At 66.8% G+C, this 113,435-nt stretch carries 105 protein-coding genes and 1 tRNA gene (2 of these 106 only partly in view); 47 read left to right on the top strand and 59 right to left on the bottom strand.

Going from position 1 to position 113,435, the window contains the following annotated elements; all coding sequences use genetic code 11:
- The 10 genes from PS060_RS09540 to PS060_RS09495 all read right to left on the bottom strand — a co-directional run.
- Nucleotides 1-846 carry the 5' portion of a FecR family protein gene (locus PS060_RS09540; RefSeq protein WP_273982718.1) on the bottom strand. It extends 81 nt beyond the left edge of the window, so only the first 846 of its 927 coding nucleotides appear in the window; it begins with the start codon at nt 844-846; the stop codon falls past the left edge of the window.
- Nucleotides 847-885: 39 nt separating this feature from the next.
- A complete protein-coding gene (locus tag PS060_RS09535) occupies nt 886-1,419 on the bottom strand; it encodes an RNA polymerase sigma factor (RefSeq protein ID WP_273982717.1) in 534 nt (177 codons plus the stop codon).
- Between the two features lie 100 nt (nt 1,420-1,519).
- On the bottom strand, nt 1,520-2,461 hold the full coding sequence (locus PS060_RS09530; protein ID WP_273982716.1) for a hypothetical protein: 942 nt from the start codon (nt 2,459-2,461) through the stop codon (nt 1,520-1,522).
- A 60-nt stretch (nt 2,462-2,521) separates the two neighbouring features.
- The gene (locus tag PS060_RS09525; RefSeq protein ID WP_273982715.1) at nt 2,522-4,438 is read right to left on the bottom strand and encodes a sensor histidine kinase; all 1,917 of its coding nucleotides are present in this window, start codon (nt 4,436-4,438) and stop codon (nt 2,522-2,524) included.
- Nucleotides 4,439-4,505: 67 nt separating this feature from the next.
- Nucleotides 4,506-5,609 (bottom strand): DUF1176 domain-containing protein, encoded by a 1,104-nt coding sequence (locus PS060_RS09520; RefSeq protein ID WP_273982714.1) that lies wholly within the window; start codon nt 5,607-5,609, stop codon nt 4,506-4,508.
- Complete coding sequence (locus PS060_RS09515; RefSeq protein WP_273982713.1) at nt 5,602-6,189, bottom strand: hypothetical protein; 588 nt, start codon at nt 6,187-6,189, stop codon at nt 5,602-5,604. Before PS060_RS09515 ends, PS060_RS09520 begins: the two co-directional genes overlap by 8 nt.
- Before the next feature lie 18 nt (nt 6,190-6,207).
- Entirely contained in the window at nt 6,208-7,356 is a 1,149-nt protein-coding gene (locus tag PS060_RS09510; RefSeq protein ID WP_273982712.1) for a hypothetical protein, read from the bottom strand.
- A 69-nt stretch (nt 7,357-7,425) separates the two neighbouring features.
- Nucleotides 7,426-12,303 carry an autotransporter-associated beta strand repeat-containing protein gene (locus PS060_RS09505; protein WP_273982710.1) on the bottom strand — a complete coding sequence of 1,626 codons (4,878 nt, stop codon included), beginning with the start codon at nt 12,301-12,303 and terminating at the stop codon, nt 7,426-7,428.
- 106 nt (nt 12,304-12,409) lie between these two features.
- Nucleotides 12,410-13,126 carry a response regulator gene (locus tag PS060_RS09500; RefSeq protein WP_273982708.1) on the bottom strand — a complete coding sequence of 239 codons (717 nt, stop codon included), beginning with the start codon at nt 13,124-13,126 and terminating at the stop codon, nt 12,410-12,412.
- A 58-nt stretch (nt 13,127-13,184) separates the two neighbouring features.
- Entirely contained in the window at nt 13,185-13,622 is a 438-nt protein-coding gene (locus PS060_RS09495) for a hypothetical protein (protein WP_273982706.1), read from the bottom strand.
- A 132-nt stretch (nt 13,623-13,754) separates the two neighbouring features.
- Here PS060_RS09495 and PS060_RS09490 point away from each other — a divergent pair, with 132 nt between their 5' ends.
- The 3 genes from PS060_RS09490 to PS060_RS09480 are packed head-to-tail and all read left to right on the top strand — an operon-like array spanning nt 13,755 to nt 15,801.
- Nucleotides 13,755-14,864, top strand: coding sequence for a hypothetical protein (locus PS060_RS09490; RefSeq protein ID WP_273982705.1), 1,110 nt, complete (start codon nt 13,755-13,757; stop codon nt 14,862-14,864).
- A gap of 26 nt (nt 14,865-14,890) precedes the next feature.
- A complete protein-coding gene (locus tag PS060_RS09485; protein WP_273982703.1) occupies nt 14,891-15,373 on the top strand; it encodes a DUF3617 domain-containing protein in 483 nt (160 codons plus the stop codon).
- On the top strand, nt 15,373-15,801 hold the full coding sequence (locus PS060_RS09480; protein WP_273982702.1) for a hypothetical protein: 429 nt from the start codon (nt 15,373-15,375) through the stop codon (nt 15,799-15,801). The genes PS060_RS09485 and PS060_RS09480 overlap by 1 nt, the downstream gene beginning before the upstream one ends.
- On the opposite strand, the gene PS060_RS09475 is transcribed toward PS060_RS09480, so the two are convergent.
- Nucleotides 15,798-17,228 carry an NAD(P)-binding protein gene (locus PS060_RS09475; protein WP_273982700.1) on the bottom strand — a complete coding sequence of 477 codons (1,431 nt, stop codon included), beginning with the start codon at nt 17,226-17,228 and terminating at the stop codon, nt 15,798-15,800. The two genes, PS060_RS09480 and PS060_RS09475, sit on opposite strands and share 4 nt — an antisense overlap.
- 109 nt (nt 17,229-17,337) lie before the next feature.
- Between PS060_RS09475 and PS060_RS09470 the strand changes: the two genes are divergently transcribed.
- Nucleotides 17,338-17,928: a TetR/AcrR family transcriptional regulator gene (locus PS060_RS09470; protein ID WP_273982698.1), complete on the top strand. Its 591-nt coding sequence runs from the start codon at nt 17,338-17,340 to the stop codon at nt 17,926-17,928.
- Here PS060_RS09470 and PS060_RS09465 read toward each other — a convergent pair.
- Entirely contained in the window at nt 17,925-20,963 is a 3,039-nt protein-coding gene (locus tag PS060_RS09465; protein WP_273982696.1) for a TonB-dependent receptor, read from the bottom strand. The genes PS060_RS09470 and PS060_RS09465 overlap by 4 nt on opposite strands.
- A 422-nt stretch (nt 20,964-21,385) precedes the next feature.
- On the opposite strand from PS060_RS09465, the gene PS060_RS09460 reads away from it, so the two are divergent.
- The 13 genes from PS060_RS09460 to PS060_RS09400 all read left to right on the top strand — a co-directional run bounded on the left by PS060_RS09460 (nt 21,386) and on the right by PS060_RS09400 (nt 40,314).
- Complete coding sequence (locus PS060_RS09460) at nt 21,386-23,020, top strand: TldD/PmbA family protein (protein WP_273982695.1); 1,635 nt, start codon at nt 21,386-21,388, stop codon at nt 23,018-23,020.
- A gap of 23 nt (nt 23,021-23,043) precedes the next feature.
- Nucleotides 23,044-24,366, top strand: coding sequence for a TldD/PmbA family protein (locus tag PS060_RS09455; RefSeq protein WP_273982693.1), 1,323 nt, complete (start codon nt 23,044-23,046; stop codon nt 24,364-24,366).
- Between the two features lie 28 nt (nt 24,367-24,394).
- Nucleotides 24,395-25,132, top strand: a complete 738-nt coding sequence (locus tag PS060_RS09450; protein WP_273982692.1) for a DUF4159 domain-containing protein — start codon at nt 24,395-24,397, stop codon at nt 25,130-25,132.
- A gap of 14 nt (nt 25,133-25,146) precedes the next feature.
- Nucleotides 25,147-26,154 carry an AAA family ATPase gene (locus PS060_RS09445; RefSeq protein WP_273982690.1) on the top strand — a complete coding sequence of 336 codons (1,008 nt, stop codon included), beginning with the start codon at nt 25,147-25,149 and terminating at the stop codon, nt 26,152-26,154.
- A gap of 3 nt (nt 26,155-26,157) precedes the next feature.
- Nucleotides 26,158-27,054 (top strand): DUF58 domain-containing protein, encoded by an 897-nt coding sequence (locus PS060_RS09440; RefSeq protein WP_273982689.1) that lies wholly within the window; start codon nt 26,158-26,160, stop codon nt 27,052-27,054.
- Nucleotides 27,051-28,193 carry a BatA domain-containing protein gene (locus PS060_RS09435; protein ID WP_273982688.1) on the top strand — a complete coding sequence of 381 codons (1,143 nt, stop codon included), beginning with the start codon at nt 27,051-27,053 and terminating at the stop codon, nt 28,191-28,193. Before PS060_RS09440 ends, PS060_RS09435 begins: the two co-directional genes overlap by 4 nt.
- Entirely contained in the window at nt 28,190-30,298 is a 2,109-nt protein-coding gene (locus PS060_RS09430) for a DUF4175 family protein (protein WP_273982687.1), read from the top strand. The genes PS060_RS09435 and PS060_RS09430 overlap by 4 nt, the downstream gene beginning before the upstream one ends.
- Nucleotides 30,298-32,142 (top strand): carboxypeptidase regulatory-like domain-containing protein, encoded by a 1,845-nt coding sequence (locus PS060_RS09425; protein WP_273982686.1) that lies wholly within the window; start codon nt 30,298-30,300, stop codon nt 32,140-32,142. Before PS060_RS09430 ends, PS060_RS09425 begins: the two co-directional genes overlap by 1 nt.
- Nucleotides 32,143-32,234: 92 nt before the next feature.
- Nucleotides 32,235-33,410 carry an efflux RND transporter periplasmic adaptor subunit gene (locus PS060_RS09420; protein WP_443112377.1) on the top strand — a complete coding sequence of 392 codons (1,176 nt, stop codon included), beginning with the start codon at nt 32,235-32,237 and terminating at the stop codon, nt 33,408-33,410.
- A gap of 10 nt (nt 33,411-33,420) precedes the next feature.
- The gene (locus PS060_RS09415; RefSeq protein ID WP_273982684.1) at nt 33,421-36,615 is read left to right on the top strand and encodes a multidrug efflux RND transporter permease subunit; all 3,195 of its coding nucleotides are present in this window, start codon (nt 33,421-33,423) and stop codon (nt 36,613-36,615) included.
- Nucleotides 36,612-38,060, top strand: coding sequence for an efflux transporter outer membrane subunit (locus PS060_RS09410; protein WP_273982683.1), 1,449 nt, complete (start codon nt 36,612-36,614; stop codon nt 38,058-38,060). The genes PS060_RS09415 and PS060_RS09410 overlap by 4 nt, the downstream gene beginning before the upstream one ends.
- A 102-nt stretch (nt 38,061-38,162) precedes the next feature.
- On the top strand, nt 38,163-39,095 hold the full coding sequence (locus PS060_RS09405; RefSeq protein WP_273982682.1) for an SDR family oxidoreductase: 933 nt from the start codon (nt 38,163-38,165) through the stop codon (nt 39,093-39,095).
- A gap of 124 nt (nt 39,096-39,219) precedes the next feature.
- On the top strand, nt 39,220-40,314 hold the full coding sequence (locus PS060_RS09400; protein WP_337960220.1) for an NADH:flavin oxidoreductase: 1,095 nt from the start codon (nt 39,220-39,222) through the stop codon (nt 40,312-40,314).
- Here the strand turns inward: PS060_RS09400 and PS060_RS09395 are convergent.
- The 11 genes from PS060_RS09395 to PS060_RS09345 form a co-directional block, all read right to left on the bottom strand.
- A complete protein-coding gene (locus PS060_RS09395; RefSeq protein WP_273982680.1) occupies nt 40,311-41,087 on the bottom strand; it encodes an acyl-CoA thioesterase in 777 nt (258 codons plus the stop codon). The genes PS060_RS09400 and PS060_RS09395 overlap by 4 nt on opposite strands.
- Nucleotides 41,084-41,608, bottom strand: coding sequence for a nuclear transport factor 2 family protein (locus PS060_RS09390; RefSeq protein WP_273982679.1), 525 nt, complete (start codon nt 41,606-41,608; stop codon nt 41,084-41,086). The genes PS060_RS09395 and PS060_RS09390 overlap by 4 nt, the downstream gene beginning before the upstream one ends.
- On the bottom strand, nt 41,605-42,717 hold the full coding sequence (locus PS060_RS09385; protein ID WP_273982678.1) for an acyl-CoA dehydrogenase family protein: 1,113 nt from the start codon (nt 42,715-42,717) through the stop codon (nt 41,605-41,607). The genes PS060_RS09390 and PS060_RS09385 overlap by 4 nt, the downstream gene beginning before the upstream one ends.
- A gap of 5 nt (nt 42,718-42,722) precedes the next feature.
- Nucleotides 42,723-43,910: an acyl-CoA dehydrogenase family protein gene (locus PS060_RS09380; protein WP_273982676.1), complete on the bottom strand. Its 1,188-nt coding sequence runs from the start codon at nt 43,908-43,910 to the stop codon at nt 42,723-42,725.
- Nucleotides 43,910-44,791: an SMP-30/gluconolactonase/LRE family protein gene (locus tag PS060_RS09375; RefSeq protein ID WP_273982675.1), complete on the bottom strand. Its 882-nt coding sequence runs from the start codon at nt 44,789-44,791 to the stop codon at nt 43,910-43,912. The genes PS060_RS09380 and PS060_RS09375 overlap by 1 nt, the downstream gene beginning before the upstream one ends.
- 104 nt (nt 44,792-44,895) lie before the next feature.
- Nucleotides 44,896-45,663 carry an IclR family transcriptional regulator gene (locus tag PS060_RS09370; protein ID WP_273982674.1) on the bottom strand — a complete coding sequence of 256 codons (768 nt, stop codon included), beginning with the start codon at nt 45,661-45,663 and terminating at the stop codon, nt 44,896-44,898.
- Nucleotides 45,664-45,672: 9 nt separating this feature from the next.
- Nucleotides 45,673-46,212: a short-chain dehydrogenase gene (locus PS060_RS09365; RefSeq protein ID WP_273982673.1), complete on the bottom strand. Its 540-nt coding sequence runs from the start codon at nt 46,210-46,212 to the stop codon at nt 45,673-45,675.
- Nucleotides 46,206-46,913: an SDR family NAD(P)-dependent oxidoreductase gene (locus PS060_RS09360; protein WP_273982671.1), complete on the bottom strand. Its 708-nt coding sequence runs from the start codon at nt 46,911-46,913 to the stop codon at nt 46,206-46,208. Before PS060_RS09360 ends, PS060_RS09365 begins: the two co-directional genes overlap by 7 nt.
- 4 nt (nt 46,914-46,917) lie before the next feature.
- A complete protein-coding gene (locus PS060_RS09355; RefSeq protein WP_273982669.1) occupies nt 46,918-48,516 on the bottom strand; it encodes an acyl-CoA synthetase in 1,599 nt (532 codons plus the stop codon).
- 4 nt (nt 48,517-48,520) lie between these two features.
- Nucleotides 48,521-49,285: an enoyl-CoA hydratase/isomerase family protein gene (locus PS060_RS09350; protein WP_273982667.1), complete on the bottom strand. Its 765-nt coding sequence runs from the start codon at nt 49,283-49,285 to the stop codon at nt 48,521-48,523.
- 140 nt (nt 49,286-49,425) lie between these two features.
- The gene (locus PS060_RS09345) at nt 49,426-50,964 is read right to left on the bottom strand and encodes a glucose 1-dehydrogenase (protein WP_273982666.1); all 1,539 of its coding nucleotides are present in this window, start codon (nt 50,962-50,964) and stop codon (nt 49,426-49,428) included.
- Between the two features lie 175 nt (nt 50,965-51,139).
- On the opposite strand from PS060_RS09345, the gene PS060_RS09340 reads away from it, so the two are divergent.
- The 3 genes from PS060_RS09340 (at nt 51,140) to PS060_RS09330 (ending at nt 56,021) form a co-directional block, all read left to right on the top strand.
- The gene (locus tag PS060_RS09340; protein WP_273982665.1) at nt 51,140-51,898 is read left to right on the top strand and encodes an SDR family NAD(P)-dependent oxidoreductase; all 759 of its coding nucleotides are present in this window, start codon (nt 51,140-51,142) and stop codon (nt 51,896-51,898) included.
- 221 nt (nt 51,899-52,119) lie between these two features.
- Nucleotides 52,120-54,279, top strand: a complete 2,160-nt coding sequence (locus PS060_RS09335; RefSeq protein ID WP_273982664.1) for a TonB-dependent receptor — start codon at nt 52,120-52,122, stop codon at nt 54,277-54,279.
- 95 nt (nt 54,280-54,374) lie between these two features.
- Nucleotides 54,375-56,021, top strand: coding sequence for a flavin-containing monooxygenase (locus PS060_RS09330; protein WP_273982662.1), 1,647 nt, complete (start codon nt 54,375-54,377; stop codon nt 56,019-56,021).
- A 23-nt stretch (nt 56,022-56,044) separates the two neighbouring features.
- On the opposite strand, the gene PS060_RS09325 is transcribed toward PS060_RS09330, so the two are convergent.
- The 5 genes from PS060_RS09325 to PS060_RS09305 all read right to left on the bottom strand — a co-directional run bounded on the left by PS060_RS09325 (nt 56,045) and on the right by PS060_RS09305 (nt 63,525).
- Complete coding sequence (locus PS060_RS09325) at nt 56,045-56,842, bottom strand: IclR family transcriptional regulator (protein WP_273982660.1); 798 nt, start codon at nt 56,840-56,842, stop codon at nt 56,045-56,047.
- Nucleotides 56,843-57,043: 201 nt separating this feature from the next.
- Nucleotides 57,044-57,928: an isoaspartyl peptidase/L-asparaginase family protein gene (locus tag PS060_RS09320; RefSeq protein ID WP_273982659.1), complete on the bottom strand. Its 885-nt coding sequence runs from the start codon at nt 57,926-57,928 to the stop codon at nt 57,044-57,046.
- Nucleotides 57,928-59,154, bottom strand: a complete 1,227-nt coding sequence (locus tag PS060_RS09315) for a cyanophycinase (RefSeq protein WP_273982658.1) — start codon at nt 59,152-59,154, stop codon at nt 57,928-57,930. Before PS060_RS09315 ends, PS060_RS09320 begins: the two co-directional genes overlap by 1 nt.
- Nucleotides 59,154-60,605, bottom strand: a complete 1,452-nt coding sequence (gene yfcC / locus PS060_RS09310; RefSeq protein WP_273982657.1) for a putative basic amino acid antiporter YfcC — start codon at nt 60,603-60,605, stop codon at nt 59,154-59,156. Before yfcC ends, PS060_RS09315 begins: the two co-directional genes overlap by 1 nt.
- A gap of 79 nt (nt 60,606-60,684) precedes the next feature.
- A complete protein-coding gene (locus PS060_RS09305) occupies nt 60,685-63,525 on the bottom strand; it encodes a TonB-dependent receptor plug domain-containing protein (RefSeq protein ID WP_273982656.1) in 2,841 nt (946 codons plus the stop codon).
- A gap of 1,086 nt (nt 63,526-64,611) precedes the next feature.
- Here PS060_RS09305 and PS060_RS09300 point away from each other — a divergent pair.
- A complete protein-coding gene (locus PS060_RS09300; protein WP_273982654.1) occupies nt 64,612-65,202 on the top strand; it encodes a LysR substrate-binding domain-containing protein in 591 nt (196 codons plus the stop codon).
- Nucleotides 65,203-66,066: 864 nt separating this feature from the next.
- Here PS060_RS09300 and PS060_RS09295 read toward each other — a convergent pair.
- A tRNA-Ser gene (locus PS060_RS09295) sits at nt 66,067-66,157 on the bottom strand.
- Nucleotides 66,158-66,416: 259 nt separating this feature from the next.
- Between PS060_RS09295 and PS060_RS09290 the strand changes: the two genes are divergently transcribed.
- Nucleotides 66,417-67,550: a peptidylprolyl isomerase gene (locus tag PS060_RS09290; RefSeq protein WP_273982653.1), complete on the top strand. Its 1,134-nt coding sequence runs from the start codon at nt 66,417-66,419 to the stop codon at nt 67,548-67,550.
- A 29-nt stretch (nt 67,551-67,579) separates the two neighbouring features.
- Here PS060_RS09290 and PS060_RS09285 read toward each other — a convergent pair whose 3' ends face one another.
- From PS060_RS09285 to hemF, 3 genes are all read right to left on the bottom strand, one after another.
- Nucleotides 67,580-69,670 carry a RelA/SpoT family protein gene (locus PS060_RS09285; protein WP_273982652.1) on the bottom strand — a complete coding sequence of 697 codons (2,091 nt, stop codon included), beginning with the start codon at nt 69,668-69,670 and terminating at the stop codon, nt 67,580-67,582.
- Nucleotides 69,671-69,758: 88 nt separating this feature from the next.
- Nucleotides 69,759-70,148 carry a hypothetical protein gene (locus PS060_RS09280; protein ID WP_273982651.1) on the bottom strand — a complete coding sequence of 130 codons (390 nt, stop codon included), beginning with the start codon at nt 70,146-70,148 and terminating at the stop codon, nt 69,759-69,761.
- Nucleotides 70,149-70,200: 52 nt separating this feature from the next.
- Nucleotides 70,201-71,058 (bottom strand): oxygen-dependent coproporphyrinogen oxidase, encoded by an 858-nt coding sequence (hemF, locus tag PS060_RS09275; RefSeq protein WP_273982649.1) that lies wholly within the window; start codon nt 71,056-71,058, stop codon nt 70,201-70,203.
- Between the two features lie 103 nt (nt 71,059-71,161).
- On the opposite strand from hemF, the gene pdeM reads away from it, so the two are divergent.
- From pdeM to PS060_RS09240, 7 genes are all read left to right on the top strand, one after another.
- Nucleotides 71,162-71,869 carry a ligase-associated DNA damage response endonuclease PdeM gene (gene pdeM, locus PS060_RS09270; RefSeq protein WP_443112376.1) on the top strand — a complete coding sequence of 236 codons (708 nt, stop codon included), beginning with the start codon at nt 71,162-71,164 and terminating at the stop codon, nt 71,867-71,869.
- Between the two features lie 95 nt (nt 71,870-71,964).
- Nucleotides 71,965-72,483: a translation initiation factor IF-3 gene (gene infC / locus PS060_RS09265; protein ID WP_273982647.1), complete on the top strand. Its 519-nt coding sequence runs from the start codon at nt 71,965-71,967 to the stop codon at nt 72,481-72,483.
- 290 nt (nt 72,484-72,773) lie between these two features.
- Nucleotides 72,774-73,895, top strand: a complete 1,122-nt coding sequence (locus PS060_RS09260) for a DUF547 domain-containing protein (RefSeq protein ID WP_273982645.1) — start codon at nt 72,774-72,776, stop codon at nt 73,893-73,895.
- Between the two features lie 131 nt (nt 73,896-74,026).
- Nucleotides 74,027-75,121: a DUF547 domain-containing protein gene (locus tag PS060_RS09255; RefSeq protein ID WP_273982644.1), complete on the top strand. Its 1,095-nt coding sequence runs from the start codon at nt 74,027-74,029 to the stop codon at nt 75,119-75,121.
- A gap of 88 nt (nt 75,122-75,209) precedes the next feature.
- Nucleotides 75,210-76,427, top strand: a complete 1,218-nt coding sequence (locus tag PS060_RS09250; RefSeq protein WP_273982643.1) for a DUF547 domain-containing protein — start codon at nt 75,210-75,212, stop codon at nt 76,425-76,427.
- A gap of 82 nt (nt 76,428-76,509) precedes the next feature.
- Entirely contained in the window at nt 76,510-77,928 is a 1,419-nt protein-coding gene (locus tag PS060_RS09245; protein WP_273982642.1) for an SLC13 family permease, read from the top strand.
- Nucleotides 77,929-77,954: 26 nt separating this feature from the next.
- On the top strand, nt 77,955-78,791 hold the full coding sequence (locus PS060_RS09240; protein ID WP_273982640.1) for an SDR family NAD(P)-dependent oxidoreductase: 837 nt from the start codon (nt 77,955-77,957) through the stop codon (nt 78,789-78,791).
- Nucleotides 78,792-78,795: 4 nt separating this feature from the next.
- Here PS060_RS09240 and PS060_RS09235 read toward each other — a convergent pair whose 3' ends face one another.
- Nucleotides 78,796-79,329: a J domain-containing protein gene (locus PS060_RS09235; protein WP_273982638.1), complete on the bottom strand. Its 534-nt coding sequence runs from the start codon at nt 79,327-79,329 to the stop codon at nt 78,796-78,798.
- A gap of 179 nt (nt 79,330-79,508) precedes the next feature.
- On the opposite strand from PS060_RS09235, the gene PS060_RS09230 reads away from it, so the two are divergent.
- Nucleotides 79,509-79,658: a hypothetical protein gene (locus PS060_RS09230; protein ID WP_273982637.1), complete on the top strand. Its 150-nt coding sequence runs from the start codon at nt 79,509-79,511 to the stop codon at nt 79,656-79,658.
- On the opposite strand, the gene pal is transcribed toward PS060_RS09230, so the two are convergent.
- From pal to hisB, 13 genes are all read right to left on the bottom strand, one after another.
- Nucleotides 79,659-80,183 carry a peptidoglycan-associated lipoprotein Pal gene (gene pal, locus PS060_RS09225; protein ID WP_273982636.1) on the bottom strand — a complete coding sequence of 175 codons (525 nt, stop codon included), beginning with the start codon at nt 80,181-80,183 and terminating at the stop codon, nt 79,659-79,661.
- Nucleotides 80,184-80,212: 29 nt separating this feature from the next.
- On the bottom strand, nt 80,213-81,610 hold the full coding sequence (gene tolB / locus PS060_RS09220) for a Tol-Pal system beta propeller repeat protein TolB (protein WP_273982634.1): 1,398 nt from the start codon (nt 81,608-81,610) through the stop codon (nt 80,213-80,215).
- A 1-nt stretch (nt 81,611) separates the two neighbouring features.
- Complete coding sequence (locus PS060_RS09215) at nt 81,612-82,424, bottom strand: energy transducer TonB (RefSeq protein WP_273982633.1); 813 nt, start codon at nt 82,422-82,424, stop codon at nt 81,612-81,614.
- Nucleotides 82,425-82,437: 13 nt separating this feature from the next.
- Nucleotides 82,438-82,881, bottom strand: coding sequence for an ExbD/TolR family protein (locus PS060_RS09210; RefSeq protein WP_273982631.1), 444 nt, complete (start codon nt 82,879-82,881; stop codon nt 82,438-82,440).
- 124 nt (nt 82,882-83,005) lie between these two features.
- Nucleotides 83,006-83,713, bottom strand: coding sequence for a protein TolQ (tolQ, locus tag PS060_RS09205; RefSeq protein WP_273982630.1), 708 nt, complete (start codon nt 83,711-83,713; stop codon nt 83,006-83,008).
- A 4-nt stretch (nt 83,714-83,717) separates the two neighbouring features.
- A complete protein-coding gene (locus tag PS060_RS09200; RefSeq protein ID WP_273982628.1) occupies nt 83,718-84,167 on the bottom strand; it encodes a YbgC/FadM family acyl-CoA thioesterase in 450 nt (149 codons plus the stop codon).
- Nucleotides 84,168-84,255: 88 nt separating this feature from the next.
- Nucleotides 84,256-84,636 carry a histidine triad nucleotide-binding protein gene (locus tag PS060_RS09195; RefSeq protein ID WP_273982627.1) on the bottom strand — a complete coding sequence of 127 codons (381 nt, stop codon included), beginning with the start codon at nt 84,634-84,636 and terminating at the stop codon, nt 84,256-84,258.
- Between the two features lie 3 nt (nt 84,637-84,639).
- The gene (locus PS060_RS09190; protein ID WP_273982626.1) at nt 84,640-84,954 is read right to left on the bottom strand and encodes a phosphoribosyl-ATP diphosphatase; all 315 of its coding nucleotides are present in this window, start codon (nt 84,952-84,954) and stop codon (nt 84,640-84,642) included.
- A gap of 15 nt (nt 84,955-84,969) precedes the next feature.
- Nucleotides 84,970-85,734, bottom strand: a complete 765-nt coding sequence (gene hisF, locus PS060_RS09185; protein WP_273982625.1) for an imidazole glycerol phosphate synthase subunit HisF — start codon at nt 85,732-85,734, stop codon at nt 84,970-84,972.
- Entirely contained in the window at nt 85,731-86,006 is a 276-nt protein-coding gene (locus tag PS060_RS09180) for a hypothetical protein (RefSeq protein ID WP_273982623.1), read from the bottom strand. Before PS060_RS09180 ends, hisF begins: the two co-directional genes overlap by 4 nt.
- An 11-nt stretch (nt 86,007-86,017) precedes the next feature.
- Nucleotides 86,018-86,746: a 1-(5-phosphoribosyl)-5-[(5-phosphoribosylamino)methylideneamino]imidazole-4-carboxamide isomerase gene (gene hisA, locus PS060_RS09175; RefSeq protein WP_273982622.1), complete on the bottom strand. Its 729-nt coding sequence runs from the start codon at nt 86,744-86,746 to the stop codon at nt 86,018-86,020.
- Complete coding sequence (gene hisH / locus PS060_RS09170; protein ID WP_273982621.1) at nt 86,743-87,369, bottom strand: imidazole glycerol phosphate synthase subunit HisH; 627 nt, start codon at nt 87,367-87,369, stop codon at nt 86,743-86,745. The genes hisA and hisH overlap by 4 nt, the downstream gene beginning before the upstream one ends.
- The gene (gene hisB, locus PS060_RS09165) at nt 87,362-87,970 is read right to left on the bottom strand and encodes an imidazoleglycerol-phosphate dehydratase HisB (RefSeq protein ID WP_273982620.1); all 609 of its coding nucleotides are present in this window, start codon (nt 87,968-87,970) and stop codon (nt 87,362-87,364) included. Before hisB ends, hisH begins: the two co-directional genes overlap by 8 nt.
- Nucleotides 87,971-88,117: 147 nt before the next feature.
- On the opposite strand from hisB, the gene PS060_RS09160 reads away from it, so the two are divergent.
- The 4 genes from PS060_RS09160 to PS060_RS09145 all read left to right on the top strand — a co-directional run bounded on the left by PS060_RS09160 (nt 88,118) and on the right by PS060_RS09145 (nt 91,491).
- Entirely contained in the window at nt 88,118-88,597 is a 480-nt protein-coding gene (locus tag PS060_RS09160) for an SspB family protein (protein ID WP_273982618.1), read from the top strand.
- A 5-nt stretch (nt 88,598-88,602) separates the two neighbouring features.
- Entirely contained in the window at nt 88,603-89,043 is a 441-nt protein-coding gene (locus PS060_RS09155) for a hypothetical protein (RefSeq protein ID WP_273982616.1), read from the top strand.
- Nucleotides 89,044-89,085: 42 nt separating this feature from the next.
- Entirely contained in the window at nt 89,086-89,736 is a 651-nt protein-coding gene (gene gmk, locus PS060_RS09150) for a guanylate kinase (RefSeq protein WP_273982614.1), read from the top strand.
- Between the two features lie 291 nt (nt 89,737-90,027).
- Nucleotides 90,028-91,491: a porin gene (locus PS060_RS09145; RefSeq protein ID WP_443112419.1), complete on the top strand. Its 1,464-nt coding sequence runs from the start codon at nt 90,028-90,030 to the stop codon at nt 91,489-91,491.
- Nucleotides 91,492-91,519: 28 nt separating this feature from the next.
- On the opposite strand, the gene PS060_RS09140 is transcribed toward PS060_RS09145, so the two are convergent.
- The 4 genes from PS060_RS09140 to PS060_RS09125 form a co-directional block, all read right to left on the bottom strand.
- A complete protein-coding gene (locus PS060_RS09140) occupies nt 91,520-92,221 on the bottom strand; it encodes a Crp/Fnr family transcriptional regulator (protein WP_273982610.1) in 702 nt (233 codons plus the stop codon).
- Nucleotides 92,222-92,458: 237 nt separating this feature from the next.
- Complete coding sequence (locus tag PS060_RS09135) at nt 92,459-93,268, bottom strand: SDR family oxidoreductase (protein ID WP_273982609.1); 810 nt, start codon at nt 93,266-93,268, stop codon at nt 92,459-92,461.
- Between the two features lie 107 nt (nt 93,269-93,375).
- Nucleotides 93,376-94,515 (bottom strand): acyl-CoA dehydrogenase family protein, encoded by a 1,140-nt coding sequence (locus tag PS060_RS09130; RefSeq protein ID WP_273982607.1) that lies wholly within the window; start codon nt 94,513-94,515, stop codon nt 93,376-93,378.
- 157 nt (nt 94,516-94,672) lie between these two features.
- The gene (locus tag PS060_RS09125; RefSeq protein WP_273982606.1) at nt 94,673-95,866 is read right to left on the bottom strand and encodes an acyl-CoA dehydrogenase family protein; all 1,194 of its coding nucleotides are present in this window, start codon (nt 95,864-95,866) and stop codon (nt 94,673-94,675) included.
- Between the two features lie 221 nt (nt 95,867-96,087).
- On the opposite strand from PS060_RS09125, the gene PS060_RS09120 reads away from it, so the two are divergent.
- The 6 genes from PS060_RS09120 to PS060_RS09095 all read left to right on the top strand — a co-directional run bounded on the left by PS060_RS09120 (nt 96,088) and on the right by PS060_RS09095 (nt 102,439).
- Nucleotides 96,088-97,524 (top strand): MFS transporter, encoded by a 1,437-nt coding sequence (locus PS060_RS09120; protein ID WP_273982604.1) that lies wholly within the window; start codon nt 96,088-96,090, stop codon nt 97,522-97,524.
- A 76-nt stretch (nt 97,525-97,600) separates the two neighbouring features.
- Nucleotides 97,601-98,938, top strand: a complete 1,338-nt coding sequence (locus PS060_RS09115; RefSeq protein ID WP_273982603.1) for an acyl-CoA dehydrogenase family protein — start codon at nt 97,601-97,603, stop codon at nt 98,936-98,938.
- 119 nt (nt 98,939-99,057) lie between these two features.
- On the top strand, nt 99,058-100,146 hold the full coding sequence (locus PS060_RS09110; protein WP_273982602.1) for a Zn-dependent alcohol dehydrogenase: 1,089 nt from the start codon (nt 99,058-99,060) through the stop codon (nt 100,144-100,146).
- Nucleotides 100,146-101,228, top strand: a complete 1,083-nt coding sequence (locus PS060_RS09105; protein WP_273982601.1) for a phosphotransferase family protein — start codon at nt 100,146-100,148, stop codon at nt 101,226-101,228. The genes PS060_RS09110 and PS060_RS09105 overlap by 1 nt, the downstream gene beginning before the upstream one ends.
- 118 nt (nt 101,229-101,346) lie before the next feature.
- Nucleotides 101,347-102,183 (top strand): 2,3,4,5-tetrahydropyridine-2,6-dicarboxylate N-succinyltransferase, encoded by an 837-nt coding sequence (gene dapD, locus PS060_RS09100; protein WP_273982600.1) that lies wholly within the window; start codon nt 101,347-101,349, stop codon nt 102,181-102,183.
- 82 nt (nt 102,184-102,265) lie between these two features.
- Nucleotides 102,266-102,439, top strand: a complete 174-nt coding sequence (locus tag PS060_RS09095; RefSeq protein WP_273982599.1) for a hypothetical protein — start codon at nt 102,266-102,268, stop codon at nt 102,437-102,439.
- A 28-nt stretch (nt 102,440-102,467) separates the two neighbouring features.
- Here PS060_RS09095 and PS060_RS09090 read toward each other — a convergent pair whose 3' ends face one another.
- Entirely contained in the window at nt 102,468-103,763 is a 1,296-nt protein-coding gene (locus PS060_RS09090; protein ID WP_273982598.1) for a dipeptidase, read from the bottom strand.
- 46 nt (nt 103,764-103,809) lie between these two features.
- Here PS060_RS09090 and PS060_RS09085 point away from each other — a divergent pair, with 46 nt between their 5' ends.
- The 3 genes from PS060_RS09085 to PS060_RS09075 are packed head-to-tail and all read left to right on the top strand — an operon-like array spanning nt 103,810 to nt 104,875.
- Nucleotides 103,810-104,250: a cupin domain-containing protein gene (locus tag PS060_RS09085; protein ID WP_273982597.1), complete on the top strand. Its 441-nt coding sequence runs from the start codon at nt 103,810-103,812 to the stop codon at nt 104,248-104,250.
- Nucleotides 104,247-104,645 (top strand): DoxX family protein, encoded by a 399-nt coding sequence (locus tag PS060_RS09080; RefSeq protein WP_273982595.1) that lies wholly within the window; start codon nt 104,247-104,249, stop codon nt 104,643-104,645. The genes PS060_RS09085 and PS060_RS09080 overlap by 4 nt, the downstream gene beginning before the upstream one ends.
- Nucleotides 104,642-104,875 carry a DUF3253 domain-containing protein gene (locus PS060_RS09075; protein WP_273982594.1) on the top strand — a complete coding sequence of 78 codons (234 nt, stop codon included), beginning with the start codon at nt 104,642-104,644 and terminating at the stop codon, nt 104,873-104,875. Before PS060_RS09080 ends, PS060_RS09075 begins: the two co-directional genes overlap by 4 nt.
- Nucleotides 104,876-104,906: 31 nt before the next feature.
- Here the strand turns inward: PS060_RS09075 and PS060_RS09070 are convergent, their stop codons facing one another.
- A complete protein-coding gene (locus PS060_RS09070) occupies nt 104,907-105,161 on the bottom strand; it encodes an SWIB/MDM2 domain-containing protein (protein WP_066531297.1) in 255 nt (84 codons plus the stop codon).
- Between the two features lie 28 nt (nt 105,162-105,189).
- Entirely contained in the window at nt 105,190-105,780 is a 591-nt protein-coding gene (locus PS060_RS09065) for a YbhB/YbcL family Raf kinase inhibitor-like protein (RefSeq protein WP_273982593.1), read from the bottom strand.
- A 262-nt stretch (nt 105,781-106,042) separates the two neighbouring features.
- On the opposite strand from PS060_RS09065, the gene PS060_RS09060 reads away from it, so the two are divergent.
- Nucleotides 106,043-107,488, top strand: a complete 1,446-nt coding sequence (locus tag PS060_RS09060) for a S41 family peptidase (RefSeq protein ID WP_337960219.1) — start codon at nt 106,043-106,045, stop codon at nt 107,486-107,488.
- Nucleotides 107,489-107,499: 11 nt separating this feature from the next.
- On the opposite strand, the gene PS060_RS09055 is transcribed toward PS060_RS09060, so the two are convergent.
- Together PS060_RS09055 and PS060_RS09050 are read right to left on the bottom strand one after the other, a co-directional pair.
- Complete coding sequence (locus PS060_RS09055; protein WP_273982592.1) at nt 107,500-107,907, bottom strand: GFA family protein; 408 nt, start codon at nt 107,905-107,907, stop codon at nt 107,500-107,502.
- 31 nt (nt 107,908-107,938) lie between these two features.
- Complete coding sequence (locus tag PS060_RS09050) at nt 107,939-108,367, bottom strand: COG3650 family protein (RefSeq protein WP_273982591.1); 429 nt, start codon at nt 108,365-108,367, stop codon at nt 107,939-107,941.
- A 62-nt stretch (nt 108,368-108,429) separates the two neighbouring features.
- On the opposite strand from PS060_RS09050, the gene PS060_RS09045 reads away from it, so the two are divergent.
- Entirely contained in the window at nt 108,430-109,662 is a 1,233-nt protein-coding gene (locus PS060_RS09045) for an FAD-binding domain-containing protein (protein ID WP_273982590.1), read from the top strand.
- A 90-nt stretch (nt 109,663-109,752) separates the two neighbouring features.
- Nucleotides 109,753-110,955 (top strand): hypothetical protein, encoded by a 1,203-nt coding sequence (locus PS060_RS09040; protein ID WP_273982589.1) that lies wholly within the window; start codon nt 109,753-109,755, stop codon nt 110,953-110,955.
- Nucleotides 110,956-110,958: 3 nt separating this feature from the next.
- Here the strand turns inward: PS060_RS09040 and PS060_RS09035 are convergent, their stop codons facing one another.
- The 3 genes from PS060_RS09035 to PS060_RS09025 all read right to left on the bottom strand — a co-directional run bounded on the left by PS060_RS09035 (nt 110,959) and on the right by PS060_RS09025 (nt 111,920).
- Nucleotides 110,959-111,312: an HPF/RaiA family ribosome-associated protein gene (locus PS060_RS09035; RefSeq protein WP_273982587.1), complete on the bottom strand. Its 354-nt coding sequence runs from the start codon at nt 111,310-111,312 to the stop codon at nt 110,959-110,961.
- An 82-nt stretch (nt 111,313-111,394) separates the two neighbouring features.
- On the bottom strand, nt 111,395-111,616 hold the full coding sequence (locus tag PS060_RS09030; RefSeq protein WP_273982585.1) for a hypothetical protein: 222 nt from the start codon (nt 111,614-111,616) through the stop codon (nt 111,395-111,397).
- 94 nt (nt 111,617-111,710) lie between these two features.
- Complete coding sequence (locus tag PS060_RS09025) at nt 111,711-111,920, bottom strand: cold-shock protein (RefSeq protein ID WP_273982582.1); 210 nt, start codon at nt 111,918-111,920, stop codon at nt 111,711-111,713.
- Between the two features lie 274 nt (nt 111,921-112,194).
- Between PS060_RS09025 and PS060_RS09020 the strand changes: the two genes are divergently transcribed.
- Complete coding sequence (locus PS060_RS09020; RefSeq protein WP_273982581.1) at nt 112,195-112,971, top strand: GGDEF domain-containing protein; 777 nt, start codon at nt 112,195-112,197, stop codon at nt 112,969-112,971.
- Between the two features lie 309 nt (nt 112,972-113,280).
- Here the strand turns inward: PS060_RS09020 and PS060_RS09015 are convergent, their stop codons facing one another.
- Nucleotides 113,281-113,435: the 3' end of a hypothetical protein gene (locus PS060_RS09015; RefSeq protein ID WP_273982580.1), read on the bottom strand. It continues 508 nt past the right edge of the window; only the last 155 of its 663 coding nucleotides appear in the window; the start codon falls outside the window, past its right edge — the gene reads right to left on this strand; the stop codon is at nt 113,281-113,283.

Here is a 113,435-nt window from a genome sequence, read left to right as displayed (position 1 = left end):
GCGCGGATCGGCCTTTACCGCATCGAGCGCGATACTGCCTGACAGGCGCGTGGCGCTGTCGGTGCTGGTGAAGGTCGTGCCGGTCGCGCGGGTCAGATCGGCAGCGATGTCGGCGAGGGTCGCGTTCTGGAAGGTGATCCGCCCGCGGCTCCATTCGCCCACCGAGGCAGCATCGAACCGGTCGACGCGAAACACGCCGTCAGTGCCGACCGCGCGCTGGCCCGCGTCCACCCTCACGCCTTGCGCCTGCGGGTCGATGATCACCGCGCCCTCGGCCACGGCGACATCGAGACTGGTGCCGACCATCCGCACATCGAACACTGTCCCCGCATCGACCAGCCGGGTCGCGCCAGCTTGCAGCACGAAAGGATCGGCCGCGTCATGGCGGATGGTGAAGAGCGCCTGCCCGCTCTCCAGCCGCGCCGCGCGCGCGCCTTCGATGGTCAGGCGGCTACCCCCGCCGAGCGTCACGCTGCTGCCATCGTCCAGCGCAATCAGCCGGGTCTCGCCCGGCGCGGTGACATACAGCGCCTCGCCCTGCGGCCAGAACCCGATCAGAAAGGTCGTGGCCAGCACCAGTGCAGCTGCCACCGCCCCGCCGAGCCACGCCCGCCCGCCTGAAAGCCAGCCGGGGGCGTTGTCATTGGCGGCGACAGGTTCGGTTTCGCTCGCAGGAACCAGCGCTGCCGCCTCATCCAGCGCGACCTGTGCGGCGTCATAGGCCCGCCCATGCGCCGGATCGGCCTCCAGCCATGCCGTAAAGGCATCCCAATCGGCAAAATCGGGCTCGCCCGTCTGCAGCGCCCAGTGGAGGGCGGCATCGTGGATTGGCAGGTCAGGTTTCATCGCAAACAGTCTCCTGTCTGCAAGACGGAGCCATTGCGCTCAAGCCTCATCGAGCGTCCTCCTGACTTCGAGGATGGCGGCGTAGGCGCGTCGCAAGTCGCTCTCTACCGTGCTCAGGCTGATGCCGAATTCGGCGGCGATGTCGCGCTGGCTGACACCATCGATCCGGTGGCGGCGCAGGATTGCGGCGACACGCGGACCGATCGCATCCAGCGCCGTCTGAACCGCGGCGACCTGTTGGCGCGCGGCGATGGCGCGGTCGGGCGCGGGCGCCGGGGCGATGTTGTCGGCAAGGCCCGGCTGCAGCTCGGCCCAGGCCTGTTCCCGCGCGCGCGCCTGCCGCTGCGAGCGATAGCGGTCGATCATCAGCCGGTCAGCCGCGCGCATCATGTAACCGATCTGCGCCGCTGCCACCGGATCGGGCGCAGCCGCGAGCCGCAGCCACAGTTCCTGCACAATGTCCTCCGCCGCTTCACCTGCCCCGCGCGCACGCACGAAGCGCAGCAGCCGTTCGCTCTGCGCCAGAAAGGCCTCTTCGAGCGAGGCGGAAGGGGAAATGGGTGGCCGGGACACAGTGTTTCGGGGTCAGTGCTTGACGACCCTTTCACTGAACACGGGCCGAACGCGCCCCCTCATAGGCGCAAATCCGGCCTGCGAACAGGCCCGCTGCCGATCAGCCCGGCAGGTTCTCGCACAGGATCTGCTGCGGGGCGCGGCCGAGCTTGTATTCCCCCGCATCAAAGCCGCCGCCGGTGTAGTTCTGCCACAGGTCGATCCCGCTGATCCAGCACGTCCCGTCGCTGCGCCGCGTCGCCACCCATGCGCCGATCTGGCGATATTCGGGCACGCTGGTGATCGCGTTGCGGTGAACATACCAATCTGAACTGTAGAGGTGGAGGCGCAGGATCGTCTCGTCCGGCACCAGACGGGCAAAGCCGTCATGCAGGCCCTTTTCCAGCGCCGGGTTTCTGGCCACAGGCGGCTTCATCCGCACCTGCGCCAGCGCGGCGGCGCGGTTGGCCTCAACCTTGCGGCGGATCGCGGCGTCATCGCCCATCTGCGCCAGCGCGGCATCGGCCTCGGCCAGCTGCGGGGCGATTTCGGCCATGTCGGGATAGACCCGCGCCATCGCTCTCAGCCCGTCGCGCAGCGCCAGCAGCTGGTGACGCTGCATCTGCGCGCGGCAGATATCGGCCGCGAGCGGAGGCACATCGCTGTCGGGCGAGCGCTGGCCGGTCGCCTCGAAAGTCTCGCGCCAGGCGGCGATATCGCGCGCCGTGCCGAGCACCTGCTTGACGTAGTTCTTCCGCTCCAGCCCCAGCTTCTTGGGGTCGGTCGGCCCGGCGAGGAAGGCATCAACGCGGGCGTTGTAATCTTCCAGCATGGCCGCAAGGCGCGCCGGATCGCTGGTGCAATCCTGTGGATCGAAGCGCGGGATGCCGAAGCGCTTGGTGAAGTCCCAGGTGCGCTTGACCGGGTTGGGGCTGTCGGCCTGCGCGCTAGCCGGGCCTGCGCCTGCGCGCCCTTCACGCGGCGCGCGCTGGGCTGCGGCGGGCGCAGCGGCCAGCACCGCCGCCAGTGTCAGGGCAAGCGTCAGTGTCCCTCGGTGCATCATCGTCTCCCTCCCTCTTGTGCAGCGGAAGGGTGCGCGGGGGCTGCCGCTTGGCCAATCCCCTCAGGCAGAGGGATCGGGGGCTGTCACCGGCACTTCCAGCGTCAGGCAGGTGCCTTCGCTGCCGGTGACGATGGTCAGCGCCCCGCCGAGATTGCGCGCGCGCGTTTCCATGCTGGTGAGCCCCCGCCCGCGCCGGTAGCCTTCGGGCAGGCCTGTGCCATTGTCGCTGATCGTGATGCGGATCGGCCCCTGCGCGCCCGCGCTTCCTGCCACCGCAATCCGCCGCGCGCGCGAATGGCGCATCGCATTGGTCACGGCTTCCTGCAGGATACGCAGCAGTTGCAAGGTCGGGCGCGGGCCAAGGTCGAGGCTCTCGTCCACCTCGGCCACGAAATCGAGCGCGATCCCGGCCGCCTCGACCTGCGGGCGGACGCGGTGTTCGAAGGAACGCATGGTTTCGGCAAGGCCTTCTTCCGCCGAATCCATCGAATCGACGATCAGCCGCAAGTCGGCGATGCTGGCCTGAAGCCCCTGTTCGACCTCGACCGGCGACGCGCCCCCGCCCCTCACCTGCATCATCAGCCCGAGCAGCTGCCCGCCGATCCCGTCATGCATATCGCGCACGATCCGCTGGCGTTCCACCAGCATCACCTCGCGCTGAAGCAGCTGCTTTTGTGCTTCGTAGCTGGCTTCGAGCTTGGCGTTCTGCTCGGTCAGCTGGGCGGCGAGGATTTCGTTCGATCGCACCACGGTGCGCCGTGCCTCGCTCGCCTGCCGGGCAAGCGACAGGATCATCGACAGGCCCAGCGGAACGCCGACGATGGGCGACCACGGCAGGGTCAGCGGCAGCGATGCATCGAACAGCGAGTGGAGTTCAAAGATGCTCCCCAGCCGGTCGAGGATGAAGAAACAGAAGCTGACGGTGAGCACCATCCGCTCGAACCACGCGGCCATGCCGCCGCGCGCGGCTGCCAGCGCCAGCAGAAGGGCGGCCAGCGCGCACAGGGCGCTGACGAACCAGAACGAGGCCTTGACGGTCGCGGCAATCAGCGCCGGCGCGCTGGCAGGCTCCAGATGACCCCATGCCATGGGCACCGCCACCAGCACCGGCAGCGCCAGCCAAGCCCAACGCAGCGCCCGTTCTGGCACAAGCGTCACGGCCCCATCACTCTGGGCATAGTGGATGGCCGCCAGACCGATCCCTGCGCTGCTCAGGACATAAAGCCCGATCGTGATGGCAAAGGGCCAGGTCGGCGGAATGTAGGATAGAACGGCAGTCGATGCGGCGCTGAGGCCCAGCAGCAGCATGATCGCGTTGATCCGTGGCCGATCTTCGCGCGGCCACACCACTACCGCGCAAAGCAGCACGGTGAACAGCTGGAGCGCGATCCCGGCCAGCGGCAGATCGAGCAGCATGAAGGTGCGCCAGCGGTGCGCGCGGGCGAGCGCGTCGGCATCGCCGATGGCGAAGGTGGGGAAGTCGTTGACGGTGCCGGTGACGCGCACGTCGAGCTCCAGCAGGTTAGCCCCCTTGCGCAGCGCAGCGGGCGGCAAGGGCACGAAATGCGGGCCGACATTGACGCTGCCCTGCTGGCGCGAGACGGTCACTTCGGGCTGGGCGATCATCCCATTGAGCCGCACCTCCGCCACATCATCGCGCAGCGACATATAAAAGCCGGTGGGCGCTTGCGGATCGGCGACATCGAAGGGAATGGCAAAGCGCGCATAGGCCGCCCCCGGCACCAGCGGCGCATAATAGCCCTGCTGTTTCTGGCGCTTGGCGGTGAAGACCTCCCCGCCCGCGATCACCTTGCGGTTTTCATCGAGCGCGGTGAAGGTGATCTCGCCGCGCGGATCGATTTCGTCCGGGCGGGTGATCCGCTCGGCAAAGTCGACCAGCGGCCAGAACAGCATTTGCGAGAACAGCAGGAACAGCGCGGCCAACAGCCAGCTGCGCATCCTTGGCGACAGGTTCATTCAGCCCCCTCCCGAATAGCCCCATGACAGCCAATCGACCCGAGGCTGTCCGGGGTCGCGCCCCATGTCAATCCGGCACCGCCCGGTAGGTCTGGAGCCATTGATGCAGAGGTATGCCGAAACAGGACGGCATTTCCACCGCATCGACCATTTCGAACGCCGTGCCGGTCCACGTCCAGCGCCGCCGCCAGCCGCACAGCCGCCCGGCATAGGCGGTAATCATCCCGCTCGCCGGATCGAAGGCGCTATCGGGCAGCACCGGCGGCAAGGCAGCGCGGCCCTGTTCGGGGCGGGGGAAAGTGAAGGTCGCCACGCCCTTGCCCGGTGTCTCGATCAGCCACAGACGGCGCGGTGCATCCGGATTGCCCGAACAGCCCAATGACCAGAGAAATTGCCCGCTTGCCAGCCGCCAGCGCGCGCGGAAGGGATCGGGGCCGTCAAGATCGACATCCGGGCAAAGCCTCGCCTGTTCGACGAACAGCGCGGCGTTGACGGCAGGCACGGCGTTGTCGGCGGCCTCCTCGCCGCGCGTCACCTTCACCTCTGGCAGGCGCGGCGCGGGCGGGACGGTGGAGGCCGGGCGCGGCCCCTTGGCGAAGATCGCCGTCACCGTCTCGCGGCGTTCCTGCACCTCGTCGATGAAGCGCAGGGCGGCGGTCATCCCGGCGGTGGTGATGATCCCGTGCATCTCGCCATCGGCAAAGCGGGTCGCGGCGTGGCTGGTGGTGGTGCTTTCGGCAAGGAAGGTCGCGACATAAGGCGGCGCAAGTTCATAGCGGCCCGGCTCCAGCGCGATCAGAGGATAGGCGGGGCCAACGCATTCGCCGTCGCAGTCCCTGAGCACGTGGAGCAGCACCGGCCCCGGCCCAGCGCCCGCCTCTCCCCAGGTGGTGGTGTCGAGGAAGACGCGCACCGGCTCGTCCGGCCCGGCGCGGCGCTTCACCCACAGGCGCGGCTGGGCGTAATCGCCCGGATCATTGGCCTCGACGCGGGCGACAAACGCGCGCGAGATGCTGACCGCCGTGCATTCGCGCGCATTGTCGCAGGCGACCGACCAGTCGGAAAACTCGGTGACCTCGGGCGCGGTCCAGTCTCCGGGGGCGGAATCCTCCGCGCGTGCAGTGCTGGCCGCCAGCACCAGAGCCAGGGCCGCAAGGCTGGCTCTAGCCATGCCACCAGCGCCTGCGCCAGCCGATCGCGGCAAACACCGCCGACAGGATCAGCGACACGGCGATGCCGGGATAGAAGGGCGAGGGATCGAACGCCTCCACCTCGGTCACCAGCACCGGGCTTTCGCTATCCCACGGGGTGTTCACCACGGTCAGCATATCGCCGACCTTGGCCGCATCATACACCTCTTGCGAGACCCACATGATCCCCTGATGGGCCGAATCTGTCATCGGATCACCGGTCAGCGCCGGGGCGGTGGGCAGATCGCTCTCCTTCACCTTCGCCGGGTAATCGGCATAGGCGACGGTCGATTTGGGCACATGGCGCACGGTCAGCACCCACAGGTCGGTCTCGGTCGTATAGCCTGAACTGCGGCGCCGCAGGCCCGAATGTTGGGTGGTGAGGCTGTCCTTGGCCTTGTCGACCACCAGCGCCCGCGAGACCACGCCCTGATTGCGCAGCTTGTCGTTGGCGGACTGTTCCTCCTGCATCCGCATGAAGAACACGAAGGCGATGATCAGCGCGAGCGCCGCCATCAGCTTGAAACACAGGCCAATCCATGGCCGGGCACGGGCGTTCACGGCATTCCCCCCTTGTATCTACGATCGGGGCTGCCCTACCCCCTCGGGCGAGGGGGGCGCATCCCCTCCATCTGAGGGGGTTTGCCCGGCATATCGCCAGCTGGTGGGCGACCAGACGCGCGGCCAGAAATCATAGGGCACGACGCGGCAGCGGTCATAACGGCGGTTGAGGATCATCGCGAAGCCTGTCCCCGCCCAGCCGAACCTGACCCAATGCCCGCAATCGATCCGCCCGCCCCTGCCGGGCAGTTGCAGCACCAGCAGCCCGTCTTCGCCGACCCCGGCATAGTCATGCCGCCGCACCGCCCCGTCGGTTTCGCGGATCTCGAAGTGCCGCGCCTCGCCGCCATCGGGGTGGAGGAAGATGTGGTGGCCATCGGGACATTCGGCGACCCACAGCCGGTGCGCAGGGCCGATGCGATAGACGAAGGGCCGGTTGGCGAGCGCGCTCGCCCCGCAGGCCGCCTCGACCGGCTCGGGCGCGGGATAGGTCTCGCTGTCCTCGTCCGGAGCGCCGCGATGGACGGTATAGTGGTATTCCTGAAGCCACGCGCTGCGTTCGGCCGGGGTCAGGGGATCGGTGGCGGGGTGTTGCAACCGCTCCATCCGGCGCAGCAGCCGGACAAGATTGCCGCGCGGCATCCGGGCGATCACCCGCTCGCCATTATGCACCGCTGCGCCCGGCCATGCCTGAAGCGCGGCGATGATGGCGGCGGCAGCCTCGGGCGAGGCGCGGTAGGCCCCGTCAGGCTCCATCGGCCCCAGCCCCAGCGGCAGCGCGCGCCGCCCCCGCAGCCGTCCGCGCGGGATCAACCGCCAGTAGTCCTCGGGCGGGGGCACGGCGAGCGCGCCGGTTGAATCGAGAAACGCCAGCCGCAGCTTGAAGGGCGCGTCCCGCGCGATGCCGCGGCTGATCATCACCACGGTGCGCACCCCGATGTGGTTGCGCGGCGGTGTCACCACACCGATGATCTGGCAGAAGGCCGCCCCATCGCATTGCAGCGTCCAGTCCCCGGCGTTCACCGGCGTGTCGAGCTGGCGCAGATAGCGCGGCATTTCGGGCGGGGCGGGGGTTTCGGCCCGCAGCGGGGCAGCAGCGGCCAGCAGCGTCAGCAGCAGCGCCAGCAGGAAAATGGGCGAGACCGGTGGCGAGGTCACTTGTGCCACTGGTCTCGCCCGTCCGGTGCCGGTTTGGGTCAAGGATTGGCCCCGGACTCTGCGCAAGGGGGGCTTGCGTCAGAATGCAATGCTGATGCCCGCCTGCACAGCATGGCGATCGGTCTTGCCGATCTCGCCGCGATAGCCGAGGCTGAAGATCGCGCCGCTGCTGGTGGTGTAATCCAGCGCCAGACCGCCGATCGCCTGGGCGGTGTCGCGGGTATCGCCTTGCAGGACGATGCCGGCATTGCTCACCGCGAAGGTCACCGGGATCGGCCGATCACCCTGCAGCGCGAGATAGCGCCCGCCCAGATCGACCCTGAGATCGAGCCCCGACGCGTTCTCCTCGGCCCCGACATTGCCATCCCACAGCCGCGTGGTCGCGGTGAGGCGGCCCACGCCTTCGACCGATTCGGTGGCAATATTCCCAAGCCGCAGGCGCAGCGGGCTGGTGCCGCTTTCGGTGTAGCCGTCCTGCTCCTGCCGCACCACGCTGCCGCGGGCGTTGACGGCGAAGTTCCACCCGCCCGTCTCGCCAAGCGGCACGCCGGCTTCGGCGAAGAAGGCGACGATATCGCTCTCGGTCTCGCCGCTGACGCTGCCCGAAAAGCCGTTGAAGCTGACATTGCGCAAGGTCGCCTGATCGACATTGCCGAGCACCATGCCAACGCCCAGCGTGATGTCGTCGGTGCCATAGCGCAGGTTGAGGCTGCCCAGCGTGTGGGTCTGATCGCCGCCGCCGCCATTGCTGCCCAGCTCGATGTCGCCCTTGGCCCAGCCCAGCGCCCCGCCGAGGGTGAAGTTGCCCCCCATATCGAGGTTGATCCCGCCGCTGATCCCGCGGGTTTCGTGATCATAGGCCAGCGTCGTGCCCGATGCGCTGCGGCTGCCCCAGGCGCCGAAGCCGCTCAGCCACACGCGGTTGCCCCGGCCATGGCGCGCGTCGACAACGCCCAGCGTGTCGATGAAGGCGAAGGCCGTGTCCGCCGCCGCCAGCGCCTGCGCATTGAAGGTCGAAGGCCGCGCCGTCACCACCGAAGGCGCCATCTGTCCGGTGTTGGCGGTATAGAAAACCGCCAGCGGCAGCTGCGCGCCGACAGTCTCGATGGTGCTGAAGGTGCCGGTCACGCTGCCGCCAGTGCGCAGGAAGGTGCCCCCCTGCCCCTCGGCCCCGCCAATCCCGACAAAGCGGATCGTCCCGCCGTTGAGCACCGCATTGCCGGTGACGTCGAGCAGGTCGATATTGCCGTTGGCGTCGAACTCCACCTCCAGCACGCCGGTTGCATTGTGGGTATAGTTGCCCTGCACCGTCAGCGTGCCGATGCTGTTGCCCGGCGCGACCGTGCCGTTGTTGACGAGGTTGCCAATGATCCGCCCCGTGCCGTCGAGCGTGGCCCCGGCAGCGACGGTTGCGTTGGTGGTCGCCACGGTGTTGATCCGGGTGCGCCCGGCCTGCAAGGCGAGCGCGCCGATGGTGAAGTTGCTGGCGAAGGTCAGTTGTCCTGCGCCCAGCTTGGTGAACGTCCCCGCCCCTGACAGGCCATTGCTGAAGGTCGCGGCGGCGGCATTGGTGTAGTCGAGGCTCGCCCCGCTGCCGATGCTCACCGTCCCGGTGCCGAGCGCCCCGTTGCCGCTTACCGCCAGGACCCCGGCCTGGATCGCGATCCCGCCGCTATGGGTGTTGGTGCCGGTGAGGCTCGACGTGCCAGCGCTGGTCTTGATGATCCGCCCTGCGCCCGACACGTTGTTGGCCAGCTGGATGTCGCCGATCGCGAGCTCCGCTCCGCTGGCGATGGTCACCGCGCCAGTGCCCAGCGCATCGCCGAAGTTGAGGCCGAGGCGACCGGCGTTGATCGTGGTGCCGCCGCTGTAGGTGTTCCCTTGCGCGTTCATCACCACCGTGCCGCTACCATCCTTCACTAGCGCGCCCGCGCCACTGAGGACATTGTTCAGCGCGACATTGTTCGCCCCGCTGTAGTCGACGATCAGTTGCGTGCCGCTCGCCATCTGCACCCCGCCGGTGCCGAGCGATGCCGGGTTGGTGACGCGCACCGCGCCCTGCTGGATATCGGTCCCGCCCGAATAGGCGTTGTTGCCGGTGAGGGTCGCGGTGTTGTTGGCGGTCTTGATGACTTGCCCCGCGCCGACGATGGCATTGGCGACATTGACCCCGCCGATCCCGAGGATCGCGCCCTGCTGGATCGTGATGGTGCCGGTGCCGAGGCCCATGCCGTCATTCAGCCCGAGCCGCCCGGCGCTGATCAGCGTGCCGCCGGTAAAGCTGTTGGCGTTGTTCATCACGAGCAGGCCAGTGCCGGTCTTGGTCAGCCCGCCCGCGCCGCTGATCGGGGTGTTGCTGACTTCGGTCGCGGCATTGTCGAACACCAGCCGGGTGCCCGCCGCGGTCGTCACCGGCCCGCCGCCGATCGCGGCCGCGCTGTTCACGATCACCCGCCCGCCGACAATGTCGACCCCGCCGGTCAGGCCATTGGACAGCAGCGTCAGATCGCCGCTATCGGACTTGCGCAGGATCCCTGCCCCCGTGACATTCTGGCTGAGGGTCTGTGCGCCGGCAATCGACAGGTCGAGCGCCGCGCCCGCCTGCACCGTGATCGCCCCGGTGCCGAGCACGCCCACATCGGTCACCCGGATCGCGCCCTGCTGGATATCGGTGCCGCCCGAATAGGTGTTGGCACCCGTCATGAAAACCGTGCCGGTTCCGGTCTTCACCACCTTGCCGCTGCCATAGACCACGGTGGCAAGGTTGGTGCTCCCCGCGGTGTCGAGTTGCAGCGTGCCGAGCGTGTTGATGAACACGCCCCCGGGGCTGGTGCCGATGTTCTGGTCGCCCGCAATCTGCAGAGTGCCATTCTGGATCGCGATGTTCCCGCCGAACTGCGAGCCATTGCCCGTCAGCGTGATCCGGCCCGCACCCGCCTTCTCGAAATTGCCCGCACCGGTCAGGCTCGCGGCCATCACCGAATCCGCGGTCGCATTGATGTAGACGGCCGTGCCGCTATTGATCTGCAAGGTACCGCTGCCCAGCGCATTGCCGTTGGTGACGAGCATATCGCCGTCTTCGACGAGAATGGTTCCGACAAAGCCGATATTGTTGCCGTTCAGTTCGACGGTGTTGCTCGCAGTCTTGCGGACGAGGCCGCCGCCGGTGAGGTCATTGTTCAGAATGATCCCGCCGACGCCCAGCTCCGCGCCCGCATCAATCTGGATCGCACCGGTGCCCAGCGCCAAGCCGTCGTTGAGGCCGAGGCGGCCTTCGCGGATGATGGTGCCGCCGGTGTAGGTGCTGACGAGGTCCATTACCACATCGCCGTTGCCCTCCTTGATGAAGGAGCCCGCACCGGTGAGGAAGGTGGTGGTCTGCAGCAGCTGGCCCGAGCCATTGTAGTTGAGGATCAGGCTGCCGCCCGCATTGGCGATGACCTGCCCGGTGCCGAGCCGCGCGAAGCTGTCGACGCGGATCGCGCCGGTATCGATCAGCGTGCCGCCGGTGTAGGTGTTGGTGCCGGTCAGTTCGAGCACGCCGCCGCTGGTCTTGGCGAGCACCAGCCCGCCAGTAAGGTCGTTGGCCAGCGCCTGATAGGCGCCATTGTCGAATTGCAGGATGACCCCACCCGTGGTGCTGGTGACCGCGCCGGTACCCAGCGCGCCGGCAGTCGTCACGCGCAGGCTGCCGCTGCGGATGTCGATGCCGCCGCTGAAGCTGTTCGCTCCGCTGAGGTCGCCGGTGCCAACCCCGGTATAGATCAGATTTCCGATGCCCGCGATGTTGTTGGCAAGATCGAAATCGCTCCAGGAGATCGTCCCGTTGTTGATGATGCCGCCGGTGCCGACTGCACCCGCTTGCCCCAGAGCCGCAGTCGTGCCGCCGCTGATCACGACCGCACCCGAGTACCCGGTGCCGTCACCGCCGAAGGTGATCGTGTTGCCCGAGGAATCGACATTGAGCCGGCCGCTGCCGGTCAGCGTGTTATTGAAGCTGGCCGATGCGGTGTAGGCAAGCGTGAGCTCGCCGAACTGGCCGATATCAACCGTGCTGTTTGCAACCCCCAGCGCAGCGCCGCTGGTCACCGTGACACTGCCGCCCTGCACATTGAACTGGACCGCGTCGGCATTGCTGCCGGTCAGGGTGATGGCGGTGTTGGGGTTGATGTTGATGACCTCGAACCCGACCGTGTCGTGGATCCACATCCCGTCATCATTGATACTGAAGGTGTCGGTGCCCGCGCCGCCATTGAACAGGGCGATACCGGAAGCTTGAGTGGAGATGTTCGCGGCCCCGCCGATGGCGATGCTGTCATCCCCGTCACCCAGCGCGATGGCGAGCCCATCGCTCGGCGCGACGAAGAAGCCGTCGATCACCACGTTCTGGTTCCCGGTGCCTCCGGTGATCAGATATTGTCCGTTGCCGCCGGTCGTGAAAAGGCCGCCGCCCGCAAAGATCACGATGCTGTTCTGCTGACCCGCGAGCGCCGAGATGGTCGTCTGGCCGGGATTCTGGGTGACTTGCGATCCGGACAGGAAAAGCAGCTGCGAATTCGCGCCGCTGATATTGACGATCGAACCATTCGAAACGGCGCCGCTCCCGTAGAGCATCGTGTTTCCGGTGCCGTTCAGGGCGATTTGCGACCCGTTCAGGATCGCGCCGTTGCGAACCTGAACGGCATTGCTGTTGCCCGTGACGGTGATGTTGGCGCCCGACACGTTGGTCCCCGGACCATTGGTATCCACGTTGACGCCATCGGCGTTCACCGTGATGACCGGCCCGTTCACGCTGCCCGTGCACGAGACGATCGTGCTGTCAGTAGTGATGTTGTTCAATGGCTGCGTCGGGGTCGGCACACACTGCGCCTGCGCCTCGCTCGCGAGGGTCATCGACAGGAACGAGGCGGACGCCAGCAAGGCGGCGTGGGCGATACGGCGACGGGTAACAGGCATGGAAACTCCCCTCCAGGGTGCTGATTTCCATGTCGCTTTCGGCCCCGCGGGCGGTTTGGCATATCCCCACAGAGGAGGGGGGTGGGGGGAAGTTTCCCCCTTCCGGCTACTCCCGGTCGATGCGGATCAGCTTCGCCTGGATCGCCTCGAACACCGCCTCGCCGCGCGATTTGACGTGCAGCTTGCGGTAGATGCCCTGCACATATTCGGCGACCGTGTAGGGCGAAAGGTTCATCACCCGTGCGGCTTCCTTGCGGGAGAGGCCGCGCGCGAGATATTCGAGCAGCTCGCGCTCGCGCGGGGAGAGGTGGGGGGCGTCGGGCTCGGAGGTTTCGGCCACCGGCTCATCGCGAACGAGGCTCAGCAGATGGCTCGCCGCGCGCGCGCTGATCGGGGTCTCGCCCGCCAGCGTCGCGCGCACATGGGCGAGCACCATGTCGGCGCTGGTGTCCTTGAGGATATAGCCATCCGCCCCGGCCTTGAGCGTGCCCAGCACGCTCGCGCGGTCTTCGAACACAGTGAAGACCAGCACCTTGCAGGCAGGCACACGCGCGCGGATCGCCTCGATCACCCGGATCCCGCTGCCATCGGGCAGGCCGAGATCGAGCAGCGCCAGATCGGGCAGCAGATCGACCAGCGGCAGGCCGTCGGCAAGGCAGCCGGCATCGCCGACCACGGCAATCTCGGGCGCAGCGGCCAGCGCGTCGATGGCGTAGGTGCGCAGGCGTTCGTCATCCTCGACAATGATGACGCGGGCCGCCCTGCCCGGTCCGGGGTCAGTGGCAACATCATCCTGCTCGCCGTGCGCCATCATCATGTCCATCTTGCTTGCAACCCATGTTATGATCTTATCGGCAAGGCGCTTCAACCGGCGCCAATACTCAGCCAAGTCCGGCAAGGCCCTTCCTCGCCTCTGCGATATTGTCGGCCAGCTGATCGGCGTCCGCACCGACCCGGATGGCATCGTCGTAATGCCTGAGCGCCGCCGCGTAGTCCTTTTCGAGATGGTAGCACACGCCCACCTGTTCGAGCGCCGTGGCGAGTTCGGACGGGTGGTCGCGCGCGATGGCAAGCCACGCCTCGCGCCCCATGGTCAGTTCATTCGCCAGCACCAGCTTGATCGCCGCCTTGGTGCGCTGGCCGAGCGCGGCGTTCTCAGGATCATTGCCCAGCGCCCGGTCGAACAGCTGGAGATAGAGCTGCGTCTTCTCCGCCGCCTCGGCTGCCTCGCGCGCGGCGCGCCGGTCGGCCTTGGCCTGCGCCTTGGCCGCTCGCTCTTCGGCCGAGCCGCCGCCGAACAAGGTGCTCCAGAAACCCATCTGCCTGTCCTTTCTGATCTCCCGATGAACAGACCACAGCCGGCCGGGCGCGGCACCCCCGCCAGATGGGGGGATGGTGAGCGCGGGGGTGCTGGCGCAGACAACCCATCCGTCAATCACGGGAGGGTCTTGATGCGACGCCACATTTGTCTGCTTGCCGCGCTGGGCGGCACCATGCTCGCCGGAGCGCAGCTTTCGGCGCAGGATCCGTTCAAGCGGTTCGAGGAGGCGCGCAGCAAGCTGCCCGGTGCCAGCGGCGACCAGAGCGCCCGGCCGACCCGCCGTCCGCTGCCCGTTCCGGCGGCGGACAAGCCGTCCACGACCGCGAGCACCGGCGCCGGTGCGATACAAGATCAGGGCGTTCACAACGCCGTCCACGCTGCGCATCAGAGCCAGATCGTCTTCCTGCGCAAGGATCTGGGCATCGGCGCAATCACCGAGGCCGATATCGTCAGCGATTTCACGCTCGGCCAGCCGATGTTCTTCCGCGTCTTCACCCAGACATCTGCGGTCAATGCCATTGCTGCGGCCAACGGGATGGCAGCGAGCGCGGTCTATGCCGACGGGGTGCGTTACAAGGCACGCTTCACGGTTGCCGGACAGGTCTTCGAAACCACGATGTTCCCGTGGGGCAACCCGGGCGATCACAAGACCTGGACCACCTGGCGCGGACAGTTCATCAACACGATTGGCGCGCAGCTGACCCCGGGTACGGACGTGTTCATGGAAATGCTGTCGAAGGCCACCGCGATCGGGCTGCTGAAACCCGGCACGCACACCATCACGATGGAGGTGATCCCTGAAACCGCGATCGGGAATGACCAGTTCATCGCCGCAGGGGTGGTCGCCTCGGGGCGTTTCAACCTCACCGTTCCGGCGAACGCCTTCACCCCCGGCAACACCGCCATCTGCAACACCAAGCGCGGGGCCACGGCGAGCGCAGCGCTGGAGTCGCGGGCCTTGTCCGAGGCTCGGCGTATTTCGAGCAATCCGGACATGACGATCCTGCGCGCGGTCGGCATTGGCGAGAACTGGGATGTCGAGCGCAACGAGATCACCGGCATCCCGACCGAGCGCGAAACCACCGTCGCCATTCTGGCGCGCGGCGCGAAATACTGCACCGCCAATGTCCATTATTTCTACGAGGACTACATGGGCGGCGGCACCTTCGGCACTTCGACCGCCAGCATTTCGATCAACCCGGCCAGCCAACGCTATATCCCCTGCGGCTGCCTCGGCTGACACCGCATCTTCACAAGGAAACCAGCATGAAACACGCAATTGCCACCCTGCCCCTGATCGCCATTCTCGCCGCCTGCGGGCAGGCCGATGGCGAGCTCAATCCGGGCAACTGGAAGAACACCATGGCGATGACCAAGTTCGAGATTCCGGGCGCGCCGCCCGAAGTCGCCGAGCGCGCCAAGGCGATGCTTGGCCAGAGCCAGACCACCGAAGCCTGCATGAGCCCCGAGGAAGCCAAGGCCGGGGTGCGCACCATGTCGAGCGGGATGCAGCAGGGCGACTGCACGATGGAGGATTTCAAGCAGGGCGGCGGCACCATGTCGGGGACGATGGTGTGCAAGGGCATGACCGGCATCGGCGCGCCGAAAATGGCGATGACGGGCACCTATACCCCCGACAAGGTCACAATGGTGATGTCGGGTGAAGTCACCGACGACAAGCTGCCGGGCGGCAAGGCCAATATGGAAATGAGCCTGACCAGCGAACGCATCGGCGAATGCAAGGGGTGATGCGCCAGCGGACGAGCCGCAGCGCAGCCGCCGTGCTGGCCGCGCTGGCGCTGGCTCTCCCGGTGGCCGCCAAGCCGCCCGCAGACCGCCCCGTGATGGTCGGCGGGCAGCAGGACATCGACGCCTGCCCCAGCGTGGCCGTGATCGTCCCCTTGCGCGAAGGCGGCGACGGCTTTGTCGCGGTGCGCGCCGCGCCCAGCCTCAAGGCGCGCAGGCTCTACAAGCTGCTGCCGGGACAGGAAGTGCTGCTGTGCGCGACCAGCGCCGACGGGCAGTGGGTGGGCATCATCTACCCCGAGCCCCTGGGCGGCCCAGACGTATCCGAATGCCGGGTCTCGATGCCGATTGCCGGCAAGGCCCACGCCTATGACGGCCCGTGCCGGTCAGGCTGGGTCGCGCGCCGGCTGCTGACGGTTATCGCAGGCTAAGCCGCCGCCGCCAGCCGCATCAGGTTGGCGACCGCCGCAGGCCCGGTGGCGCGCAGTTCCTGCAAGATGGCCACCCGCGCCGCATCGCTGCGGTCGATCCCGGCGGCGATCTTGCCGAACCCGTCGAGACGGCTCTGCCTGATCCACGCCCCCAGCTTTTCGTCGGTGAACCACGTCCCCTGGTTCATGATGTTGACGATGTTGGTGGTGAGGTAGCTCTTGAGGTCTTGCGGGAAAGGCACGGTCCGGCACAGCGCGTTCTTGGCCGCATCGTCATCGGGGTAATGCGCCTCAACGAAAGCGATCAACGCCGCCGAGAAGCACGGCTGCGGGACGCGCACCAGCTGCGGGATGATCCGCTCGCCCTGAAAGATCGGCACGGCAGGCCGCGGCTCGACCGCAGAGGCGGTGCAATCGACATAGAGCGCACCCGCCAGCGCCGGTTCGCTACCCTCTTCCAGCAGGATCGCATCGGGGGTGATCGCTGTCACCCGGCCCTTGCGCACGACATTGGTCACGCGCCGCAGTTCGGCCACCTCGCCCCGCGAGATCGTGGCGTAGTGGAACATGGTGGGCGTCACGTCCGGGTCGATCCGCAGCATCACGCCTGCCGCTTCCAGCCGCGCGAAGATGTCCTCGGGCGAGGTGCCTTGCGCGAAGGCCTGCATCTGGGCGAGCTGGCGGCCGAACACATCGTCGAAGAACTCCTCACCCGGCTGGGTGCCGGTGCGGTCAATCAGCCAGCTGTCGCGCGGCTTGATCCACTGGATCGCATCCGCCGGGGTGCCCATGGCGAGCAGCCAGCCGATCGCATCCATCGCGGTCTTGCCCGCACCCAGCACCACGAAGCGATCGGGGCGCTCGGGCGCCAGCCACAGGCGGGGCAGCGCGCCGGGGGGAACCATGCGCACGCCTTCAGCCACAGCGAAGCGCGGGGTGTGGTTGGCCGGGATCACCGGGGCATTGTGCGCGCTGTATACCACCTTGCGCCGCACCGTGATCGCCGTCGCTTCGCCCGACATCAGCGATACCGCGCGGCCATCATCATGCCATTCGTGCATCGGCAGATAGGTCACCTGCCCCGACGGCAGCAGCTTCTGCCGCATCACCCTGTCGTAATAGCCGCTCACCTCGGGGCCTGATGCCAGCTCGTAAAGCCCGGCATTGACCCCGTGCGTGTCCTTGCGGTTCTCGCCCAGCGGCAGCGAGTTCACCCCGTAGAAGGCCGAGGGCTGGTGCAGCGCGACAAAGCCGTAAGCGTCGTTCCAGTGCCCCCCGGGGCGCGACTGGCGGTCGATGATCGTCACATGGGCATCGCTTTCGGCGATCATCGTGTCGGCAAAGGCCATCCCCACTGCGCCCGCGCCGATGATCAGATAGTCGGTTGCGATGGTGGTCATGACATTCCCCAAGGTGATGAAGTCCATCCGGGCCGCCGCCTTTAACGCGGCTTGCGATTCGGCGGAGCGCGACGGTTTACAATGTAAATTTACACTGTAAGATGAAACCGTCAACCCAGCTTGCGAAAGGCCCTCCGTGTCCCGCCCCCTCTCCGACGCTGATCTTGCGCGCTTCAAGGAGCGGGTGTGCGATGTCGCCGCCGCCCTGTTTGCCGAGCGCGGGGCCGAGAACGTCTCGATGCGCCAGATTGCCGCCGCGCTGGAGGTCAGCCCGATGACCCCCTATCGCTACTTCGCCAGCCGCGAGGAAATCCTCACCGCAGTGCGCATCCGCGGGTTCGAGACCTTCGCCGCCCGGCTCGAGGCCGCCCATGCCGACACGCCGGGCGATGGCACGGCCAAGGCCGTCGCGATGGGCCGCGCCTATATCGGCTTCGCGCTCGCCAACGCGCACACCTATCGCCTGATGTTCGGCCTCACCCAGCAGGACGACGCGGCCGACGGCCCGCTGGGACGCGCCGTGGCGCGGGCGCGCGCGACGCTATCGGTGATCGGCGACCGGTTGATTGCACGCGGCATCCCCGAAGCCGAGGCGCGCGCGACCGAGGGGCTGATCTGGTCGGCGCTGCACGGCGCGGTCGGGCTGGAGCTGGCCGGCACCATGCCCCCCGGCTCGGCGCAGGACACCCTCACCCTGCTCGCCCGCACGCTCGGGCGCGCGGGCTAGAAGCCCATCGCCAACCCGAACTGGAACTGCCGCGGCGGGGCGGCATTGCGCTGCACGAAACCCGCACCCCCGCCGAACTGGATCTGGTTCGAGGTCGTTGCCGCATTGGCAAAGCCGCTCTGGTTGTTGGCGTTGAAGATGTTGAACACATCCGCGCTCAGCGTGATCCGCCCGCCCAGCACCGGCAGGGCATAGCGCGCGCCAAAGTCCACCGTCGCCGACCACGGCAGACGCGCCGAATTGCGCGTCTCGCCGGGGTAGCGATCCGAATTTCCGAGGTAATTCTCGCCAAAGCTCGCCCCGTCGCCGTTCAGATCCTGCGTGCCGAAAATGCGCGCATCGGGCACCAGATTGACCGGCTGGCCCGACTGGAACAGCCCGGCCAAGGTCAGCGTCAGACCATCTGCCGGGTAGAGATACCCCACCGCCGAGATAACGTGCCGCCGGTCATTAGCCGACGGCCCCCATTCGCTGGCAAAGTCGTTGCTGTTGGCGCTGCGGAAATTGATGTCGTCGGTATCGTTCCTGAGCCGCGAGAGCGTGTAGCTGACGCGGAAGGCGTAATCATCCTGCCCCCGCGCCTTGATCGCTTGCAGGATCAGCGCGAGATATTCCGCCTCGCCTGCGGTTTCGGACACGGTGATCTGCCGCGCGCCGCCCGGCACCAGCGCAATCGGGCGCGTGGCATCGGCGGCGGCCTGTGATCGCACCAGCCCGAGGCTCTGCGCCAGCACCAGCCGCGCGGCGTTATCAGGCAAGGCACGCAAGGCGGCGATGTTCGCGTCGGTGAGATTTGCAAGATTGGGCGTGAAGGGCGCAGGCGCGTTCAGGTCGCGCAGCCGCACCAGATTGTGCGAGCGGCTGTAGAGCGCATCGACCGACAGGGTCAGGTTGCCTGTTGCGGCATATTGATAGCCGCCGCTCACCTGCACGCTCCATGGGTTGTCATAGCCGGTGGTGCTGAGGATGCGCCCCTCGCCCAAGGTCGCCGTATCGCGCAAGGCCTGCACCTGCGCCGGGCTTGGGCAGGCGCTGACCGTGGCACAGGGGGGCGATGCGGTGAGGTTACCGGCGAAGGTGATGTCGGCCAGATCGACTCCCGCCGGAATGGCCCCGCGCGCCTGCAACTGCGCCAGCTGGCTCAGGAACCCGGCCGAGGTGGTGTTGCGCTGCAATGCGTCCGAGACGACCGCATAGCTCAGCTTGCCGGTGAAGATCCCCGCCCCGAACCGCACGGACGATCGCGCATCGGGCTGCCAGTTCAAGGCAAAGCGGGGCGCGATGTTGTCGCTATCGCCATCACCGCCACCGCGCTCGGTCAGGGTATCGTAATCCCAGCGCAGGCCCAGCGTGGCGGTGACATTGGGTGCAAGGCTCCATTCGTCTTCGAGGTAGAGCGCAATCAAGGTCTGCCTTGTCCCGAAGCTCTGCGGGCGCAGTTCGACCGCATAATTGGCAACCGCCGGATTGAGCGCCAGCACGTCCTCGGCCGTCAGTCCCAACCCGCGCGGTGACAGGCTGGCGAGTTGCGCGCTCGTCAGATCGACGGTGAAGTTGCCATCAGGGTTGCCCCCGCCCAGCAAGGCGAAGTCCGACGCGATCACATCGCCGCCCACCCGCAGCCGGTGTGCGCCAAGATCGCGCTGGAGGCGGTGGGTGGTCTGCCAGGTCTCTTCCAGACTGTCGAACACATAGCCCGGATGCCCGACCAAGCCTGCCACCAGCCCCGATGGCGCGCGGATCGTCACCTGCGGCCCCGGCCCGCCGATCGCCTCGCCATAGTCCCAGCGGAAGCGGCTGTATTGCAGCGCCCCGTCATAGCTCCACGCATCGCCGGCATAGCTGGCGGTGGCAGCGACCAACGTCGAATTGCGATCCTGCTGCGATCCGGCTGACGGGAAGGTCGCATTGCCCCCGCCCAGCGCGCCGCCGGGCCGGTCGATGGTGACGCGCCCGATATTGGCGCGCAGGCCCAGCGTCCAATCCGCCGTCAGCCGGTGATCGAGCCGCAGCGAGGCGAGCTGGAACTGGTTGTTGCCGGTGACGTCATCGACAATCCCCAACAAGGGCGCATCGACCACCTGCGTGTTGCGATCACGGGTGTATTCGTAATTGGCATAGAAGAAGGTGCGATCCCGCGCGATCGGCCCGCCAATCGCAAAGCCCGCCTGATAGCGTTCGAAGCTCTCGCCCACAGGGTTGCCCGACAGGTCGCGGCGGGGGAAAGGCGACTGGGAGTCGAGCGGCCTGCCGGGTCGAACCAAGGCATAGGCCTCTCCGGTAAAGCTATTGCTGCCCGATGGGGTGGTATAATTCACGATCCCGTTCGCAGTGCGCCCATAGGCGGCGGAATAGGAGTTCGCCAGCACGGTCACTTCGCGGGTGAAACCCAGCGGCACGGGGAATTTGATCCCGCCCAAAAAGTTCTCGTTATTGTCGAGCCCGTCGATCAGGTAATTGGTGTCGAGGCCGTTGGAGCCGTTGATCGAAATGGACGGCGCTTCGGGGAAGAACCCGGTCGAAGGGACGACATTGGGCAGGCGGATCAGCGCGCTGAGCACATCGCGCCCTTCGATCGGCAGCGCCACCAGCTGTTCACGCCCCAGCGATGCGGAAATTTCGGCATTGGCGGTGTTGAGCGCGGTAATCGCGCGCGCGGCGGTGACGGTAATCTCGCTGGCAGCGGCAGGGGCGAGTTGCAGCGTCACGCTGCGGGCAAAGTTGGCGCGCAGTTCGACGGGCTGCGCGGCCAGCGCGGCATGGCCTGCGCCGGCGGGGATCGAGACCTGATACTCGCCCGCCGTGGTCAGGCCTTCGACCTGCGCCCGCCCGCGCGCATCGGTGCGCACTTCGCGGGTCAGGCCGATCGCGGGGTTGGCGATAACCACGGTCGCATCGGCAACCGGCGCGCCGGTCTCGTCCACCACCGCGATCGTCAGGCCCGCCTGCTGCGCCATTGCGGGCTGCGCGCCGAGCACCAGCCCCGCACCCAGCGCGCTCGACCAGAGGGCGGCCCGCAGGACAGTCATGTTCATCGAATTCCCCTTCTTGCCAGCGACCTTGCTGCGCCGGGCATCATTCGCTGGCATCGCCCCCGGGGTTTCACCGCAAGCCGAAATTGCTGCACCGCCGCCCCCGACTGATTGCGCCTCAACCCTGTGACAGAGCCGCCGGGGGCCGGTCAATCACGCGTGCCACTTGGCCGGGGGCCGTGGCCTGTTCGTCGATAAAGTCACGCGCTTCGTCGGTGGCATCGCCCATCCCTCGCCATCGCGGGTCTAGGACATGGCGCGACGCGGGGCGCGATGTCACAGGCGGCATGGATTGTGTCGGCAGTCAGACCAAAGGGTTTGACCTGTCGGCAGGCTGTCGACCAGTTTGCCCCGCTACAAGGCAATTGCCGGCAAGGCTTCGGATCACCCGGAGCGCTGCGCCGGCCCGGTCGGGGAGAATTCGCGTGGACAGACGGGACTTTTTGGCGCTCAGCACCTTCTTTACAGGCGCTGCGCTATCGCCCTCGATCTTCGGCAAGGCGATTGCTGCCGAACAATTGCAGGACGGCATCGACATCGCCGTGAAGAAGCGCCTCGCCGATGCGGCGCTGGCGGCGGCGACCGACGCGGGGGCGTCTTACTGTGACGTGCGCGTCGGCCGCTATCTGCGCCAGTTCGTCATCACCCGCGAACGCAATGTCGAGAACATCGTCAACACCGAGTCGACCGGCACCGGGGTGCGCGTGATCGCTGACGGGGCATGGGGCTTTGCCGCGACCAACGTGATGACCGAGGACGCGGTTGCCGCTGCTGCCCGGCAGGCGACCGCCATCGCCAAGGCCAACGCCCGGATTCAGACCACCGCCGTCCAGCTCGCCCCCACCCCCGGCGTGGGCGAGGTCAGCTGGCGCACGCCGATCAAGAAGAACGCGATGGAAGTTCCCATCGCCGACAAGGTCGCGCTGCTGATGGATGTGAACGATTCGGCGCTCAATGCCGGCGCCAGCTTCGTCAATTCGCTGCTGTTCCTCGTCAACGAGCAGAAATATTTCGCCTCGACCGATGGTTCCTACATCGATCAGGACGTGCACCGCATCTGGGCGCCGACCACCGTCACCGCGGTCGACACCACCACCGGCAAGTTCCGCTCGCGCGAGGGGCTCTCGGCGCCGATGGGGCTCGGCTATGAATACCTGGACGGGCGCGCCGAAGACAAGTTCGTGCTGCCCAACGGGCTGACCACTTACGGCATGTCCTACGACATGAAGGAAGACGCGATCGCCGCGGCCCGGGACGCGCAGGCCAAGCTCAAGGCGCCTTCGGTCAAGCCGGGCAAGTATGATCTGGTGCTCGACCCCAACCACCTCGGCCTCACCATCCACGAAAGCGTCGGTCACCCGCTCGAGCTCGACCGCGTGCTGGGCTACGAAGCGAACTACGCCGGCACCAGCTTTGCCACGATCGACAAGCGCGATGCCGCGTTCAAATACGGCAGCGAGATCGTCAACCTGTTCGCCGACAAGACCCAGGTCGGCAGCCTCGGCGCGGTCGGCTATGACGACGAAGGCGTGAAGTGCAAGCGCTGGGATCTGGTCAAGGACGGCATCCTGGTCGACTACCAGACCATCCGCGATCAGGCGCATATCGTCGGCAAGACCGAAAGCGACGGCTGCTGCTACGCCGACAGCTGGTCGAGCGTGCAGTTCCAGCGCATGGCGAACGTCAGCCTTGCCCCCGGCAAGACCCCGATGACCCCCGCCGACATGATCGCAGGGGTCGAAAACGGCATCTACATCGCCGGGCGCGGTTCCTTCTCGATCGACCAGCAGCGCTACAACGCGCAGTTCGGCGGCACGGTGTTCTACGAGATCAAGAACGGCAAGCTTGGCCCCATGATCGAGGATGTCGCCTACCAGATGCGCACGCCTGAATTCTGGGGATCGTGCTCGGCGATCTGTGACGAGAGCGATTACCGGATGTTCGGCTCGTTCTTCGACGGCAAGGGCCAACCGAGCCAGATTTCGGCGGTGAGCCACGGCTCCTCGACCACCCGTTTCGACGGCATCAACGTCATCAACACCGCCCGGTCGCTGGGTTGAGCTTCGCGCGAGGAGAGACTGACATGAGCATTCTGACTGAAGCGCAGGCCAAGGCCATTCTCGACAAGGTGATCGCCCTGTCGACCGCCGACAACACCAGCGCGGTGCTGAGCGGCGGGATCGGCGGCAACGTCCGCTTTGCGCGCAACGACATCTCGACGTCGGGTATCGTCGATGACGTGCAGCTGGCGGTCGAGGTCGCCTATGGCAAGCGCGTGGGCACCGCCTCGATCAACCAGTTCGACGATGCCAGCCTTGAACGGGTGGTGCGCCGGGCCGAGGATCTGGCCAAGCTGGCCCCGGAAAACCCCGAATATATGCCCCCCGTGGCCAAACAGACCTACACCGCGACCGACACCTACAGCGAAGCCACCGCCGCGCTGACCGCCGAAGCCCGCGCGAAGATCGCCGAAGCCTCGATCCTGCCGTGCAGGGAACAGGGGCTGATCGCCGCAGGCTTCCTCGAAGACGGGCACACCTTCTTTGCCCATGCCAATTCGAACGGCAATTTCGGCTATCAGAAATCGACCATCGCCGATTACACCTGCACCGTGCGTACCGAGGACGGGCGCGGGTCGGGCTGGGTCGCGAGCAACGTCAAGGACATCGCCAGCCTTGATGCGGGCGACGATGTGCAGATCGCGATGCGCAAGGCGGCCGCCTCGGTCGATGCGCAGGCGCTGGAGCCGGGCAAGTACACCGTCATCCTCGAACCGGCGGCGGCATCTGGGCTTATCAGCTTCATGATGAACTTCTTCGATGCGCGCTCGGCCGATGAAGGGCGCAGCTTCCTCTCCAAGCAGGGCGGCGGCAACAAGATCGGCGAGCAGATCATGGACCCGCGGGTGATGATCTACACCGATCCCGCCAACCCCACCGTGCCTGCCATGCCGTGGGACGGCGACGGGCTGCCGCGCCAGAAGACTATGATCATCGACGGCGGCAAGGTCGCCAACCTGCAATACAGCCGCTACTGGGCGAACAAGCAGGGCAAGCCCGAAACCGCCGGATGGGGCAACACCATCATGGAAGGCGGCACCAAATCGACCTCGGAACTGATTGCAGGCACCGAACGCGGCATTCTGGTGACCCGCACCTGGTATATCCGCATGGTCGATCCGCAGACCGTGCTGCTCACCGGCCTCACCCGCGACGGCACCTTCTACATCGAGAACGGCCAGCTGAAGTATCCGATCAAGAACTTCCGCTTCAACGAAAGCCCGGTGATCATGCTCAACAACATCGAGGAACTCGGCCGGTCGGTGCGGGTTGAGGATGGCAGCATGATGGTTCCGGCGATGAAGCTCAGGGACTTCACCTTCACCTCGCTGTCGGACGCTGTCTGACACCAAAGAACGGGCAGGCGCGGGCCAGATGAGCCACCAAGGCACAACCCGCGCCGGTTTTCTAAGGCTGCTGACCGGCGCGCTCGCGGCTGCGGCCTTGCCGGGCACCCGCGCCGCCGCACAATCGCGCCCCGGCAGCCCCGGGGCGGCGGGCTATGATTTCTGGTTCACCCGGCTCAAGTACAACTCGGGCGACTGGGACGTCGATCAGCGGATGCCGGCCAACCTCATTACCTCGCTGATCGACTACACCACTCTCAAGGTCGATCCCAAGGAACACGTGATCGACCTTGCCGATCCCCGGATGCTCGCCGCGCCGTTCTGCTATCTCGCCGGGCACAAGGCGGTCGAATTCTCCGCCGCCGAACGCCGCAATTTCGAACGCTACGTGAGGAACGGCGGGTTCGTGTTCGTCGATGACTGCAACCACGACATCGACGGGCTGTTCGCCAAGTCCTTCGAGGCGCAGGTGGCGAGCATCTTCGGCGCGGACGCCCTGAAGAAACTGCCCAACACCCACCCGCTCTATTCGAGCTTCTTCAAGTTCGACGGCCCGCCCGCGACCTCCTTTGAACTGAACGGCTGGGGCGATGACCTCATTCACGATTACCTCAAGGGCATTACCATCAACGGCCGTCTGGGGCTGCTCTACAGCAACAAGGATTACGGCTGCGAATGGGATTACGACTGGCGCAACAAGCGCTTCCTGGCGGAAGACAACACCCGCTTCGGGGTGAACATCATCATGTATGCGCTCAGCAATTGAAGGGTTGAAAGCAGGTGAGTGAGGATACAGCGGCACAGAGCGCCGCAATCGAACAGCGCACGGCCCGCATCGGCGATCTGAAGCGCGCGATCGCCACCGCGATTGTCGGGCAGGAGGATGTGGTCGAACAATTGCTGATCGGCCTGCTGGCGGGCGGGCATTGTCTGCTCGAAGGCGTGCCCGGCCTCGGCAAGACGCTGCTGGTGCGCACGCTGGGCGAAGCGCTGCGGCTCGATTTCCGCCGCGTCCAGTTCACCCCCGACCTGATGCCGAGCGACATTCTCGGCACGGAACTGCTGGAGGAAGACCACGGCACCGGCCACCGCAGCTTCCGGTTCCAGAAGGGCCCGGTTTTCACCAACCTGCTGCTGGCCGACGAACTCAACCGCACGCCCCCCAAGACGCAGGCCGCGCTGCTGGAGGCGATGCAGGAAAAGACCGTCAGCTATGGCGGGCAGACCTATCAGCTGCCCCGCCCCTTCTTCGTGCTGGCGACCCAGAACCCGCTCGAACAGGCGGGCACCTATCCCCTGCCCGAAGCCCAGCTTGACCGCTTCCTGCTGCTGGTGCGGGTCGGCTATCCGACCGCGGCGGAAGAGCGCGACATTCTCGCCCGCACCACCGGCAGCGCGGGCGATGAGGTGCCTTGCGTGATGGCGGCAGAGGATGTGCTGGCGTTGCAGGCGATGGTGCGCGAGGTTTACCTGTCGGGCGACCTGCTCGAATGGATCACCACCTTGGTGCGCGCGAGCCGGCCCGGCGATGCACAGGCGCCCGCCGATGTCGCCACCTATGTGCGCTGGGGTGCAGGCCCGCGCGCAGGCCAGGCGCTGGTGCTGTGCGCCAAGGCGCGCGCGCTGCTCCACGGCAGGCTCGCCGCCACGCGCGAGGATATTGCCGCGCTCGCCGCCCCCGTGCTGCGCCACCGCCTGCTGCTCTCCTTCGCTGCCGAGGCCGAGGGCAAGAGCACCGACGATATCGTCGCAAGCCTGCTCGCCCACCTGCCGCCGCCAACGGCCTAGGCCATGGCGCGCACGCCGCTCGTCATCCCGCCCGCGATCCGCAGCCGGTTGAAGCGGCTGCGGCTCACCACCCGGCGCGACATGGGCGACCGGGGCTTCGGGATGCATGCCAGCCGCAACAAGGGCGCAGGGTTAGAGTTTGCGCAATACCGCGCCTACGAGCCGGGTGACGAGCCGCGCCGGATCGACTGGAAGCTGTTCGCCCGCTCCGACAAGTTCTTCGTGCGCGAGGCGGAGGAGGAAAGCCCGATTGCGGTCTGGATGCTGATCGACGCGAGCGCCTCGATGCGTCAGGCCGACCGCGCCCGGCCCGATTGGACGCGCAGCGATGCGGCGGGGCTGCTGGCGCTGTGCATTGCCGAACTGGCGCAGATGCAGGGCGACCGTTTCGGCTGGATCACGCTGGCGCAAGGTGGGCTGGGAGTGGCAGAACCGGCAGCAGGCCGCGCCCAGCGCGATCGCTTGCAGCTTGATCTGGCGCGATTGGAACCCGCTGGCACCTTCCCCGATGCCGCCACGCTTGCGCCCCTGTGGGAACGGATCGGGGCGAATGATCTGGTGTTCTTCCTCTCCGATTGCTTCGACGAGGGGGGGATTGCCCTGATCGAACGGCTCGCCAAGGCCGGGCGCGAGGTGCTCTGCGTTCAGGTGCTGACCGTAGAGGAGCGCGATTTCCCCTTCGACGGCGGCTACCGCTTCCTCGATCCCGAAACCGGCGAGCACCTGATCGGCGATGGCACGGCCTTGCGCGACAGCTTCCTCGCCCGGTTCGCTGCGGCGCGGGCGGCGCTGGCCGAAAGGCTCGACACAGCCGGCATCCGCCACACCGCGTTGGTGCTGGACGAGAGCATTGACCGTCCGCTGCACGTGTTCTTCGGACGCGGAGCGCCGCCTGCGTGAGCCCGCTGCTGCTGTTCCCGCTGGGTCTTGCCGCGCTCGCCGCATTGGCGGTGCCGCTGCTGGTGCACCTGCGGCGCCGGACGGAGGAAGTGCCGCTCGATTTCGCCGCGCTGCGCTGGCTCGACCCGCTGCCGCGCCCGCGCCGCCGCTTGCGGTTTGACGAGTGGGTGCTGCTGGCGCTGCGGCTGCTGCTGGTGGCACTGCTCGCCCTGCTGCTGGCGCGGCCTGCGGTGCTGGGGTGGGAAGACACGGGCGCGCGGGTGCTGGTTGCGCCGGGGGTCGACCCCGCCGCCGCGCGTGCTGCTGCCGGGGCTGAGGCCAATCTGCGCTGGATCGCGCCGGGCTTCCCCGCCGTGGAGGGCACCGCCGCGCCTGCGCCGGGCGCAGCCTCCAGCCTGATCCGCCAGTTCGACGCCGAATTGCCGCCCGAGGCCTCGCTGACGATCCTCGTCCCCCCGGTGCTCGCCGGGGTCGATGCCGCGCCCTTGCGGCTGACCCGCAAGGCCCGGTGGCGGATCGTCGATAGCCCCGCCCCCGCCGCCACCCCCGCGCCGCCCCCCGCTCCGGCGCTCGCCGTGCGCTATGCGCCGGGCCAGACCGCATCCTTGCGCTACTTCCGCGCTGCCGCCGAGGCGTGGAGCGATGCGCCGCGCTTCGAGGCTGCGACCGGCACCGACTTGCCGCCTGCCGATCAGGTGCTGGTGTGGCTGACCCCCGGCCCCGTGCCCGGCAGCGTGACCGACTGGGTCAGCGAGGGCGGCACGGCGCTGCTCGGACCTGCCGCTGAGGTAGCCATGCCCGCCGCCACTGCGCCCGTGTGGACGGACGAGGCGGGCGCGCCGCTGGTCGAAGGCGGCCCCTTGGGTGCAGGGCGGCTGATGCGCTTCACCCGCGCGCTTGAACCTGCCGCCATGCCCGATCTGCTCGCGCCCGGCTTTGCCTCGTCGCTGCGCGATCTGGTATCGCCGCCCGCACCCCCGCCCGCCCGCGTCAGCGCCGCCGCCTTTGCGCCGGTGGCGGGAACCAAGCCCTATCCCCTCCCCCCGCGCGAGCTTGGCGACTGGCTCGCTGTGCTGATCGCGCTCGCCTTCGCCGCCGAACGCTGGCTGGCGAGCCGCGCGCGCAGGTTCGCCGCATGAGCATCGCCCAGCGCCCCGACATCTGGCTCGCCCCTGCGCGCCGCGCGGCTGCCGCCGAGGCGGTCTTGATCGGCAGCCCGGCGGTGCTGGTGCTGGCGGCGCTCGGCTGGGTGCTGGGCGGGGCTGCGCTCGCGGCAGGGCTGCTGATTGCGGGTGGCGCGGCGCTTGGCTGGCTGACCCTGCAACGCACCGCGCGCTTCGACGAGAGCTGGCTGGTGCGCCGCCTCAATGCCCGCGAGGGCAGCCTTGAGGACAGCGCGGCGCTCGCCTTCAGCGAGGGGCCGCTCACCCCCTTTCAGCAATTGCAGGCCGATCGCATCGCCGCGCGCATCGCCGCGCTCGATCCCGCGAGCCTTGCCGACCGCTTGCCGCGCCGCCGGATCGCGCTGGCGTGGGGGCTTGGCTTGGCGGCGCTCGCAGGGATCGCCCTGTGGCAGGCGCAGCAATCCGACACGCCCCCGCTCGCCCCTGCCCCCTCGGGCACCGCCGCCCCGGCAGGAGCGCCGCGCCTGACCGGCCAGCGGGTGAGGATCGTGCCGCCCGCCTATACCGGACTTGCCCCCTCCTACGCCGACAGCCTCGATATCCGCGCGCCTGCCGGATCGCAGATCGAATGGACGCTGGGCTTTGACCCCGCCCCCACCGCTGCGGCGGTGCAGCTGATCGGCGGTCAGGCGATCCCGCTCGCGCGCACAAGCGAAGGCTGGCAAGGCGCGCTCCGCCTCGACAGCCCTGCGCTCTACCGCATCACCGCCGCCGCCATGCCCGGCGAACAGCCCGCACACCGGCTCGAACCCATCGCCGACGAACCACCGCAGGTGCGCGTGATCGAACCGGCCTCGGGCCTTGTGATGATGACGCCGGGCCAACGCAGCTGGCGGATCATCTTCGAGGCGAGCGATGATTACGCCGTCGATGCCATCGCCCGACTGACCCTCACCACCGCTATCGGCGAGGGGGAGAATGTCCGCTTTGCCGAACGCAGCATCACCGTTCGCGGCACCGGCGATCCCCGGCGGCGGCGGTTCGTGATCGATCTGCCGCTTGGCGCCTATGGCCTCGTGCCGGGGAGCGATCTGGTCGCCCAGCTGACCATCGCCGACACCCGTTCCCCCGAGCCGCAGATCGTGCGCGGCCCCGGCGTGATCCTGCGCTACCCCTCGCCCCGCGCGATGGAAGCGGAAGGGCTCGACCTCATGGCCAAGCAGCAGATGCCCGCCTATTTCCGCAGCCAGCGGCAGGTGATCATCGACACCGAAGCGCTGATAAAACAGCGCAAAAACCTGTCAGCGGACGATTTCATGCAGCGTTCCGACGCGATCGGGGTCGATCAGCGGTTGCTGCGGCTGCGCTATGGCCAGTTTGTCGGGATGGAGGCGGAGGAAGTCCCCAAGCCCCCGCTCCCCATCGCCGAAAAGGACGAACCTGCCGAGCCGGAACATTACGACGGCGACGGGCACGATCACAGCAATGACCGCAAGCCCCCGGTGTTCGGGGCCATCGGCGATGTCACAGCCGAATATGGCCACGTCCATGACGAGAGCGAAGCGGCAACCCTGCTCGATCCCGACACCCGCAAGCTCTTGAAGGCCGCGCTCGATGCGATGTGGGAGGCGGAGGTGAACCTGCGCACCGGCAAGCCCGAGGCGGCGCTGCCGTTCGAGAACAAGGCGCTCCAGTATATCAAGCAGATCCAGCAGGCGACCCGCATCTATCTGCCGCGCATTGGAACGCAGCAGCCACCGATCGACATGGCGCGGCGGCTGACCGGCAAGCGGGTGGGGATCGTCGGCAAGGGCGCACAGCTCACCCCCTTTGCCATCGACGATGCCGTGCCCGCGACCGCGTGGCGCGCGCTGGCGCAGCCGGGCCGGATCGACCTTGCCGGGCTGGAGCGCTGGGTGCGCGCCAACACCGCGCGGATCGGCGATCCCCTCGCCGTGCTGGCCGCGATTGACGCGCTGCGCGCTGCGCCGGATTCGCAGGCGCGGCGCGATGGCTTGCGCGGCCAGTTGTGGACGGTGCTCACCCGCCCCCCCACCGCCGTGCGCCGCCGCGACGATGGCGGGGCGCTGGGCCGCCGCTACACGCAGGGCTTGCGCTGATGCCGGGGCCGGAGACACTCGCCGCGCTGCTCATCGGCGCGGGCGCGCTGGCGGCGGCGGGGCGGCTGCTGCTGGCGCGGCGAGACTGGCGGGGTGGCGTGCTGGCGCTGCTGTCGCTGGCGAGCGGCGCGCTGCTCTTTCTGACGCTGTTCCCCCCGCTGCTGCCGGTCGGCGGCGAGACGCTGGTGGTCGCAACCGCCGAGACCCCGCCGGGCACCCGCGCCGCGCCGGGCGAGCGGCTGGTCGCCCTGCCCGAAGCCCCGGTGCTGGCAGGGGCCGAGCGCGTGCCCGATCTCGCCACCGCGCTGCGTCGTCACGGGCAGGTGCAGCGCCTGCGGATCCTCGGGCGCGGGTTGCCCGCGCGCGACCTGGAAGCCGGCGCGAGCCTGCCTGTCGCCTTCACCCCCTTGCCAAGCCCGCGCGGGCTGATCCGGCTCGATCCGCCCGCCGATACCCCGGCCGGCGCAGTCTTCGCGCTGGGCGGCGAGGCCGAGGGGCTGGCGGGCGGGACGGCCGAACTGCTCGACCCGGCAGGGCGTCTGGTCGATCAGCGGGACATCGGGCCGGACGGCGCGTTCACGCTCGGCAGCACGGCGCGCGCGCCGGGCCTTGCGACCTTTACGCTTCGCTTGCGCGGGAACGACAAGGCGATCGTCTCCGACACCCCTGTCCCGCTGCGCACCCTTGCCGCGCCCCAACCCTTGCGGGTGCTGCTGATCGGCGCACCCTCGCCCGAGGCCAAGTATCTGCGCCGCTGGGCCGAAGATGCCGGGTTCGACCTTGCCAGCCGCCTCGATGCAGGCGCGGGGGTCGATCTGGGCGGCGGCGGCGCGCGGATCGACCCTGCCGCCCTGCGCGAGGCAGATGTGGTGATGATCGACGATGCCGCGCTCGCAGCCATCGGCGGCGGCGGAAGGGCGGCGCTGGCGCAGGCGGTGAATGGCGGGCTGGGCGTGGTGGTGCGCATGAGCGCTCCTGCCTCAGCCGCAACCCGCCAGAACTGGCGCGCGCTCGGGTTGGTGGCCGAAGGCGGCAGCGAGGTTGCGACCGTCGCCCTCCCCCCGCTCGCCGCCGAGGCTGAGGCGCTGGCCTTCCGCCGCGGCCCCGGCAGCGCGGATGTTCCCGAAGGCCTCAACACCTTCGAAGACCCGGCGCCCGAGCTTACCCGCTTCTTGGTGCGCACCGGGGCCACCTTTGTGCCGGTTGTCGCCGATGCCGAAGGCGCGGTGCTGGCGGGATGGCAGCAGCGCGGGCAGGGGCGTGTGCTGCTCTGGACGGTGGCGGACAGTTTTACCCTGGTGCTGGCAGGGCAGGCTGACCGCTACGAACAATGGTGGAGCGCCGCACTGAGCGCGGTTGCCCGGCCCGAGGGGACGTTCCGCCCCTCGCTGGTGCCACTGATCGCGGCGGGGGAAAGGATCGCCATTTGCGGGCTGGCCGGATCGCCGCGCCTTATTAACCCCGGCGGGGCCGAGGTCGCGCTTGCCATCGACCCTGCCGCCGGGCCGCGCGGCTGCGCTGCGGCATGGCCCGAGGCGGAGGGAGAGTACACGCTCGTCCAGCCCGGCGAGGATGGCGCGCAGCGGTTCGCCTTCCTTGTCATGCCGCACAATGCCTTCGCGGCGATCCGCGCGCGCGAAACCGGCGAGGCGACGGCGCGCTGGGCAGCTGCGCAAGCCAGCCCCGCCGCGCAGCCCGCACCCGAGCGGCGCGGGCCGGGCTGGCCGTGGCTGCTCGGCTGGCTCGCCCTCACCGCCGCGTTGTGGTTCGCCGAGCGCCGCTGGCGGGGCGGAGCGCTCGATAGTGCGAGCCAATTATGGGGCGATCCGAGGGAAACCGCCTAGGCCCGCCCTGCGTTGTCTGCGTATCTGCTTACCTGTGCATACCCGATAAATATCAGCGAGAACCCGCGATTCTGTTTCCTCTCCCGGTGAAAATGACAAACATGACCCGTTTCGCGCTGTCAGGTCTGGCAGCCCTTGCGCTGGCCAGTTGCTCGGGCGAGGCTGCCCAGGATCCGCGGCAGAAAGGCCCGCCGGAAGTCGGCTATGTCGTCATGCAGACGAGCGACGTGCCGGTTGCGGTCGAACTGGCCGGGCGGATTGCCGCTTTCGAAATGTCCGAAGTCCGCCCGCAGGTCACTGGCCTGATCCGCCGCCGGTTCTTCACTGAGGGCGCTCTCGTGCGGGCGGGCGAGACGCTGTATGAAATCGACACGCGGCTCTACCGGGCTGCGGCCGGCGAGGCTGAGGCCAATCTGGCCAGCGCGCGCGCCAATGCCGATGCGACACGGATCAGGGCCGAGCGGTTGAAGCCGCTGGCCGAGGCGCAGGCGGTTTCGCAGCAGGAGTACACCGATGCCGAAGCGGCCGCGCGGCAGGCGGCAGCCGCTGTCAGGCAGGCGCGCGCGCAGTTGCAGACGGCGCAGGTCAACCTCCAGTTCACCCGCGTGCCCGCGCCCATCAGCGGGCGCATCGGCCGCTCGCTGTTCACCGTCGGCGCGCTTGTCACCGGCAATCAGGCCGAGCCCCTGGCGGTGATCCAGGGCGTCGATCCGGTGTTTGTCGACATCCAGCAATCGAGCGCCGACCTGCTCAGCCTGCGCCGCGCGCTGGCGCAGGGCGGCGCGGTGCCGGCAAGCGCGAGTGTCAGCCTCGTGCTGGAAGACGGCAGCGAATATGGCCCGCGCGGGCAGGTGCAGTTCTCCGAGGTGATGGTCAACGCATCGACCGGCACTGTGACGCTGCGCGCGCGCTTCCCCAACCCCGATGGCCTGCTGCTGCCCGGAATGTTCGTGCGGGCGCGCTTCGATCAGGCGATCAACCGCAACGCGATCCGCGTGCCGCAAGCCGCCCTCGCCCGCAATGCGCGGGGCGAGGCGAGCGTCTTCGTGGTGGGGGCCGACAACACAGCGGCCGAGCGCAAGGTGACCGTCACCGGCACGGTTGGCAGCGACTGGGTGGTGACCGCGGGGCTGAAGCCCGGTGACAAGGTGATCGTGCAGGGGCTTGCCAAGCTCAAACCCGGCGCACCGATCAAGCCCGTGCCCGCCAGCCAGCCGCAGGTGATCGCGCCCCCCAAGGCCGGCGCAACGCCCGCCGGCAAGCCCTGAGGCGCGGGCCATGTCGCGGATCTTCATCGAACGGCCGATCTTTGCGTGGGTGCTGGCCATCATCACCATGCTCGCAGGGCTCGGTTCGATCTATCTCCTTCCGGTCGCGCAATATCCCGATGTCGCCCCGCCGCAGGTCAACATCCGCGCAAGCTTCCCCGGCGCTTCGGCCGAAACGCTGGAGAATTCGGTCACCCAGATCATCGAACAGCAGCTGACCGGGATCGACGGCCTGCTCTATTTCAGCGCCAGCTCGACAGCGCGCGGGCAGGTCAACATCAGCGCGACCTTCGCCAAGGGCACCGATCCCGATATTGCGCAGGTGCAGGTGCAAAATCAGGTGCAGCAGGCGCTCGTCCGGCTGCCCCAGCAGGTGCAGCAGCAGGGGCTGCGCGTCACCAAATCGAACCCCGATTTCCTGATGATCGTCGGCGTCTATGACGAAACCGACCGCAGCACCAACATCGACGTATCCGACTTTCTCGTCTCGAACCTGCAGGACGAATTGTCGCGCATCGAGGGCGTTGGCGAGACCAATGTGTTCGGGTCGCAATATGCCATGCGGGTGTGGCTCGATCCCAACAAGCTGGCTGCCGTGGGCCTGATGCCGGGCGACATCATCACCGCAATCCGCAATCAGAACACCGAAGTCGCCGCGGGCGAATTGGGCGGCTTGCCGCAGCCGGAAACCAACCGCCTCAATGCGGTCGTCACCGCCCAGTCGCGGCTGCGCACGGCGGATGAATTCAAGGCGATCATCCTCAAGGCCGATCAGAGCGGCGCGCTGGTGCGGCTAGGGGATGTGGCGCGGGTCGAGCTGGGCGCGGAAAACTATGCCGCATCGAGCCGCATCAACGGGCACCCGGGCGCAGGTCTCGCGATCTCGCTCGCCCCGGGGGCCGATGCGCTGGCGACCGCCGATCTGGTCAAGGCCGCGGTCGAGAAGGCCAAGGCCAGCTTCCCGCCAGGCTACAATGTCGCCTATGCCAACGACACCACCGCCTTTATCCGCCTGTCGATCGAGGAGGTGGTGCAGACCCTGATCGAGGCGATCCTGCTCGTGATCGTGGTGATGTTCGTCTTCCTGCAAAGCTGGCGCGCGACCCTGATCCCGACGATCGCAGTGCCCGTGGTCTTGCTCGGCACTTTTGCGGTCTTCTATGTCGCAGGCTTCACCATCAACACGCTGACCCTGTTCGGGCTGGTGCTCGCCATCGGCCTGCTGGTCGATGATGCCATTGTCGTGGTCGAGAATGTCGAGCGCCTGCTCGAAGAAAACCCCGATATGACCCCCAAGGAAGCGACCATTCAGTCGATGGGCGAGATTCAGGTCGCGCTGGTGGCGATTGCGGTGGTGCTTTCGGCGGTGTTCCTGCCGATGGCCTTCTTCGGCGGATCGACCGGGGTGATCTACCGCCAGTTCTCGATCACGATCGTCTCGGCAATGGTGCTCTCGGCTCTGGTCGCGCTGATCCTCAGCCCCGCGCTGACCGCCTCGCTGCTGAAGCAGAAGCACGCCAAGGACAGCGCGGCCCCTGCCGAGAGCGGCCTGCGGCGCCGCTGGCCGAAGCTTGCTGCGGCCCTGACCCGCGCGCAGGACAGGTTCAACACGGGCTTCGCGCGCGGAACCGAAAGATATGTGACGGCCGTATCGCGGGTGGTCGACCGCAAGTGGCTGTTCCTCGCGATCTACGCCCTTGTCGTGGCGCTGCTTGTGGCGCTGTTCGTGCGGCTGCCGACCGGCTTCCTGCCAACCGAGGATCAAGGCGCGGCCCAGCTCCAGATCCGCTTGCCCGCAGGCGCCACGCAAGGCCGCACCCGCGAGGTGCAGCTGGCGGTGGAGAAGTATCTGCTCACCGAAGAAGCCCGCAACATTGCCGTGATGTTCAGCGTGATCGGCGGCGGTCAGGGCGCAGCAGGGCAGAACACCGGGCAAGGCTTCGTCAACTTCGTCGACTGGTCGCAGCGCGAAGGGGAGGCGGATACTGCCGATGCGATCACCCAGCGCGCGACCCGGGCTTTCAGCGGCTTCCGCGATGCACAGGTCAATGTCCTTGTCCCTGCCGCAATCCGCGGGCTGGGCCAGACCAACGGCTTTACGCTGCAACTTCAGAACACCAGCGGAATGAGCCGCGCGGAATTCATCGCCGCGCGCGACAAGCTGCTCGAAGCGGCATCGAGCGATCCGCTGCTGACCGGCGTGCGGCTGGGCGAGCTGCCCGACACGCAGACCCTTCAGCTCGACATCGACCAGCCGCGCCTCGCCGCGCTCGGGCTCAATCAGTCAGACGTCAACACCACGCTGTCAGCCGCCTGGGGCGGGCAATATGTCAACGACTTCATCGATCGCGGCCGGGTGAAGCGCGTGTTCGTGCAGGCCGATGCGCCCTATCGCGCCACCCCCGACAATATCGGCCAGTGGTTCGTGCGCGGGAGTGACGGGCAGATGGCGCCCTTCAGCGCCTTTTCGGCCAGCCGCTGGTCGACCACGCCGACAACCCTGTCGCGCTTTCAGGGCTATCCCAGCTTCCAGTTCGACGGTCAGGCCGCGCCGGGACAGAGTTCGGGCGAGGCGATGGCGCGGATCGAGGCGCTGGCGCGGGAGATCCCCGGTGTCAGCGTGGCGTGGTCGGGCCTGTCGTTCCAGGAACGGCTGTCCTCGGGTCAGGCGCCTCTGCTCTACGGGATGTCGCTGCTGGTGGTGTTCCTGTGTCTGGCGGCGCTCTACGAAAGCTGGACGATCCCGGTGGCGGTGATGCTGGTGATCCCATTGGGGCTGGTGGGTGCGGTGTTCGCCGTGACCTTGCGGGGGCTGGAGAACGACGTCTATCTTCAGATCGGCCTCCTCACGACTATGGGGCTGGCGGCCAAGAACGCGATCCTCGTGATCGAATTTGCCGAGCAGGCCGAAAAGCGAGGCGCCCGCGTGATTGACGCCGCACTTGAGGCCGCGCGCCTGCGCCTGCGGCCGATCCTGATGACCAGCCTTGCCTTCATCTTCGGCGTGCTGCCGCTGGCGCTGTCGAGCGGCGCGGGGGCCAATAGCCGCATCGCGATCGGCACCTCGGTGATCGGCGGGATGCTGACCGCGACGGTGCTTGCGATCTTCTTCATCCCGCTGTTCTTCGTGATCGTCCGGCGCACCACCCGCGACACGCTGAAGAAACTGCACTTCGGCACCAAGCCTGGCGAGAGCGCGGCATGAGGCGGCCTGCTGCTCTGGCCGTGCTGGCGCTGGTCGCGGGCTGCTCCATGGCGCCCAAATACGTCCAGCCCGCGATGCCCGTCCCTGCCTCGTGGCCGGTGGGCGATGCCTATCTCGCTCAGAGCGAGGCGGCGCTGCCGGTGATGAGCTACCGCGAGGTCTTCACCGATCCGCGGCTGGTGACGGTGATCGAGCAGGCGCTCGCCAATAACCGCGACCTGCGGATCGCGGCGGCCAATATCCGCGCCGCGCGGGCGCAATACGGAATCCAGCGCGCGGCCCAGCTCCCGCAGATCGGCATTGGCGCTGGCGGCACGCGGTTCGACAACGGCACCGCCAACCAGAACCGCAACCAGGACGTCGACATCGGCAATGATCCTGCCGCGAGCCGCTCGACCGCGGGCACGCGCTACACCGCCGATGTCAGCACCACCGCCTTCGAGATCGACCTGTTCGGACGACTGGACTCGCTCTCCGATGCCGCGCTCAATCGCTATTTCGGCACCGAGGCGGCGGCGCGCGCGACGCGGCTGACGCTGATCGGCGATATTGCCGATGCATGGCTGACCTATGCCGCCGATGCCTCGCTGCTCAAGCTGGCCGAGGATACCGCCGCCAATGCGCGCGAGCAGGTCAAGCTCACCCGCCTGCGGCTCGACGGGGGCATCGCCCCGCGTTCCGATCTGCGCCAGGCCGAGCAAGTCCTCGCCACCGCCGAGGCCGATATCGCGGCGCAGACAACGGCGCTGGCGCAGGATGTGAACGCGCTCCAATTGCTGGTCGGCGCGCCGGTCGATGCGACGCTGCTGCCGGGCTCGCTGGCCGAGACGCAGGAGGCGGTGCGCACCCTTCCGGCGGGTCTCGATTCGGCGATCCTGCTGCGCCGCCCCGATGTGATGCAGGCCGAATACGAATTGCGCGCCGCCAATGCCGAGATCGGTGCCGCGCGCGCGGCGCTGTTCCCGCGGATCACGCTCACGGGCCTGGCTGGTCTTGCCAGCAACGCCCTGTCCAACCTCTTCACCGGCGCGGCCTTCAATTTTTCTGCCGGCGCCAATGTGCGCTATTCGCTGTTTCAGGGCGGCGCGGCGCAGGCGGGCGTGTCCCAGTCCGAGGCCCAGCGCGACGCAGCGGTGGCGGGGTATGAGCGCGCCATTCAGGCAGCCTTCCGTGACGTTGCCGATGCGCTCGCGCGGCGCGGCACGATCACCGAGCAATTGCGGGCCAATCGCGCCTTCCTCGATGCAGCGCAGGACACCTATGCGCTGGCCGACCTGCGGTATCGCGGGGGCGTCGATTCCTTCCTCGCCAGCCTCGATGCGCAGCGCGCCGCCTATGCGGCGCAGCGCACATTGCTGACGACGCAGTTGATCGAAGCGAGCAACCGTGTCGCTCTCTACCGCGCGCTGGGCGGGGAAGCCGTGGCACCGCCGCAAGCGCGCTGATCAGCCCGCCCCTATCGCTATTGACCACAGCCAGCGGGCGCTGCGGGCGCTATTCGGCTGCGCATAGGGTGAAGCCAGGCACACCCGTTGGAGCGCAAGATCATGGCCATTCACAAAGTCTGCGTCCTCGGGGCGCCCGCCGATCAGGGGCTACCGCTGGTCGCCGAACTGCTGGCCCATGGTTTCGCCGTCACAGCCGGCGTGCGGCGCGCAGACGCCATGGCGAATACCCCCTTTCCTGATCTGCCGACCACCTATGCCGACATCACCGATGCGGATGCCATGGCACAGGCATTTGCCGGACAGGATGCGGCCGCCTTTCACCTGCCGTTCGAATTCGACCGCGACAGGGCCGCCCATTTCGGCCGCCAGATCGCCGAGGGCGCGCGCCGTGCGGGGCTGAAGAAGATCATCTTCAACACCGCCTGTTTTGTTGCCGACCACGACCTTGACCTGTCAGCCCATGACGGCCGCAGGGATATCGAACGGGCCTTGGAGGAAACGGGCATACCCTGCGTGTTCATCGAACCGACCGTGTTCATGGACAACCAGTACCGGCTCTGGAACCGACCCTTGATCATGCGTGACGGGATCTTCGCCTATCCTGCCAAGCCCGATCTGCTGATCAACTGGGTGTGCCTCGAAGATGTCGCCCAGGCGATGCGCCGGGCGCTCCAGACCTCGGCTGCCGATGGCCTCCACGTCCCGCTCGGCGGGCCGGAGGCGCTGGTCGGCGATCAGGTGGCGGCCAATCTGTCGGAAGCGATCGGACGCGATGTCCGTTTTGAAAGCCTCGCACCTGCGGAGTTCGCTGCCCGCATGAGCGAAATGGTGACCGGCTCGCGCGAGGTGACACCGCTCAGCATCTATGACGGGATGGCGAAGTTCTACGCCTTCTACAACGCCCAGCCCCGCTCGCCGCTGGTGGTTGATCCGCAAGCGGCGCGCGACCTGCTGGGCATGGAGCCGACGCGCCATCTGGATTGGGCGCGGGCGCAGGATTGGGGCGCTGGATTGCCCCCGATCGCGCCCTGATGCGATCGGGTTGACGGGACACCGTCAGCGATCACTCTTGCGATAATCGACCCATCCGCCCTCGCACCGGCTGCAAAGCCGCGCGTTGCTGGCACAACCGCTGGCCCGTGTACCGGAGCCTTGCATGATGCCGCTGCCCTCGTTGTTCGCACCTGCCTCGGTCGCCGGGTTGCCCCTGTCCAATCGGCTTGTCATGGCCCCGATGACGCGGCGGATGAGCCCGGGCGGCGTTCCGGGGGCGGATGTGGCGGCCTATTACCGCCGCCGCGCCGAAGGGGGCGTGGGCCTCATCATCACCGAGGGCACCGGCATTGCCGATCCCGCCGCATTGGCCGAGGCGAACGTGCCCGAATTTCACGGCGCGGGGCTGGAGGGCTGGGCGCGGGTCGTGGCCGACGTCCATGCCGCAGGTGCGCGCATCTTCCCGCAGCTCTGGCACGTCGGCAGCGCACGCCGCCCGGCACAGACCGCCACGCCCGATGTGCCCGCCGTCTCCCCCTCCGGCCTCTTCTCCCCCGACGAGCCCAATGGCGAGGCGCTGAGCGAGGCGCGCATCGCCGCGATCATCGCCGCCTATGGCGCTGCCGCCGCCGCTGCGCGGGCGATCGGGTGCGACGGGATCGAGCTGCACTTTGCCCATGGCTATCTGGTCGACCAGTTCCTGTGGGCGCCGACCAACCGCCGCACCGACCGCTGGGGCGAGACGCGCTGGCTGCTGGCGCGCGAGGTGGTGGCGGAATGTCGCCGCGCTGTCGGCCCCGACTTTACCATTTGCCTGCGGTTCTCGCAGTGGAAACAGCAGGACTACGCCGCGCGGCTGTTTGAAACGCCGGGCGAACTGTCGGCTTTCCTCGCACCGATGGTGGATGCAGGCGCAGACATCTTCCACTGCTCCACCCGCCGCTTCTGGGAGCCGGAATTTCCCGGCAGCGCGATGAACCTCGCTGGCTGGACGAGGAAGCTTTCGGGCAAGCCGGTGATCACGGTCGGGTCGGTCGGGCTGGACGCGGATTTCCTCACCACGCGGGTCGGCGATGATCCGCTCGCCGATGCCGCGCGGCTGGACCGGCTGGAGGCGATGCTGGCGGCGGGCGAAGTCGATCTGGTGGCAGTGGGCCGCGCGCTGATCGGCGATGCGCAGTGGGGGAACAAGCTGCGCGATGGCCGGCTGGAGGCGATCCGCCCTTTCACCCGCGCCGATCTCGCGCAGCTCGATTAGCCTTTCATCAGCAGCGATTGCGATCCGGTGGCGAGCAGGTTGCCGCGCTCGTCCCACAGGCTCACCGCGCCTTGGGCAAAGCCGCCATGTGCGGCGCTTACGGTCATGTCGGCGAGGCACCAGCCGGCGGGCGCAGTGCGGACCATGCGCATGGCATTGTCGAGACTGTTGCCGCCGCCCGCCTGACCGCTCGCCCGGCCCAGCGCCACAGGGATGAAGTCCGCGAACATCGCAAGGCTGGCGACACCGATCGGCGCGTCATCGCGGCGGTGCAGCCAGAGCAGCGTGCGCCCCGGCACTGCCGCCGCGGCGCCCGCTTCGCGCACTTCGATCCCGGCGAGGAAGTGCGCGTTGGCGTCCTGCGGCGGCAGGTCGGTGCAGGGCGGGCAGGCTTCGGGTGGCGGGACGACGAGCGCAGCGACCCATTGCTGCGGGGCAAAGCCCTCGCGCTCGCCGAGCACGACGCCTGCGTGAAACAGGATGCGACCCTCAAGGCTCCCCGTCACCCGCACCTGCGCCAGCGTCCGCCCGGCCTGCAAGGTCTCGACATCCAGCGCCAGCACCGCACCCAAGGGCGTGAAGCTGACGAATTGCAGCGCGCCTTGCACCACTGGCCTGCCGGTCGCGACCGCTGCCACCTCCAGCGCCAGCGCCAGTGTCGCGCCGCCGAACAGGTAGGCATGGCCCGGCGGGCCGACCGCCAGATCAGGGGTAATCGGAATCGCAAAACGCGCCTCGCCACGGCGCTCCAGCGCGGGAAAGGCAGCGGTCATGCGAAGACAGTATAGACCGGATCCTCCGGCCAGCGCCCGCCCACCGGTTTGCGTGAGGCGAAACGTTCTTCCTCGGTTCCGGGCGGTAGCGGCATTTCCTCGACCCAGTCGAACACCACCAGCCGGTCCTGCACCCGCCATTCGCCCTCGCGCGCGGTGAACCAGTCGAGATAGCGGCCCTTCATGTCCCATTGGGTGAGCTTGCCATCCGCCCCCGGCTGGCGCTGGAAGGCCGAGAAATAGGTCTCCACCGCCGCCCCGCCTTCGCGGAACTCGATGAGCACATTGTGGATCTGATGAATGCCGCGCTCGATATGCGGCAGGGTCTTCATCGCCCATTGGATGAAGCCCTCGGCGCTGCCCTGATAGGGGCCGTGGCTGTCAGTGCCATCGGGCCAATAGGCCGAACGCAGCATCGCCTCGTCGCTGCGGTCGATCCCGCGGCAGTAACGGAACAGGCAATCGCGGATGCGCTCGCGGGCGATCAGTTCCTCGAGGGTTCCGGGGGTGATGGCGGTCATGCGGCGAACCTTGCTCTGTGGTGGTCGATCGAGCCGTGAGCGATGGCGAGCATCATCTGGCGCTTGAGGTGGTGGCTGACGATCAGTTCGTCCGAAAAGCCGACCCCGCCGTGAAGCTGCACCGCTTGCTGGCCGACATAGACCCCACATTCGCCGATCCGCACCTTGGCGGCGGCGATGGCACGCTGGAAGGCGGCCTCGCCTTCCGCGCTGGCGATGGCGATGTGGCACAGCATGGCGCGCGCTTCCTCGCAGGCGATGCGCATATCGACCATGCGGTGCTGGAGCACCTGGAAGCTGCCTATCGGCCGTCCGAATTGTTCGCGGGTGCGCAGATATTCGAGCGTGATGTCGCTCACCGCCTCCATCGACCCGACCGCCTCGGCGAGCTGCACGCACAGCGCGCGCGCGACGGCGGCCTCGATCAGCGCAAGCGCGCCGCCTTGCGGGCCGAAGGGCCGGGCTGCCGCGCCGTTCAGAGTCAGGCGGGCGTGACGGTGGCCGTCGATGGCGCGGAAGCGTTCGACCGCAAGGCCGGGGGTGTCGGCAGCGACGAGGAAGAGCGATATGCCCTCGGGGTCACGCGCCCCCGTGCCGCCGGTGCGGGCGGGGATGATGAACCAGTCCGCGTCCCCGCCATCCTCGACATGGCACTTGGTGCCGGTCAGCCTCCAGCTGTCGCCTGCGAAGGTGGCGGTGGTGGCGATGTGGTGCAGATCATAACCCGCATCCGGCTCCAACAAGGCGGCTGCCGCGATGCTGGTGCCTGCCCCAAGCTCGCCGATCAGCGGATGCAGCGCCTCCCCGCCATGGGCGAGCAGCGCTGGGGCGAGCACGCAGCTGGCAACGGAAGGCCCGGGCACCAGATGCCGTCCGAAGCCTTCGCCCAGCGCCATCAGATCGGCAATCCCGCCGCCCAAGCCGCCCGCATCCTCGGGGATGGGGAGCAGCAGCCAGCCGAGCTCGGCCATCGCGGCCCACGCCGCCTCCTCTCCGCTGCGGCCCTCGCGGATCAACCGGTGACGCTCACCCGGCGGGAAGTGCTGCGCGCCGAAGCGCGCCACGCTTTCGAGCAGCATCGCCTGCTCGTCGGAATAGCTGAACTGCATCGCGCCTAACCCTTCAGACCCAGCGCGCGCTGGGCGATGATGTTGTGCTGGATCTCGCTCGACCCGCCATAGATCGAGGTGACGCGGGCATAGAGCGCGCCCTGCATCGCGTAGGGCATATCCTCAGGCAGCCCTGCGCCCTGATCCACGGGCGCGAAATGCGCCGCCTCCGGCCCCAACGCGCCGACCCACAGGGCGGTGCCGGCCTGCGACAATTGCGACCAGCGCAGCTTGATCATCGAGCCCAATGGCCCGGAATCGACCCCGGCGCTGGCATCGGCCATCACCCGCAAGACCATCGTCTGGAGCGCGATCACTTCGATCTCGTATTGCGCCAGCTTGGCGCGGAAGCCGGGCTTGTCGATCAGCGGCACGCCGCCGATGGTGCGCCGCGTGGCAGCCTCGCGGATCGCGCGGATCGTCTGGGTCAGGAACACCGCGACCGAGGCGGTGACCATCCGCTCGCGGTCAAGCAGCACCTTGCCATATTCCCAGCCGCGCCCTTCCTCGCCCACCAGCGCAGTCACGGGCACGCGCACATCATCGAGGAACATCTCGTTGGTGTGGTGCTTCTCGTCCATCGTCGCGACGGGGCGGATGGTGATGCCGGGGGTTTTCATGTCGACCAACAGCAGCGAAATCCCCTGCTGGCGCTTGGCCTCGTCCGAGGTGCGGGCGAGGACGAAGCAATGGCTCGCGACATGGCCGTAGCTGGTCCACGCCTTCTGGCCGTTCAAGACATAATGATCCCCTTCGCGCACCGCCCGCGTGCGCAGCGAGGCAAGGTCCGACCCGGCATTGGGCTCGGAATAGCCCTGGCACCACCAGTCATCGGCATTGATGATGCGCGGCAGGTAATGGGCCTTCTGTTCGGGGCTGCCATAGGTGAAGATGATTGGGCCGATCAGCTCCAATCCCTGATGGAACTGCGCCGGCGCATCGGCGGCGGCGGCCTCGCTCCAGAAGATGTATTGCTGAATGGGGCTCCAGCCGGGGCCGCCATATTCCGCAGGCCAGGTCGGCGCGCCCCAGCCTTTGGCGGCGAGGCGCTTCTGATAGGCGGTGAGCTCGTCCGGGTTGAGGCGCAGCCCGGCCCGCACGCGGGTGCGCCATTCGGGCGGGATGCCGGTGGCGAAGAATGCGCGCACCTCCTCGCGGAAGGCGATGTCGGCGGGATCGAGGGTGAAGTGCATCAGGCAGCCCCTGCTTGGAAACGGCTCTCGGCGATCCCGCGCACACCCAGTCCGGTGACGACGGCAATGCGCCCGCCATCGGGATGATCGGTGACGAGATTGTGCCCCGAATTGGCGATCGAGGTGACGTAGAGCGTTGCCATCCCCTCCCCCCCGAAGGCCGGGCACGAGGGGAACGGCATCGGCATGGCGATGCGGCGGAGCAGCTCTCCTGCCGGGCTGACACAGGCGATCGCCTGATCGAGCACCAGCGCGATCCACAGGTTGCCGTCAGCATCCACAGTCGCGCCGTCGGGCGCCTGACCGATCCCGGCGAGGCTGATCGAAGCGCGCTGCGCGCCCACAGCGCCGGTCACCGGATCATAGGCATGGCAGCGGATCACCCCGTCGAGACTGTCGGCGAAATAGAGCGTGGTGCCGTCGGGCGAAAAACAGATCGCATTGGAAATCCGCATCCCGCCCGCCAGCGGCGCCAGCGCACCGGCGGCGGAAAGCTGAAACAGCGTGCCGCTTGCGCCCTCGGCCATGCGGGTCTGGCCGCAGATGTAATGGCTGCCTGCGCGGTCGACCTTGCCATCATTGAGCCGCATCGTCCCGTCGTGGCCGGGCACGCTGGCAAAGGGCGTTGCCTTGCCCGAGGCGCCGTCCACCAGCGCGAAGTGATCGGCGAAACCGGCCAGCAAGCCGCCCTCGGCAAAGCCGACACTCCCGATCATGCTGTCAAACTGCCACTTCGCCAGCGGCGCACCGTCCGGCGCGGCAGCGTGGATGCTTCGCCCGGCGGAATCGACCCACCACAGCCTTTGCGCCGCCGCGTCCCACACCGGACTTTCGCCCAGCAGGCAGCGGTGCTCCCCGAGAAATCCTGTCCGGACAGTCAAGCTGCACTCTCCCCAACCGGGCCGCGCACGGGCCCGCGTTCGGGGGAAAGACTATCCCGCCTCGCAGCCTGAGCGCATCCAAACGGCTCGCCGGGGCCGGACAATCATGTCTGCGATATTTGACCCGGCGAAGGGTGGAAGCCTGCGACCATTTCGCGCAAGGTCTCCACGATGCGATCCTTGGCGTCGGCAATGCGCTCGGCCAGCCCCCCCACCCCCAGCGCCAGCGGCACGCCATAGAGGTCTGCATCGAGCGCCATCGTGATCGAGGACACGGCAGGCGTCGGCCGACCGGGGACATAGGCATAGCCAAGATGCCGCACGGCCTCGACCTTCTGCATGATCTCGGCAAGGCTCACGCGGACATCGTCGCCGGTGTTGTAGGCGTTGGAATAGCGCACCAGCTTGTCGATCGCGCGGTCGTCCATCCGCGCCATCAGCGACAGGCCGGCCGAACTGTCGACCAGCTTGCGCATGGCGCCGACCTGCGGGGCCATCTGGAATTCGTGATCGGGAGTCAGCAGGATGATGTACTGCACGAACAGGTCATTGCGGGTGATCAGCGCGACGGTTTCATCGGTGCGGCGCTGCAATTCCTCAACCAGCTCGCGGTAGCCCCCGGCGGCCTGGATAAAGCCCGGCAGCCAGTTGCCCAGCATACTCACCCGCGTGGTCGGCAGATAGGTGCGGTGGTCGCGATCGTAGTTGAGATAGCCCCGCAGCACCATGCTCTTGAGCAGCGCCGTGGTGCTCGATTGCGGGTAGCCGAGCGCGGTGTGAACCTCCTGCAAGCGCAAGGGCTCGCGGCGCTCGGCGAAGAGTTCGAGCACTTCGAAGGTGCGCAGCGCGGACTTGACCGGAGGTTGCGACATGGGCCGCGATCATGCCGGTGGCGGGGCTGTGGGTAAAGCGGCTTGGCGCGGACGAGCGGCACGCATCCTGAGGTTCGCACCGCCATCGCAGAAAATGACCTGCCCGCTCGCCGCGCCCCATTCCAGCAGCGCACCAGCCATCGGCGCCGCACTTTCCGCCAGCGCCGGATCGTCGGATGGCAGGGCGAGGAAATTGATCGCCACCCCGGCCTGTGCATATTCGAGCGCAGCCGAGCGCATCAACCCGACCGCGCCTGCGGCATAGGCACCTGCAAGAACCGCGTCCCAATCGCCCAGACCTGCGCTCAATCCGATCAGCACGATGCGGCGATGATCGGGCAGCAGCGCGGCAAGCGTCGCGGCGAGATCGGCAAGCGGCGTGATGCAACCTGCCGCGAAATCCGCATCCTCCAGATCGCCCAGCGGCGCCATGCGCACAGGCGGCATGGCAGCGACGATGGCGGCGGGCGCGGAAAGCGGCGTGGTGCCCGCGATCCGGGCGGCGATGGCCGCTGTGAGGCTGCCGGGGGGCGCAATGACGCTCAGCACGGAGCCACCCCCAGCGACTTGCCGCCGTCGACCAGCAGCACCTGCCCGTTGACCATCCGCCCCGCCGCCGAGGCGAGGTAGGCGACCGCTTCGGCAATGGTGGCAGGCGGCATCGGCCCGCCTGCCGGTTCGAGCCGCGACAGGCGCGCGCGCATTTCAGGCGTGAAGTCGTCGATCATGCGCGTCTCGACCATGCCGGGCGCAACCGCATTGACGCTGATCCCGCGCCAGCGCAGCTCCACCGCCAGCGCCCGGGTCAGACCGACGACGGCGGCTTTGGACGCGACATAATGCGCTGCCCCTGCTCCGCCGAGATAGCCGCGTGAGGCGATGTTGATGATCGCGCCGCGCTCCATCCGCCGCGCCGCTTCCCGCGCGAGGATGAAGGTGCCGCCGAGATTGACCCGCAGCATCCGCTCGAAGGCTTCGCGGGGGATGTCCTTCAAGGGGAGCAGTTCCGCCGCGATCCCAGCGCAGTTCACCACCACGTCGAGAGGTGGCAGGCGATCGACCAGCGCGGCAACAGCAGCGCTGTCGGACACGTCGAGCACGGCGGGGGCAATGCCCTGCCCCTCCACCGCCGCCAGTGCGGCTTCATCACGGTCGGCAGCGGTCACGCTCCAGCCTTGCGCGGCAAGCCGTTCGGCCACGCTGCGCCCGATGCCCTGCGCACCGCCGGTCACCAGCGCATGAGGTTGCACCGGCTCAGGCCACCGCCGTCAGGCCGAGCGCTTCGAGCGCCAGCGCGGTCGCGGTGCGATAGTCGGACTTGCCGCTGGCATGGCGCGGCAAGTCATCCAGCGCGATCATCCGCCGCGGCAGCTTGTAGCGCGCCAGATCAACCTCCAGCGCCGCCCGCGCCGCCGCTTCGTCAAACCCCGGCGCGGTGCGGATCAGCGCCACCACCGCCTTGCCCCAGGTTGGGTCAGGCACGCCGACGACAATCGCATCCTCGATGCCCGGCGCGCGTTTCAGCGCCTCTTCGACCTCTTCGACAAAGATCTTCTCGCCGCCCGAATTGATGCACAGATTGCCGCGCCCGATCAGGCGGATCAGGCCTTCGGGCGTGCGTTCGGCCATATCGCCGGGGATGGCGTAAACCTCCCCGCCGATGGTGCGATAGGTCTGTGCGGTCTTCTCGGGATCGCCGAAATAGCCGCGTGCGAAGGGCGGCCTGCGGGCGAGCCAGCCGGTGCCCGGCTCATCATCGGCAAGCACCCGGTCGGTCTCGACATCGATGATCACGGTCTGACGCCCCGGCTCGAAATAGCCGGTCGGCGTCTCGCGCGTGGCATTGGTGATGGCATAGCCGAAGCCCGAGGCTTCCGATGCGCCGAGAATGTCCACCAGCGTCAGCTGCGGCAATTGCTGCACCAGCCCGCGCTTCACTTCCTCGCTCCACATCAGCCCGGCAGACGAGATCACCTTGAGGCTGGCGAGATTCCAGCGCCCCGGATGGGCTTCGAGCGCCTGCAACATCGGCCGTGCAAAGACATCGCCGACGATCAGGATGCGGGTCACGCCGTGGCGCTGGGTCTCGTCCCACAGGGCCTCGGCGCGGAAGCTGTCATCCGACAGCAGCACAGCCGTCCCGCCCATCAGCAGTTCGGCCATCGAGGAATTGAGGCCCGCCCCGTGCATCAGCGGGCAAGCGGGCATGACCCGGCCCGGCGCGGTGTTGGCCGCGACCTGCCGCGCGTGATCCTCCAGCGTCAGGATGGTGTTGCGCACGGTGGGGGATTCCAGCTGCACCGCGCGCGCATCGGCCGCCGCCCACATCACGCCCTTGGGCCGCCCGGTGGTGCCGCCGGTATAGAGCAGATAGCCATCATCGGGCGAGCGTGCGATCCCGAGCGGGCTGCCATCGCCCTCGCTTACGATCCGGTCGTATTCACCCTCCCCGCCGATTTCGACCACCATGCGCAGATGATCGAGCGCCGCGGGCAGGGGCGCGACCACGCCCGCGAATTCGGCCTGATGGAACAACGCCACCGCGCCGCAATCGGCGAGGACATATTCGATCTCGGCGGTGGTGTAGCGGTAATTGAGGTTCACATGGGTCAGCCGCGCCTTGAAGGCGGCGCAGGCGATCTCGATGAATTCGGGGATGTTGCGGGCAAGGATCGCGACCCGGTCGCCCGCCACCAATCCGCCTGCCAGCATCGCGCGGGCGAGGCGATTGGTGCGCGCGTCGAACTCGCCCCAGCTGATCGTCCGCTCACCCCGGATCAGCGCCGGGCGGTCTGCCGGGACGTTGCTTGCGGCCACATCCAGCAGATCGCCGAAATTCCACTGCCCCGCCATCGCCTCAGCAGCCCTTGAACACCGGTGCGCGCTTCTCGACGAAAGCGGCGACCGCCTCGGAGGCATCGTAGGACGTGGCGAGTTTGGCGGTGTTGCCCTGTTCGTAGATATAGCCATCGCGCAGGGTCATGTTCTCGATGGTGCGCATCGAGTCCTTGGCCAGCCGGGTCGCCAGCGGGCTCTTCGCCGCGATATTGCGGGCCATGTCCATGACGAAGGGCATCAGCTCTTCGGGCGGCAGGCTCGCCTCGATCACGCCGCGGCGGTAGAGTTCGTCGGCCGGCGCGCGGTAGCCGGTCAGCATCATGCGGCGCACCAGCGAGTGCGGCAGGATGCGCTCGGCGTGCTTGCCGCCGCCCATCAGGCCGACATCCACCTCGGGCAGGCCGAAGACCGCGTTCTGCGAGGCGACGATGATGTCGCAGCTGGCCGCCAGCCCCAGCCCCGCACCCAGCGCCGCGCCGTTGACGGCGGCGATGATCGGCTTGTGATTGTCGATCATGCAGTAACTCACCTCGCGCACCTTGCGGTTGCGCGCCCAGCGCGCACCGGGGGCGGAAAGATCGGGCCGGTTGCGCAGGTCAGCGCCCGCGCAAAAGCACTTGCCCGCGCCGGTCAGCACCACCACGCGCACATCATCGCGATCATTGAAGGTGTCGAAGGTGGCGATCAGCTCGTCGATCAGGTCCATGTTCTGGGCATTGACCGGCGGGTTGTCCATCGTGACCACCGCCACGTAATCGCTGACGTCCAACCTGACCTGACTCATGCTGCTTCTCCCGCAAATGTGTTGGGCGGGAGACTATGGAGCGCGGCGACGCTTGGCACGGACGGGGGCAGTGCCCGCGCGAATATTGCATATGCGATTTAGAGCGGGTTCCGACCAACCTGACCCACCCTGATCGCGCTCTAGGGCAGCGGCGCTTGCGGAGGGTGACCGCTGGCGAGATAGCCGCCATCGGCCTGAAGCGTGGTGCCGGTGATGTAGGATGCCGCGTCCGAGGCGAGGAAGGCGATGGCCCCGGCAATCTCGGCAGGCGCTCCCATGCGGCCCATCGGGATGCGAGCGAGGATCGCGCTCATGTCGCGCGTGCCCGCGGCGATCAGCGCCTCCATGGCGGGCGTGAGGATATAGCCGGGGGCGACGGCGTTGACCCGGATGCCGTGCTCGGCCCATTCGCAGGCCATGCTCCGGGTGAGCATCACCACCCCGGCCTTGGACGCGCAATAGGCATTGCGGCCCGGCAAGCCGAGGCTGGCGGTGATCGAGGCGAGGTTGACGATCGCGCCTCCCCCTGCGCCGATCATCTGCCGCGCGGCGGCGCGGGCGGCGTGGAGCGTGCCCTTGAGATTGACCGCAATGGTGCGGCGGAAGTGGGCCATGTCCTGATCCTGCGTCGGTGCCATCGGCTCGACCATCCCGGCATTGTTGACCAGCACCGTCACCGGGCCGAGCTGGCGGGCGATATCGCTCATCGCGTGTTCGATGGCGGCCTCGTCGGCGAGGTCGGCCTGCCATGCGGGGAAGCGTGGGTCGTCGCCCGGCTGGCGGTCGATGATCGCCACCTGCCAGCCCTCAGCCGCGAGCCGCTCGGCCACCGCCGCGCCGATCCCGCGCGCGCCGCCAGTGACGCAGGCGACATCGCCGGGGCGCACCGGACGGTGGGGCATCACGCTGGCCGAAGCCCGGCCCGAGCCGCCGAAGGCATCGACCCCGCCATCGACCGACAGCAACGTGCCGCAATGATAGCCGCCCGGCTGCGCAAGGTAATGCACCGCCTCGGCGATCTCGTCGGCCCGGCCCAGCCGCCCCATCGGCACCGCGGCTGCCACAGCGGCGCGATCGAACCGGCCTTCGCGTTCGAGCGCCAGCAGGATTTCAGTGTCGATATAGCCCGGCAGCACCGCGTTGACGGCGATGTCCGCGCCCGCCAGTTCCACCGCCATGGCGCGGGTCATGCCGATCACGGCGGCCTTGGTCATGGAATAGGCCGCGCGCCCCGGCAGCGCCCGCAGGCCAGCGCCCGAGGCGATATTGACGATCCGCGCCCCGCGCTGTCCGGCCAGAATCGTGCGCAGCGCGGCGCGGGCGACGAGGTAGGGGCCGTCAAGGTTGATCCCCACCAGCCGGTCAATATCCGCGCCCGGCACCTCCAGCAGCGGGCGGGCAAAGCGATCGACCACGCCCGCATTGTTGACCACCACATCGAAGGCGCCAAACTGCGCGCGCAGATCGGACAGCGCCGTATCGACCGCAAGCTCGTCCGATATGTCGAGGGCGATGGCGACATGATCGCCCCCCAGCCGCGCCGCAGCTGCAGTGCAGGCGGCAGCGTCGATATCGGCGAGCATCACGCGGTCACCCGCTGCGGCAAAGCGCAAAGCGCAGGCCAATCCGATCCCGCGCGCGGCTCCGGTCACAAGCACCTGACGTTGCAGCTTTGCCATGCCCCTCTCCCTCTGGCCTTTGCCGATACCTTGGCCAGCCCCTCGCGCGCGTCAAAAACGTGCAGCCTCGCTCGCGCGACTATCATGCACGGAATAATGGCACCGCCTCAGCGCTCGCCCGCTGCCATTGCCGTGCAGAGGGATAGACCTTGCCCCGCAGACAGGAGGAACGCGCATGGGCACAGGATCGGCAGCAGAACTGGCAGGCAAGGTCGCAGTGGTGACCGGAGCCTCACGCGGGCTGGGCAAGGCGATTGCGACGCTGTTCGCGGCCGAGGGCGCGCGGGTGGTGCTGATCGACCTGAAACCGCACTGGGCGCAAGCCGCCGCTGCCGATATCGGGCATGACGCGATCGGGTTGGGCGCGGACGTCTCCGACCGGGCGGCGATCACCGCCGCGCTTGATGCCGCCGCGCGCGAGTGCGGGCGGATCGATGTGCTGGTCAACAATGCGATGTGGAACAGCTATGACCTGATCCCCGACATCACGCCCGAGATCTTCAATCGCATGACGGGCGTGGGTCTGGGCGGGATCGTGTGGGGGATCCAGGCCGCTCTGCCGCATATGCAGAGCGGCGGGTCGATCATCAATATCGGCTCGATGGCCGGGCGGCTGGGGAGCGCGGGCGCGCTGCTTTATGCCGCGGTCAAGGCCGGGGTCGACGGGCTGACCCGCTCGGCCTCGGTCGAGCTGGGTGCGCGCGGGATCAGGGTCAACGCCATCGCACCCTCGACCGTGGCGACCGAGGGGGTGATGGCGATCCTCAGCCCGGAACAGCTGGAGCGGCGCATCAGCCAGACCCCGATGGCGCGGCTCGGCACGGCGGACGACATCGCCCAGACCGCCCTGTGGCTGGCAGGCGCGCGCTCGGGCTTCGTGACCGGGCAATCGCTCGCAGTCGATGGGGGGATCGGCCACACGCTGCAACGCTAGCCCCTAAATCGCCCTTATGATTTTTGGGCGGGCATAGGCTCCGCACGTTGCCCAAAGCCGCCGCCCGGCGCGATGACACAGCGTCGGTTGGACCATCACAGGATTGCCGGAATGCAGTCGAAACGGGCGCGATTGCCCGTGCGCCATCGTGCGCCCTGCGTCCGGCACGCTCGAAGAGAAAGAAAAGGGGAACGGGGATGAAAAGGAACACAGGGCTGCGAGTGGCCGCAGGTATTGGCGCAAGTCTGGTGGCACTCGCCGCCAGCAGCGCGGCTGTTGCACAGGATCAGGCGGAAGCAACCGAGGACGAATCCGCCTTCGGTACTATCGTGGTGACCGCCACCAAGAAGGCCAATGCGCAGGACGTGCAGTCCGTGCCGCTGGCGGTGACCGCCTTCGGGGCCGAACAGCTGGCTGACCAGCACGTGCGCACGCTCGACAATCTCGGCTTCAGCGTGCCCAACGTGCAGCTTGATGACGTCGGCACCGCGCCCGGCTTTGCCAACTTCTCGATCCGTGGGCTGGGCATCAACTCCTCGATCCCCTCGATTGACCCGACCGTGGGCGTGTTCGTCGACGGGGTGTATATGGGCATCAGCGCGGGCATCCTGTTCGACACCTTCGACCTTGAAGGCGTCGAAGTGCTGCGCGGCCCGCAAGGCTTGCTGTTCGGACGCAATGTCACCGGCGGCGCGGTCGTGGTGCGCACCTCCACGCCCGACACCTCGGGCGAACTGAAGGTCGAAGGCCGGGTGGCGCTGGAAACCGGCCTCAACAAGATCGTCAGCGGTGTCGTTTCGGCCCCGCTGATCGAGGACAAGCTCGCCGCCAAGATCGCCGTCTATTACAACGACGATGATGGCTGGTTCACCAACCAGTTCAACGGCAACAAGGACTTTGGCGCGGCCGAGACCCTGATCCTGCGCGGCGCGCTGAACTTCACGCCCACCGATACGGTGCAGATCATCGGCCGTTATGAACGCGGGCGCGTGCGCGGCGATGGCGCTGTGGTGAGCAATTTCGGGCTGTTCCGGCGCGAAAGCTTCGGCATCAGCGTCAATGACGAAGGCGTCACCCGCAACGACTGGAACCAGGCGACGCTTGAGGTCAACATCGACACAGGCTTTGGCAACGGCAAGATCACCAACATCCTGGCCTACCGCGATTTCAGCGGCTTCGTTTCGAGCGACATCGATTCCTCGCCAAACTTCACCTTCCACGCCGACACCCTGACCCGGCAGGACCAGTGGAGCAACGAACTGCGCTATGCCGGCAGCTTCGGCGCCTTCGATGTGACGACCGGCGTCTACTACTTCACGCAGAACATCGACTATATCGAACTGCGCAAGCTGGCAGGCGGTGCACTGCGCATTTCGGGCGGGGGCAAGCAGGACCAGAAGACGCTCGGCGTGTTTGCATCGGCCGACTGGCACCTGACCGACAGCCTCACCCTCAGCGGGGGTCTGCGTTATTCGTGGGAGGACAAGGCGGTGCAGGTGCAGAACCTGCAGGGCAATCTGTGCGATCCGGTGGGGACGCGCACCTGTTCCAGCTATGGCTTCAATGACGAGGAAAGCTGGCAGGATCCGACCTTCCGCGTCGGCGCGCAGTGGGAGCCGACGGCCGACACCCTGTTCTACGGCTTCTTCGCGCGCGGTTTCCGCAGCGGCGGCTATAACTTCCGCAATGGCAATCCGGCGGAAGATCCCGGCCCGTTCGATGCCGAAAAGCAGAACTCGTGGGAAATCGGCGTCAAGCATGACTTCGGCGATCTGCTGCGCCTCAATGTCGCGGCCTTCCACAACACCATCTTCGGGCTGCAGCGCGAGATCATCCTGCCGGTTCTGCCGCTTGGCACGACGCAGGTGATCCGCAACTCGGCCGACCTTCGCTTGCAGGGGATCGAGGCCGAAGCCGTGCTGCGGATCGGCGAGCACCTCACCATCAACGGCCAGCTTGGCTACACCGATGCCAAGTACAAGAAGATCTTCTTCGACCTGACCGGCGACCGGGTAATCAACGCCCGTGACTTTGCGCTCAAGCCGCCCCGGCTGGCACCCTGGACCTATGGCGCCAGCCTCAACTTCGCGCATGACACCAGCGGCGGTGCGGAGGTGACCGCGCGATTGGGCTATGCCCACCGCGATGCCGCCTGGTCGAACGACAACAACACCGGGCTGCTCAGCGCAGGCGACATGGTCGATGCCAACCTCGCCATCGAAGCCCCGAGCAGGCAGTGGAAGTTGTCGATCTATGGGCAGAACCTGCTCAATGACCAGACCGAGGGCAACGTCTCGCCGCTGCCGTTCTTTGCCGGATCGACCTTCTCGTCGATCAACAAGGGCCGGGTGCTCGGAGCGGAAGTGACCTTCCGCTACTAGGTGCCTGCTGCCAGCGGGCCGCCGCCGCTCTCTCGCGGCGGCCCGCGCCTCCGCTTGCCGTGAACCCCTTGCGAACCTTTCGGAAACCCAATCCCATGACCAGCACCGCCCAGACCCAGCGCACCCCCGTTACCCTGACTGTCGATGCGCTGGTGGTCGGCGCGGGGTTCGGCGGGATGTACGCCCTCCACCGCCTGCGCGAGATGGGCCTGTCGGTGGTCGGGGTGGAGACCGGCGATAATGTCGGCGGGGTATGGTACTGGAACCGCTATCCGGGCGCACGCTGCGACCTGATGTGCGTCGATTACAGCTACGGCTTTTCGGACGAGATCCAGCAGGAATGGACCTGGAGCGAGCAGTTCGCCGCCCAGCCCGAAATCCTCGCCTATGCCAATTTCGTCGCCGACAAGCTCGATCTGCGGCGCGACTATCTGTTCGAGACCCGCGTCGAAAGTGCAGTGTGGGACGAGGGCGCGGGCAAATGGCAGGCGACCACCAACCGCGGCGACCACATCACCGCGACCTATTGCATCATGGCGACCGGGCCGCTGTCGGTGCCGAAAGACCCCGAGTTCCCCGGCCTTGCCGACTTCAAGGGCGAATTGCTGCGCGCGGCGAAATGGCCGCACACCCCGGTCAGCTTTGCTGGCAAGCGCGTCGGGCTGGTCGGCACCGGATCATCGGGCATCCAGATCGTGCCGGTGGTGGCCGAGGAGGCCGCCGAGCTCCACGTCTTCCAGCGCACCCCCAGCTTCACCATGCCGATGCGCAACACCGCGCTCGAGCCCGAATATGTCGTGGAACTGAAGCGCAACTATCAGGCGATCCGCGCTGTCGCCCGCGCCAGCCATCTGGGCGGCGTGCGCCCGGTGACTTCGCGCCCCTTCTTCTCGATCACCCCGGCCCAGCGCAAGCAGGTGATGGAGGACGGCTGGGCGCGCGGGGGGCTCGATTTCCTCGGGTTGTTCTCCGACCTGCTCACCAATCCCGAAGCCAACGAGCATGTGGCGGAGTTCGTGCGCGGCAAGATCGGCGAGACGGTGAAGGATCCAGTGGTGGCCGAAAAGCTGAAGCCGCGCGGCTACCCGATCTTCGCGCGGCGGCCGTGCCTCGACACCAATTACTACGAGAGCTTCAACCTGCCGCACGTCCACCTTCAGGACTGCCTCGAACACCCGATCGAGCGGGTGACGGAGAAGGGTATCCTGACCAGCGCGGGCGAGGTGGAGCTGGACACGCTGATCCTCGCCACGGGCTATGACGGGCTGTCGGGCGCGCTGATGGCCTTCGATGTGCGCGGGCGTGATGGCGCGTCGGTGCGCGACAAGTGGGCCGGGGGCGCGCGCTCCTATCTCGGGCTGATGATGGCGGGCTTCCCCAACCTGTTCATGGTGTGCGGCCCCAACGGCCCGGCGGCGCTTGCCAACATCGTTACCCTTGACGAGCAAAACGTGAACTGGATCTGCGCCCTCATCGACCATATGCGCGCGAGCGGCATCCGCACCGCCGAACCGACGCAGGAGGCCCAGGATGACTGGATGGAGCAGGTCTTCGCGCTTGCCGAACTCACGCTCGTCTCCAAGGCGAACACCTGGTACACCGGCACCAATGTCGACGGAAAGCCGCGCGGCCTGATCATGTATACCGGCGGGTTCATGCGCTACAACGAGGCCTGCAATGCGGCTGTGCAGAGCGGCTATGCAAGCTTGCGGTTTGGCCGGGAGCTGGTCGGGGCCGCCTGAGGCAGCCCCGCACAGTCCCGCGGTCAGGCGGCGTCGCGCAGGCCTTCGAATTCGTGCAACGCAGCGGCCTGCTGACGGGCCTTGAAAGCGGCGATGGCCTCTTCCATGATCTCGAGAATGTCCTGCTTGGCCCGCGCGATGCGGTCGGCCATCCCGCCGACCCCGATCGCCAGCGGCGTGCCATAGAGGCAGGCATCAAGCGGCATCGCGATCGAGGAGACCTCGGGGGTCGGGCGTTTGGGCACATAGGCGTGCCCGACCTCGCGGGTCCAGCGCACCTCGCGCATCAGCGTCTCGAAACTCGGCAGATCCGCGCCCCCCAGCCCATAGTGGCGGGTGTAGCGATAGATCTTGTCGACTTCGCGCTGGCGCATCCGGCTCATCAGGGCGATCCCCGATGAGGAGTCCGCCATCAGCCGCATCGTCCCCTCGTTCGGCGCCATCTTGAATTCATGATCCGGCGTTTTGAGGACAATATACTGAATATACAGATCGTTCTGCGCTACCAGCCCGACGGTTTCGTCGGTGCGGCGCTGAACCTCGTCCACCAGAGAGATCAACCCGCCCTCGCGGTACATGGCCTGCGGCAACCAGCTGCCCAGCGCCGAAACCCGCATGGTCGGCAGGTAGGTCATGTTGGCGCGGTTGTAGTTGAGGTATCCCATCACGACCATCGACTTGAGCAGATTGGTCGCGCTCGACTGCGGATAGCCCAAGGCCTTGTAGATTTCGTTGAGCCGCAGCGGGCGGCGCTCTTCCATGAACAGCTCGAGGACTTCCAGTGTCCGCGACGCCGATTTCACCTTTGTCCGTTGCATCATGCTCTCCCACTGATGCCCCGCTCTCGTGTCGGGTGACGGACAAGACAGTGTAAGAAAGTGGCGGGACTCGCAACGGCACCGCCTACAATATCACATCCATGATAGCCCCGAAGCGCGCAGCGCGAGGGGGTCGCCTGACTGGGCGGTATGTCGAGGGCGGTGTTGATGGCGGAGCGCGTACCCTCGCCACGCGTGCAACTTCTAAAGAATGGCAACAAACGGCTTGAGAGTCGCGCCTGCCACCGCTCTTTTCATGCCAGGCGAATTGAACGCCAGCGTCACTGCGCCGCAGCGGTCAATCGCGATCACCCCGCCATCGCCGCGCTGGCGCGCGACCTCTGCCAGCATCGCATCGCAGGCCTCGTCGAGGCTCGCCCCGCCATAGGCGATGCGCGCAGCGATGTCCCGCGCGCCGCCAGCGTAGATGAAGGCCTCGCCAATGCCGGTGCAACTGACCGCGATGTCGCCGTCCGCCCAGTTGCCGATCCCGGTGAGCGCGGTATCGCCGACGCGCCCGGCGCGCTTGCCGAACAGGCCGCCGGTCGAGGTCGCGGCGGCCAGCCGACCCTTCCGGTCCATCGCCACCGCGCCGACTGTGCCGTGGGCAAGGCCGCTGTCGAGCTGGAGGAGTTCCTCCGCTTCGACCCCCACGGGCAATCGGTAATGGGCGGCGCTGTCGGTGACCAGCGCCAAACCCTGCTCCTCCGCCAGGCGCCGCGCGCCTGCGCCTGCGATCAGCACATGGGGCGTGTGTTCGAGCACCGCACGCGCCGCGCTGATAGGGTGGACAAGGCCCACCGCCGCGCACACGCCGCCGGCGCGTATCCGTGCGCCGTCCATGATCGCGGCGTCGCATTCGACCTCACCCCGGTCATTGGGGGCGGACCCGCGCCCGGCGACATAAAGCCCGCTCGCCTCCATCGCCGCGACCGCGTGTTCGACCACGTCGATTGCGCTTGCTCCGCCTGCCAGCCGCGCCTCACAGTCCCGCACCAGCGCGCCAAGATGCACCTCGACCTCGCGATAGTCGCGGTTGGGGTGGACGCCTGCTCCGCCGTGCAATGCGATCACGTGGGGGTGCGGCATCAATCGGTGGCCTTTCTGATGGCAAGGGTGATCGGGGTGATGTCGAAGGCGACGCCTTCGATCGTGTAGCGGGCGCGGCCTTGCGCATCGCGGCCCCACCACCCGCGCGCCGCGCCGGTCTTGGCGAAACGGTAGGTGACGCCCTCAAGGCCAGCAAAGGAGTGGCGTTCGGTCACGCTGGCAGCGGCGTTGTCCAGCAATCCCTCCCCCACGACACCAGCAAGCGATTGGTCGCCATAGGCCATGCCGCCGCCTGCGAGCAGCGGGCGTTCGACGTATTCGCGCCCCGCCGTGGGCTTGCGGACAGCGGCGGGGGTGACCCCCGGCTCGGCAAGATCGATGCGGTCGCCCGCGCCCGCCAGCCCGAGCCTCAGCCCTGCGATCCCGATCCGCTGACCGGGGGTTCGCTGCGCCGTTCGGGCGTCGAGCAGAGTGACATAACCCCTGCCCTTCACCTGCGCGCGGCCATCGCCGAGGCTGACGATCAGCGCGGTGTCCTCATCAATCCCGAGGCCGATGCGCTGCGGCTGATCGGGGTCGGTGATCGCCACCGCCAGCCGCCCGAGCCGCGCGCGCTCACCGAAATGCTGATCGACCAGCGCGCCTTTCAGGAACCCGAGCCCGCGCGTCAGTTCAAGCGGTTCGCCGCCCGCATTGGCCAGCAGCGCGCCCAGGCTGTCGCCCTGGCCGATCATCCCTTCGCTCATGATCGCTGCCCCGGCCGAGGTGCCGCCGACCACGGCGCCCGCCGCCAGCCGTCGCCGGATCGCGGCGAGCATCGGGGTGTCGCGGCCGTCCGCCTCCAGCAATGTGGCGATGATGCGCGCCTGATCGCCGCCCAGAAACCAGATCGCGCCCGCCCGCTCGACCGCAGCGATTTCGGCCGGATCATGCGCATTGCCGGCCCATGTGCTCTCGTCGACATCGGGCGTGCCGGGGTCATCGACCATTGCGAGGCGCACGGTCACGATGTCCTCTGGCATCGCGCCATGCCGTTCAAGCGCCCGCGTCGCCGCGCGCGAGGAGGCGCCGGCTTCGCCCGAGGCGGCGGGGATAATTGCAATGGCGGGCGCACCTTCGGGCCGGGCCGCGAGCAACGCGCCGTAAATCTCCGCGTTGGCCGGATCGAGCCCGCCGCCGACAATCACCAGCGTGCCCCCGTCGGCCTGCGCCGCGTCAGTGCCCGCTACCAGAGCCAGACCCGCCAGAATGAACCGCGCCAGCATCAATATCCTCCAAGATGAGCGGCGATCATCACCGCGCTCGACAGGGCAATCAGCCCCAGCACCGGCCGCCAGATGAAGGCCAGCCACTCGCCAAACCCGATCCGCGCTGCCGCAAGGCAGGCCATCAGCACGGCCGAGGTCGGATTGACCAGATCGGTGAACCCGTCCCCCAGCTGGAACGCCAGAACCGCCGTTTGGCGGGTGACGCCCGACAGGTCGGCCAGCGGGGCCATGATCGGCATGGTGACGCTCGCCTGCCCCGATCCCGAGGCGATGAACAGATTGATGAGGCTTTGCACCATATACATGGCCCAGGCGGTCAGCCATTCGGGCATGGCGGCGGTCAGATTGCCGAGCGCGGCCAGCAGGCTGTTGAGCAGGGAGACCTGCGCAGGGTCATCTCCGCCCAGGATCAGCAGGATACCCTTGGCCGCGCCCACGACCAGCGCAGCGGGAAGCAATTGTGCAGCGCCCTCGCGGAAGGCGTCGACCATCGCGTGCACGCGCGCACCAGCGATCCCGCCGAAGTGGGCGATCAGCGCGGTGACGATGCCGACAGCAAAGAACTGCGCGGCGATTTCGGGCAGGTAGTAGCCGCGGGTCGAAACACCCCACGCGACCCAGCCCACCCCGGCGATCACAGTCAGCAGCACCAGCTTGTGAGCGAAAGTGAACGCCATCGCCGGAGCCTCTGCCGCCGCTTCGCCCAGCGTCCCGATCCGCTCCCGCCGCCCAAGCCGCACCGCGCGGGCATGACGCGCCACAAACAGCGCGGCGGCGAGGGTGAAGCCCAGCCACAGCACCGCGCGCACCTCCAGCCCCGACATGGGCGCAAGGCCGGCAATGCTCTGCGCAACGATCACGCTGAAGGGGTTCATCCAGCTCGTTGCAAAGCCGATCTGGCTCGCGCCGTAACACACCAGCACCGCCGTCACTGCGTCATAGCCCGCACGGGTGAGCGCAGGCGCAAGCAGCAGGGTCAGCGCAATCGATTCCTCCGACATCCCGAACACCGCGCCCGCCAGCGAAAAGGCGATGCACAGCGCGATGATCAGCGTCTCGTTGCGCGCCTTGCCGCCGGGCAGGGCGGATTGCAGCGCGGCGTCGATCGCGCCGGTCTTCATCACCATCCCGAACACGCCGCCCAGCACGATGATGAAGGCCATGAGGCCAATGGCAGCCGAATTGCGGTCTCCCGTCACCAACCCTGCAAACAGGAAATCGATGAAGCCGGTGCGCTCCTCCCCGCCCATGATCGGCGCGGGGCTTGGCCCGGCGGCGGCGGTGAAGCTGCCCGGCACGATCCGCGCCGGATCACCCGCCAGCGCGAACTGGCCCGGTGTGAACAGCCAGGTCGCCGCCCACCCCAGCGCGGCGAGCGTGAACAGGATCAGCAGCGTATCGGGCATCTGCCAGCGTTTCGCCGGGGGCAGTGCGGGATCGTCAGTCATGCATTCTCCTCGTCGCGCCGCCCCGGGCCCTGCGCGCCCTTGACGCGCAAGGCCCGGGTGGTGCGACCCTCACCGTGGCTCAGAACCGCGTCACGATGCTGACCGTGGCAAACCGACCGATAAGGTCGTGATTGAACAGGTCGACATTGGACGACGAACCGAGCACCAGCGGGGGATCCTCGTCAAGCACGTTGCGCACCGCCAGCTGGACGAAGCTGTCTTCGGCGAAATCGTAGCTGACGGTGAAATCGACGGTGATGTAATCATCGACGAAATAGTCCTGCCCGCGCGGAAGGCCGAGGGCGTCGAGCGTCCGGTTGGCCGGATCGTCGCGGTAGCCGCTGGTGTAGAACCCGGCGACGCTCGCGCGCCATTCATCCTTGCGCCAGCGCAGGCGGGCCGCGCCGATCCAGTCGGGGAAGAGGTAATCCCCCGCCAGCCGTTCAACCGGGCTGGAGGGCGACGCCTGCCGGTCGAAGTTGAGGATGTGGGTGACGTCCGCGGTCAGCGTGAACAACCCGAGCGGCCCTTCGGGGAAGCGGTGGGTGTAGGCCACATCGATCCCGTCGGTCTTCTGGAAGCCGAGATTGGTGATCTGGAAATGCGCGTCCGACACAAAGCCGTTGGTCACTTCCAGCCCCGGCGAACCGGTCGGCAACAGGCCGGAACCGACCACCGGGAATTCGCCCGCCAGCGCGCGGCGGATGAAATCATCCTCGTCGATGCCGACCAGATTCTCGTGCCGGATGTTCCAGTAATCGACCAGCAGTTCGATCGCATTGTTCGGCTGGAACACCACCCCGCCGCCGAAGCTGCGGGCGTTTTCGGCTTCGAGGTTGGTGTTGCCGACGTCCTCGGACAACAGCGCCTGCCCGGTGGCGTTGGCGTTGTTGTTGCAGGCCTGCGGCGTGGCCCGGCAATCGACCCGGTAGGACGACAGCAGCACGCCCGCCCCGCTTTGCGCCAGCGAAGGCGCGCGGAAGCTGGTCGAGTAATTGCCGCGCACCGCGAGCCATTCCACCGGCTGCCAGCGTGCGGCGATCTTGGGATTGAAGTCGCCGCCGAAGCCCTGGAAGTCGTCGTAACGTCCGGCCAGTTGCAGGTTGAAGGTCTCGGTCACCGGGACGTAGAACTCCCCGAACACGGACCAGTTGTTGCGCGTGGCATTGGCGCTGGTGGACGAGAAGCCAAGGATCGGATCAGGGTTGGTCGGGGTTGCGACCGCGAGGCCCGAGGGCACATCGCTCAGCGTTTCGCGGCGGAATTCGCCGCCGAACGCGGCCTTGACCGGGCCGGCGGGCAGATCGAGCACCGTGCCGCTGACGAAGCCATCCAGCGCATAGAGCCGCGACTTACCGCGCCGTTCGGCCTCCGTTTCCAGCAGGTCGAGCACGCCGTCGGCCTGTTCGGTCTGGCCGCCGAACGGGTTGTACCACAGGGTCGATTTGCCCGCGTCCTCGCAAGTGTCACCCACGAAGCGTGCACTTGGCCGGGCGGCGTTCACCGTCCAGCGATTCACCCGGCTGCCGTCGGTGCAGATATTGCCGAGGTTGAGATCGAAGAACGCACCCGAACGGTACAGGCCCGATGTCCCGCGCTGCACCCGGTCATTGCCGCCGAACAGGAAGGCGACATCGAAGTCCCAATCGCCGGTCAGATCGCCCTTGAGACCGGAGGTGATCCGGTAGCTGTCGGATTCGACCTCAACCCCGCGCGGTTCGGGCACCTTGCCCCAGGCGAAGATCGGGAAGCCGAAGAACTCGCTGAAGTCGTCCACCCCGGCTTCATCGATGATGTCCTGCTGGAGCGCGGCGGGCCAGAACGGGTTTTCGGGATCGACCGGCGCGCGGCTGAAATTCGCCGGGCTGCTGACCCCGCGTGACCGGACGCGCTGGTAGATGACGTCGTTGTACCATGTCAGACCATCGGTGATGCGGAACTGGTGGGTGAACAACCCGCCCAGCGTTTCCAGCCGGTCATTGGCGGAAACAAAGGCGTTGTTGTTGACCTCGCAGAACTCGCCGAGGTTGCCGACCCCGAAATTCTCGGGCGCGCAGCCGCCGTTGCCCGGGCCTTCGGTCTGGTCGTTGGTCTGGAGGAACAGATCGTTGAAGCTCGGGAAGAAGCCCTGCTGGCTCGGGCTGAAGCTGTTGCGGCTGATCGCCCGGTCGCGCAGGAAGAAGGGATTGCGGCGGAAATAATCGACCACCAGCATCACCGAATTGCGCTCGCCCAGCTGGGCGCCGAACACGCCCGAGATGTTGAAGCGGCCTTCGTCTGTCCCGGCGGTCGAATTGCCGTAGGAGCCTGACAGCTCCAGCCCTTCGAAATCCTCGCGCAGCACAAAGTTGACGACCCCCGCCACGGCGTCCGCCCCGTAAATCGCCGATGCGCCGGACGGCAGCACCTCGACCCGCTCGATCGCGGCCAGAGGAATGGAGCTTGCATCAATGAAGCTCTCCTGCCCGCGCGCAAACGCGCTGATTTGCGCCCGCCGCCCGTTGATGAGCGTCAGGGTGGAGGAGGCACCAAGCCCGCGCAGCGACACCGCCGAAGCGCCGACCGGCGTGTCGGAGGACAGCGCACCGGCGGTCGCGGTCGAGAAGGTCTGGCCGCCGCCGCTGGTGACGGGCAGGTCTTGCAGCACTTCAATAATGGTGCCTGCGCCCGACTGGACGATATCGTCGCGCGTCACGGACAGCGTCTGCACCGGGCCGTCCTTGGGCAGGCCGGCAATGCGGCTGCCGGTGACGGTGATGGCCTGGCCCTCTTGAGCGGCCTGTTCCTCGGTTGTGGTAACATCAGCCACGGCGTCGGCGGGCTGCGCCGTGGCCTGGGCCAGAGCAGGCGTGGCAACGCCGGCGAGCAGAATGGAGGCGACGCACAGTGCGCCGCGGTAAAGCGGTGTTTGAAACGACATAAGGTGAACCCCCTGAAACCCTCAGGCGCGGCACGCGGCCGCGAGGCGAATCAGCGGAATGAAGCCCGGATCTGTGATGTAGAGCAGCGCGGCAGTGAAAGCCGCCAAGCGCTGTGATCAGTCCGCGCCTATCCCGCGCGGCAAGGAATCACTCGTTGAACCAGTCGGTGAGGTGATACTCGACCGACCGGCGCACGGTCACTTGACCGCCGAAGGGACAGAAAAACAAGCCACCCATCACATGATCATGTCACGGATACTCGTAGGACGCAAGATTCTTACGAACCGCCTGCAATCAGGCGCAATGGTGTACAATCACCCCCCCGCTTGGCCCGGGATGGCCAGTTTTCTGTCGCAGGGTTGGCGATCCCGTTTTCCGTTTGCAGGTAAGACTTGCCGCTACCATTGACGTTTACCCGCCTTCAGCAATTTGCTGCTTCTTGCAGGGCTTACCAATTTGCGCACGGGGTCAGCCACCAGAGGCCAGCTGTGGCGTCTCGTCTGAAATGGCGGCTCTTGCGGCCCGAACTTGCAATACCCGCCATTCGCGGCCCGAGTTGGGGAGTGTCGGCTGCCGATCCAGACCCGGTCGTCCGCGGCAGCCGCCATGGATGTCCAGTCAGCTTTGCGCCTTGATCTCGGTCATTCGACCATTCGCGCGCGATCCCCGAAGACGGCCATGGATGATCTGTCGCAGTTGTGGGAGCCTGTATAGACCGGCGAGAGCACAGGATTTGACAGAAATTGGGTGGGGAGCGAACGCTCAATTCGTACTTCCACAAGCGTTTGGCCGGTGACAGAATGGTACATGCTTGTCAGTCCTTGACGCGCTTGGGTGCAAGATGATGATAATCGTAGGAAAAGCCCGTTTGCTCGGACGCCGCGGCAATTCTCATCGCGCTGATTTCTCCCCGCTCGTCGGTAATGAAGGTCACCACCGCATCGGCATCGAGACTGCGATCCGGCCATTGAGCCCGAAGTGATTGAGCGCATCAATATGCGTGCCCATGTCGCCTGTTTGATCGCCAGCGCGAAGGCTATTCCGCGACACCGGCCGGTGAAGCGATGATCGCCTTTGCGCAGGAGATGGATCGCGGCATTATCGCGCTCGAACGGCGGCTTGCCGGCGAGGATCTGCGCCCCGCTGGAACAGTCCGCCTGGCCACCACCGATACCCTGCTCCCGCTGCTTGTGGCACTCGTCCCGCAGTTGACGGCGCTTTATCCTGATATCCGGCTTGAACTGGTCACAGCGACACAGATGGCAAACCTCACGCGGCGCGATGCCGATCTTGCCTTGCGAGCGACCGCCGCTCCCGAACCGCATCTGGTGGGCCGCAAGCTCGCGCCGATCGGTTTTGCCGTCTATGCTGCAAGAGCATACATTGAACAGGCAGGCAGTGCCGAGCTTGACGGCGATCATGCGTGGGTCGGGCTTGATGAAACCCTTGCGCACACCGCTGCCTACAGATGGCTCGAAAGCCATGTTCCGCCTTCGCGCACCCGGCTGGTGATGTCATCGCTCAGCGGCGTGCTTCTGGCAGCAAGGCAAGGCAAGGCAAGGCAATGGCCTGGCGCTGCTGCCTTGCTACATGGCCGATCCCGCAAGCGATCTTGTGCGATGCAGCCCCGTCTTGCCCGAAGTATCCAGCGCGCTGTGGCTGCTGGTGCACAGTGATCTGCGCAAAGTCGCCCGCATCCGCGCCGTGATGGATTTCCTCGCACAGGCGCTCAGCGAGCGGTCGGACAGCTTTTCAGGGCAACCGAATTGCTTTGATAGCGGCGCACGCGGATAACCTCGCGGCGGGCGCGCCTGCCGATGTAACATCTACGCATTTTGTCAGATGACCGTCTCCGTCGGAGCGTCTGCTCCGCGGACTCAGGCGCTTGCGTCATGACCTGGATTGCTTGTGTGCAGCGCTCGCGAGACAAGAGTTTGCGGGCCAAAGCATCCAGCAAGAATGGTTCGTCCGAGCGTGAACGAGCCTGCGAAGCGTTACCAGTCGTGTGCGGATGTCCGGCAAAGAGACCACTCCTGCCGGTAAGCGATGACTGCCGTTCGGGCTCGATGTCAGCTTCTGGCAAAACCAGTCATTCGACATACGATTTCCTAATGACCGCTAAGCCCCAAACTCGGCCATTGAGGGCAGGCCTATCGTCGTTCGCCGGAATGATCTGTCATCAAGCATAAGGCGCGAGGTTAATGCGGGCAGGGGCCGACATGGCTACGGGTGCCGGACCTGCGGCGATTTGATGTTGCGAAGCTCGGGCGGGGTGACTGACTGAAGGCGATCCATGCAGCCTAACAGTTGCCGACCTCCGGTTTGCAGCCACCTGGTCAATCAAAACTGATTTGCCGGCCACGCGCAAAATGCCTCGTCGTTTCAAAGGGCTCAGTGCGCTTCACTCGGATCTGATTGGCAGATTTCGGCAGAGAGAAATGCGCCGCCATGCCGCTCGACCCAAACAAACCTCGTATCGGGGGGCGTTTACGGGAGCCGGCCACTCTTGAGAGGAAAGATTCAAGATTTTCAAAGGCCGGTGGCGGAGCAGGAGGGATTCGAACCCTCGATACGGTTTTGCCGTATACACACTTTCCAGGCGTGCGCCTTCGACCACTCGGCCACTGCTCCGTCGCGCGTTTTTGTCGCGCTACCGCTGCGCTGCTTGAGCGCGATTTGCGGCAAGCCCGGCCCCTAGCGGCGAACGGATCGCTTCGCAAGGCGTGGCGGTTTGGGGGCGGGCGGGAATCGTGGTAAAGGAGTCGCACAGGCAACGCGCTGCGCGGATACGGCATTCCCTGCGAACGCGGCCTCGAAAGCCCCTTTCTGCCTGCCTGGCGTGCGGAAAGGGGTTTTTGCTTGGGGGGCGAATGTGCCACAACCTGCCCCCATGAGAACCATCCTGCTCGCCGCTTCGGCCGCCCTTGCCCTTGCCCTGCCGCTTGCTGCCGAGGAGGCTACCAAGCCAGCCGCACCCGCCCCTTCCGAAATCGTCGCCGCCGCGCCGCGCAAGGACTGGGTTCTGATCCCGGCGGAGGATCTTCTGGTGATGACCCTCGCCCCAGACACGGACGGCAAGCCGCGGCAGGTGGTGATCCAGCTCATGCCTGCGCCGTTCAGTCAGGGCTGGGTCCACAACATCCGCCTGTTCGCGCGCTCGGGCTGGTATGACGGGATTTCGGTCAACCGGGTGCAGGACAATTACGTCACCCAGTGGGGCGATCCCAATTACGACAACCCCGAGGCGACGGGGAAGCCCAAGCCGCTGCCGGAAGGGCTGAAGGCGATGACCGAGGCGGAGTATCTCGCGCCCGATCTGCTTGCCGTCCCGGACCCGCGCGGGCGGCCTCGGATGAACTATAGCTTGGGTGCGACGATGATTCGCAATGCCATGATCGCGACCAACGGCGGTGTGGTAGTCCCCGAGGCGTTCCGGCAAGCCTTGCAGACCGGGACGCCTCCGGCCAGCGAAGAGCCGCCGCGCATGGGGGATGCCTATGCCGATTTTGTGACGCTGGCCCTGGGCTGGCCGCTTGGCGGAACCATGGGGGATGAAGGCAATCCGTTCTGGCCCGTCCACTGCTACGGCATGGTCGGCGTGGGCCGGAACTATTCGCCCGACACTGGCTCTGGCGCGGAGCTTTATACCGTGATCGGCCATGCGCCCCGTCACCTCGATCGCAATATCGCGCTGGTCGGCCGGGTGATCGAGGGGATGGAGCACCTCTCCAGCCTGCCGCGCGGATCGGGCGCGCTGGGGTTCTACACCGCCGAGGAAGCGGGCAAGCGCACGGCGATCACATCGGTACGGGTCGTGGCCGACCTGCCTGCGAGTGAACAACCCGCGTTCGAATACCTGTCGACCGAAAGCGAGACCTTCGCGGCCTACGCCCAAGCCGTCGCCAACCGCCGCGATCCGTTCTTCATCGTCCCCGCCGGCGGCGCGGATATCTGCAACATCCGCGTGCCGGTGCGGCGGGTGGTTGAGCAGGCATGGGCTGCTCCGCCCCGCTCGCCGAATTGAGCCCTCAGGTCCAGCGCGGTTGGGGAGGACTACTGCCGCTCCGCCTGGGCCACCGCGTCGCTGGCGCGCAGGGCCGAGATGATGCGATTGAGATGCGCCGAATCCTCGACCTCCACCTCGACATCATAGGTGACGAAGGGGTGGTCGATATGCGCCTGCATCAGCGTGATGATGTTGGCCTTGTTCTGCGCGAAGATGCCCGCCATTTCGGCCAGCGTGCCGAGCCGGTCGTAGATCGTCACCGACAATTGCCCGGTCGCCCCGCTTGACTGGTTGCCCCAGGCTAGGTCGATCCAGTCGCTGTCCACCCCGCTCGCCAGTTCCATGCAGTCGATCGCGTGGACGAGCACCGGCTCGCCCTTGCGGCGGATGCCGACGATGCGGTCGCCGGGGACGGGGTGGCAGCAAGGCGCGAGTTCAAAGGCGACACCCGGCGTCAGGCCGGTGATCGAGATCGCGCGTTCACGCCGTTCCCAGTGTTCGTCTTCCTGAATATCGGCGGTGCAGCCGGGGACGAGCGCTTCCATCACCTCGCGGTCGGTGATCTTGGCCGCGCCGATGGCGTACATCAGGTCGTCCGGCTCCTCCATGCCGAGTCGTTCGACCGCCGCGCGGATCGCCTTCTTGCCGATGCGCGCCGGGACGCGGGCGGCAATTTCGTCGAACAGTTTGGAACCGATGGTCGCGACCTCGGCGCGCTCCTTCATCCGCACCGCGCGGCGCACGGCGGCGCGCGCCTTGCCGGTGACGACAAAGGCCAGCCATGACAGCTGCGGGCTGGCGTGGGGGTTCTTGATGATCTCGACAACGTCACCATTCGCCAGCGGCGTGCGCAGCGGCATATGGCGGCCGTTGATCTTCACACCTGCCGTCTGCAGCCCGAGATTGGTGTGCACCGCAAAGGCAAAGTCGACCGCCGTCGCGCCCTTGGGCAGCTGGAACAGCGCGCCCTTGGGGGTGAAGGCGAAGATGCGATCCTGATAGATCGCCATGCGGGTGTGTTCGAGCAGCTCTTCGGCATCGTGGCTGGCATCGACGATCTCGATCAGGTCGCGCAGCCAGCCCACCGCGCCGTCGGGCTTGTCGCCCTGTTTGTAGGCCCAGTGCGCCGCGAGGCCGAATTCATTGGTGCGATGCATCGCACGGGTGCGAACCTGCACTTCGACGCGCATCGAATTCTCGTACATCAGCGAGGTGTGCAGGGAACGGTACCCGTTCGACTTCGGCGTCGAGATATAGTCCTTGAACTTGCCCGGCAGGAATTGCCAGGTGGTGTGGAGGATGCCCAGTGCGCGGTAGCAGTCCTCCTCCGTGTCGGTGAGGACGCGGAAGGCCATGATGTCGGTCACCTGTTCGAAGCTGACATGGCGTTCGGCCATCTTGTGCCAGATCGAATAGGGGTGCTTCTCGCGCCCGTAGACCTCGACCTTGAGCCCCGCTTCGGCGAGGCGTTGCTTGATCTTCAGGGCAATCGCATCGACCTGCCCGCCGTCTTGCGAGCGCAACTGCTCCAGCCGGCCGGTGATCGTGGCATAGGCCTCGGGCTCAAGCTCGCGGAAGGCCAGCGCCTGCATTTCGTGCATATATTCATACATCCCCACCCGCTCGGCGAGGGGGGCGTAGATATCCATCGTCTCGCGCGCGATGCGCAGGCGCTTTTCCGGCTTCTTGATGAAGTGGAGCGTGCGCATATTGTGCAAGCGGTCGGCAAGCTTGACCAGCAGCACGCGGATGTCTTCGGACATGGCGAGCAGGAACTTGCGCAGGTTTTCCGCTGCGCGCTCGTTCTCGGGCATGGCCTCGATCTTGGAGAGCTTGGTGACCCCGTCCACCAGCCGCGCGACTTCGGGGCCGAAATGGGCCTCGATATCCTCGATCGTGGCGAGGGTATCCTCGACCGTGTCGTGGAGCAGCGCGGTGATGATGGTCGCCTGATCGAGCTTCAGGTCGGTCATCAGCCCCGCGACTTCGACGGGGTGGCTGAAATAGGGGTCGCCGGAGGCGCGCTTCTGGCTGCCGTGCTTCTGCACGGTATAGACATAGGCGCGGTTGAGCATCGCCTCATCGGCGTCGGGGTCGTAATCGAGGACCTTCTCGACGAGTTCGTACTGGCGCAGCATTACCTGATGATGTGCAGTCGCATCGCCTTATCGGCAAGTGGGCATTTGCGCTGGGACGCGGTTTTTGCGGCCCCCGCAGGCAGATGCCTCATCCGCCGAACCGGTCACAGGCGGCCACATAGCGTTCGACCAGGGCAAAGAAGGCCTCGTTGTTGGTCGCTGAAATGGTGCCTTCGATCTCGGCCTGCATCCGGGTGGCCGCAGCTTCGAAATCGGCGACGACCTTCATCTCGTCATCCGGCTTTTCGGCCACCGCGAGATTGATCCAAACTTCCGAATTCTCGGCAGCGATCATGCCCTCTTCGGTGTCTTCACCGTAGAAACCGGCCAGGAAAGCATTGATGACCCCGCATTCCAGCTTGGTCTGGTACGGCGCCTCGGCCGGCGGGCGCGTGGCCGCTTCCTGCGCTGCCAAGCCGACCGGAGCGAGGATCAGAGCGAGAGCCGGAGCCACCGCAAGCAAAGGGCGAAACAGCATGACAGGATACTCCGGTTGAGCGGGCCAGCGGCGCCTGCAACGCGTCAGCGCGTTATGACCAGGTGGCCCTGGGCGGCAGGCTCATCAGGATCGCGTCAATATTGCCGCCGGTCTTGAGGCCGAAGATCGTGCCGCGGTCGTAGACGAGGTTGAACTCGGCATAGCGGCCCCGGTATTCGAACATCTGCGCTTCGTCCTCGGGGGTGAAGGGCGTGTTCATGCGCTTCCTGACGATAGCCGGGAAGGCTTCGAGGAACTGCTTCCCGATATCCTGAATGAAGGCGAAGTTGCGCTCCCAGGCGGCATCGTCGGCACATTCGAGGTGGTCGCAGAACAATCCGCCCACGCCGCGATGCACCTTGCGGTGGGGGATGTAGAAATACTCCTCCGCCCACTTCGAATAGCGTTCGTAATAGCTCTCGTTATGCGGATCGCAGGCCGCGCGCATCGCGGCGTGAAACGCCTCGGTATCTTCGGCATAGGGGAGCGGCGGGTTCAAGTCCGCCCCGCCGCCGAACCACGCCTTGGTGGTGGTGAGGAAGCGGGTGTTCATGTGCACGGCGGGCACGTGCGGGTTGCTCATGTGTGCGACCAGGCTGATGCCGGTGGCGACGAAGCCGGGTGCCTCGGCGCTCGCCCCGTTGATCGAGCCGGCAAATTCCTTGGCAAAGCTGCCGCGCACGGTCGACACGTTCACGCCGACCTTTTCGAACACCTTGCCCTTCATCAACCCCTGCGTGCCGCCGCCGGGATCGGGATTGCCCTCCTCCTCGCGCTGCCAGGGGGTGTATTGGAACGCGGCGTCCGAACCCGCTTCACGCTCGATCGCCTCGAACTCGGCGCAGATATCATCGCGCAGGTCTTCGAACCACACGCGCGCGCGCTCGGTGTAAGGTGTCCAGTCCGTCATACATCCCCATCCGTCATCTGCGCGCACCATAGGCGAGCCAGCGCCTCGCACAAGCCCTGCGGGGTGGTTGCCAAGGCGAATGTTTGCAGGCAGAGGCTGGGCCATGGTTCGCGCTATGTTCGCCCCCTTTCCTTTCGCCGGACACGAACTTGCCCTGGGGCAAGGGCGCGCGCTTTACTGGCCGGCGGAGCGTGCGCTGCTGGTGGCTGACCTGCATCTGGAAAAGGCGAGCTGGTTTGCCGCCAGAGGCTCCATGCTACCGCCCTACGACAGCCGCGACACGCTCGAACGGCTGGCCGATGCGGTGCGGATCACCGGCGCGCGGCGGGTGATTACCCTTGGCGACAATTTCCACGATGATGCAGGCGCATTGCGGCTCGATGCGCATTGCACCGGGATGCTCGAAGCGCTCACGCGGGCGCTCGACTGGGTGTGGATCACCGGCAACCACGACGAGGCATTGCCCAAGGGCTTCGGTGGGACGATCGTCCCCGAGCTCGTGCTGGGCGGTGTAATCCTGCGCCACGAAGCCCGCGCCGGAGAGACCGCGCCCGAACTGTCGGGCCACTTTCACCCCAAGCTCAGGGTGAACGTCAGGAATCGCCACATCGCCCGGCCTTGCGCCGTCATGAGCCGCAGCAGCAACGGCGCCGAACGCATGATCCTGCCCGCCTTCGGCACGCTCACCGGCGGGATGGACGCGGGCGCGCCCGAGATCCTGTCCGCCCTCCAGCCCGCCCGCCAGATCGAGGCGTTGATGCCCGCCGCAGGCCGCATCGCGCGCTTTCCCTTGTGGCAAATGCCAGCATAAAGACTCCATCTGGCGCTGGCGCCGATTTCGCACTACATAGCCGCCGATAAGCAACCTCAGGAGAACACCCCATATCACGTCCACCCCGGCGCTCGTTGGCCCCGCCCGTAAAAAGCGGCCCGCGTTTTGATAACATGATCAACGTCCCCAAGGTCCGCGTCATCGATGACGAAGGCGAAAACCTTGGCGTGATGTACACCCGTGAGGCGATCGAGCAGGCCAATGAAAAGGGTCTGAATCTCGTCGAGGTGTCCCCCAATGCGGACCCGCCGGTGTGCAAGTTCCTCGATGTCGGCAAGTATCGCTACGAGGCCCAGAAAAAGGCCAACCTGGCGCGCAAGACGCAGAAGACCCAGGACATCAAGGAAGTGAAGATGCGTCCGAACATCGACACGCATGATTATGACGTGAAGATGCGCAACGTGCACAAGTTCATCGAACATGGTGACAAGGTGAAGATCACCCTGCGCTTTCGCGGGCGTGAAATGGCGCACCAGCACCTTGGCATGGATCTGCTCAAGCAGGTGCAGGACGATGTCGCCGAATATGCCAAGGTCGAAGCCTTCCCGCGTCTTGAAGGACGCCAGATGCTGATGGTGCTCGCGCCCAAGTAAGCACGGCTGACCGGGCAAGGGCTCAGGAAAGGGCGGGTCTGCCAAGGCCCGCCCTTTCGTCTTGGCCGCAAGGCACCTGTCGCTGGCGGTCGACGGACAGCATGGCCGCTCGACAAAATGCTGACGGAAACCGATTGCGGGCAACCGCGTTTGCCCGGTTCATGCTATTGAAATCGGACGGGGGGCAGGCTGGCGCAGGCCGGATACTGGCCTCCGGCACAGACCCCTTCGACGCGCTACAGACCACACCCCGCCCGCTTGCCGGGATTGTTTCACAGGACACATCAGCCATGTCGTTCCGCCCCCTGATCCGCCCCGCCCTGCTGGCCACCGCGCTGGTGATCGCCGCCCCCGCACTGGCCGAAACCGGCGCGGCGGATGCCCAGCTTGCGACCTTCACCCCTTCGCAGTCGCCCAACAACGACAAGATCGACTATTCGATCTGGGACGAGGCGATGAAGAACATCGTCATTTCGATGGGCCCGTCCTTGCGCGAAGGCGCGGGCCGCCCCGATCCCAGCTTCGGCACCCGCCGCCAGTACGGCCATGTCTCGCGTTACCGCCTGGAAGGCACGCGGGTGATGTTCAGCTTCCTCGATGCCGATGTGATCGCCAGTTTCACCGAGTACCGCAAGGATCTCGAGAACACCGCCAACATCGTCGACATCCAGTCGCTCTCGCGCAACGAGCAGCTGGCCTACTGGATCAACCTCCACAATGTCGCGATGGTCGAGCAGATCGCCAATGCCTGGCCGATCCGCCAGCCGCGCGAGATCAAGGTGGACGGCGTCCCGCTTGATGAGGCGCGCTTCATCACCGTCGAAGGGGTGAGCCTCAGCCCGCGCGATATTCGCGAGAAGATCGTCTATCGCCACTGGAAGGACCCGGCGGTGATGTACGGCTTCTGGCGCGGCGAGATTGGTGGACCGTCGCTCCAGCGTGAGGCCTTCAATGCCGATAACGTCGCGCGCCTGCTGACCCGCAGCGCGGCCGATTTCGTCAATTCGCTGCGCGGCACGCAGGAACAGAGCGGCACCTTGCAGGTGTCCGAATTCTACCGCGAGGCTGCGCCGTTCTTCTTCCCCAATTTCGAAGCCGACGTGCGCGCGCATCTTGCCCGCTATGCCGATGAGACCACCTCAGCCCTGCTTGCCAAGACCAGTGGGGTCGATCCGGTGATCAACGAGCACGACATCGCCGACATCGAAGGCGGCGTGCGCGAGCCGACCTATCAGAACATCACCTCGAACGGTCAGGCGATCAGCTTCCGCATCCCGCAGAGCGTCACCGCCCTGCTGCGCGAGCGCGAGACCAAGTTCCAGGAGATCATCCGCCAGGGCCGCACCGGCACGGTGACCTTCAGCAACATCGCCCTGCCCGGCGATACGGGCGAGGCCGCCGAGGTCGAGTAACCGCCTCACTTCCTGCTTCCCCCACCTAGCCGATTGAGATAGCTTGTCTTTCGGACAGGCTATCTCGATCGCGTGGGAGAGTGGCGATGGTTTGCAAGGCCCTCCTTGCTGCTTTGCTGAGCTTTACGGCCATGCTGCCTCAAGTGGCGGCAGCGAAGGACGAGACGGATGGGCTCGTGCCTGTTGCACCAGCGCAGACCGCAGCGCCCAGCCGCGAGCTGACCGCCGCCTTCGCCCCCCGCCCTGACGGACGCGACCACCGGCTCGATTACGGCGTGTGGACCGAGGCATTGCAGGCCTATGTCGTGTCGATGGGCCCACCGCTCAGGAAGATGCCGGCCACCGTCGCTGGCCCGCCCGGCAGCCGGATCAGGCATGGCCCGGGTTCGATGTACCGGACCGACGGCGCGATGGTCGGCTTTTCCATCATTCATCGCGACGTGATCGCCAATATCGGGCGCTACCGGCGCGAGTTGCAGGCCGTGGGCGATTCGCTCGACATCCCGTCGCTGCCGCGCAACGAGCAGCTGGCTTTCTGGCTCAACCTCCACAATGTCGCGATGATGGAGAAGATTGGCGAGGCCTGGCCGATCCGCCAGCCGCGCGACATCGAAGTGGACGGTGTCCCGTTTGAAGACGCGCGCTTCATCACGGTGCGCGGCGTTGCTCTGTCGCCGCGCGATATCCGCGAAGGGATCGTCTATGCCCATTGGCGCAATCCGGTGGTGATCTACGGGTTCTGGCGGGGCGAAATCGGCGGGCCGGCGATCCAGCGGCAAGCCTTTACCGGCGAAGGCCTCGCCGACCAGCTTGACCGTGCGGCGCGCGAATTCATCAATTCCCGGCGCGGCACCGAAAAGCGCGGCGATACGCTCCACATCTCGCGCTTCTACAATGAGGCTGCCCCCTTCTACTTCCCCGATTTCGAGCCGGATATGCGCGGGCACATGGCCCGCTATGTCGAAGGCCCGGTGACCGAGATGCTGGCAAAGTCGACCTTCATCCGGCCTACGATCTACGAATACGACATTGCCGATCTGTCCGGCGGCCGGCGCTCCAACGCCTTTTTCAGCACCGGCAGGCTCGATGTCGGCGCGTCGATCATGCTCGCCGAGCGGCAGCGCAAGCTGGACTATATCCGCCGCACGCAGCCCCGCGCCGGCATCGTGACCTTCAGCAATATCGACCTGCCCGGCGATCCTCCGGACAAGGGCGAGGTCGAATGACAAATCTTCATGAATCTGCATTCATCGCGGATTTATCATATTGAGATAGATTGTGTTTTCGGACGGGTTCTCGTGTGGGAGAGAAGCGATGCTGCCGAAATCTGTGATGGTACTGCTGGTGGGCTCATGCCTCGCCGCCCCAATGGCGGCCCATGCCGCCACACCCGACGCCCATCCCCCGGCCGAAGGGGAGAAGCTACACTTCGTCCCCGGCCTTGATCAGGCCAGACCGGATGCTTCCCTGTCGCCCGAGCGACTGGCGATCTTCGCCCCCAGTGCCGATCCCATCCGCCACACGATCGACTACGAGATCTGGGACTTTGCGCTCAAGAACATGATCGTTTCGATGGGGCCGTCCACCCGGCAAGGCGCACCGCGGCCCGATCCGATCACGGGCTCGCGGATCAAGCAAGGTCCGCAGTCGCGCTATCGGCTGGAAGGCTCGCTGGTCTTGTTCAACTTCTTCGACCAGGACGTGATCGCCAGCTTTAAAGAATACCGGCAGGATCTGGAACGGGTCGCCGCCACGCTGGATATTGCCGCCCTCCCCCGCAACGAGCAGCTGGCGTTCTGGCTGAACCTGCACAATGTCGCGATGATGGAGCAGGTCGCGAAGGCCTGGCCGATCCGCGAACCGCACGCGATCGAACTGGGCGGTCAGCCGCTTGATGAGGCGCGCTTCATTACCCTGCGCGGCATCCCGGTCTCGCTGCGCGACATCCGCGAGAATATCGTGTTCCGCCATTGGAAAGACCCCAAGGTGATCTACGGGTTCTGGCGCGGCGAGATTGGTATGCCGCAGCTTCAGCCCCATGCCTTCACCGGCGGCAATGTCAGCTCGCTGCTTGATCTGGCGGCGGCGGATTTCATCAACTCGCTGCGCGGCACCCAGAAAAACGGATCGGAACTGGCCGTCTCGCAGCTCTATGCCGAGGTCGCGCCGTTCTACTTCCCCGATTTTGACAGCGATGTGCGGACGCATCTGGCGAAGTATGCCGAGGCGCCCGTCGCCAAGCTGCTGGCGCAGACCAGCCGCACCAGTCCCACCATCCGCGACCCCGACATTGCCGACCTCAATGGCGGCGCGCGCCCGGCGTCCTATCTCTTCGTCAGTTCGGCCCCCGGGGCGATGGACGATCCACTGGTCGGCTGTACCGAAAAGGTAGGGCAGGCAGCGTGCGATCTGTTGCTGGACCGGGCGATGAAGCTGCAGCGCATGATCCGCCGCGACCAGCCGACAACGCGGGTGTTCTTCTCCAACATCGACCTGCCCGGCGACCCGCCCAACAAGAACGCGGTGGAGTAATCCGCTGCTGCGCCCGCCGGGCTTGCCGCGGGCTGGCCGGTGCTGATACCCCCTCGGGCATGAGCCGGGGGAGACACAGCGCATGACGGCACGCCGGATCGGTCTTGCCTTCGGCCCGCTGGCATTTGCGCTGACGGCCCTGATCGCCCCGCCCGGCGGGATGCCGGTGGGCGCATGGCTGGTTGCGGGCCTCGTCGTGTGGATGGCGGCCTGGTGGATGACCGAGGCGGTGCCGCTCAGCGTCACGGCGCTGCTGCCTTTCATCGTCTTGCCACTGGCGGGCGTGGCGAGCGCCGAGAAGGTGGCGGGCACCTATTACTCGCCGATCCTGTTCCTGCTGCTGGGCGGAGCCTTCCTCGCCCTCGCCATCGAGCGCACCGGGCTGCACCGCCGCCTCAGCCTTGCGATCCTGCGGGTGGTCGGAAGCGGGGGCGGTGCGGGGCGGCTGCTGCTGGCCTTCATGGTATCGACCGCGCTCTTGTCGATGTTCATCTCCAACACCTCGACCGCGCTGATCATGATGCCGATGGCGCTGGCGGTGCTGCAAGGGGGCGCAGGGGCCGAGAGCGAAGGCGCAATGCAGGACGGCATCCATGGCGCCTTGCCGATGGGTATCGCCTTTGCCGCAAGCATTGGCGGACTTGGCACGATCGTCGGCTCGCCCACCAATGCCATCGCCATTGGCCTGCTCGACGAGATTTCGGGGGTGCGGATCGGGTTTGCCGAATGGGCGCTCTATGGTGTGCCGCTGGTGGCGCTCAGCGTGCCGCTCGCTGCGTGGATCATCGCGCGGGTGCAGGCGGTGGGCGCGCACCCTTTCGACGTCGCTGCCGCGCGCGCCGCGATTGATAGCCACGCGGCATGGAGCGCGCCCGAACGCCGTTTGGTGCCGCTGGTGCTGCTGACCTTTCTCGCCTGGGTCACCCAGCCGCTCATCGCCCCGCTGCTGCCGCCCGGATCATGGACTGACGGCACCATCGCGGTGATCGCGGCGCTGGCCCTGTTCCTCGTCCCCGACGGCACCGGCCGCACGCTGCTGGTCTGGCCCGAGGCCGAGCGTGCGCCGTGGAGCGTGATCTTCATGTTCGGCGGAGGGTTGGCGCTGGCGGGCGGGATGCAAGGCTCGGGGCTGGCGGCATGGATCGGCGAGGCGTTGCTGCCGCTCGCCAGCTGGCCGCTGCTGCTGGTCGCGTTGGTGGTGACGGGGCTGGTGATCATCGTCACCGAATTCGCCAGCAATGTCGCAACCGCGACCGGGATCATGCCGGTGGTTGCGGCGCTGGTGGTGTCGCTCGGGGCCGATCCGGTGCTGCTCGCCCTGCCCGCCGCGCTGGCATCGAGCTGGGGCTTCATGCTCCCGGCGGGCACTGGCCCCAACGCCATCGCCTGGGCCACAGGCCGCATCCGGATCGGGGCGATGGTGCGGGCAGGCGCGCTGCTTGATCTGGCAGGGGTTGTGCTGATCGTGGGCGTGGTATGGGGCATGGCCGCGCTGGTGTGATGCAATGCGCGCAAGGGAGAGTGACAATGACTGACAGCCGCAAGCCCGTCTTTCTGGTGATCGGGGCTGGCGCAGGGATCGGGGGCAATGCTGCCCTGCGGTTCGCTGCCGGGGGCTATCACGCGGTGATGGCGCGGCGCTCGGACGAGGCGGGGCTGGCCCGCATGGTCGGGGAGATCGAGGCGGCAGGCGGCTCTGCCACCGGCACCCTGCTCAACGCCGCCGAGGATGGCAGCATCGAGGAACTGGTCGCCCGCACCGAGGCCGAGATCGGCCCGATCCACGCTGCGCTCTACAATCTGGGCGCGCAGATCGGGAACCGCGCGCTCGATCAGACCCCGCACCGCATTTTCGAGCTGGGCTGGCGGCTCGGCACTTACGGCGTCTTCCGCCTCGCCCATGCGCTGTTTCCGGCGATGGTGGAGCGCGCGCGCGATGGCGGGCCGCACGGGACGCTGCTTGTGACGTCGGCCACCGCAGCGGTGCGCGGCAATGCCGGGCAGCATAGCCATGCCGCGGCCATGGGTGGGCGGCGGATGCTGTGCCAGACCTTGAATGCCGAATTCGCGCCCAAGGGCGTCCATGTCGCCCATGTGATCGTCGACGGGCCGGTCGATGCGCCCGACACGCTCGGCAAGCTGCTGGGCGACAAGTTCGACGCCTTCAAGCAGAACAAGGGCGCAGACGGCGTGATCGACCCGGCAGCGCTCGCCGAAACCTATTGGCACCTCGCCCACCAGCCGCGCAATTGCTGGAGCCACGAGGTCGACGTGCGCCCGTGGACCGATGTGCCGTGGTGGAACGACAATCCCGACCCGCAGATCAATTCGGTCGGCAAGGGCTTTGCCGGGCCGAAGGTCTAGACGATCAGCCCCGCCACTCGCGCCGTTCTTCGGCGGCGCGCAGGACTTCATAGGCGGTCTGGATCAGCTGGAACTGCTTGGCCGCCTCGGCATCCCCCGGTTTCACGTCGGGGTGCACTTCCTTGGCGCGGGCGCGGTAGGCCTTCTTGATCGCATTGAAATCCGCATCCGCCTCAAGCCCCAGAGCTTCCAGCGCGCGCATCTCGTCCGCGCTGCGCGAACCGTCACCCGATCCCGCCCAGCCGTAGTGGGCGCTTTCGGCATAGCCCGCGCTCTCGGCGCGCTCGGCACGGGCGCGTTCTTCCTTCTCGGCCGCTTCGAGCCCTTCGAAGTAGTCCCATTTGGAATTATATTCGGCGGCGTGCTTCTGGCAGAAATACCACCGGTCGCGGCTGTTGGGCGCCTTCGGCGCAGGACAATCGCCCGGCTCATCGCAGCCGTGGCGGTCACAGATCCGCACATTGGCCGCCTCTTGCGAGGAACCATAGGGCCGCCAGCGCGGGAAGCCCCAGTCCATCGACCGACGCGCGCGGCTCACAGCCGGGCTCCGCAATGTGCGGGCACAATGTCGTTGGTCGATGGCATCAGGCGCTCAATCTAGGCGAGGTGGTCTTGAATGGGAAGGCGTGAGAATACGGGAACCAGTTGCAATGTGAAATGTTGCAATGCAGAATGACTCGCGGAGGTCGAATCCGCGCCGCCTTTGAAAGACCGTCGATGAGCCAGCAACTGACCCTCTCCAGCCTGTTCTGCGTGCTCGCGCTCGCAGGGCTGTGCGTGGTCACCGGCGCGCGCGATCTGGCAGGCTACGACGCCCCGGCGCTGGCCGAGCGGGCCGAACTTGCATCCGGCCCGCTCGTCGGCTGATTACCGGTTGATGATGACGCTGGCGGCGCGGCGGTTCTGCGCCCAGGCGGCCTCGTTCGATCCGAGCGCGACCGGCCTTTCCTTGCCGTGGCTGACCACGGCAATGCGGTTGCCGTCCACCCCGAGACTGACGAGATAGGCCTTGGCCGCTGCCGCGCGGCGTTCACCCAGCGCAATGTTGTATTCGCGCGTGCCGCGTTCGTCGGCGTGGCCTTCGATGGTGAAGGTGATCTGCGGGAAGCGCGCGAAATACTGCGCCTGCGCCTGCAGGGCGGCGGCATCCTGCGTGTCGATATTGTACTTGTCGGTGTCGAAATAGATCGTGGTCGAGGAACCGACGGCCTGCGCGAAGTGCGCCTGCGTGCCGATGGCCGGGCCGCTGGTCGTCACCGCCGGGGTCGGCGTCGTCACCGGGCGGGTGTCATCGACCGGCGGCGGCGGGGTATCGGCCGGGGCTTTCTTGGCGCAGGCCGCCAGACCGCTCGCCGAGGCGAGGAGCAGGATCGTCGCAAGCTTGGTGTTCATCGTGTGGTTCCTTTCGGGGTCAGGACGGGTCAGGGGCGGATCGGTCCCCAGGCGGGGTCGGAAGCGTCGACCGGAGTCGGCAGGCGGCGTTCGTTCTGTCCGGTCAGATCGACCTGCCAGATGCTTGAGCGGCCCGTGTTCTTTTCAGTGCGGAAGAACTGGATGATGCGGCCGTTGGGCGCCCAGGTCGGTGCCTCGTCCTGCCAGCCTCTGGTCAGCACCCTGACGCCCCCACCGCTGGTGTTCATCACCGCGACGTTGAAGTCGCCGGCAATGCGCGTGAAGGCGATCTGGTCGCCGCGCGGGCTCCATTCGGGCGTGGCGCAGCGGCCACCGGAAAAGCTGATGCGCTTCTGGTTCGATCCGTCCGCGTCCATCACATAGCACTGCTGGCTGCCCGACCGGTCGCTTTCGAACACGATCTTGGTGCCATCGGGCGAATAGCTTCCGCCCACGTCGATCCCCGGCGTGTCGGTCAGCTTGATGCTCTGGCCGCCCGTCGCAGGCACGCGGTAGATGTCGGTATTGCCGCCGATCGCCATCGAATAGAGGATGTACTTCCCATCGGGCGACCAGCGCGGGGCGAGCGTGGGGTTCCGGTTCTCGGTCACCAGCGTCTGCCGCCCGGTGCCGATGTCATAGACATAGATGCGCGGATTGCCGTCGACATAGGAGAGATAGAGGATCTTCGAATAGTCGGGCGAATAGCGCGGGGTCAGCGCGGTCGCGCTGCCGGGGGTGAGGAAGCGGTGGTTGGCCCCATCCGAATCCATGATCGCCAACCGCTTGACCCGCGCGCCCTTGGGCCCGGTTTCGGCGATATAGGCGATGCGGCTGTCGAAGAACGGGCTTTCCCCGGTCAGGCGGCTGAAGATGAGGTCGGAACACTTGTGCGCCGCGCGCCGCCAATCGGCAGGTGCGACCACCCAGCCTTCCTTGACCAGCTGCTGCTGGAGCTGGACGTCATAGAGATAGCAGCCGACCGCCAGCCGCCCGTCATCGCGCGCGGTGACATAGCCCTGCACCAGCATTTCCGCGCCCTTCCCGCTCCATGTGCCATAGGTGGGCGCGCGCACCTGCGCGAAGGCGGGCTGGGGCAGGCTGTCTGGGCCAACCGGCTTGAACAGGCCATTGTTGCGCAGGTTGGCGGTGATCACCCGCGCAATCTCGCGCCCCAGCGCGCCGGTGCCATCGGCATTGGCAGGGGTGGGCCGCTCGCGCTCGGTGGCGAAGGCGGGGATGGCGATGCCGATGTCGGACCACTCGCTCTCGTCGGTGACGGTGCCGCGCAGCGGTTCATCGTCATCACCCTCGATCGCGATGGTTTCGACCGGCTGATCATCGCCCACCGGCGCGCCTTGCGCCTGCGCGGCGGCCGGCACGGTGACCAGCGCAGCGGTGAGGAGGAAGAGAAACTTCGTGGTCATGTCAGAGCCTTCGGTCGAATTGCCATTCCAGGTCGTCCCAACGACTGTAAAATGGCTTGGGCAAAATGGAAAAATCCGCAAGCTGAACCGCCCGGATCGCGCGTTCGCAATGCAGGCCGGCCTGCGGGCGGTTGCTGGCGGTGATGCTTTCGGGCTTGGTGCGGCAGGTCGGTCGGCCCTTGAGTGTACCGTCCGGATTGAGCTTCCAGCTCACGACCGACACCAGCAAGTCAGCCTCGACGCCGTTCGGGGCAGACCAGTTCTTCTTGATCTGGCGCGAGATGGCAGAGCTAAGGTCGGCACGCTCTTTCGCGCCGAAGACCGGCGCTGCTGCCTTGGTTTCATCAGTGGTCGAGGACGATCCCAGCCCCTTCAGAAAGTCGTCGCCCAAGCGGCTGCCCCCGCTTTTGGCAGCAGGCTTGGGCGGGGTCGCGGCGGCCTGTTTGGGCGGGGTGCGGTCGGGGCGGGAACGGTCGCGGCTTTGGGCAGGCGCCTGTGCGGCGGGCTTGGGTTTGGGCGGCGTGGTCGGCACGGCACGCGCGGCAGGCTCGGGCTTGGCCTGCGATGCGTCGGGCGAGGGTTCGGGGTTGTCCGAGAGCGTCGGCGCAATCGAGGCGCGGCTCTCGCTCACCGGAACCGGCGCGGCGGCCTCCAGCCCGACTTCGGTCGCAAGGCTGACATTGATCCTTTCGGGGAAGACCGTCACCTCGGTGCGCAGCGCCTGCATTGCCAGCACGCCCGCAAGGCCCGCGTGCAGCACCACGGCGGCGGCAAGGCCGACCTTCTCCTCGGTATTGAGCGCGGTTTCTCCCATCACCTCACCCGGACTATGGGGCCGAAACTGAACCGTCGGTGACCAGCGAGATCGACGTAAAGCCTGTGCGGCCCAACTCACCCATCACCTGCATCACCCTGCCGTAATCGAGGCTGCGGTCGGCGCGCAGCACGATCAGCGGCGGCTCGTCCCCGCCGCGCAAACCTTCCAGCGCCGCCGGAAGCCCGCCTGCGGGCACCGGGCTGTCCTCAATGAAGATGCGCCCGCCCGCATCGATCGAGACCGTGATCTGATCGGGCTTTTCCTCGACCGGCGCCGCGCGGCTGTCCGGCAGGTCGATCGGCACGCCGGTCGCAGGCAGGGTCACGGTGACCATGAAGATGATCAGCAGCACCAGCATCACATCGACCAGCGGCGTAACGTTGATCTCTGCCATGGCGGCGCGGCGGGAGCGTTTGCCGCCCTTGCGGCCACGTCCTGACAAACCCATGCTCATCAGACACCTCCCTCGTCATTGCGAGGAGCCGCAGGCGACGAAGCAAGCCATGGCCCGTCCGCCGAACAGCAACGGGCGGTCGATGGATTGCTTCGCTTCGCTCGCAATGACGGAATGAACACCATCATGCCCGGTCCAATTCCCGGCTCAGCCCGGTGTGGAGCTTGTCGGCGAACCTTTGCAAGCTGGCCTCATACCGGTCCACCGCCCCGCCGAAACGGTTGTAGGCGATCACGGCGGGGATCGCCGCAAACAGCCCGATGGCGGTCGCGAACAGCGCTTCGGCAATGCCGGGAGCCACCACGGTGAGGCTCGCGCTCTGCTGCGCGCCGATCTGGAAGAAGGAGTTCATGATCCCCCACACCGTCCCGAACAGGCCCACAAACGGCGCGACCGATCCGACCGTGGCAAGGAAATTGAGGCGTCCGGCGAGCGCGTCGGCCTCCTCGGCGATCTGGCTTTCCATGACCGCGGCGATCCGCTCGCGCGTGGCGGCACGGTCGACCGGCTGCTTGGCGGTGGACTTGCGCCATTCCTCAAGCCCTGCGGCAGCGACGCGCGCGGCCGGGACTTCCTTCCTCACCTGCTTGGTGAGCAGCCCCTCGCGGTCGCGCTGTTCCCAGAACTCGGCTTCGTATTGCTGCGACTTCTTGCCCAGCGCGCCGATCCTGAGGGAGAAGGAGACGATAATCGTCCACACCCACACGCTGGCGAGGATCAGGCCCACCATCACCGCCTGCACGATCAGGTCGGCGGTCAGGAACAGCTCGACGGGATCGAGCCGGGTCGGGGCGGCAGCGGGAACAGCGGCGGCAAGCAGCGCAAGCGTCACGGGGTCAATCGTCCTTGTTCATAAAGTCGGCAAAGGCGCCGCGCCATGCGGCAGGCTGACGGCGCGGGCGACCGTCGAGCGTGATGAAGCCGACCCGGAGGTGGGCTTCGCACAATTCCTCGGTTCCCCGGCGCGCGATCTGGTGCATCCGGCACGAGGCCGCGCCAAGTTCGGTGCAGCGGGTTTCGATCACCACATCATCATCGAGCTTTGCAGGACGCAGGTAGCGCAGGTTGACCTCGGACAGGGCGTAGGCTCCCTCGCCCTCCTCGATCGCGGCGCGCTGGTCGATCCCCAAGAGACGCAGCAGGTCAGACCGCGCGCGCTCGAACCAGCGCAGGTAATTGGCGTGGTAGGTTATCCCCGACAGGTCGGTGTCCTCATAATAGACCCGCACCGCATAGAGGTGCCGTGCGCCATCAAGGACGCCGCCCGGAGGGTTGGGAGAAATCATGGCTGCCACCTAGCCTAGCGCGGAATCGCTGCAAAGGCCGGTGTTCGCGATTTGCCGATTAACCAAACCAGAATGGCGTTGAGATGCCTTATCGCCGCCAGATCATCGGGCCGAGCGGCTGACCGCCGAAGATATGGACGTGCAGGTGCGGCACTTCCTGCCCGCCGTGCTGGCCGATATTGGCGAGCAGGCGGTAGCCGGGTTCGACCAGCCCCTTCATCCGCGCAACCTCACCCACCGCGCGCACGAAACCCGCGATCTCGGCATCGGAGGCCTTGGCGGAAAAATCGTCCCAGCTGACATAGCGCCCCTTGGGGATCACCAGCGTGTGGACTTCGGCCTGCGGGTTGATGTCCTCGAAGGCGAAGGCCCAGTCGTCCTCGTAGACTGCCTTTGAGGGGATCTCCCCGCGCAGGATCCGCGCGAAGATATTGGCGTCGTCGTAGGGCTGGGTCGGGTCGATCGGCATTGTCTACTCCGTGCGAGCGGCTTTTTCGGCGATTCCTGAGGTGCCCTCGCGGCGGTCGAGTTCGGCGAGCACCGCCTCAAGCGGCACGCCCTTTTCGGCAAGCAGCACCATCAGGTGGAAGAGGAGATCGGCGGCCTCGCCCACCAGTTCCTTCTCGTCGCCAGCGAGCGCGGCGATCACGGTTTCGGTCGCCTCCTCGCCCAGCTTTTGCGCGATCTTGGCAAGGCCTTTGCTGTGGAGCTTGGCCACATAGCTCGTCTCGGGCGAGGCGGTGAGACGCTGGGCAATCGTGGCTTCGAGGCGGGTGAGGGTGTCCATGGATGCGCTTGTCCGTCAAACCCCGCGCGCAGGCAAGCCCGCCGCGCGGAGCGCCGCGTGGGCCTCGGCGATGGTGTGGTGGCCGAAGTGGAAGATGCTGGCGGCCAGCACCGCGCTGGCGTGGCCTTTGGTGACACCGTCGACGAGATGTTCAAGGCTCCCGACCCCGCCACTGGCGATCACCGGCACGCTGACCGCGTCGGCGATCTCGCGGGTGAGCGCGAGGTCATAGCCGCGCTGCGTCCCGTCCCCGTCCATGCTCGTCACCAGCAATTCGCCCGCGCCGAGGTCGGCGACCTTCATCGCATATTCGACGGCATCGATGCCCGTGGGCTTGCGACCGCCGTGGGTGAAAATCTCCCAGTTCCCCCGCGGCGTGCGGCGCGCATCGACACTGGCGACGACGCATTGGCTGCCAAAGCGCTCCGCGATCTCGCCCACCAGTTCAGGCCGGGCGACTGCGGCGGAGTTGACCGCGACCTTGTCCGCCCCCGCCAGCAGCAGCGCGCGGGCGTCCTCGGCAGAGCGCACCCCGCCCCCGACGGTCAGCGGCATGAAGCATACCTCCGCCGTGCGCCGCACCATGTCGAGCAGCGTGCCCCGCCCTTCGTAGCTGGCGGAGATGTCGAGAAAGCACAGCTCGTCGGCGCCGGCCGCATCATAGGCGCGCGCCTGCTCCACGGGATCGCCCGCGTCCTTCAGATCGACGAAATTGACGCCCTTGACCACGCGGCCATCGGCCACGTCGAGGCAGGGGATCACGCGGATGCGAACGGTCATTGCGGCACTTTGCTGATGGTGACGGTCACTTGATGCTCCTTGATCGGCACGGGCGCATCACGCCCAGCATGGATCGCGGCGGGCCACATACAGCTCAGGAAGAATGCCCCCGCCATGCCAAAGACCACCCCGTTGCGGCCATAGCGAGGGCTGAGGAAATGCTCGGCGGCGAGCGCGAGCGCCATGAAGACGATGATGTTGATGAGCGCGATCTCGACCGTGCCCACCGTCACCCCCGCAAGGAAGGTGAGGCAGAAGAAGAGAAAGCCCATCAGACGCATCTTTACACCCGCGCACCCATCGCGATGGCCGCTGCCAGATCGAGCCGCCCTTCATAGAGCGCGCGGCCCGTGATCACCCCCTCGATCCCCTCATGCGCGTGGAGCGATAGGATGTGGATGTCGTCCAACCCCTTCACCCCGCCGCTGGCGATCACAGGGATGTCGACGCGGCGGGCGAGGTCGACGGTCGCTTCTATGTTGACGCCCTTGAGCAGGCCGTCCCGTCCGATGTCGGTGAACAGCAGGCTAGCGACGCCCGCATCCTCGAAGCGCCTCGCAAGATCGGTGACGGGGACGTCGGAGACTTCGGCCCAGCCCTCGGTCGCGACCATGCCGTCCTTCGCGTCGACCGCGACGACGATGCCGTTCTCCCATTCGCGGGCCATCTCGCGCACGAAGTCGGGGTTCTTTAGCGCAGCCGAGCCCATTACGACCCGCGCCACGCCGAGGTTGAACCAGCCTTCGACCGCCGCCGCATCGCGGATGCCGCCGCCCAGTTGCACATAGCCGGGGAAGGCTTCGACAATCGCTTCGACCGCCGCGCGGTTGCGGCTTTCGCCTGCGAAGCTGCCGTCGAGATCGACGACGTGGAGGTGCTCCGCCCCGGCTTCCGCGAAGATCAGCGCCTGCGCGGCGGGGTCGTCGCCGTAGATTGTGGCGCGGTCCATGTCGCCCTCGGCGAGGCGGACGACCTGACCGCCTTTGAGGTCGATGGCGGGGAAGATGATCAAGGGAACCACTCCAGAAAGCGCCGGAGCGTGGCAAGGCCATAGGCCTGGCTCTTCTCCGGGTGAAACTGCACGCCGATGATGTTGTCGCGGGCGACCGCTGCCACCAGCCCCTCGCCGTGGTCGGTCATCGCGGCGATATGGTGCGGGTCTTCGGCGGCGAAGTGATAGGAGTGGAGGAAATAGGCCTCCCCCTCCTCGACTACCGCGTGATCCCGCGCGTGGGGGAGCATGGCAACGTCGTTCCAGCCCATGTGCGGCACCTTGATGCTCGCGTCGGAGGGCTGGATCAGCCGCACCTCGCCCGGGATCCAACCGAGGCCGGGGGTCTCGCCATGCTCCAGCCCGCGGTCGGCGAGCAGTTGCATTCCCACGCAAATGCCGAGGAACGGCGCGCCGCCCACATGGACGCGCTCCTGCATCGCTTCGACCATGCCGGAAATGGCGCGCAGGCCCTCTGCACAGGCCTTGAAGCTGCCAACACCGGGCAGCACGATCCGGTCGGCCGCGCGCACGACATAGGGATCGGCGGTGACGGTGACGCTCGCCCCTGCCGCCTTCAGCGCATTGTGGACGGAGTGGAGATTGCCCGCGCCGTAATCAACGAGCGCGACAACCTCACCCACCGAGCTGCCCCTTGGTGCTGGGGATCGCCCCGCCCTTCCTCGGGTCGCGCTCCACCGCCTGCCGCATCGCGCGGGCGAAGCCCTTGTAGAGGCTCTCGCAGATGTGGTGGTTGTTGGTGCCGTAGAGCAGCTCCATGTGGAGCGTGATCCCGGCGCTCTGGCTGACGGAGTGGAACCAGTGCTCGATCAGCTCGGTGTCCCATTCGCCGAGGCGTTCCTGGGTAAACTTCGCCTTCCAAACGAGGAAGGGCCGACCGGAAATGTCGAGCGCCACCCGCGACAACGTCTCGTCCATCGGCGAATAGGCCGCGCCATATCGCCCGATCCCGGCCTTGTCGCCGAGCGCCTGGCTAATCGCCTGACCCAGCGCGATCGCCGAATCCTCGGTGGTGTGGTGCTGGTCGACATGGAGATCGCCTTCGCCCTTCATCGTCACGTCGATCAGCGAGTGGCGGCTGAACTGTTCGACCATGTGGTCGAGAAAGCCGATGCCCGTGCTGACATCATAGGTGCCGGTGCCGTCAAGGTTGACGGCGATATCGATCTTGGTCTCGGTGGTGTTGCGGACAACCGAGCCGGTGCGGGCGGGGGTGCTGGCCATGGCAAAGCGCTATAGTCGGCTTCCCACGCATGACAAGCGCGCTGCGCAGTCGGCGGCACAGCGTTGGCGGACGCTGATCCAAACCCGTGACATTGCGCGCCAAAGGACTTGACCAACCCCGCGCGCGGCGGCACCAACCGTCACACCATGAACAGCGATACGCCCGACAGCCTGATCCCCTATGACGAGATCGTGCAGGAAGCCCTGCGGGCGGTTGTCGGCCGGGTGCTGGGCTCGATCGTCGACGGCGGCGGCAGCCTGCCGGGCGCGCATCATTTCTACATCACCTTCAAGACCGGCGCGCCGGGTGTCACCATCCCGCCGCACCTGCGCGAACGGTTCCCCGATGAAATGACCATCGTGCTCCAGAACAAGTTCTGGGATCTGGAGGTGCTGGCGCACTCCTTCTCGGTCAGCCTGACCTTCAATCAGGTGCCCGCCAAGCTCACCATCCCCTTCGCTGCGATCACCGCCTTCGTCGATCCGGCGGTCGATTTCGGCCTCCAGTTCCAGGCCGCGGTCGACGAGATGGAGCCCGAAGCGCACGACGATGCCGAGAATGACGGGCCCGACACCGACCCGGATGGCTCGAACGTCGTCAGCATCGATTTCGGGCGCAAGAAGTAACCGCCATGGCGCGGCGCAAGCGGGCAAACCCCAAGGGCAAGGCTGACGGCGCGGCGGTCACGCCGACAGCCGAGACATCCGGCGGCAGCAAACCCACCGGGCCAGCCGGGCTGCCACTCCCAAGTCCCGTTGCGGGCACCAATCTCGTGATTGCCGACATCGTGCTGCGCGCGGCTGGCGGCCTGCTGCGCGATCGGATGGAAAAGGGTCTGCTGGTCAAGAGCTACGACAAGACCAAGGCGGAAAAGCTGGTCGACAAGCGCGGGCTTGCCACCAGCATCGCGCTGTGGGGCGCGAGCAGCCTCGCGCGCCGTTCTCCGCTCGGCCTCGCCGTGGTGGCGGGCGGGCTCGCCGCCAAGGTGTTCTATGATCGCGGACGGCGGCTGGACAAGAAGCGCCGTGCCAAAGCGGCCTCTGCCCCGCCCGCCAGCAACAGCGAATCCTGACCGCCCCTTGATTTCCCGCGCCGCAATGGTGCAACGGGGCCCATGGGCGATTCCTCACACCATTCCGACGACCGGCTCCACCGCCGGGGCTTGATGTTCATCCTGTCCTCCCCCTCGGGCGCGGGCAAGACGACGCTGTCGCGGATGCTGCTCAAGCAGGATGCCGAGATCAAGCTGTCGGTTTCGGCCACCACCCGCCCGCCCCGGCCCGGCGAGGTCGATGGGGTGCATTACCACTTCGTCACGCCCGAACGCTTCCAGGCGATGATCGACGAGGATGATTTCTACGAATGGGCCGAGGTATTCGGCCACCGCTACGGCACGCCCAAGGGCATGATTCGCGCCGGGCTGAAGGAAGGCCAGGACTTCCTGTTCGACATCGACTGGCAGGGAACGCAGCAACTTTACCAGAAAGATCAGCAGGATGTGGTGCGGGTGTTCATCCTGCCCCCCTCGATCGAGGAACTGCATCGCCGCCTCAAGGGCCGCGGCACCGACAGCGCCGAGGTGATCGCCGCCCGCATGGAACGCGCCCGGGCCGAGATCAGCCACTGGGACGGCTATGACTACGTCATCGTCAACGACGATGTCGACGTGTGTTTCGACAAGGTTCGCGCGATCCTCGATGCCGAACGCATGAAGCGCGCGCGTCAGACCGGGCTCATTCCCTTCGTGCGCGGGCTGATGGCCTGACGGCGCTGTTCCGGCCATGTTTCACGTGAAACATGGCGCCTGCCCCCGCATAGGCCGCGACAAGCCGCGCGTTCACGGCACAAAAACTGCGCAAGACCTGCGCATCCGCCGCGACCCGGCGGGACGGCGTCAGCCCCCGATCATGTTTCGGTCAAATATAGGTCGCATTTGTCACATGAGTGAAACGCAAGCGTCATAACGCCGCGCGCATCTGGTCCATGCTACATGGGCATAATGCGAGATTTCCGGCCCATGTCACGCCTTTGCACCCCGACCCTTTCCGCCCTGCTGATGGCGAGCAGCCTGCTGGTGCCAAGCCACGCCGCCTTCGCCCAGAGCGGCGCGGGCGCTGCCCCTGCCGCCGCCGATCAGGCGCAGACCATCGCCGATCTCCAGCGCCAGATCGACGAATTGAAGGCGATGGTGACGGCGCTTCAGGCAGCCCAGAGCGATCCGGCGCGCGGCCCAGCTCCCGCCCCCGCCACTATGGCGGCAGCGCCCGCCCCTGCCGCGCCGCTTGCCGTGACGAGCATCGCCCAGCCCGCCCCCGCCACCGCGCCCGCGGGCGATCCGCGGCTTGCTGCCGCCACCCCGCCGCCGCCCAAGTCCAAGGCATGGTACGAACGCCTGCGCCTGCGCGGCTACACCCAGATGCGCTTCAACCAGATCGTCTCGGGCGATGCCAACGCGCCCGCCGGGGTCTCGCGCCTGCGCACCATCGGCGATGGCGAGGTGCGGCCCGACAACAATTTCAGCTTCCGCCGGATGCGCCTCGTGCTGCAAGGCGACCTCAACGATCACGTCTCGCTCTACTTCCAGCCCGATTTTGCCGCTGCCGTTTCCAACCAGTCGGCGGGCGAGCGGCGCGAGGGCACGGTATCCTTGCGCGATATGTATGCCGACGTCTTCCCGTTCGATGACAAGTCCTTCCGCATCCGGCTCGGCCAGTCGAAGGTGCCCTATGGCTGGGAGAATATGCAGTCCTCCTCCAACCGCCTCGCGCTTGACCGTACCGACGCGATCAACTCCGCCGCGCCGGGCGAGCGTGATATCGGCATCGTCGCCTATTACACCCCGGCCCATGTGCAGGCGATCTGGGACCGGCTCGCCAAGGATGGGCAGAAGCTTTTCGGCAATTACGGCGCCTTCGGCTTTGGCGCGTTCAACGGGCAGGGGCTCAATCGCACCGAGGCCAATGACGATGTCATGCTGACCGGCCTTGCGACCTGGCCGTTCGAACTCGATGGCATCGGGCTCGAGGGCCAAGTGTTCGAAGTGGGCGGGTCATTCATGCGCAACCGCATCCGCCCCGAAGTGCGCACCGGCGGCCTCAGCGCGACCAGCTTCAAGGACGACCGCGTGAACATCCACGCGATTCTCTACCCCCAGCCCTTCGGCGTGCAGGCGGAATGGAACTGGGGCACCGGCCCCGAATTCGTCCCCGCCAGCGGCCGGATCGAGGAACGGCCCAACAACGGCGGCTATGTCCAGCTGATGGGCAAGATCGACGAATCGCCGATCGGCCCGTTCTATCCCTTCGCCCGCTGGCAATATTACCGCGGCGGGTTCAAGGGCGCGATCAATGCGCCCAGGCTGGAGACCGAAGAGCTGGAACTGGGCTTCGAATTCCAGCTCGATCCGGCGCTGGAGATCACCACCACCTATGGCTTTGCCAAGCGCAAGGAAGCCGACGAGCGGCGTCTGGGTCAGGCCGAAGGGCAGATCCTGCGCGTGCAGGCCCAATGGAACTACTGACGTGGAACTACTGAGGCAGGCCGATTGATTACGCGTCGTCGCCGAACTCGGCGAGGGTTTGCAGGAACGCAAGGTTGACCACCTTGAGCGCGCGGCCTTCACGCGCGACGATGCCTTGCGCTTCCCATTCCGAGATCAGGCGGCTGACATTCTCGCGCGCAAGGCCGGCAAAGGCGCCCAGATCGCTCTGGTTGGGATCGTAGCGCAACCGGCCGTCGTCGCGCGCCGGATCGACCAGCCGCAGCAAGGCGCGTGCGAGCCGCGGGGCCATCGAGAAGGTGCGGTCGCTTTCGATCACCAGATTGAGCTGGCGCACCCGCCGCGCCAGCTCGCGCATCACGCCGGCAGCGGATTCGGGATTGGCGGTCGCGGCGGCAAGGAAGGTGTGCGAGGGCAGCAGCAGCACGCTTGAAGGCACGGCGGCGGTCACGGAGGCGGTGCGCGGGCCGGAATCGAGCATCGCGATTTCGCCGACCAGCTCGCCGGGGCCGCAATAGTTCAGGATGATCTCGTGTCCGCTGGCGCTGACCATGGTGATCTTGAGCCCCCCGGTCAGCACCACGACCGCAAAATCGCCGACCTCGTCCCCTTGCGAGATGATCGTCTCACCCGGACGCAATTCGCGCCGGGTCGCCTCGCGCAGCAGCCGTTCGAGCTGATCGGGAGCGAGTGCGCGCAGCAGCGTATCGGGCGCAAGTCTGGCGATGAGGTCGTCGAGCGTGTTCATCATGGCCCCCATGATAGCGCCGCACGCCGGGGCCGCCATGGCCCGCCGCATCGGCTGACAGATCGCAGACTAAGCCGCGCCCGCATCGAAATCCGTGATGGCCATCACAGACGGTGCCGGGGCTTTGCGCGATAGGGGATTCGCGACCCGGTGGAGGGAATGCTACCCTCCACCCTCTTGGCCCACATCTTCCAAAGGGGATGTGGGCCATTTTTTTGGGCGCAGGCCAAAGCCGCGCGATCAGTGCCCGCCCGAGGGATCGGCGAAATGGCTCGGCAGGTGGGCGTTGACCACGCCGCCATCGACCGTCAGCGTCTCGCCCACGACATAATCGCCCGCGCGGCTGCACAGGTAGATTGCGGCTGCCGCCATGTCTTCCGCTGTGCCGATGCGCTTGGCGGGGATACCGCTGGCCGATGCGTCAGGCGCGTCCTTGGCGGCGCGGTTCATCTCGGACGGGAAGGCGCCGGGCGCGATCGAGGTGACGACGATATTGTCCTGAATGAGCCGCGCGGCCATGCGTCGGGTCAGCTGGATCACGCCCGCCTTCGATGCCTGATAGGCGTAGGTCTCCCACGGGTTGATCCGCTGGCCATCGATCGAGGAGACATGGATCACCTTGGCCGGATGCCCCTGCTTGCCGCCTTCGACCAGCAGGTCGTGGAGCTTCTGAGTGAGGAAGAACGGGGTCTTGACGTTGAGGTCCATCGTCCGGTGCCAGCCGGCCTCGGAGAATTCGAGATAGGGCTGGCCCCAGGCGGCGCCCGCGTTGTTGATGAGGATATCGAGCCGGCTCTCGCGCGCCTTCAGTTCATTGGCGAGGGCGATCATGCCGTCCATCTGGCTGAGGTCGGCGGGGATGCCGATGACGCGATCCGCGCCGAATTCATCAATGGTCGCCTGCATCTGATCGGCCTTGCGCGCCGAGATGTAAACGCGCGCGCAGCCCGCGGCGAGGAGCCCCTCGACGAACATCTTGCCGATGCCCCGCGACCCGCCGGTGACGAGCGCGATGCGCCCTTCGAGGCTGAAAAGTGATTGAATGTCCATTATAAATCTCTCCGTCTTCCCGGGCTTGACCCGGGATCCCGCTCACTTATTCCCCGCCGCGAGAAGGAAGCGGGGCCCCGGATCAAGTCCGGGGAGACGATGTTGGCTCAATACCCGCTCAATTCCGCCACGCGGTTGGCGTGGAAGTTGGCGTCGCCGAGGAACTCGGCCAGCGCGCGTTCGCGCTTCATGTAGAGGCCGATGTCATATTCGTCGGTCATGCCGATGCCGCCGTGCATCTGCACGCCTTCCTGCACCGCCAGCCGCGCGGTCTTGGCGACCTTGGCCTTGGCGACGCTCGCCATCAGTTCGGCGTGCGCGCTGCCGCCGTCGAGCAGTTGCTGCGCCTTGATGGTCGCGGCGCGGGCGATCTCGACTTCGGAATAGAGGTGGCTGGCGCGGTGCTGGAGCGCCTGAAACTCGCCGATCAGACGCCCGAACTGCTTGCGCTGCTTGAGGTAATCGACCGTCATGTCCATCGCGCCCCGGGCGACGCCGACCCCTTCCGCCGCAGCGCCCACCCGGCCAGCCAGCAGCATCGCATCGAGCACGGCTCGCCCGCCGTCGATCTCGCCAATCACGGCATCGCCGTCCAGCTCCACGCCGTCGAACCTGGTGTGGGTGGCCATCGAGCTGTCGACCAACCGCACCGCATCATGGCTCATGCCCGCAGCGTCCTTGGGGACAGCGAAGAGCGTGATCCCGTCGGCATCATCGTCCGCGCCGGATGTGCGCGCGGCGACCACCAGCATGTCGGCGCTGGAGCCGTGAATGACGAAGCTCTTGGCGCCGCTGAGCTTGAACCCGTTGCCCGACTTCTCGGCGCGGGTGGTGATGCGGCTGGGGCGGTGCTTGGCGGTCTCGTCGATGGCGACGGCGAACACGCTGTCACCCGCGATCAGCCCCGGCAGGTAGCGGCCCTTCAAATCCGCCGAGCCGTGCTTCAGCGCCGTCGCGGCCAGCACGGACGAGGTGAGGAACGGCGAGGGCGTGAGGTTGCGGCCGATCTCTTCGAGCACGATCCCGGCCTCGACATGGCCCATGCCGAGCCCGCCGTCGGCTTCTTCAACCAGCATCCCGGTAAAGCCCATTTCGGCCATCTGCTTCCACAGGGCATGACCGAAGCCGTCCTTGCAATTGCGGTCGCGCCAGTGGCGCAGCTGCTTGGCGATATTGCCTTCCTCGGCCATGAAACCGGCGGCGGTGTCGGCGAGCATCGCCTGATCTTCGTTATGATACAGGGGCATTGGTTTTCCCTCTCCCGGAAATTCAAATCCCCCCTCCCGCCTGCGGGAGGGGTAGCGAGACTTGCCAGCTTGCTGGCTAGTCGCAGCGGGGTGGGCCTGCGAGCGGTCGCACTTGCCCACCCCCGACCCCTCCCGCAAGCGGGAGGGGAGTTGATGTTCAAGCCCCCGGCAGGTCGAGGATGCGCTTGGCGATGACGTTGAGCATCACTTCGCTGGTGCCGCCCTCGATCGAGTTGGCCTTGGTGCGCAGCCAGTTCTTGGCGGGCTTGCCGCTTTCGGTGGCCTCGCTTTCCCACTCAAGCGAGCGCGAGCCGCCGACCGCCATCACCAGCTCGTGGCGACGCTTGTTGAGCTCCGTCCCGGCATATTTCATCATGTTCGGCTGCGCGGGGTGCGCCTTGCCGACCTTGATCTCGTCGAGGAACTTCTCGCCCATCGCGGCATAGGCCAGCGCGTCGACATCGAACTGCGCCAGTTCGGCGCGCAGGACGGGGTCGATTTCGTCGCCGGTCTTGGAAGCATGGCGCTTCATCGCCGCGCCAATTGCCGCCTGACGCTCGCCGCCGTCCGCACCCGAGATCATCTCGCGCTCGTGGCCGAGGAGATACTTGGCAACGTCCCAGCCGCGGTTGATGGTGCCCACATAGGCCGGCACGTCATCGCCATAGGACTTGGGCACGGCGACATTGTCGAAGAAGGTCTCGCAGAAGGGCGAGGAGCCGCTGATCAGCTTGATCGGCTTGGTGGTGACGCCTTCGCTCGCCATGTCGAACAGCATGAAGGTAATGCCGCCATACTTGTTCTCCTTGTCGGTGCGGACAAGGCAGAAGATCCAGTCGGCGTGATCGGCGTAGGAGGTCCAGATCTTCTGGCCGTTGACGACCCAGTGATCGCCCTTGTCCTCGCCGAAGGTCTGGAGCGAAACGAGGTCGCTGCCCGAGCCGGGTTCGGAGTAGCCCTGGCACCAGCGGATTTCGCCGCGCGCGATTTCATTGAGGAAGCGCTGCTTCTGGCCCTCGGTGCCGAAATGCAGCAGCGCCGGGCCGAGCATCCAGATGCCGAAGCTGGAGAGCGGCGGGCGGGCGCCGATCTTGCCCATTTCCTCGCGCAGCACCTTGGCTTCCGGTGCGGAAAGGCCAGCGCCGCCGTATTCCTTGGGCCACATCGGCACGGTGTAGCCCTTGGCGACACAGGCTTCGAGCCACGCCTTCTGGGCATCGTTCTTGAAGGTCGCGCGGCGGCCGCCCCAGTAGATGTCGTCCTCGCCGCGCACCGGCTCGCGCATTTCGGGCGGGCAGTTGGCTTCGAGCCAGCTGCGGGTTTCGTCACGGAATTGTTCAAGATCGGCCATGACCGACTCTCCTCTCTCGTCTCTCACTTGACGCTTACGTTAGCGGCATTTTTTGCGAGCCTGCAAGCGTCCATCGTATGCCTGTCATTTCGGGCACCATGCCGTAGCGTAAGGGCAAGCGCGATTGACGGCCCGCGCAATCGGTCTAGGAACGAAACCCAATGCGGGAGAGAGAATTTGGCCGGATTCGGCGGTTTGCCTGACCACGAGGACAGGCACGGATGAGCATGACGACGGGGCCGCTGCCGTGGCGGCTCAAGCTGATGCACGGGTTCGGTGCGGTCGCCTTCGGGGTGAAGGACGGCGGCTTTTCGTTCTTCCTGCTGCCGTTCTACAATCTTGTTCTGGGCGTGGATGCCGGGATCGTCGGCGCGGCACTGGCAACCGCGCTGGTGATTGATGCGCTGGCCGATCCGCTGATCGGGCACCTCTCGGATCGCACCTATACCCGCTGGGGCCGCCGCCTGCCGTGGCTCTACCTGGCCCCGCTGCCGCTGGCGCTGATGTGGGTGGTGCTGTGGTCGCCGCCCTTCGTGGGGGTGCCAAGCTATTGGGAGATCCTCGCGCTGGCGGTGGGCGTGCGGCTGCTGCTGTCGGCCTGCGAAGTGCCCTCGATCAGCATGGTGCCCGAACTCACGGGCGACTATGTCGAGCGCACGACGCTGTTCCGCTACCGCTATCTGTCGGGCTGGATCGGCGGGCTGACCATGTCGGTGCTGGCCTTCACCGTGTTCCTGCCGACCCCGGAATCGCAGTTGCAACCCGATGGCTATGCCCTGTTCGGGATGGTCGGCGCGGTCGCGATGCTGGTGTCCGTGATCGGCTCTGCCGCGGGGCAGCACCCCTATGTCGCACGCCTGCCCGATACGGCCCCGCCGCCCTTCTCGCTGGCCAAGGCGTTCGGCGAGATCTTCGAGGCGTTCCGTGAACGGGCCTTCGTGATCTTTGCCGCCGGCGCGCTGGCGGCGCATGTCAGCACCGGGCTGTCGCTGTCGATCACGCTCTATGTCACCCGCTATGTCTGGCAGTTCAGCGAGACCGCGTTCAAACTCTATCCGGCGGTGCTGGGGCTTTCGGTGGTGCTGATGTTCGTGCTCGTCGGCCCGCTGCACCGCCGGTTCGGCAAGCCGTTGAGCGGCGCGGGCGGATCGCTGGCGACACTGGCGATTGCCGGCACGCCCTACGCGCTGTTCCTCCTCGGACTGTGGCCGCAAACCGGATCGGTGCTGTCCACCGCGCTGTTCATGGGTTTCATGGTCGTCGCCAACACCGCCGGGGTCATCACCATCATTTCCGCCACCTCGATGGTCGCCGAGATCGTCGAGGCCTTCGAGGAACGCACCGGCAAGCGCGCCGAGGGGACGTTCTATGCGGGCAACTGGCTGGTGACCAAATCGGCCACCGGCGGCGGCATTCTGCTGACCAGCCTGATCGTCGAGGTGGTCGGCCTTGCCCCCGGCACGGCGCAGGCCGATGTCGCGCCCGATGTGGTGCGCCATCTGGCGATTGCCTACATGGTGGTGGCAGCTGCGCTGACACTGTGGGCGGCCTTCTGGCTCGCCCGCTTCCCGATCAGCCGCGCCGATCACGAGGCCCGCCTCGCCGCTCGCACCGCGCGCGAGCGTGCCGTAACGGCAGGCGAGTTCGCGCAGAAATGAGAGCTTGGCTGTGGCGGGAGGCTCTGCCACGGTTACCCCAAGAGTCGATTGCAATTGAGGACGAGAGGAACCCCCCATGGATTTTGAACCCACCGAAAGGCAGGCCTATTGGCGTGACCGCGTGCGCGATTTCATCGAGACGCACGTGCGCCCCAATCATCATGTCTACAAGGCGCAGGACGCCGAGGGTGATCGCTGGAAGGTGATCCCGATCGTCGAGGAGACCAAGGCCAAGGCCAAGGCGGCCGGCATCTGGAACCTGTTCATGCCCCCGCGCAATGACAGCCACCACCATGTCGACGACACCTTCGATTTCGAAGGTCCGGGCCTCACCAACCTCGAATATGCGCTCTGCGCCGAGGAAATGGGCCGCATCGGCTGGGCGAGCGAGGTGTTCAACTGCTCCGCGCCCGATACCGGCAACATGGAGGTGTTCCACCGCTATGGCACGCGCGAGCAGAAGGAAGAGTGGCTGCGTCCGCTGATGAACGGCGAGATCCGCTCGGCCTTCCTGATGACCGAGCCCTACACCGCCTCCTCGGACGCCACCAACATCGAGACCCGGATCGAGCGTGACGGCGATCACTATGTGATCAACGGGCGCAAGTGGTGGTCCTCGGGCCTCGGCGATCCGCGCTGCAAGGTCGCGATCGTGATGGGCAAGACCGATTTTGCGGCGCAGCGCCATGCGCAACAATCGATGGTGCTGATGCCGATCGACAGCCCCGGCGTGAACATCATCCGCCACCTCCCCGTCTTCGGCTATGACGACGCCCCGCACGGCCACATGGAAGTCGAGATGAAGGACGTCCGCGTTCCCGTCTCGAACATGCTGCTGGGCGAAGGCCGCGGCTTCGAGATCGCGCAGGGCCGCCTCGGGCCGGGCCGCATCCACCACTGCATGCGCACCATCGGCGTCGCCGAAGAGGCGCTCGCCAAGATGTGCCGCCGCCTGCAGGAGCGTGAGGCTTTCGGCAAGCCGGTCTACAAGCACTCGGTCTGGGAAGAGCGCGTCGCGCGCGCCCGTATCGACATCGACATGACCCGCCTGCTCTGCCTCAAGGCCGCCGACATGATGGACAAGGTCGGCAACAAGGCAGCCAAGCAGGAAATCGCGATGATCAAGGTGCAGGCGCCGACGATGGCGCTCAAGATCATCGACGATGCGATCCAGGCCCATGGCGGCGGCGGCGTTTCGGCGGACTACGGCCTTGCAGAGGCCTATGCCCACCAGCGCACCCTGCGCCTTGCCGACGGGCCGGACGAAGTCCACGCCCGCTCGATCGCGCACATGGAGTTCGCCAAGCACGCGCCGGTTCCGGGGCCGACGGCGAACGCCCTGCGCGGCAACCACGGGCGCGCCGCCAATGACGGCCAGAGCTTCAGCTCGGGCGACATGGGCGTGGCGCGGTAAGCACCTGAGTAAAAACTGCCGTTCGTGCTGAGCTTGTCGAAGCACCGTTTTTCTTTTTGAACCTGAGCCGCGAAGGAAGAACGGCCCTTCGACAGGCTCAGGGCGAACGGAGTTTGCTCATGGCAAAAGCCGCCATTCTCGAAGCCCCCGGCCAAGGCCTCACCATCAAGGAGGTCACCTATGCCGAGCCGGGCCCGCACGAAGTCCTGATCGACACCAAGGCCTGCGGGCTGTGCCACTCCGATCTGCACTTCATCGACGGGCACTACCCCCACGCGCTCCCCTGTATTCCGGGGCACGAGGCCGCGGGGATCGTGCGTGCGGTCGGCTCCGAGGTGAAGACCGTGAAGCCCGGCGACCATGTCGTCTCGTGCCTCTCGGCGTTCTGCGGGCACTGCGAGTTCTGCGTCACCGGCCGCATGGCGCTGTGCATGGGGGCCGATACCCGCCGCATGAAGGGCGATGCGTCGCGCATTGCCTTTGATGATGGCGCGCCGGTCAACCAGATGCTCAACCTCTCGGCCCTGTCCGAGCAGATGCTGATCCACGAACACGCCTGCGTCGCGATCGACAAGGCGATGCCGTTTGACCGTGCGGCGCTGCTCGGCTGCGCGGTAACGACCGGCGCGGGGACGATCTTCAACGCCTGCAAGGTGACGCCCGGCGAGACCGTGCTGGTGGTCGGCTGCGGCGGGGTGGGCCTTGCCGCGATCAACGCCGCCAAAATCGCGGGCGCAGGCAAGATCATCGCCGCCGACCCGCTGCCCGAAAAGCGCGCGCTCGCCGAAGTGCTGGGCGCGACCCACACCGTCGATGCGCTGGCCGAAGATGCCGCCAAGCAGATCATCGCCATTTCCGGCGGCGGGGTGCATTGGGGGATCGAGGCGGTGGGTCGGCAGGCCTCGGCCGATCTCGCGGTCGCATCGCTCAGGCGCGGGGGCACCGCCGTGATCCTCGGCATGATGCCGCTCGATTGCAAGGTCGGCCTCGGCGCGATGGACTTGCTCGGCGGCAAGAAGCTGATGGGCGCGATCATGGGGATGAACCACTTCCCGGTCGATCTGCCGCGTCTGGTCGATTTCTACCTGCGGGGCCTCCTCGATCTCGACACGATCATCGCCGAGCGGATCACGCTCGATCAGGTGAACGAGGGCTTTGATACGATGCGCAAGGGCACGTCCGCGCGCACGGTTGTGGTGTTCGACTGATGACTGACGCTCCGCAAATCGATTTCGACAAGGAAATGGTCGGCACGGTCGAAGTGACCGAGAAGGACGCGCTCGACCTTGCCAGCCTCACCGCCTGGTTCGAGGCGAACGTCGAAGGCTTCGCCGGCCCGATCAGCTACACCAAGTTCAAGGGCGGCCAGTCGAACCCGACCTACCGGATCGACACGCCGGGCGCCTCCTACGTGCTGCGCCGCCAGCCCTTCGGCAAGCTGCTGCCCAGCGCCCACGCGGTCGACCGCGAATATGCGGCGATGACCGGCCTCTACCCCACCGGCTTCCCCGTGCCCCGCACCTATGGCCTGTGCGAAGACGTGGAGGTGATCGGCTCCAAGTTCTTCGTGATGAGCATGGCCGATGGCCGCAGCCTGTGGAACGGCGCCCTGCCCGGCCTCACCCCGGAGGAACGCCGCGCGCATTACAACGCGCTGATCGACACCATGGCCGCCCTGCACCTCAACGATCCGGTTGGGATCGGCATGGGCGAATTCGGCAAGCCCAATGATTACTGCGCGCGCCAGATCACCCGCTGGACCAAGCAGTACAAGCTCTCCGAAACCGAGCACATGCCGGAGATGGAGCGGCTGATCGCATGGCTGCCCGAGACGATCCCGCCGCAGCACGGCTCCAGCGTCGTCCACGGCGATTACCGGCTCGACAATGTCATCTTCCACAAGACCGAACCGCGCGTGATCGCGGTGCTCGATTGGGAGCTGTCGACGCTGGGCGATCCGATTGCCGATTTCAGCTATCTGATGCTCAACTGGTTCCAGCCCGCCGATGGACGCGCGGGGCTGCTGGGGCTGGATCTTGCAGCGCTCGGCATCCCGAGCGTCGAGGAAGCGGTCGAGCGCTATGTCGCCAAGACCGGCTATCCCGTGCCGCCGATGGACTGGTATTTCGCCTATAACCTGTTCCGCCTCGCAGGCATCATGCAGGGCATCAAGAAGCGCGTGATCGACGGCACCGCCTCCTCCGCCCACGCGCAGGCGATGAGCGAAAGGGTGCGCCCGCTGGCAGAGCGGGCCTATCAGTTCGCGATCGCCGCGGGGATGGCGGAATAGGCCGCAAGCGCCGGGGCGGCTTACGTATGCCGCCCGCAGCTTGCAGCCACCGCTTGCCGCAAGCGCGCGGCGCGGCTAGGCGCGCGAGGACGCTATTGTGCGCGCCGGAGACCCTTGCATGAGTGCTGACCTGATCGCCGCCATCGAAGCCGCCTGGGAGAACCGCAGCGAAGTCGGCCCCGGCCACGACGTTCGCCATCAGGTCGCCGACGCGCTCGCGCTGCTCGACAGCGGCGAGGCGCGCGTCGCCGAGCCGGACGGGAATGGCGGGTGGCAGGTCAACCAGTGGCTCAAGAAGGCCGTGCTGCTCAGCTTCCGCCTCAACGACAACCGCGTGATGGATGGCGGTGCTGCCGGTGCGCCCGCCTATGACAAGGTGCCGCTGAAGTTCGCCGGTTGGGGCGAGAACCGCTTCAAGGACGCAGGCTTCCGCGTGGTGCCGGGTGCAGTCGTCCGTCGCGGCGCGCATATCTCGAAGGGCGCAGTGCTCATGCCGTCCTTCGTCAATATCGGTGCCTATGTGGGCGAGAACACCATGATCGACACCTGGGCCACCGTCGGCTCCTGCGCGCAGATCGGGGCGAATGTCCACATTTCGGGCGGCGCGGGGATCGGCGGCGTGCTCGAACCGCTCCAGGCCGAGCCGGTCATCATCGGCGACGGCGCCTTCATTGGCGCGCGCGCGGAAGTCGCCGAAGGCGTGCGCGTGGGCGAAGGCGCGGTGCTTTCCATGGGCGTCTATCTCGGCGCCTCGACCAAGATCGTCGACCGCGCGACCGGCGAGGTTCACATGGGCGCCGTGCCGCCCTATGCCGTGGTCGTCCCCGGTTCCATGCCCGGCAAGCCCCTGCCCGACGGCTCGCCCGGCCCCAGCCTCTACTGCGCGGTGATCGTCAAGACCGTCGACGCCCAGACCCGCTCCAAGACCGGGATCAACGAGCTGCTGCGCGACTGACGCGCGGCACAGCGCCGGAACCAACTCGCCCCTTGACTGTTGGTTGACGTTACGGAAACTTGTTCCGTAACGTCAACGAGGCATGGGAGAAGGCGACATGGCCGACAATAATGACATCATCCGCATCAATGACGAGGCCGCCCGCGGTGCGGTGAGCAACACCGGCCTGCGCTATGTGCTGGGCTTCAGCCTCGGCCTTGCGGTGATCGCGATGAGCCTTGTCTGGATCATCCCGGCCCTCGCCCACGCGCATTGATGAAGGCGGATCACTCCGCCCCCGGACACTACTTCACGGGCGGAGTGATCAGGGTTTCGATCGCCGGTTCGCCCGCGACGCTTGCGGCATAGGCTTCCGCCGCGCGCATCACGCGCAGGATGTTGCGGCTGGCGATCATTTCCAGCTCGGCCTGCGAATAGCCGCGCCGGGCAAGCTCGGTGAACAGCGCGGGATAGCCGCTCACATCCTCCATCCCGACCGGGCCAATCGGCATCCCGTCATAATCGCCGCCGATCCCGATATGCTCGACGCCCGCGATCTTGCGGATGTGGTCGATATGGTCGGCCATGTCCTTGATCGTGCTCTTGGGTTCAGGATTGGCGGCGAGCCATGCGCCCATCGCCTTGGTCGCGGCATCGGGGTTGCCGAGGTGGACGACCTTCAAGCGCGCCAGCTCGCCCGCGCGGGCCGCATCCCACTGGCGGATGTCTTCGTTGATGAAGCGCGGCAGGGCGACCACCATCACCACGCCGCCGTTCTGCGGCAGGCGGGCGAGCACAGAATCGGGCACGTTGCGCGGATGCGGGGTCACGGCGCGCGCGCCGGAATGGCTGAAGATCACCGGCGCCTTCGCGACATCCAGCGCGTCCATCATCGTGTCCTCGCTGACGTGCGAGAGGTCGACCAGCATCCCCAGCCGGTTCATCTCGCGCACCACATCCTTGCCGAAATCGGTCAGCCCGCCATGCTTGGGGTTATCGGTCGCAGCGTCCGCCCAACGGATGTTGAAGTTGTGCGTCAGCGTCATGTAGCGCGCGCCCATCGCGTGGAACTGGCGCAGCACGGCAAGGCTCGATCCGATCGAATAGCCGCCCTCCATCCCCAGCAAGGACGCGATTTTGCCCTCGCGCATCGCGGTCTCGACCTGATCGGCGGTCAGGGCGTAGCGCATGGTTTCAGGGTTCTTGGCGATCAGCCGCTTGGTGACGTCGATCTGCTCGATGGTCTGCTGCACCGCCGCCGCCTCATTGGCGTTGTGGGGGACATAGACCGACCAGAACTGCGCGCCGACCTTGCCCTTCTTCAGCCGGATCAGATCGGTGTGCATCGCGCCATCGTCTCCGCCGACATGGTCGTGTTCGTCCATGGTGTCGGTGAAATCGAAGGCGTTGATCTGGTTGTTCTCGCGCGAGCGCAGCTGGCCGGGCGCGTCATTGTGCCCGTCGAACACCGGCGCGACCTCAAGCGCGGCGGCGGCGGTGGCGGCGGCCTGTTCCTCGGTCACCTTCTGGGCGTGGGCGGGCGCAAGCGCCAACAGCGCGGCGGACAGGGCGAGCGCGGCGCGCAGGGCGTTGGCTTGCATGCTTGTGGAAACTCCCGTTAAGGCGGCGCGGTGGCCGGAGACAAGCATGGATAGCGCGCAAACCCTGATCGAACAATTGGGCCTCGCCGCCCACCCCGAGGGCGGGTGGTATCGCGAGACTTGGCGCGGCGAGGCAGGGCCGGAGGGCCGCGCGCAGGGCACCGCAATCATCTTCCTGCTGCGCGCAGGCGAGGCCTCGCACTGGCACACGGTCGATGCCGCCGAACTGTGGCTGTGGCAGGCGGGCGATCCGGTCGAGCTGCGGCTGTCAGCCAGCGATGAAGGCCCGGCGCGCTCGGTGATCCTCGGCGCGGATGTGGCGGCGGGACAGCAATTGCAGGGGCTGGTCGCTCCGGGTGAATGGCAGGCCGCGCGCCCCTATGGCGAGGCCGTGCATGGATACTCCCTCGTCTCCTGCGTGGTGGTGCCGGGGTTCGACTTCGCGGGCTTCCGTCTGGCCGAGCCGGGTTGGGAGCCGGGCGCATGATCCGCACCGCCCTGCGCTGGGTCTTGGCGGTGTTCTACTTCGCCGCCGGGGTGATCCACATCCTGCTGCCGCAGCCTTTCCTCACCATCATGCCGCCGGGCGTGCCCTTCCCCGAAGCCGTCGTGCTGTGGACGGGTGTGGCCGAAATCCTTGGCGCAATCGGCCTGGTGCAGCCGTTCTCCAAGCCGCTGCGCCAGGCGGCCGGGTGGGGACTGGCGGCGTATGCGCTGTGCGTCTGGCCTGCCAACATCAACCATATGCTTATCGATATGGCGCGCGGCGATGGCGGGCTGGGGATGGGCTATCACATCCCCCGGATGTTCGCGCAGCCTGTCATCATCTGGCTCGCGCTGTGGGTGGGCGAGTGCCTGCCGCTGCGCCGCCGCGCGGCGTGACCCCCGGGGAGGCGATCCTCTCCCTGCTTGGCCAACGGGCCGAGCGCGCCACCATCTGCCCGAGCGAGGCCGCGCGCCTTCTGGCAGGGCCGCAGGGCGACTGGCGCGCGGAGATGGAGGCGGTTCACGCAGCCACCGACGAATTGCTGGAAGACGGCGTCATCACCCTCTCGTGGAAGGGCGAGACAAAACAAAAGCGGCGCGGACCCTACCGGATCGCGCGCCGCTGATGCGGGGCCAAAGCCCCTATGCCAAAAAGGCTCAGCTCAGGTGCTTGCTGACCGCAGCGGTCATCTTGAACATCGAGATCTGGTCCTTGCCGATCACCGCGCCAAGCTTGGCATCGGGATTGATCTGACGCTTGTCCTTGGTGTCCTGCAGGCCATTGGCCTTGATGTATTCCCACACCTTCGAGGTCACTTCGGCGCGGGTCATCGGGCCCTTGCCGATCACGGCTTCGAGATCGCCCGAAAGCGTCACCGGCTTCTGAAGTGCATTGGTCGTGCCAGCCATCATCTACTCCCTTATGTAAGTGGCAGGTTGATCAAAGATCGTCATCTTCCCAGTCCGCATCATCATCCTCTCCGCCGCCGGTATAGGTGGCGTGGAGCACAGCGCAGGCCGTGACCGACCCTTGCAATGATGCGAGCAGTTCCGCCCTCCCCGCGCCGGGCATCAGCACCAGCGGCAGTTCGGTGGCGAACAGTTGAAACAAGTAATGGCGCGTCTCACCCTCGGGCGGGGCGGGCAGCAGCCATTCGGAATTGCCGAGCGCGTTCTTGCCGGCGCGCGGCGGCGTTTCGCCTTCGAGCAGCTTGCCGCGCTGTCCGGCCAGACCCCACACCAGCCAGTGGCAGGCAGGATCGGCGCCCTTCGAGGAGGCATCCTCCACCACCAGCACCAGTTCGGCCGAACCCGGCGGCGGCGCGCTCCATTCCAGCGGGGGAGCGACGGCGTCTTCCTCGTCAGCGGTGAAGCTCGCATCGAGCTCCTCACCCTGCCCGAAGGCCGGGCTGGTCAGCGCAAAACCACCGCGCGCCATTGCTGCCGCCGAGCCCAGCTTTGCAATCGCAAGGCCGGGGTGGCGGGCGGGGGCGGGCACGTGGGGTGCGAGCCAGGCGGGAAATTCCGTCATGATTCTGTCAGTCCTCGGCCCTCGTGCTAGTCCCTTCGCAGGCCTGATACGAGACTTGGCAAGGCGGTTTTTCGCGGTTTCTGAGGAAAACCCTGCAAATGCAGGCAAAAAGGTCACGGTTTTCGCGGGATTCTTAGGGGATTTTCCGCAGCAATCTTGCCTGCGCCCCCGCGCCATTGCATTTCTGGCGCGCCAGACGCCCCCCCGCGCCGGCCCCACCCTGTCGGAGTTGCCCGCCTTGATGAAGCCCGCCCGCACTGCCTTGAGCCTTCTTCTGTCGGTCAGCCTGGTGGCCTGCGGCGGGGGCGGATCATCCTCGGCCCCGCCCACCGGCGGCGGCGGCGCGCCGACCCCGACCCCGACCAGCAGCGCCTGTTCGCTGAGCGCGCGGCAGGATTTTGCCGATCAGGTGCTCAACGAGTGGTATCTTTTCCCCGATCTGCTGGCGACGGTGAACCGCGCGACGGTCGGCAATCTCGACGACTATCTCGATGCCCGCGTCGCCCCGGCGCGCGCGGCCAATCGTGACCGGTTCTTCACCTTCGCCACCTCGATCGCGGAAGAGAACGCGCTGATCAATTCCGGCTCCTCGGCGGGCTTCGGTATCCGCCTGTCCTATGACACGGCGAACCGCCGCCTGTTCGTGGTCGAGGCCTATGAAGGCGCAGCCGGCCTTGCCGCCGGGCTTGACCGCGGCACCGAGATCACCGCGATCGGCACATCAGCGGCCAACCTGCAAAGCGTCTCCGCGCTGTTCGCCAGCGGCGGTGCGCAGGCGGTGGCCGATGCGCTCGGGCCGTCCACGGCAGGCACCACCCGCGTGCTGCGGTTCACCCCGGCAGGCGGCACATCGCAGGAGCGCAGCGTCACCAAGACCGACTTCGCGCTCGATCCCGTGTCGGATCGCTATGGCGGACTGATCCTCAACGACGGGGGCAAGCGGGTCGGTTACATCAACCTCAGAACCTTCATCATCGCCGATGCTGCCAATCAGCTGCGCAGCGCCTTCGCCCAGTTCGCCGCGCAAGGCGTGACCGAGCTGATCATCGACTTCCGCTACAATGGTGGCGGGCTGATCGATGTGTCGGACGTGTTTGGCGATCTCTTGGGTCGCGGGCGCACCGGGCAGGTGTGGAGCCGCACCGTGCTGCGCGCCTCCAAGTCGGCGGAGAACGAGACGCGCCTGTTCCAGGCCGAACCCAACGCCATCGCGCCCACCAAGGTCGCGGTAATCACGACCGGCGCCAGCGCCTCGGCGAGCGAGCTCGTCACCAATTCGCTGATCCCCTACCTCGGCAGTAATCTCGCGCTGGTGGGCGCCAATTCCTTCGGCAAGCCCGTCGGCCAGTTCGGGTTCGACCTTGCTTCCTGCGATCTGCGCGTGCGGGCGGTGGTGTTCCAGACGGTCAATGCCAATAATCAGGGCGAATATTACACCGGCCTTGCCGGGGTCATGCCCAACACCTGCCGGGCAGGCGATGACATCACCCGCCCGCTCGGCGACCCGCGCGAGGCTTCGATCGCGGCGGCGCTCGATTTCCTCGGCGGGCGGGCCTGCACCCCGATCACCGCGGGCGGCGCGGACGGCATCGCGGGCGGGCTGGAGCAAGGACAGGCCGCGCGTCAGGGTCTCTCCCTGCCCGAACGTCAGCCGCTCCAGCCGCGCCGGCCCAACCCTGCGCAGCACGAGTTGCCCGGACTTTTCTAGATACGCTTGTTCTAGAGCCCTGCGGGCACCGTCTCGAAGGATGGCGTGTCGCCGAGGTCGACCCAGTCCTGCTTGCTCTTGGCATAGCAGTGGAAGGCGGGCTTGAGGATGCTGGTATCATCGAGCGTGCCTGCCTTGATGAACATCATCCCCGGCGGGCTGTCGACACGGGTGAAGACCGGCGAGCCACATTCGGGACAGAACTGCCGCCGAACGGTCGCGCCGCTGTCGCCGGTGTCGTTATAGGTCTTGAGCGTGCCTTCGAAGGTGACAGCACCCTCGGGCACGCCGATAATCACCGACAGCGCGCTGCCCGCCTGACGCTGGCAGTTCTTGCAGTGGCAGGTGACACACAGCAGCGGATCACTTTCGCAGGCGTAGCGCACTGCCCCGCACAGGCAGCCTCCGGTGATGGTCATGCTCTCTCCCCCCCTCTTGGCCCGGCCTGCCTTAGGGCGCAGCGGGGCCGGTAAACGGTTGGCTATCGGTATAGCCGCAGCCCTCGAAAGTCTCCCCGCCCAAAGCGATAGTGGCGACGTATGGGAACACGCGGTCGCTCATCCCGTCGCTGCATTCGCCGGGGGTGAGCGTGGCGGTGAGCGGCTTGCCGTCAAGCGTCCCGGAAAAGCCGAGGCCATTGTTCCCGGCAAAGCGCGTGGCGGCGAAAGCTGTGCCGGGCTGGTTGTCGGGGGTCGTCCACAGCCCTTCTGTGCCCGCGATCCTGAGCGTCCAGAAGGGTTCGGTGCCGGTCAATGTGACGACCTCACCCGGCGCGACGGCATCGAAGGTCTTCCCCTTGGGATCGATCCCGTCGGTCTGGGCGGGGGTGCAGGCGGCCGCGCACAGCAGGGCGGCGAAGAGCGGCAGGGGGCGGATCATGGGTTTCTCCTCAGGCGCCAGAATAGGCCGGAACCTTGACCGCGCCAAGGCATTGCCCGCCCATGGACTTTACCCCCACCCGCGCGCGCGGCCTTGCGCGCCTCGACCAGTTTCTCCCCGCCGCCGGCCGCCGCTATGCCGAAACCCGCAACGCCGATGATGGCCCGCGCGCAGACGGGCGCGGCAATGTCAGCCAGCTCTCCCCCTGGCTCCATGCCGGACTGATCGGCGAGCCCGAGGTGCTTGAAGCGGTGCTGCGCCAGCACAGCCCCCGCGCCGCCGAGAAGTTCATCGCCGAGGTGTTCTGGCGGATCTACTTCAAGGGCTACCTCGAACAGCGCCCGGCGATCTGGGCCGATTACGTCAAGGGCCGCGACGGTGCGCTGGCGGCGCTCGAAGCCAATGCGGGGCTGCGAAAGGGCTACGCCGAGGCGGTGGATGGCCGCACCGGGATCGACGCCTTCGACACATGGGCGCACGAACTGGTCGCCACCGGCTACCTCCATAACCACGCGCGGATGTGGTTTGCGAGCATCTGGATCTTCACCCTCAAGCTCGATTGGCGGCTGGGCGCGGATTTCTTCCTGCGGCATCTGATGGATGCTGACGCGGCCTCGAACACCCTGTCGTGGCGCTGGGTTGCGGGGCTGCATACCAAGGGCAAGCATTACCTTGCGCGGGCCGACAATATCGCGCGTTACACCGCCGGCCGGCCCGAGGGGGCACTCGCCGCGGCGCGGCTCGCGGGCGATGAGGCGCAGCCGTTGACCGAAGCGCAGGACTACGCGCGGCAAAAGCTCGACCTTCCCGCGCCCGTCACCGCCGCCGATCTGGCCGAGCCTTTCGCTCTGCTGCTGCATGATGAAGCCGCGCACCATGCTCCGCTTTCGCTGCCCGCCGCGCCTGCGCTGATCATCGCTGCGGGCCGCCCCGCGGCACGCTCGCCCGGCGCGATGGGGAGCCACGCTCTGCACTTTGCCGGAGGCGCGCTTGCCAGCGGTGCGGCAGAGGCCGCCGCCGCATATGGCTGTCCGCTGGTGGAGTGGCGCGATGGCCAGCCGCTTGCCCCTCTGCTCACCGAGGCAGGCGCGCAGCGGGTGGCGGTGCCCTATCTGCCCGCCGGATGGACGCGCGATGCGCTCGCCCCCGGCCTCATGGCGCTCGACGCCGAGGGCCGGGTGACCCGCCTGCTCGGCGATCTCGACCGGGCGACCTGGCCCCATGCCAAGGCCGGGTTCTTCGGGATTGCCAAGCAGATCGAGACATTGCTGGCGCAGTGCGGGATCGCGGGGTGATGTGACCTGCGCAGGGTGATCCGGGCAACCCGGTATTAACCCTGTCCGCGCTAGGTTTTGGCCTCAGCCCCAGCCGAGAAGATTCGCGCCATGCTCTATCCCAATCGCTTGCAGGCCGCGCTCCTGTTCGATCAGCCGGTGGCCGATCTTGAGGCGATCATGCGCAGCTTCACCCGGATCGAGGGGATGCGCAGCGGCGCAGAATTCAATCTGCCCGAGGTCAATCCGGGGCGCTTCTACCGCCTGTTCAACGCCGCCGAAGAGCTGATGGTGACGTTCGAATATCTGGATCACCCTTGCGCGGCCGAGGTGTTCCGTCCGGCGCTGTCCTCGACCTATACCGGGCTCCTCACCCCCGATATCCGCGACCGGATCGCGCGCGGATATTGCCATATCCTGCTCGAAGTATCGCATGGGGTGATGGCCGGTGTGGAAGAAGACCCGCGCTTTGCCTCGATGTTCGAAGCGATCGGGCACAACCGCGCAGGCGCCAGCCAGAAGCAGTTCGAGCGGCGCCTGTCGGTGCTCGCGCTGATGGCGCGGATCGCCAGCGAGGCGGCAATGCCGGTCGCGGTGCACTGGACGCAGTCCGACCTGCTGATGTCGGGCGAATTGTTCGACCGCTTCGCCGCCGACAGCGCAGCGCCCGGGCCGCTCCACATCCATCCCTTCCTGTTCGGCCCGCGCCCTGTAACCGGTGAGGCGCCGCTCGCCGGGATCCGCACTTTCGGCGCGCGTCACTGGCTGGGGCGCGAGATCATCATCCAGCCCAACGTCCTGCCCTGGGCCACCAATTACGAGACGCTGCTCGCCTTCCTCAGGATAGCGACGATGGCGAATGGCTATATCATCCCCGATGGCGACACTTTCGGCCCGGAGGATCGCAGCCTGTCCTACCGGGTGCTGCACCACGATGTCGGCGCCAATATCGGCTATGCCTCGTCCGAGCCTGCCGACATTCCATTCTATGAACTGGTGCCGCTCAAGCATCTGGCGCACGGGTTCATTGCGCCCGAACACGTGCCCGATGACCGGGTGATCGACGACCGGGCCTTCCCGCTCGACATCATGCCAGCCGATCAGGATGCCAAGATGGCGCTCGCCAATGAGTGGTTCCAGAAGCGCAAGCTGGCCGAGGGGATCGGTGGGCGCTTCGAAGTGCGCCATCCCGATGCGCCCGCCGCACCGCCGCCGCCACCGGAGCCGAAGCCCCCCGCGCCGCGCCAGCCGGAGCCGCCGGGGATCAGCGGCAGCGGCCTGCGTGGTCGGGTATTCGGGCGCAAGGGGCTCTAGGCGTCAGATCTGCTTGGCAGGCGAGGGGTCGCGGCGATGGCGCGCCGCCCGGCCCAGCACGCGCTCCAGTCGTTCGGCCATGGTGCTCGCGGCAATCCGCGCCGCCGCATCGACATCGGCAGCCTTGCCGGTGACCCCGATCGGACGGCTCCCGCGCGGGCGAACCTCGATCGTGCAATGCTTGTCATCCGCGCCGTGCTTGCGACCATTGACGTCGGTCACGTGCACCTCGATCCGCGTCAACCGCTCGGCAAATCGCGCCAGCCGTGTGCGCACCTGCGCCTCGATCCGCTGGGCGACATCGCGCGTGCCCATCACCGAACTGTCGGTGTTGAACTGGAACTGCAGGGTGCTCATGGCATCGTCTCCTTGTGGCTTCAGTGTCCTGTTGCCCAAAGAGAATATGGGGAGCACCGACCCCGCTTTCCAGCCGTTTGGGTCAGGCGGTGCCCTGCGTCAGGCTATCGGCTTCGCGCTTTTCGGCACGAATGGAAGCGGCCTTCACGCGCTCCTCGGCGGTCTTGCGCGCCTGTTCGGCCAGCCCTCGCCAGGTCTTCTCCGACCGGAGTTCCCGCTCGCGCACATTGTCGAGCGTCGCCTTGACTGCGAGAGCCGCGGCTTCGTCGGCGCGTTCGCAGTAGAATTCGTAAGTCTGAGCCATCGGGGGGTGTCCTGCCGGGAGAGGGGGAAGGCGGGATTGGTCAGTTTGGCCGACAGGGCGCGACCATAGCCGCGCCCTGCCGCCGGTATCGGCCTTACGCGGCCGAGAGGTTCACGGCGCTCGCCTTGCCATTGCGACCCGTTTCGAGGTCGTAATTGAGGCGCTGGTCCTTATCGAGCGTCTGCATCCCGGCGGCCTGCACCGCGGTGATGTGGACGAAGCTGTCCGACGAGCCATCGTCGGGCTGGATGAAGCCATAGCCCTTGTCGGTGTTGAAGAACTTGACGGTTCCGGTCTTGCTCATGGAGTGTTCCTTTCAAGAACAATAGGTTGCCCGCGAGGCATCATGCCTTGCAGGTATGCGTCGTATCGTCCGATGAAAGGAAGTCGTCGTCTGGTTAACGCCGGGGCCGGTGGGTCTGATCCCTTGGCAGGCGGCGGAGCGCAAATTTCGAAGTCCGTCGCAAATTTCGACGTCAGCCCGTGGGCCATAGCACGTCTCGCCCCAATCACCTAATCGCGCGCCCGGACGCCGCGTTAAGATATTCGCGACGGGTGGTGCGATATCACTGTGCGCGATGGCCCCGCACTCTGCCTTGTCCGCCTCGCCCGCGCTGCGCCGCCAGTTGTGGCACACCGGCCTGTGGGTGGTGGGCGGATCGGTGTTCGCCTCGGTCTGCTTTGCCCACACCTCCTTCACGATGTTCGGGCAGGTGCAATATGCCCACACCATGGTGTTTGCGACCCTCATCCCGATGATCGTCGCGAGCCTCGCCTTCAGCTGGATCGCCTCGCTCACCCTGAGGCTCGACGCCTCGCGCCGCGAGCTGGAACGCCTCGCCCACCAGGACGCGCTGACGGGGCTTGCCAATCGCCGCGAAGCGATGGCGCGGCTGGCCGAGTGGGCCGCTGCCGCCCCTGACCCTGCCCCGCCCTCCCCCACCGCACCGGGCCTCACCCCCTTGTGCCTCGCGATCGCCGACATCGACTACTTCAAGCGCGTCAACGACCGGCTCGGCCATGACGGCGGGGATGCGAGCCTCGTCCACTTTGCCGCGATGCTGAGGCGGATGCTGCCGGCTGACTGGCTCGTCGCCCGGATCGGCGGCGAGGAGTTCCTGATCGCCGCGCGTGCCGCCGACTTCCCGACCTTCGCCGCCCGGATCGAGGCGGTGCGCGTTGCCGTTGCCGAGACCCCGCTGATCACTCCCGCCGGCCCCTGGCAGCTCACCGCGAGCTTCGGCCTCGCCGAGCGCCGCGGCCCCGAAGCCCCGGACCGCCTCATCACCCGCGCCGACATGGCCCTGTTCGCCGCCAAACAGGCAGGCCGCAACCGGGTAGAAAAGGCTGCTTGATTGCGTGCCCGCCTCCGCGGGGAGTCTTTTGTTTTCCGCACGCCGTCCGGCGCGCGAAATCCTCGCTCACGCGGCCTGAAGGCCGCATCGCTGCGGGCGCGCGGTCGCGCTTGCGGTCCGTCCGTTGGCGGACCGAGGCACCGCCATACCTCGCGTAGCGCGCTGGTATCGGCCCAAAGGGCCGCGAGCGCACGCGCGCGAGCCGCAGGTGCTCGATCCCGCAGGGATCGAAACGCACCGAGGACGCTCGCCCGGAGGGGCGAGCGAAACACAAATAAGCGTTACAAAGGTGACACCGTGTCACCTTTCCTACTTCCACCCATTCTCCTGTAATGCCTTGATAATCTCCTCTTCCGAGAGGCCGGACGGACCAGAATTCGCGCGAGCGGCGTCGGGCATGAAGTGGTCGAACTCGGCCGGATCCTCGGGGCTCAGCGCGCCTGTTTCGACCGCCTCGCCCTCCC

It is taken from the genome of Erythrobacter sp. BLCC-B19 (assembly GCF_028621955.1).
GTDB lineage: Bacteria > Pseudomonadota > Alphaproteobacteria > Sphingomonadales > Sphingomonadaceae > Erythrobacter.
The sequence above is the reverse complement of the archived record's forward strand: the minus strand, read 5'-3'. Positions and strand labels throughout refer to the sequence as shown.

Coding starts and splice junctions, on each gene's coding strand:
- PS060_RS09530 (WP_273982716.1), bottom strand. CDS start 2,461: ATGATGCACCGAGGGACACTGACGCTTGCCCTGACACTGGCGGCGGTG.
- PS060_RS09525 (WP_273982715.1), bottom strand. CDS start 4,438: ATGAACCTGTCGCCAAGGATGCGCAGCTGGCTGTTGGCCGCGCTGTTC.
- PS060_RS09520 (WP_273982714.1), bottom strand. CDS start 5,609: ATGGCTAGAGCCAGCCTTGCGGCCCTGGCTCTGGTGCTGGCGGCCAGC.
- PS060_RS09505 (WP_273982710.1), bottom strand. CDS start 12,303: ATGCCTGTTACCCGTCGCCGTATCGCCCACGCCGCCTTGCTGGCGTCC.
- PS060_RS09500 (WP_273982708.1), bottom strand. CDS start 13,126: ATGGACATGATGATGGCGCACGGCGAGCAGGATGATGTTGCCACTGAC.
- PS060_RS09495 (WP_273982706.1), bottom strand. CDS start 13,622: ATGGGTTTCTGGAGCACCTTGTTCGGCGGCGGCTCGGCCGAAGAGCGA.
- PS060_RS09490 (WP_273982705.1), top strand. CDS start 13,755: ATGCGACGCCACATTTGTCTGCTTGCCGCGCTGGGCGGCACCATGCTC.
- PS060_RS09485 (WP_273982703.1), top strand. CDS start 14,891: ATGAAACACGCAATTGCCACCCTGCCCCTGATCGCCATTCTCGCCGCC.
- PS060_RS09480 (WP_273982702.1), top strand. CDS start 15,373: ATGCGCCAGCGGACGAGCCGCAGCGCAGCCGCCGTGCTGGCCGCGCTG.
- PS060_RS09475 (WP_273982700.1), bottom strand. CDS start 17,228: ATGGACTTCATCACCTTGGGGAATGTCATGACCACCATCGCAACCGAC.
- PS060_RS09465 (WP_273982696.1), bottom strand. CDS start 20,963: ATGAACATGACTGTCCTGCGGGCCGCCCTCTGGTCGAGCGCGCTGGGT.
- PS060_RS09455 (WP_273982693.1), top strand. CDS start 23,044: ATGAGCATTCTGACTGAAGCGCAGGCCAAGGCCATTCTCGACAAGGTG.
- PS060_RS09450 (WP_273982692.1), top strand. CDS start 24,395: ATGAGCCACCAAGGCACAACCCGCGCCGGTTTTCTAAGGCTGCTGACC.
- PS060_RS09440 (WP_273982689.1), top strand. CDS start 26,158: ATGGCGCGCACGCCGCTCGTCATCCCGCCCGCGATCCGCAGCCGGTTG.
- PS060_RS09430 (WP_273982687.1), top strand. CDS start 28,190: ATGAGCATCGCCCAGCGCCCCGACATCTGGCTCGCCCCTGCGCGCCGC.
- PS060_RS09425 (WP_273982686.1), top strand. CDS start 30,298: ATGCCGGGGCCGGAGACACTCGCCGCGCTGCTCATCGGCGCGGGCGCG.
- PS060_RS09420 (WP_443112377.1), top strand. CDS start 32,235: ATGACAAACATGACCCGTTTCGCGCTGTCAGGTCTGGCAGCCCTTGCG.
- PS060_RS09415 (WP_273982684.1), top strand. CDS start 33,421: ATGTCGCGGATCTTCATCGAACGGCCGATCTTTGCGTGGGTGCTGGCC.
- PS060_RS09410 (WP_273982683.1), top strand. CDS start 36,612: ATGAGGCGGCCTGCTGCTCTGGCCGTGCTGGCGCTGGTCGCGGGCTGC.
- PS060_RS09405 (WP_273982682.1), top strand. CDS start 38,163: ATGGCCATTCACAAAGTCTGCGTCCTCGGGGCGCCCGCCGATCAGGGG.
- PS060_RS09400 (WP_337960220.1), top strand. CDS start 39,220: ATGATGCCGCTGCCCTCGTTGTTCGCACCTGCCTCGGTCGCCGGGTTG.
- PS060_RS09395 (WP_273982680.1), bottom strand. CDS start 41,087: ATGACCGCTGCCTTTCCCGCGCTGGAGCGCCGTGGCGAGGCGCGTTTT.
- PS060_RS09390 (WP_273982679.1), bottom strand. CDS start 41,608: ATGACCGCCATCACCCCCGGAACCCTCGAGGAACTGATCGCCCGCGAG.
- PS060_RS09385 (WP_273982678.1), bottom strand. CDS start 42,717: ATGCAGTTCAGCTATTCCGACGAGCAGGCGATGCTGCTCGAAAGCGTG.
- PS060_RS09380 (WP_273982676.1), bottom strand. CDS start 43,910: ATGCACTTCACCCTCGATCCCGCCGACATCGCCTTCCGCGAGGAGGTG.
- PS060_RS09370 (WP_273982674.1), bottom strand. CDS start 45,663: ATGTCGCAACCTCCGGTCAAGTCCGCGCTGCGCACCTTCGAAGTGCTC.
- PS060_RS09355 (WP_273982669.1), bottom strand. CDS start 48,516: ATGGCGGGGCAGTGGAATTTCGGCGATCTGCTGGATGTGGCCGCAAGC.
- PS060_RS09350 (WP_273982667.1), bottom strand. CDS start 49,285: ATGAGTCAGGTCAGGTTGGACGTCAGCGATTACGTGGCGGTGGTCACG.
- PS060_RS09345 (WP_273982666.1), bottom strand. CDS start 50,964: ATGGCAAAGCTGCAACGTCAGGTGCTTGTGACCGGAGCCGCGCGCGGG.
- PS060_RS09340 (WP_273982665.1), top strand. CDS start 51,140: ATGGGCACAGGATCGGCAGCAGAACTGGCAGGCAAGGTCGCAGTGGTG.
- PS060_RS09330 (WP_273982662.1), top strand. CDS start 54,375: ATGACCAGCACCGCCCAGACCCAGCGCACCCCCGTTACCCTGACTGTC.
- PS060_RS09325 (WP_273982660.1), bottom strand. CDS start 56,842: ATGATGCAACGGACAAAGGTGAAATCGGCGTCGCGGACACTGGAAGTC.
- PS060_RS09320 (WP_273982659.1), bottom strand. CDS start 57,928: ATGCCGCACCCCCACGTGATCGCATTGCACGGCGGAGCAGGCGTCCAC.
- PS060_RS09315 (WP_273982658.1), bottom strand. CDS start 59,154: ATGCTGGCGCGGTTCATTCTGGCGGGTCTGGCTCTGGTAGCGGGCACT.
- yfcC (WP_273982657.1), bottom strand. CDS start 60,605: ATGACTGACGATCCCGCACTGCCCCCGGCGAAACGCTGGCAGATGCCC.
- PS060_RS09305 (WP_273982656.1), bottom strand. CDS start 63,525: ATGTCGTTTCAAACACCGCTTTACCGCGGCGCACTGTGCGTCGCCTCC.
- PS060_RS09300 (WP_273982654.1), top strand. CDS start 64,612: ATGGATCGCGGCATTATCGCGCTCGAACGGCGGCTTGCCGGCGAGGAT.
- PS060_RS09290 (WP_273982653.1), top strand. CDS start 66,417: ATGAGAACCATCCTGCTCGCCGCTTCGGCCGCCCTTGCCCTTGCCCTG.
- PS060_RS09285 (WP_273982652.1), bottom strand. CDS start 69,670: ATGCTGCGCCAGTACGAACTCGTCGAGAAGGTCCTCGATTACGACCCC.
- PS060_RS09280 (WP_273982651.1), bottom strand. CDS start 70,148: ATGCTGTTTCGCCCTTTGCTTGCGGTGGCTCCGGCTCTCGCTCTGATC.
- hemF (WP_273982649.1), bottom strand. CDS start 71,058: ATGACGGACTGGACACCTTACACCGAGCGCGCGCGCGTGTGGTTCGAA.
- pdeM (WP_443112376.1), top strand. CDS start 71,162: ATGGTTCGCGCTATGTTCGCCCCCTTTCCTTTCGCCGGACACGAACTT.
- PS060_RS09260 (WP_273982645.1), top strand. CDS start 72,774: ATGTCGTTCCGCCCCCTGATCCGCCCCGCCCTGCTGGCCACCGCGCTG.
- PS060_RS09255 (WP_273982644.1), top strand. CDS start 74,027: ATGCTGCCTCAAGTGGCGGCAGCGAAGGACGAGACGGATGGGCTCGTG.
- PS060_RS09250 (WP_273982643.1), top strand. CDS start 75,210: ATGCTGCCGAAATCTGTGATGGTACTGCTGGTGGGCTCATGCCTCGCC.
- PS060_RS09245 (WP_273982642.1), top strand. CDS start 76,510: ATGACGGCACGCCGGATCGGTCTTGCCTTCGGCCCGCTGGCATTTGCG.
- PS060_RS09240 (WP_273982640.1), top strand. CDS start 77,955: ATGACTGACAGCCGCAAGCCCGTCTTTCTGGTGATCGGGGCTGGCGCA.
- PS060_RS09230 (WP_273982637.1), top strand. CDS start 79,509: ATGAGCCAGCAACTGACCCTCTCCAGCCTGTTCTGCGTGCTCGCGCTC.
- pal (WP_273982636.1), bottom strand. CDS start 80,183: ATGAACACCAAGCTTGCGACGATCCTGCTCCTCGCCTCGGCGAGCGGT.
- tolB (WP_273982634.1), bottom strand. CDS start 81,610: ATGACCACGAAGTTTCTCTTCCTCCTCACCGCTGCGCTGGTCACCGTG.
- PS060_RS09215 (WP_273982633.1), bottom strand. CDS start 82,424: ATGGGAGAAACCGCGCTCAATACCGAGGAGAAGGTCGGCCTTGCCGCC.
- PS060_RS09210 (WP_273982631.1), bottom strand. CDS start 82,881: ATGAGCATGGGTTTGTCAGGACGTGGCCGCAAGGGCGGCAAACGCTCC.
- PS060_RS09200 (WP_273982628.1), bottom strand. CDS start 84,167: ATGATTTCTCCCAACCCTCCGGGCGGCGTCCTTGATGGCGCACGGCAC.
- PS060_RS09195 (WP_273982627.1), bottom strand. CDS start 84,636: ATGCCGATCGACCCGACCCAGCCCTACGACGACGCCAATATCTTCGCG.
- PS060_RS09190 (WP_273982626.1), bottom strand. CDS start 84,954: ATGGACACCCTCACCCGCCTCGAAGCCACGATTGCCCAGCGTCTCACC.
- hisF (WP_273982625.1), bottom strand. CDS start 85,734: ATGACCGTTCGCATCCGCGTGATCCCCTGCCTCGACGTGGCCGATGGC.
- PS060_RS09180 (WP_273982623.1), bottom strand. CDS start 86,006: ATGGGCTTTCTCTTCTTCTGCCTCACCTTCCTTGCGGGGGTGACGGTG.
- hisB (WP_273982620.1), bottom strand. CDS start 87,970: ATGGCCAGCACCCCCGCCCGCACCGGCTCGGTTGTCCGCAACACCACC.
- PS060_RS09160 (WP_273982618.1), top strand. CDS start 88,118: ATGAACAGCGATACGCCCGACAGCCTGATCCCCTATGACGAGATCGTG.
- PS060_RS09155 (WP_273982616.1), top strand. CDS start 88,603: ATGGCGCGGCGCAAGCGGGCAAACCCCAAGGGCAAGGCTGACGGCGCG.
- gmk (WP_273982614.1), top strand. CDS start 89,086: ATGGGCGATTCCTCACACCATTCCGACGACCGGCTCCACCGCCGGGGC.
- PS060_RS09145 (WP_443112419.1), top strand. CDS start 90,028: ATGGCGAGCAGCCTGCTGGTGCCAAGCCACGCCGCCTTCGCCCAGAGC.
- PS060_RS09140 (WP_273982610.1), bottom strand. CDS start 92,221: ATGATGAACACGCTCGACGACCTCATCGCCAGACTTGCGCCCGATACG.
- PS060_RS09135 (WP_273982609.1), bottom strand. CDS start 93,268: ATGGACATTCAATCACTTTTCAGCCTCGAAGGGCGCATCGCGCTCGTC.
- PS060_RS09130 (WP_273982607.1), bottom strand. CDS start 94,515: ATGCCCCTGTATCATAACGAAGATCAGGCGATGCTCGCCGACACCGCC.
- PS060_RS09125 (WP_273982606.1), bottom strand. CDS start 95,866: ATGGCCGATCTTGAACAATTCCGTGACGAAACCCGCAGCTGGCTCGAA.
- PS060_RS09120 (WP_273982604.1), top strand. CDS start 96,088: ATGAGCATGACGACGGGGCCGCTGCCGTGGCGGCTCAAGCTGATGCAC.
- PS060_RS09115 (WP_273982603.1), top strand. CDS start 97,601: ATGGATTTTGAACCCACCGAAAGGCAGGCCTATTGGCGTGACCGCGTG.
- PS060_RS09110 (WP_273982602.1), top strand. CDS start 99,058: ATGGCAAAAGCCGCCATTCTCGAAGCCCCCGGCCAAGGCCTCACCATC.
- PS060_RS09105 (WP_273982601.1), top strand. CDS start 100,146: ATGACTGACGCTCCGCAAATCGATTTCGACAAGGAAATGGTCGGCACG.
- dapD (WP_273982600.1), top strand. CDS start 101,347: ATGAGTGCTGACCTGATCGCCGCCATCGAAGCCGCCTGGGAGAACCGC.
- PS060_RS09095 (WP_273982599.1), top strand. CDS start 102,266: ATGGGAGAAGGCGACATGGCCGACAATAATGACATCATCCGCATCAAT.
- PS060_RS09090 (WP_273982598.1), bottom strand. CDS start 103,763: ATGCAAGCCAACGCCCTGCGCGCCGCGCTCGCCCTGTCCGCCGCGCTG.
- PS060_RS09085 (WP_273982597.1), top strand. CDS start 103,810: ATGGATAGCGCGCAAACCCTGATCGAACAATTGGGCCTCGCCGCCCAC.
- PS060_RS09080 (WP_273982595.1), top strand. CDS start 104,247: ATGATCCGCACCGCCCTGCGCTGGGTCTTGGCGGTGTTCTACTTCGCC.
- PS060_RS09070 (WP_066531297.1), bottom strand. CDS start 105,161: ATGATGGCTGGCACGACCAATGCACTTCAGAAGCCGGTGACGCTTTCG.
- PS060_RS09065 (WP_273982593.1), bottom strand. CDS start 105,780: ATGACGGAATTTCCCGCCTGGCTCGCACCCCACGTGCCCGCCCCCGCC.
- PS060_RS09055 (WP_273982592.1), bottom strand. CDS start 107,907: ATGACCATCACCGGAGGCTGCCTGTGCGGGGCAGTGCGCTACGCCTGC.
- PS060_RS09050 (WP_273982591.1), bottom strand. CDS start 108,367: ATGATCCGCCCCCTGCCGCTCTTCGCCGCCCTGCTGTGCGCGGCCGCC.
- PS060_RS09045 (WP_273982590.1), top strand. CDS start 108,430: ATGGACTTTACCCCCACCCGCGCGCGCGGCCTTGCGCGCCTCGACCAG.
- PS060_RS09040 (WP_273982589.1), top strand. CDS start 109,753: ATGCTCTATCCCAATCGCTTGCAGGCCGCGCTCCTGTTCGATCAGCCG.
- PS060_RS09035 (WP_273982587.1), bottom strand. CDS start 111,312: ATGAGCACCCTGCAGTTCCAGTTCAACACCGACAGTTCGGTGATGGGC.
- PS060_RS09030 (WP_273982585.1), bottom strand. CDS start 111,616: ATGGCTCAGACTTACGAATTCTACTGCGAACGCGCCGACGAAGCCGCG.
- PS060_RS09025 (WP_273982582.1), bottom strand. CDS start 111,920: ATGAGCAAGACCGGAACCGTCAAGTTCTTCAACACCGACAAGGGCTAT.
- PS060_RS09020 (WP_273982581.1), top strand. CDS start 112,195: ATGGCCCCGCACTCTGCCTTGTCCGCCTCGCCCGCGCTGCGCCGCCAG.